Source organism: Leeuwenhoekiella palythoae (assembly GCF_900130045.1).
Taxonomy (GTDB): Bacteria; Bacteroidota; Bacteroidia; order Flavobacteriales; family Flavobacteriaceae; genus Leeuwenhoekiella; species Leeuwenhoekiella palythoae.
The window spans coordinates 288,358-403,700 of record NZ_FQXT01000001.1 but is presented as its reverse complement, the minus strand read 5'-3'; the positions used below and the strand labels follow the sequence as shown (position 1 = coordinate 403,700).

Sequence of the window (115,343 nt, the reverse complement as noted above, 5' to 3'; positions counted from 1 at the left end):
GAAGAAATAAATATGAAATTGTAGGAGTAAGCGGTGGTCCGTTTATCTTCCCATATTTATACTCTCCATTAAACGTGGTGAATATTGGTAGATCGTATGACTACGAAGAAAAAGAAGTGCAATCTGCTTACTACTCTTTTGACTTTAGTTATAAGCGTTTCTTAACCTTAACGACTACAGGTAGGTATGATGTTTATTCTACATTACCTGAGGATAACAACAGCATTTTTACACCTTCGGTTACCGGTGCATTTGTATTTGATGATATTTTGAATATAGACGCGTTAAGCTTTGGTAAATTGAGAGCATCTTATGCGGTTACTAGTGGTGAACCGGGTTCTGCTTACCAAACAAGTTTTTACTACACTGCAGGTAACTCTATTAACGGTGTGGCTACAGGTTCAAGCCCAAGTGATTTACCTAACTTAACCTTAAAGCCGTTTACAACAGATGAAGTTGAAGTTGGTTTAAACTTACAATTCTTCGGAAACCGTTTAGGTCTTGACCTTGCGTATTTTACCAAGACTTCTCACGACGAGATTCAGAATGCAAATTACAGTGCGGCAACAGGATTTAGTTCTGGGGTTGTTGCAACAGGATCTATCAGAAACCAAGGTTTAGAAGTATTGTTGACAGGTACACCGGTAAGAACAGAGAACTTTACTTGGAATACCTCGTTAAATATGACTTCAATTAAAAACGAAGTATTACAAACAGATGCAGATAATAACCCTATAACTTTAGGAACTAACCGTGCGGTTGTAGGTGCTGCAACAACAGCCTTTGTTGTAGGAGAAGCTGGGCCACAGATTCGTGCGTATGACTACGCTTATAATGAAGATGGAAGCATTCAGTATGATTCAGATGGTTTACCGGTACGTGGAGAGCTTAAGTCTTTTGGCCAGGTGTTGCCTAAATTCTACGGAGGTTTAAACAACGATTTTTCTTACAAAAACTTCAACTTGTCTTTCTTAGTTGATTTCAACTATGGAAATAAGGTTTTATCAGCAACTGAATACTATGCACGTTTTAATGGTTTAACCAAAGAAACATTAGTAGGTCGTGAAGGCGGATTAACCAATAACGGGGTAACCGTAGATGCTCAAACCTATTATCAAACCGAAATTCAGCGTATTAATAGTAAGAGTGTTGTAGATGGAGACTTCATTAAACTTCGTCAAGTAACACTAGGATACTCGCTTCCTGACAGCCTATTTGAAAATATGAAATTCTTTGAGGGAGTTGATATTTCACTAGTTGCTCGTAACCTTGCGATCTTATGGCGTAAGGCAGAGAATATAGATCCTGAAAGTAGTTTTGGTTCTACAATTAACTTCATCGGTATTGAAGGAGGTAGTTTACCATCATCTCGATCTCTAGGTCTTAATGTTAATTTCAAAATAAAGTAAAATGAAAAAGTATATAAAACTTATAGCCGCGGTTGTAGTTCTGGGATTAGCATCTTGTGATAACGACTTCACGGATATTAATACAGACCCTGATAAAGCTTCGGGTGAGATCTTTGATCCCAATCTTATTTTACCAGACGCGTTATACAACTACGCTAACAGTACCACGGGATATAGAGGTCCTATTCTCTTTCAATCTATGTGGGTGCAGTTGATGGCATCAACCTCTACCATCGCAAACTATTATGTGAATGCAGATAAATATGTAGCCTCAGGAAGTACTCCGGGTTATGCTACAAACATCTGGTCAGACAACTACCGTGTGGCTTCAGAAATGTATCAGATGAAAAAACTTGCAATTGAGCAAGGGTATTCTAACCTGGCAAATATTGCAGATATCGTTAAGATACAGTCTATCGCATTTATGTCTGATGTGTATGGTGATGTGCCTTACTCTGAAGCGCTTCAACTAGAGGATGGTGTTTCTAGACCTTCTTATGATGATCAAGCGACTCTTTATCCTCAATTATTAGAGGAATTGAATACAGCCGTAAGTGCTTTAGATACGAGTGCAGACAGCCCTACCAATGACATTTTCTTTAACGGGGATATCAGCCAGTGGAGAAAATTTGGATATTCTTTAATGCTTAAGATGGCTATGCGTTTAGTTAATGTGGATGCTGCATTGGCACAATCTTACGTTGAAACTGCTGCTGCGGGAGGTGTATTTGCTTCTGCTGCTGACGAGGCTATTCTTTTAACAGATAACTCAACAGGTTTTCACAACAGTAACAGTGCTGCATTAGCAACAGCTTCTGATTATTACGAGGTACGTTGGTCTGATGTGATGATTGATTATTTAAATTCTACTGATGATCCACGATTAGGAGTAATTGCTGAAGTTCCTGAAGCTGGTTTAGCTGCGAATCAAAATGCAAGCTTAGCTGGTGATTCAGATCCATCAATTCAGTTAGGAATGCCTAACGGATATGACTTAAACGGTGGGGCAACAGATATTTCTAATTCTCCTGATTACCCAGGACCAACGGGTACAGGTGATGATCAAGCACCTATAGGAGCTTACTCGAGACCTACAGGAATGTATCGTAACTTAGAAGCGCCTGTATTTGTATTAACGTATGCAGAAACACAACTTTTACTAGCCGAGGCTGCTTTAAGAGGATATAATGTAGGTGGTACAGCGGCAGAGTATTATGCAAATGGTGTAAGCGGTGCAATGACAGCTATCAACAAATATGGAGGCTCGCAAATTGCAGCTGCTGATATTACAGCTTATGTTGCGGCTAATCCGCTTGATGTTTCTTCTACCGAAGCTGCATTAGAAATGATCAACGTGCAGTATTGGGCAACTACCGGTTTATTAGGCAACTTTACAGAAGCCTGGTCAAACTGGAGAAGATCTGCATATCCAGAATTAACCCCTGTAAATTACGTAGGAAACTTCTCAAATGGAACCATTCCTGTACGTCAGATATACCCTGCAGATGAGTCAACATACAACCCGGAGAATTACGAAGCAGCAGCTGCTGCTATGGGTGGCGATGTTTGGACTGCTAACGTATGGTGGGACAATAACTAAGATTTTAAGTCTCCTTAGATTTAATATTTAGCAAATTAAAGGAGGGCATTAGCCCTCCTTTTTTTATAAATTAGAATGTTATAAATCAAAAATAATTATGCTGAAACCTTCCTTTTTAAATGCTGCCAAAGCATTGATAGTATCCCTAGTTTTTGCTCAGAATATACAAGCGCAAACTACTAAGCTTTTTGATTTATTACCGGCTTCAACCACACAGGTTGATTTTGTGAACGCACTGAATGATTCTCAGACAGCCAATATTCTGATCTATGCCAATTTTTATGGCGGCGGTGGGGTAGGAATAATTGACGTCAATAATGATGGGCTCGAAGATTTGTTTTTTGTAGGCAACTTAGTTCCTAACCAGCTTTACCTCAATAAGGGCAATTTTAGATTTGAAAAAATAACCGAAGAAGCAGGGATTGATTTTGACGGAGGCTGGTCTACCGGTGTGACGATCGCTGATGTAAATAACGATGGTTTTCAAGATATTTATATTAGCCGCGAACTTTATGATGACAAGCCTGAGCTGAGAGCGAATTTGCTTTATATCAATAATCAAGACAATACATTTACCGAAAGCGCGCAAGCATATGGTGTTGCAGATGAGCAGCGCACACGACACGCAACATTTTTGGATTATGATAAAGACGGTTTTCTAGATTTACTCTTGCTTACCCAGCCACCCAATCCCGGAAGTTATTCTGACTATAAAGGCACTGATTTGCTTAAGAAAGAATTCCACATTAAACTGTATAAAAATAATAAAGGAACTTCGTTTACTGAAGTTTCTGAAGCTGCAGGAGTGAGCAAATCTGGTTTTCCTAATGCAGTGTCTGCAAGCGATTTTAATAACGATGGGTGGACAGACCTCTACATTGCCAATGATTTTGCAGCGCCAGATTTTTTCTTTATCAACAATCAAGATGGCACGTTTACTTACAAAACAGAAGAGGCGTTTCAGCATATTCCGTATTACAGTATGGGGGTTGATGTTGCTGATTTTAATAACGACAATTTGTTAGATCTTTTTGTGGTAGATATGGTTGCTCAGGATAATTACCGCCTTAAGTCAAATATGAGCGGTATGAACCCTAAAGCCTTCTGGAAAGTCGTTGACGACGGCGGTCACTATCAATATATGTACAACACCCTTCAAATGAATAACGGTAGCGGTACGTTTAGCGATATTGGCCAATACACAGGGATGGCCGCAACCGACTGGAGTTGGGCCAATCTTATTGCTGATTTTGATAATGACGGACTCAAAGATACTTATGTGACTAATGGGTTGCTACGCGATATACGTAATACTGATGCTGATAAAGAGGTCGCACATTACATCAACCAACTTACCTTTAAATGGGTGCAAGAACATCCTGATGGTGGCGGTATTGAGTCTATTTTTGATATTCTAAAAATTGATGATGTTGTAAAGCTTATTCCTTCTCAGCCTTTAAAAAATTTCGCTTTTAAAAATCAAGGAAACTTGAAATTCACCGAAGCGCAACAGGATTGGGGACTTGATCAACCTTCATTTTCAAATGGGGCAGCTTATGCTGACTTAGATAATGATGGAGATTTAGATATAGTCGTTAATAACATCAACGCAGAAGCCTTTGTGTATAGAAATAATTCCGAAAAAAATATCAAGGCTAACTACCTTAGAGTAAAACCTATTGGTTTAAATAAATTGGCGACATTAGGTGCCAGAGTCTCTGTTTTTATAGATGATGAAACACAAATGCAGGAGCTTACCAATGTGCGCGGTATTTATTCTACAAGCGAGCAAGTGGCGCATTTTGGTTTAGGTGAAAAAGCGCTTGTAGATAGTCTTGTGGTTACCTGGCCTAACGGAAAACAGCTGCGTCTAAAGGATGTTAAAGCCAATCAAGAACTTACGCTTTCTATTGAAGATGCTGTAGAAGGAGCGCAGGATCTTTATACTTTCGGTTTGAAAACTGAAATTTTTGAGGAAGTTACAGCTCAGTTTCCGTTGCAGCTAGAAACAGCGGAAAATGAGTATGATGATTTTAAAGAGCAGGTATTACTTCCGCATAAATTATCACAATTTGGTCCGGCGCTTGTTAAAGGAGACATTAACAACGACGGCTTAGAAGATCTTTTTGTTGGCGGCGCAGCAGGAGTAGAAGCTTCTTTATTTATACAAACTAAAGAGGGAGCGTTTATGAAACTTGCTAGTTCGGCATTGGCAAACGATGCGAATCACGAAGATCTCGATGCTGTTTTCGTTGATATCAATGCAGACGGATTCCAGGATTTATATGTGGTAAGTGGTGGTAATGAAGAAGAAGCTCAAGCTGATTTTTATCTGGATCGCTTGTATTTAAATAATCAAAATAATGGCTTTGTCAAAACAGCGATTACAGATCTGAGGCCTGAAAGCGGGTCTAAAGTTTTACCGGCAGATTATGATGGTGATGGCGATATTGATCTTTTTGTAGCAGGACGAATCAATCCGCATCAATATCCTTTGCCGGCGACAAGTCAGTTATTGATTAATGAATCCGGTACGCTAAGCAACCAAACGACAACCATTGCGCCGGAATTTAAAGATCTAGGTTTAGTCACAGATGCGGTATGGTCAGACGTTGACCAAGACGGCGACCTCGACCTTCTAGTAGTAGGCGAGTGGATGCCGGTCACAGTATTTCTGAATCAAAATAACCAACTTGTAAAACAAGATTTTGAATCTTTAGCAGATACTTCGGGATGGTGGTTCAGTATTGAAAAAGGGGATTTTGACAAGGATGGAGATGAGGATTTCATTATCGGGAATCTAGGTGAGAATTATAAGTATCAAACCAGTATTGAAAAACCTTTTGACATCTATTATGATGATTTTGATGATAACGGTCGCGGTGATATCGTTTTGGGCTATTACAATGGGGATGGGCATTTCCCGTTACGCGGATTTTCGTGTTCTTCAGAGCAAATACCAAGCTTAAAAAAGGAAATCAAGCAATATAATATTTTTGCTTCTTTGGAGATTGATGAAGTCTATGGAAAGAAAGATCTAGCACGGTCCTTACACTACAAGGCTGATACGTTTAGTTCTATTTATTTAGAGAATACCGGAGGAGACTTTAAAGTGCATCAACTGCCAGAACTTGCACAATTGGCGCCCACAAATACAATGGTGATCGAAGATTTTAATCAAGATGGAAACCTAGATGCGCTACTCGCCGGAAACTTATTTGTTTCAGAAATTGAAACGCCACGTGCAGATGCGGGCACCGGAATTTTACTTTTGGGGAATGGTCAGGGCGATTTTACAGCCAAAGCTTCAAAAGACACAGGATTCTTTGCTAATCGTGATGTCAAACAACTGCTACCGATTAAGGTTAAAGAACAGTCATATATTTTAGTAGGGAATAATAATGATAAGGTACAGGCTTTTGAGATCAAGTAATTTAAAAGCTCAAAATATTTAAAAAAGAAAAGCCTTAAACATTGCGTTTAAGGCTTTTTTATGCTTGTTAGAAGGTTGTGTGAATTAGCCTTCTCCTAATAATTCTTGCATTTTAGAAACTAAAGCATCACCGCGTAAATTCTTGTCGATGATCACCCCATTTTCATCTAAAAGATAGGTTGCAGGTATAGCTGTTACTCCATATTTACGAGCCACTGGATCTTGCCATTCCATTAGATTAGAAACGTGATACCAGTCCATCTTATCATTTTCAATAGCCGCAAGCCATTTGTCTTTTGCAGAGGCGCGATCTAGAGAAACACTAATGATATTTAATCCTTTTTCGTGATAGGTGTTGTAAACCGAAACCACATTTGGATTTTCTTGACGGCAAGGTTTGCACCAGCTCGCCCAGAAATCAATGATCGTGTATTTTCCCATCGCATCTTTAAGAGCAAGATCACCGCCGTCAGGTGTTGGCGCGCTAAACTCAGGTGCTTTATTGCCTATTTCAGCCTGAGATGCAGCAGCTTCTTGTGACTTTAGTTGCGCGATCATTTCGCTGAGTTTTTTTCCTTTTTCGGTTTCTTGTAAGGTAGTATCAAGACTTTCAAAAAGCGCTTCGGCTTCGCCGGAATCAATAGCGCGAGTTCCTACTAGATCTGAAAGAATGATCACACTTACGAATTCTCCAGGATGTTCTTCGATCAATTTAAGGCGTCTGCGGGTGTCAGCTTCATTGATCTGGTCAAATTCATTGCGAATGATCGTCACTTTAGAAGTATCACCACTTTGCATTGCAGCCATTCCTTCTTCTTGAAGCTTTTGTTTTTCTTTATTTGAAGCGACAACATCATCATAATACAACTTAAAAAAGTCATTTTCAGAACCGCCTTTTACTTCAGAAGTATACAAACTGTCTTTGTAAGCCTTAACCGTGATCTCTTCATTTTCAGCAATAAGAATCACGTTTCCACGCGCACCTTCAAAGCTAAGCACCATCATTTCTGGAGCTGCTACAGGCTCTGGGGTAAAGTTGAATTTTCCCTCTTTAATTACTGTGGTATCTACATTCTGTAACTGATTATTTGCATCTATTTTTTGCAGGAAAACGTTAGTACCGTTATTGATGTCAGGAGTGGTACCGGTAATCTTAAACTTCCCTTCAGAAGCACACGATATAAGTACGATTGCGGTTGCAACTACTAAAAAAAGTTTATTCATTATTTACGAGTTAAATTAGGCCTGCAATATACAGGATTTTAAGGTTTATTGGCGCCGCCAAAAGGTTTAATACTCCGAGGCTGCCTCAGAATTGAAAATATGTTTCTAACCAATACCTCAAGGGCTTTGTCCAAGCTTAAATTAGAAGTTATGGCAGTTCTTCAAAAAAGGGCTTGATATTTGATCTTACTTGCGTGTAAGTTTAAACCTTTGTTAAAGACCAATAGGTTCTAACGGGTTCCCCACAATTTTAGTATTTTGAATAGAAACAATCAGGCTATGGAAGATTTACAGGAGTTTCCACTACAGGTGCAGTTAAGCTTTTCTAAGTTACTTGAAGAGTTTAAGGTGCGTATGCAGCAGTCGCAAAATGAGGTGACTAAAGATTATCTCAAAGCGGTTCTGGATTATGCCGAAAGCTATCCTGAACTGATTAATGGTATTGAGCACACTGATAAGATCGATGAATATGAGGAGGTGTTAAGTACGCTTTTAGACAATCTTTTCCCTGCGGCGCTTACTAAGAATGAGATCAAAGCGGCAACAATGCCGTTTATGAATAAGATTTTTAATCCTACAAAACGATTTGCTGCCATTATGAAGGACGCAGGTGAGGATTTTGATCTTTCCATCAGAAATCTTGATCCTGCATACTATTATATCATAGGTTGTGTGGTTATTTTAAATAGTTATTACAACTATGATATTGATTTTAAACGTCCTGTATTTTACGAAATTCCCGATAAAAACGGTGTGATTCGTACGTATAGAGCGTCTATCAATGCTGATTTTACGTTTTGTGAACCTACCGAAGAAGCGGTAGAAATCACTCCGGAAATTGTGGATAAGCTGATTGAAAACGGCAATGATTTTAAATTATGGAAAGAATATTTCCCTCCCAATAGCTGGATTTTAAAAGGGATTACCATTCTTAACCTGACAGATGTTACAGTTGATGATTCTATATCTGATCTAAAGAGTACGTTGCTCGCACAGAAAAATATTAAGAAAGATGCTGTACAGCAGTTTCAAAGTATTTTCAGTTCAATCTTCAATATTCCAGACTTACAGGTAGGTTTTACCGAATTTGATAAGGATGAAGAATGTTTTATGCGAATGAATAACGGCATTGGTTACAGTTTTATCTTAAACGATAAAATGCGAACCGATTGCCGTCAGAGCATGTGCGATTGTTCCTATGACACGCTTATAAAAGACAAAAAGTATTTTGTGATTCCCGATGTTGATGAATATGCGGTTAAGCATAAAACTAATTTGCTTGCTAAAAATCTTCAAGAACAAGGAATCAAAAGTTGTATTCTGGCGCCTATTTCTCGCGGAAATGAATTGCTTGCGGTATTGGAGCTCGTTTCTTCTAAACGCAACAGTTTACACAGCTTAAACGCGACCAAGCTTGACGATGTAATGCCGTATATAGTTTCTACGGTTGAGCGTAAAAAGTTTGAATTAGAAAACCGAATTAAAGCGGTAATTCAAAGTGAATGTACCAGTATTCACCCGAGTGTTTTATGGGTTTTTGAGGAAGAAGCAAGACGTTTTATAGCCAATCAAAATCAAGGCAAATTTGCTGCATTTAAAGATATAGCTTTCGAAGATGTGTATCCGCTGTACGGTCAGATCGATATTGTAGGGAGTAGCGAAGAGCGTAATAAAGCGATTCAGCAGGATATTTTAATTCAGCTGAAAATGGTTTACGATATTCTTGACCTCGCTATTGCTACGGCGCCAATGCCTATCTACGAGCAGGTAAAATTTAGAATAGAAGAGTTTACTGCTGAGATCACTGAGCGCTTGAACGCAAATAGTGAAAGCGAGGTTTTTGCATTGCTTCAAGAAGAGGTAAATCCTTTGTTAAGTCACTTGAACACCAAAATTCCTGAGCTTAAGAAAGCCATTGATAACTATAAAGCTTCGATCAATAAAGACACCGGACTCATTTACGAAAATCGTAAAAATTATGATGATACGGTGCAATTGATCAATCAAAATCTGGCAACCTTTTTAGATCGAAAGCAGCAAGAAGCACAGCAGATCTTTCCGCATTATTTTGAGCGCTATAAAACAGACGGCGTTGATCATAATATTTATATCGGGGCTTCTATGACTCCGAAAGAGAAGTTCAATAAAGTTTATTTATACAACTTAAGATTGTGGCAATTATGCACGATGTGCGAGATGGAAAATCATTTCTATCACAAACAGGAAGGTGCAGAATTGCAACTTGATGCGGCTTCGCTTATTCTGGTTTTTAGCACTACATTATCTATCAGATACCGAATGGATGAAAAGAAATTTGATGTGGATGGTACGTATAATGCGCGCTACGAAATTATTAAAAAGAGAATTGACAAAGCACTGGTAAAAGGTACTGATGAGCGCATAACCCAAAAAGGAAAAATTGCGATCATTTACTCGCAAGACGCTGATGCCGAAGAATACACACGCTACATTCATTACCTGCAGCGTAAAGAGTATTTAGGTACTGAAGTAGAATATCTTGAACTAGAAGATGTGCAAGGTGTTGTAGGCTTAAAAGCAATCCGAGTTAATGTGCTTTATACTTCTAAGTTGCCCCGTACCAATGAGGAAGAAACTATTACCTACGAGGATTTAATGGAGATTCTAGATTAATTCGAGTAAAATATAAACATTAAAAAGCCCCAAATTGGGGCTTTTTTTATTGGTAACATCAATTAATATGCTATCTGAAGCATTTTTGATTATAGTGTTTTTGTAGTGTTTAGATCAACCAGAATGCGATTATAAAACTTATAACTGAAACGATTATCCCAACCATAAACACGGTGTAGGTTTTTCTCAGTAAGAGGTACTTTTTATTCAGCACAACACCTAACAGGTATAAATCTTTAGTCAGCGCTTCATAAATATAATCCTTATCATAAATGATCTCGTTGATCGCCCACTGATACTGGTCGTATTTCATTTTATGAAAATTCCCAAAGAATAAAATATTCACTTGTTTCTTCTTCACTTGTTCTCTTGTAAACTCTCCTGAAGTAACATTGGGTCGGGTAGAAAGAATAGACATAATGATCGAAGCCACACTAAAAACTACAAGGATCAGCGTAGGAATTAACAAGTGACGATTACTAGGCGCATCTAATTTTGGGATCATGTTAGATAAAGCAAGTGAAATAATAATTGCATTTACTGAAAGTAGAATGTTGGCTTTCGTATCTGCGATATCACTCAGTTTGATATGGTTTCTCAAAGTAGTTCGATAAAGCGTCTGTACGCCACGATCAGGGCTTTCGTCTTTAAATTTTGCTTTTAGTTTGGCTTTAACCTCTTCCTTACGGTATTTTTTCTTTTTCTTTTTTTCTTTCTTAAGAAGAGAAATCAGGTTCTCGTCTTTTTGATTTTTCCAGTTGCGGGCAGCATAATCCGTGTAAAACTTATGCTTGTGCGTGAACATTTGTATGTTTTCTTCGCGCCACTCTGCCGGAGTAAATTTTTTGGTTTCCGTTAGTAATAATTCTTGACGTAAGAATTCACTGGTTTGAGCGTAGTACTCTTTTGCAAAATGTGAATTATCAGCGTCTTTTAAAATACACTCTAATTCGTTTTTTGGCTCAACACCCATTTTAGTTGAAGCGATGAGCTCAACCACTAGTTTTTGGGTTTCGGCATCTACGCCTTCTTTGGTCATATACTCTTTAGCGATATCAATGCTAGCCTCTTCGTGACCATCACGCGTTACCGTATAACCCGTATCATGCATCCACGCTGCAAGGATTAATGCCTCTTTCTGTTTAACATTAATTTGAGAATTTTCGATGATTTCCTTTGTACTTTTAACAACTCTCACAGTATGATTATAGTTGTGATAGAGATAGCTGTTAGGAAGTTTTTCCTTGAAAAGTTCTAAAACAAATTGATCTGCTTTCGAAAAAGATTTTATCGGTTTTTCTGCTGTTTCAGCCATAGAGTATCTTGGTTAAAGTAAGGGAAAATACGAAAAAGAATTTCCAAAATAATTTGCATGATAAAAAATAACATACTTCTAACACTTGTCATACTCTTACTTTTTTCGGCTTGTGCCACCTATACTTCTAGATACAAAGACGGTGTAGAACAAGGCATTTACCCCACTTCAAAAAAGATAGATCGTACCTTTTATTTGCTGGGCGATGCAGGGAATTCTGAAATGGGTGAAAGCACAGAAGGAATCAAATTATTTAAGAAATTTTTAGACAAAGCAAATGACGATTCGTCATTTGCTATTTTTTTGGGCGATAATATTTATCCGGTAGGAATGCCTCCCGAAGGCGATGAAGAGCGCGCCTTAGCGCAGCACAGACTGGACGCACAGGTAGAAACCTTTTCAGAATATACGGGAACGCCCATTTTTATCCCCGGAAATCACGACTGGTACAACAATCATTTACACGGGCTGAACCGCCAAGAGGAGTATCTCAAGAAAATTACCGGCCTAGATGATATTTTCTTGCCTAAAGATGGTTGTCCATTGGTGAGTTACGACATCAACGAGACCGTGCATATGTTGCTTATTGATACGCAATGGTACTTAGAGGATTGGGATAAAAGTCCTAAAATCAATGACAATTGCGACAATATTAAAGACCGCGAGAAATTTTTTATTGAGCTGGAAGGTGAGATTAAAAAGAATCAGCACAAAACACTGGTGATTGCGATGCATCACCCTATGTTTACTAATGGTGTGCACGGGGGGAAATTTGCCCTTGATAAGCACTTATATCCATCGCAGCAGAAAATTCCCTTGCCTATACTGGCTTCGCTCGTGACGCAAATTCGTACTCAAGGTGGAGTATCAAAGCAAGACCGTTTTAATGAGAAATACAATGAGTTGATGAAGCGTTTACGCGTATTGGCGCAGACGCACAATAAAACCATTTTTGTTTCGGGGCATGAGCACGGTTTGCAGTACATAGAACACGATGAAGTACGACAGGTGGTTTCAGGCTCCGGTTCAAAATCTTCGTACGCTTATTTGGGTAATGACGGACTCTTCAGCTCAGATTATGAAGGTTTTGCTAAACTTGATATTTTTGAAGATGGTTCGGCGTGGGTACAATACTATGGTACCGATCAAGAAAACGGCGAGCCGGTTTTGTTTTTTCAGAAAGAAGTTTTTCCTCCAGATCCTATATCAGATTATTCTAGGCTGTCCACCAGCTTTCCGCAGACGATAAAAACTTCGGTGTATTCTATTGAAGAGACTGAGCGTTCTGAGCTTTTTGAGAGTGTTTGGGGAGAGCATTATCGCGAAGTCTACGGCAAGCAGGTCACCGCGCCCGTAGCTCTTTTAGACACGCTCTATGGCGGACTGGAAGTCGTACGACCCGGAGGCGGACATCAGACGGTTTCGCTTCGGTTAAAGGATAAAAGCGGAAGAGAATACAATATGCGCGCCTTGCGTAAAAGCGCTGTGCAATTTCTACAGAAGGTTATTCTCAAAGAAAATGCTGACGTAGAAGAAGATCTTGACAACACCTTGCCAGAATCGTTGATTCAGGATTTTTATACTTCAGCGCACCCGTATGGAGCTTTTGCAATCCCAAGACTGAGTGAAGCTGCGCAGGTACTGCACACCACACCAAAATTGTACTATGTGCCTAAACAGCCCGCATTAGAAAAATATAATGAAGATTATGGCGATCAATTGTATATGATCGTTGAGCGGCCGGCTAAAGAATATAGCGGAGCCACGTTCTCTTACCCCGATGATATAGAAAGTACAGATGATATTCTAGATAAATTGCGTAGTGACGAGGAGAATATTGTGGACGAGCAAGCTTATATACGTGCCCGTATGTTTGATATGCTTGTGGGAGATTGGGATCGCCACAACGACCAATGGCGCTGGGCAGAGTATAAAGATCAAAACGGTAAAGATATTTTTGTGCCCATTCCCAGAGATCGGGATCAAGTATTTACCAATTTTGATGGAGCCATCCTAGATATTGCCCGTACCTTATTTGGGATGGCGCGACAGTTTCAGGTTTATGATGAAAATCTGGATGATATGAAGTGGTTTAACAATGCCGGTATAAAACTAGACCGTGCTTTGGCACAACGCTCGGGAAGAGCGGTTTGGCATAAAGAAGCACAGTTTATAAAAGACCATGTTACAGATGAAGTGATTGAAGAAGCTTTTAGAGATCTTCCGCCAGAAGTAAGAAGCGGTGAGTCAATAGACGAGATTAAGAAGAATCTAAAGGGGCGTCGTGATAATCTTGTCGCTATTGCAGAATCTTTTTATGATTATTTAGTAGAGCTTCAAATGGTCGTGGGGACAGATAAAGATGACTATTTTGAGATCACCAGAGCAGACGATGCTACCCGTGTACAGGTCTGGAGAATCAAAAAAGGAGAGAAGGCAGACTTGATGCACGATCGCACATATGCATCAAATGAAACGAAACAATTATGGATTTATGGTCTTGATGACGATGACGTTTTTGAAGTAAATGGAGCGGGAAGAAATCCTATTTTTCTGCGTATCATTGGTGGGCAAAACAACGATGTTTATCGTATTAACAACGGCCGAAAGATCAAGGTGTATGACCACGAAAGTTTACCCAACACGATCGAAGCGCGCGGTGGGGCAAACTTTAGACTGACTGATGTTTACGATTACAATACGTACGACTATCAAAAGCAAATTTTACGTACCAACGGTTTGACTCCGGCGTTTGGATACAATCCTGATAATGGGGTGAGTCTTGGTTTAACTGATGTTTATACCGTGCAAGGTTTTAGACAGAATCCCTTCTCACAACAGCACCGTTTTAAAATGTTATACTTTTTTGCAACAAGTGGATTAGATTTTACGTATAACGGCGAGTTTGCAGGTATTATGAACGATTGGAATTTAACGCTGGGAGCACGCTATACCACACCTAATTACGCCCGAAACTTTTTTGGATATGGCAATGAGTCGGTGAATAATGATGATGCGTTAGGAATGAATTTTAATCGGGTGCGTTTAAGCAGAATGGAAGCTTCTGTGGGGCTTCTTAGAAATTCAGATTATGGTAGCACTTTTTCAATACAAGCCCTTTTTGAAGGTATTCGAGTAGCAGACAACGCGTTGAGATACATAGATTTTGTGGACATTATTGAGCAAGAAGAGCGCAAATATTTTGGTACGGTTGATGCCACTTATGAATACCACAGTGCAGATAATGCATTAGCACCAACACGTGGAATGGACTTTATTCTCAATGGTGGTTTTACTAATAGTTTGAGTGATAGCGGTAACCGCTTTGCGTACCTTAACCCGAGTATGGGATTTTATAACGCCATAAGTGCAAACCGTAAACTAGTGCTTAAGACGCTTGCACGTGGGCAATTTAGATTTGGGGACGATACCGAGTTTTATCAGGCGGCTACTTTGGGTCAATCTAGTGGCTTGCGAGGTTATCGTTTTGACCGCTTTACGGGGAACAGCGCATTTTCGGCGACCGGTGATGTACGGTATGCGTTTGATACTTTTAAAACCGGATTCTTACCACTGCAGATTGGTGTTTTTGGAGGTTATGATATTGGTAGAGTATGGTCTGATGTAGATCAAGATTCAGAAAAATGGCATGATAGCTACGGAATTGGGTTTTGGGTAAATAGTGCAGATGCGCTTAGCGGAACCTTTAATTTATTCAAATCTAGCGAGGGCTACCGTGTTTCCTTCGGATTTGGTTTTAATTTTTAAGAAATAATTTCGCCGTAAGGCTTAACGAATATGAAAGAGATAGACAATATTGATAATATGGAGAGTTCGGAAAAACGCGAGCGCATAGACACCATTAATTTAGAGTACCTCAAAGTCAAAGATTTTGAGGAGCTTAAAGAGATTATGATCGCGGTGTACCCAAATATCCCAGACCCGTATTGGAAGAAAAAAGACTTGCAAAAACTGGTTTCTATTTTTCCGGAAGGTCAGGTGGTCGTGAAGGTGAATGGGGAGATTGCAGGGTGCGCGCTTTCGATCATCGTAGACTATGACAAGTTTTCTGATGCGCATACCTATATGCAGATCACCGGGAATGAAAGTTTTAGCACCCATACCCCAAAGGGAAATGTGCTGTATGGTATAGATATTTTTATTTCGCACAAATACCGCGGCATGCGCATTGGTCGCCGCCTTTATGATTACCGAAAAGAATTATGTGAAAACCTCAATCTAGAGCGTATTGTTTTTGGCGGAAGATTGCCTAACTATCATCAATACGCAAAAGACTTAAGTCCGAAGGCATACATAGAGAAAGTGCGCAGTAGAGAGATCAATGATCCTGTACTTGATTTTCAATTGAGTAATGATTTTCACGTTAAGCGTATCATCACCAATTACCTGGAAGGAGATAAGCAGTCCAAAGAATATGCAGCGCTCTTAGAGTGGGATAATATCTACTATCAAAAGCCGGCAAAAAAGCCAAATGCGATCAAAACGGTGGTGCGTTTAGGCCTGGTGCAATGGCAAATGCGTACCTATAAGAATTTTGAAGAACTTTTTGAGCAGGCGGAATATTTTATCGATACCATTTCCGGGTATCGATCAGATTTTGCACTGTTTCCTGAGTTTTTTAACGCACCACTTATGGCTGCGTATAATCATCTTTCTGAGCCGGAAGCCATACGAGAATTAGCAAAGTATACTGAGCGTATCAGGGATCGTTTCAGCGAACTTTCCGTTAGTTATAACATCAACATCATTACCGGTAGTATGCCGTATATGGAAGATGGAACGCTCTATAACGTGGGCTTTTTATGTAAACGTGACGGTACGATCGAAAAGTTTTACAAGCTGCACGTAACTCCTGATGAAGCTAAAGCTTGGGGAATGAGTGGTGGCGAAAAACTCAAAACTTTTAATACCGATTGTGGTAAGATTGGGATTTTAATCTGCTATGACGTAGAATTCCCTGAATTGGGGCGTCTGCTAGCCGATGAAGGGATGGATATTCTTTTTGTGCCTTTCTTGACCGATACGCAAAATGGATATAGCCGCGTGCGGCATTGTGCTCAGGCGCGTGCTATTGAAAATGAGTGTTACGTGGCGATCGCCGGGAGCGTGGGTAACATTCCGAAGGTGCATAATATGGATATGCAGTTTGCGCAAAGTATGGTGCTGACGCCTTGCGATTTTCAGTTTCCAACAAATGGAGTAAAGGCCGAAGCTACACCTAATGCTGAGATGATCCTTGTTGCTGATGTGGATCTTGATCTATTGAAAGAGTTGAACCAGTTTGGAAGCGTTCACAATTTAGTAGACCGAAGAAAAGATCTATTTCAACTTAAATGGAAGAAAAAGTAAATGATTTAGAGCAAACCTAAGTTCAATAAACTGCTAGTTATCAATGGGTAGCAATTGATAATGATCGTCATCAATCTCGACAACTTCAAAGTTTGAAAATAACCATTCACTTTGATCTTTATTGAGTTGTTGCGTTGCATCGCGCTCAAAGGTTTCATTCACTCTGGCGTTAGTAAGGTCTGCAGCCAAGACTTTTGTTTTCAATAAGCTTACATTGCGCAAATCTGCCGAAGAAAGATTTGCGTTTTGCAGGTTTGCATAATCTAGAATAGCATTTTGTAAAATCGCTTGCTCAAGATTAGCTTCTTTAAAACTTGCATAGGTAAGATTGGTCTCGTGTAACCACGCATTTTGCAGGTTTGCTTTTTCAAAATCAGTACCGTTAAAGCTCGAATTTCTCAAGTCAGCATTTGCTAGATCGATTTGGATCAAATCAGCACCTTTTAATGAGAGGTTGCGCAATTCTGCGTAAGTAAAATCTAGACGCTCAATAAGTCTTCCGTTAGACCGAGAGCGGGTGCTCGTATTGAGATTGATGCCGGTTTCTAATAACGAAACCAACAAATACCCACGCTCCGGACTGGTAACACGCGCGATCAAACTGTCGTTTTCTAAATATTTATAAGGTTTCAGCATCTTGCTTAAAGAAATCAGTCGGCCTGCAGTGGCGTCATCAATGGCATTCGCACTACTTCGGGAAACATCCGTGTTAATTTCCTTCAGCATATTATCCATAATAAGTAACGTTTGACCGCGTCGGTCTGCTTCCTGCAAATAGGTTTGTTGATCTAAGCGCTTATTTTGTTGTTTAAACATTTCGCTTTGACCGGTAATCAAGGTATTTTGTTTTCCTAAATAATATGTTTGAAAAATGAGTAGGATAGAAGGGAGGATGGCTGTGAGAATCAACAAAAATCCTACGCGTGTTAGACGTATAATTATACTACTCAATAAATCTGAAAGCGTTTCGCGCGAAACCCGTTGCTGCTCTGCAATCTCATCAAGAAACTTCTCAATACTTTTTTTGAGTTGCGCTCCTAAAATCATTCCAGACGAACGTTTAAGAAAATTCCAACCGAGTTTGCGGCGGTTTTTCTTTTTATTTTCTTGTCGGTCTAGCTGTTCTTTGAGCTTTAGATTTTCTGCTTCTAGTTGAGAAAGGCGTTCTTCAAGCATAATTTAAACATTGGTAAAGCTTAAAAATACTATAAACGCATCCTTTAACAGAATGTTGCTTAGATATTTTAGTAGGGTGTTAATCTAGCGAGAATTCATAAAAATTGCCGCCGGTTTGTGCGCGGCGTTCATCAACAAGATATAAGGTAGAATCATTTTTAAAGGAAACCCCTTCTTTTTGAGAATTGTAGCCTAGATCATAGGTTTTAATGTTTCCGGAGAAAAAGCGCTCACCATCAAAATCAGAAAGAATCAAAACTTTGTTGGTAGTAAGAAGCGCGATTTTGCTTCCATCTGCAGAAATATCTGCACCAGTAATAGCGCACGTATTTAAATCATCACAGACGTAATACTCATCGATCAATTCTGCTTCGAAAGTGCCCGGGAGTGCAGGTAATTTGTAGACTTTTGTAATTCCATCAAAATTACGGCTGCGGTTGCGCGTAAACATATAGAGGTATTCATCCTTATAAATCAGCGCTTCAATATCAAAATTCAGGTTTTTTAAACTAGGTGGATAATTTTCCTGATCGGAAAGGGTAAAGGTTATTTTTTGAGCTTTTAGCGATTCACGTTGTTGCGCTAGATTGGCAAAGTTTGGAATGATGTAAATAAACTGATCTTCGCGGTCATTTTCATTATTTCCGGTATCAGAAATATATAGTGTGCCGTTAGAGTCCTTAGTTAAATCTTCCCAGTCTTCATTAGGCGCATTGCTAATTGTAATCTCACGGATAATATTCCCGGATGGATTTAAACCATAAATAGAATTTGGATTACCGTGATCTGTCGCGGTATAGATCAAAGAATCATTGGAGAATACCGCAAGTCCGGAAATTTCAGCTAAGCTTCGATCTAAGTCTCCCTTCTTTTCCAGTTTGCCATAATCCTGGCAACTGCAAAGCAATAATAAACTTAAGCTGAAAAATAGGAAGGTTCTCATTGGTGCTTAGGCTTCAGCAGAATCAGATCCGTTAGAATTGGCAATAGTAATAGTTTCTGATCTGAATTTATTTTTACCAAAATCCAATGTGCGAATTGGGAATGGAATATTGATATCATTAGCATCAAATGCTTTCTTGATCGCAATGATCGCGCGGTCTTGAGCGATGAGCATATCTCTGCGCTTCGTAACCGGCGCCCAAAAACGTGCAACAAAGTTTATTGAGCTATCACCAAAACCTTCGTAGTAAAACTCAATTTCTTCAGGAGATTGTTGTTCAAACTCCTTAGTAAGTGTTTCTAGGGTAAGTTTTTTTACTGCTTCCAAGTCACTTTCATAGCCTACACCACAATTTATAAACACTCTGGAGCGTGTAGTTTGGCTCCAGTTTTTAAAAGGAGAATCTACAATACTAGAGTTTGGAATGATTACATAATTGTTATCAGATTGTTTTAAGGTAACATTCCGCAGGGTAATTTCTTCAACAACACCCGCATAGTCATTAGATTCAACCCAGTCTCCCAGTTGAAGCTTAGGCATAAAACTTAAAATAACTCCGCTAAAGGTGTTATTTAATGTTCCTTGAAGGGCTAAACCAATTGCCAGCCCAACAACTCCGGCACCTGCAAGAACAGAGGTAAGTACTTTATCAAGATCCATTACGCCTAGAGCAATAAAAAAGCCAATGAGTACAGTAATGGCAAAAGCAGTTTGCCCCGCCATTGTTTTAATCGAATCTTGACTCACACTGCGCATCAAAATATTGCGCACAAATTTTGAAACATATTTTGCGACGTACCAAAATATAATGAATACCAATACGGCGACTAAGAAATTAGGCAACTTTAATATTATGCTTTCACCCCAGCTTTGAAGCTTTTCGATTAATTTATATAGGTCAAAACCTAAAAAGGTTAAATCTGAATTGCGTGTTTCTTCTTGAAGTAAAAGCATAATATATATTGGTTGGTTAGTTATCTGTTATAAGTTACGATTTTTTGTGCGTACCGGATTTTGTCATTCTCCAAGAGTCGAGCATCCAGCTGGTTTTCTCTAACTCTCTAATGTATGCACCAAGTAGGTCAATTGTACCTTCATCACCACCTTTGTCTGCAAATTCTACAGTTTTACGCATTTGAGTAAGCAACTTGCCGTGATCGTTAAGCAGAATATCGATCATCTCAAGGTCAGCAGTTTCACTTGGAGATTCTTCAATATTAGCCATTTTTAAATATTGAGATAAGTGGCTTACAGGCTGATATCTTAAAGTTAAGATACGTTCTGCAACTTCATCGATCTTAATCAGCGTGTCGTTGTACATTTCTTCGAATTTTTCGTGAAGGTCAAAGAAATTCTCACCAACTACGTTCCAGTGAAAGTTTCTCAATTTTTGATAATACAGATGATAATCTGCTAAGAGCGTGTTGAGTTGTTCAACCGTTTCTTTAGTTCTATTCTTATCGAGATTTAAATAGTTCATGATTTAAAATATTAGATATGTACGTCAAAATTACTATTGATTTTGGGCATATTGTGTACGGATGTCTGGTTTAGCTTTACTTTAACTGAGTTGCTTCCAAGATGTTAAGTATTTAATAACGCGTTAAAAAAAAGTTAAAATTAATTGTGAAAATTACACTCGATATAATATATTAGCAAAATCCAACCCTACTTCACACGAAAAATGAATTTACAACCCCTAAAAAATAAGAAAACCCTCGTTACGGGCGGTTCTGGCTTTATAGGCTCTAATCTTATTGAAGCCCTACTACAAGCTGGCGCTTCTGTGCGTTGTTTAGACAATTTATCAACCGGAAATAAAGAAAATATTCAAGACTTTTTGGCTCTTGATAATTTTGAGTTTATAGAAGGAGATATACGAGACTTAGAAACTTGTAAGCAGGCTGTGGCCGGCTGCGAATTTGTAAGCCATCAAGCTGCGCTAGGATCAGTGCCACGCAGTTTAAAAACGCCATTGCTTACGCATTCGGTCAATGTCACCGGTTTTCTAAATATGCTCGAAGCATCAAGGCTAGAAGGTGTTACGCGTTTTGTATATGCGGCGAGTTCTTCGACCTATGGAGATAATGAAGCCTTGCCTAAAATCGAAAGCGAGATCGGTAAACCGCTTTCGCCTTATGCGGTAACCAAACTCATCAATGAATATTATGCTGATGTTTATAAGCGAAATTATGGCTTTAATACTATTGGTCTGCGCTATTTTAATGTGTTTGGTCCTAAGCAAGATCCTGACGGTGCATACGCTGCGGTGATCCCTAAATTCATTGCTGCATTGCTCAATCAAGAATCTCCTGTTATTAACGGTGATGGTAGTTTTTCTAGAGATTATACTTACATCGATAACGTAGTTCAAGCCAATTTACTTGCACTTACTACAGAAAATCCATTGGCGTTAAATGAAATTTATAATATCGCGTATGGAGCGCGTACTTCTTTAACCGAATTAGTAAATTTGCTCAAAGAACGCTTGCTGAATTATGATAGCGATTTAGTAAAAGTTCAGCCAAAATATGGCCCTGAGCGGCCGGGCGATGTACCGCATTCATTGGCATCGATTAGTAAGGCTAAAAATCTGTTAGGTTATGATCCTGATTATGATTTAGACGCTGGTCTGCGTAAAGCGATAATGTGGTATAGAGCGCATTTAAAAACAGTTAAAGAAGATAAATGAGTATAGCCATAATTGGGTTAGGTTACGTAGGATTGCCTTTAGCGCGCTTATTTGCCACAAAATATGTAACCATTGGTTTTGATATTAATACAGAACGTATCACCCAATTGAAGCGAGGTTTTGATAAAACCGACGAACTCGAAAAAGAACTTCTCGACGAGGTTTTACTAGCTGAATTAGTAGATCAACCCGGATTGTACTGTACTGCTGAAGTAGATGATTTGACATCCTGTACAACTTATATCATTACGGTTCCTACGCCTATTGATGAGAATAATAATCCCGATTTAACGCCACTTATAAAGGCTAGTAAACTTGTAGGTAGCTATCTTAAAGATGGCGATACCGTAATTTATGAGTCTACTGTGTATCCCGGTGTGACCGAAGAGATCTGTGTGCCCATTCTTGAGGAAACTTCCAGACTTACTTTTAATTCTCATTTTTTTGTGGGCTACTCTCCAGAGCGCATCAATCCCGGGGATAAAACCCATACGGTAGATAAAATTAGAAAAGTAACTTCCGGGTCAACGCCAGAAGTTGCTGAAAAGATAGACGCGCTCTATGCTTCGGTAATCAGCGCGGGCACTTTTAAAGCTTCCTCTATAAAGGTAGCTGAAGCGGCAAAAGTGATCGAAAATTCTCAACGCGACATCAACATTGCTTTTGTAAACGAACTCGCTAAGATTTTCAATTTATTAAATATTGATACGCAAGCTGTGCTGGAAGCAGCGGGCACAAAGTGGAATTTTTTACCCTTCAAACCGGGGTTGGTTGGCGGTCATTGTATAGGTGTTGATCCGTATTATCTGGCGCAAAAAGCAAAACAAGTGGGGTATCATCCTGAAATTATTTTGGCAGGTAGAAAGCTCAATGATAGTATGGGGCCTTATGTAGCTTCACAAGTGGTTAAACTTATGGCGCAAAAGGACATCAAGCTTAAAAACAGTCGCATTTTAGTGCTAGGGATAACCTTTAAAGAAAATTGCCCTGATGTGCGCAACACGCGTGTGATTGATATCATTACAGATTTGCAGGAATATGGGGCAAAAGTTTCGGTGTATGATCCACAGGCAGATGCGCATTTAGTTAAGGAAGAATATGGTATTGAGTTGCTTCCATCTATAGAAAATCAAAAATTTGAGGCGATAGTTTTAGCTGTTGCGCATCGTGATTTTGAAAAGCTTGATCTAGAGAAATTGAAAAACGATGCTGCAGTGGTGTATGATGTCAAAGGCTTTTTAAAAGAAGGAGCAGATGGCCGACTCTAGTGCAAAACGCATATTGTTCATCTTTGGTACCCGTCCCGAAGCAATCAAGATGGCTCCGGTAATTAAAGCATTTAAAAGCAATACGTCTTTAATCACTAAAGTTTGTATTACCGCTCAACATCGGGAAATGCTTGATCAGGTGCTTGATTTCTTTTCAATTACTCCAGATTATGATCTTGATCTAATGCAAAAAAATCAAGATTTGTATACACTTACGTCACGAGCATTACTTGCGCTAAAAGTTCCGTTGGAAGATTTTAAACCTGATCTGGTTCTGGTTCACGGCGATACCACAACCACGATGACAGCGAGTCTGGCGGCATTTTATGCCGGTATTAATGTAGGTCATATTGAAGCAGGTTTGCGTACGCACAATTTACATTCACCTTTCCCCGAAGAGTTCAACAGGCAATTTACAGGTCTAGTTGCAAACATTCATTTTGCGCCAACAACTCAGGCTAAAGCCAATCTGTTAAAAGAGCGCATTCCGGAAGATTGTATATGCGCAACCGGGAATACTGTTATTGATGCGCTTCAAGAAACTGTAAAAAAAGTTCAGCAGCAGAATCCTGATTTTGCTGAAAATATTCCGTTTAAAACCAAAAAAATAATTTTGGTAACAGGACATCGACGAGAGAATTTTGGCGCCGGTATGCAACGCATTTGCCAAGCCGTCGCCCAACTCGCAACTCAGCGCGATGATATTCATTTTGTATATCCTGTGCATTTAAACCCTAATGTAAAATCTGTGGTTCATACTATTTTAGGTAATCATCCAAACATTACTTTAATTCCACCTTTAGAATATCCAGATTTTGTGTGGCTACTTGATAAATCGTTTCTAATCATTACAGACAGTGGCGGCGTGCAGGAAGAAGCGCCAAGCTTGGGAAAGCCGGTACTGGTAACGCGCGATACCACCGAGCGGCCTGAAGCCGTAACTGCCGGAACGGTTAAGCTTGTAGGCACTGATGCGGTGCAGTTAAAAATGGAAGTACTGCGTCTTCTAGAGGATGCCGAAGCCTATAAAACAATGAGCGCCGCACACAATCCTTATGGTGATGGGAAAGCCGCACAGCGCATACTAGATTTTGTTCTCCATTATTTTAAGGCCTAGCAATCTTTTAAATTGCGATTTTGGCCTTAATCTTTGCTAACTTTACCCTCTATGGAATTCTCATCTAAACTTCTGGAGCAAGCCGTTTATGAAATGTCGCAATTACCGGGAATTGGTAAGCGCACCGCACTGAGACTGGTTTTACACTTGTTGCGGCAACCCGAAAGTCAAACCGAACAATTAACAGAAGCACTTACCGGTTTACGTAGCGGAATCAAATTTTGTAAAAACTGCCATAACATTTCAGATACAGAGCTGTGTGAGATTTGCGCCAATCCTAATAGAGAAGCTGCTATAGTTTGTGTAGTTGAGGACATAAGAGACGTGATGGCTATTGAAAATACCAGCCAGTATCGCGGACATTATCACGTTCTGGGAGGGAAAATTTCTCCATTGGATGGCATTGGTCCACAGGATTTGAATATTTATTCTTTAGTCGAAAAGGTAAAAAAAGGAGAGGTAGACGAACTTATTTTTGCACTGAGTTCTACGATGGAAGGAGATACGACCAACTTTTACATCTATCGCCAGATCGAATCTTTTGGGATTAAAACCTCTACAATCGCACGAGGTATTGCGGTGGGAGATGAGCTCGAATTTGCTGATGAGGTTACTTTAGGACGTAGTATTCTCAATCGTATTCCGTTTGAAAATTCATTAAAGCAGTAGCTATGTTGCTTTCGGTGATCATACTTTCGTATAAAGTGCCGTATTATTTACAGCTTTGTTTAGAAAGTGTACAACGCGCAACGCAAGATATCGAAGCCGAAATAATTGTTGCTGACAACAACTCTTCAGATGAAACGGCGCATCTGGTCACAACTTATTTTCCGCAGGTACATTTTATTGAGAATTCAGAAAATCTGGGTTTTGCTCGGGCATACAATCAAGCTGCTCAGCAAGCTAAAGGGAGATATTTTTGCATTTTAAATCCAGATACGGTGCTTCCCGAAGCTTGTTTTAAGACCCTTCTGGCTTTTGCTGAAAAGCAACAAAATTTTGGCGCTTTAGGTCCAAGATTGATCGATGGCGCCGGCGCTTATCTTCCGGAAAGTAAACGCAATATTCCCAATCCAAAAGTGGCACTTAAGAAAATGACCGGAGATACATCATCGTATTATGCTAATCAACTCGCACAGGATGAGGTGGGTTTAGCGCCGGTGTTGGTAGGCGCATTTATGCTCATTACACAGTCGGCATATCACGAGCTAGGCGGATTTGATGAGGCGTTTTTTATGTATGGTGAAGACATCGACCTCAGTTATCGCTTGCTTCAGCTTGGCTATGCCAATTTTTACTGCGGAAACCTTTCGGTAATTCATTTTAAAGGAGAAAGCACAATAAAAGATCGCCGGTATTTCCGAAGATTTTATAAAGCAATGCATATTTTTCAACGGAAGCATTTTTCACAAGGCTTCGTGTCTGATAAGCTTTTAGCGCTGGTTTTAAACTTTTTAGCATTCAGTAAAAAACAAGAAGCGCTTTACAAAACAATGAGTGAAGAATCGTTGGAGCGCGCGTATTGGTGTTCTGATAGCGAAATTCCGAAAGGCTTAGTAACTAAATTGGAGCCTCAAATGAAATGTGAGTCTGTTCGTTTAGATCAGATTACGACAAAATTACCGCCCGGAATACTCATTTTTGATATGAATGCGCTGTCATTTACGGAGGTGATCTCAACAATGCAGCTGTTAAAAAACAGCAAAAATAGGTTTCGCATACGCCCCTCAAATTGTAATTTTATCCTCGGAAGCGATGCCTCTACACATCGCGGGGCGTTACTAAAATGGTAGACGGTTTAAATAAAAATCGTTTTCATAAGCTTTATTTTAGTAAATTCGTAAAAAATTAAAGTCAACTAATATTTATATTGATAATATGGCAAAATTTGAACTGAAATTACCGAAAATGGGAGAAAGCGTCGCTGAAGCTACAGTGACAAACTGGCTCAAAGAGGTAGGGGATACCATTGAATTGGATGAACCCGTTGTTGAGATTGCCACAGATAAAGTTGACAGTGAGGTTCCAAGTGAAGTAGAAGGTGTATTGGTAGAAAAACTTTTTGAAGCTGATGATGTAGTACAGGTAGGGCAAACCCTTGCGATCATTGAAACAGAAGGGGAAGGGGATGCAACGCCAGAACCGGCTACGAGTGAAGCAAATGAAGATAATACTTCAAAACAGGTGGCTGAGCAAATGCTTACAGAAGCAAAAGAAACTACTTCCACACCGAGCATCAGCAACGATGGAGAGCGTTTTTATTCTCCTTTGGTAAAGAGTATTGCTCAGGAAGAAGGTATCACTCAAGAGGAATTAGATCAAGTTGAAGGCACCGGTTTAGAAGGTCGTGTGACTAAAGATGATATACTTACTTATGTGGCTAAGCGTAAAGACGGCGAAGTGCCATCTAAGCCAGCAGCAAAACCAACACAAGCGGTTAAACAAGAAACACCGGCTGCTCCGGTAAGTGTTAACGGAGGTGACGAAATCATTGAGATGTCGCGTATGGGCAAAATGATTTCAAAGCATATGATCGCGTCGGTGCAGACTTCGGCACATGTACAATCGTTTATAGAGGTTGATGTAACCAATATTTGGAACTGGAGAAATAAGGTAAAGAATGAATTCCAAAAACGAGAAGGAGAGAAGTTGACGTTTACTCCGATCTTTATGGAAGCCGTGGCGAAGGCAATTCGTGATTTCCCAATGATCAACATTTCGGTTGATGGAGATAAAGTCATTAAGAAAAAGGATATCAATCTGGGTATGGCTGCGGCACTCCCTGATGGAAATTTAATTGTTCCTGTTATTAAAAAGGCAGATCAATTGAATTTAGTAGGAATGGCCAAAGCGGTTAATGATTTGGCTTCAAGAGCCAGAGCCGGAAAGTTAAAACCAGATGATACAGTTGGTGGAACATATACCGTGACTAACGTAGGTACTTTTGGTAGTGTTATGGGAACCCCAATTATTAATCAGCCACAAGTAGGGATTTTAGCGTTAGGAGCGATTAGAAAAATTCCGGCGGTAATAGAAACTCCAGAAGGTGATTTTATAGGAATCAGACAAAAGATGTTCTTATCACATTCGTATGATCATCGTGTGGTAAATGGTGCTTTGGGTGGACAATTTGTTCAGCGTGTGGCGCAGTACTTAGAGGCTTGGGACGTTGATCGAGCAGTTTAGAACTGTTTGAGCGCATCTTGAAAAGATATAAAAACCTGTGAGATCTTAACTTCACAGGTTTTTTTATTGACACCGCCAAAGGGTTAATGCTCTGTCTAGTTAGCTATCGAGATGCTTGGAAATTGAAAATTCGTTTTAAAGTAATTTTCGTGGGTCTGCCCTGAGGTTGTTCTTAATGTTTTGTACTATTCATTCTGTCTAAGACAGCGCTTCAACAAAATTGTGTAGTAATTGTAAAGCAGGGACTTCTTCCGCAGCTTCGGCACTTAAAGGTTTTAAATGATCGTATGATTTTAAGTTTTTTGAAGCCTCTAGCGAATTGAGCTGGGTATTGGTAAGTTTTTTATAATACATATCCCAAGCTCCAAAGCAGCGTTTTGTAGAACTTCCTTCAGATAAAATCTTTAGATCAAAATGCCTGGGATCTGTGGTGATCTTTTTATAAATCTGTTCAAGTGCTGGTTGATCACCCTCAATAAATTGAATAAAATGGCCGTCAAGATGAATTAAGATTCCGGTGAGTCCTAGTAAAGCATTAGAGGTTCTTGCGTGTTGAAGTAAGCTTTCTAAGTCCGAATCGTTTAGAATAAAACTTTGCGTGCTTAGATAAGCGATATGCGAAATCATTTTCGTTAAAAAGTTGGTTGTTTTGTAAATATAACGCGGTTTAGGGTGTTAAACAAAAGAATAATATGTAACTTTTTAACGTATAAAATACGTTTATTAATGTGAATCTTATAAAATTCGTAATCGTACTTTTGTAGAAAATTTATAGCAATGAATCTTAACCTAACTCGACCTATTTGCTTTTTTGATCTGGAAACAACCGGAATTAATGTGGCTAAAGACCGCATTGTTGAAATTTCGGTATTGAAGGTTTTTCCTGACGGAAAGGAAGAAAAGCATACCTGGCTCGTAAATCCTACTATACCCATCCCTGCTGAAACCACAGCGGTACACGGCATCAAAGATGAAGATGTAGCAGATAAACCCACATTTAAAGAATTGGCTACAGAGATCAACAACCTGATTAAAGATTCTGATCTGGCCGGTTTTAATTCTAATCGTTTTGATATTCCGCTTTTGGCTGAAGAAATGTTGAGAGCTGAAGTTGATTTTGATATGAAAAATAGAAATGCAATTGATGTACAGACTATTTTTCACAAAATGGAACAGCGTACCTTAAGCGCAGCTTACAAATTTTACTGTGATCAAACTTTAGAAGATGCGCATAGTGCAGAGGCTGATACGATCGCCACCTATGAGGTTTTGAAGTCGCAGCTTGATCGTTATGAGGATCTCGAAAATAATATGAAAAGTCTGGCGGAGTTTAGTGCGCGTAAGAAGTTTGCAGATTTTGCCGGATTTATTGCCTTTAACAAAGAGGGAGAAGAGATCTTTTCTTTCGGAAAACACAAAGGGAAGAAAGTAGAAGAGGTGCTAGAAAATGAGCCCGGCTATTTTGGATGGATTCAGAATGCCGACTTCCCGTTGTATACTAAAAAAGTATTGACGGCAATAAAGCTCAGAAAATTGAACACCAAGCTTTTTTAGCGATGTCTCGTGTATTTTTCCTCTTTGGTTTTCTGTTAGCAAGTAGTCTCATATTTGCTCAAGAAACTGCATTTAGAGGAAAAGTGATTGATGCAAATTCTAAAGAAGGTGTGCCTTATGCGCATTTGATCTTACCTGAACTCAAGCGCGGAACTTCGGCAGATGTGCACGGTGATTTCAGATTTGAGGCAGGCCAAGTTGCTCAGTCTATGCAGGTGCTCGTGTCAAGTGTTGGTTATGAGACTAGAACGCTTACACTAGGCACTATGAGTGAAGCTATAGCGCTTCAGCCCAGCTTAAATGCATTGCGGGAAGTCGTGATTTATGATCTTCAAGATCGCCGCAGTAAGCGCATAAATCCGTTTGTAGGTGCAAAGATCGTGGGCTTGGGGAATTTTAGTGGAGGCGCTTATCCTTCAGCTTTAGCACGCTATTATGCGCGACCTAAAAAGTTTGATCAAGGATGTTTTTTGAAGAATCTGGAAATCGACTTTTATCGGGTGTTGGGTGCAGACAACCCGGCTGCAAAATTTAGGTTGCGTATTTTAGAAGTTGCTGAAGATGGGCTTCCGGGTACCGATCTACTGGATGACGGATTAGTATTGGAAAAGCCTGAAAATGCAGCCAAAATGAAAGTGAATATGCTGCCCTATAAATTAAGTGTTCCTTCCGAAGGCGTATATATTGTAGTTGAGCATTTATTTATTCCGGAGAATAAATTTACCGAAATCGTAAGTGTTCAAAACAATGAAGGCAATTATATCAATTATGAAGTAGAGCGCTATGCGCCTATTTTTAAAGGTGTTGAAATTGCGAGAAACCAGAGCAACCCGCTTTGCTTTTATAAAAGTTTAACCGGCTGGAAACCGGTTACGCAACTGGATACAGCAGGCAGTGCTTTGGCGGGTAACGCGCCGGCACCTGCTTTTAAAGTTTTATTTACAGATTAGACGATGAAAATTATTTGCATAGGTCAGAATTACAGCGACCACATAAAAGAATTGAACAGCAAGGCGTCATCAGAGCCTATGTTTTTTTTAAAGCCAGATTCAGCGGTATTGCTTAAGAAGCACCCATTTGTAATTCCTGAATTTACTAATGAGGTGCATTATGAGGTAGAGCTTCTGGTGCGTATCAATCGGTTAGGGAAATACATTCAGCCTAAGTTTGCGCATAAATATTATGATGAAATAGGTTTAGGTATTGATTTTACTGCACGTGATTTACAGCGGGAATGTAAAGAAAAAGGGCATCCCTGGGAAAAGGCCAAAGGCTTTGATGGTTCGGCGGTTTTAGGAGACTTCTGGGTACCTAAAGAAAAGTTCAAAGAATTGAATGATATTAACTTTCATTTAGAAAAAAATGATAAAATTGTGCAATCAGGGAATACAGCTAATATGATTTATGATATTGATACCCTGATCGCGCACGTGTCTCAATTTATGACCCTCAAAATTGGAGACATATTATTTACAGGAACACCTGCCGGGGTAGGACCTGTAGCAATAGATGATAGATTGACCGGCTATTTAGAGAATGAACCCATATTTACTGTGAATATAAAATAACCTTAAATCAAAAAACTTATGCCCACCCACTACGATTTATATCAGTTAGAAGATATGTCTGGCGGCGACAAAGAATTTATGAAAACTGTTGTCGAAGCATTTCTTACCGAAATTCCGCCTGATCTTGAGAGTATGCAAATGGCAATTGACAATGACAACCATAAGATGGCGTATCAATTTGCTCATAAAATGAAGCCTAACCTAGAAATGTTTGGGATAGATCTAATACGTGAAATTTCGGCGATGGAACGCTGGGCTGATAGCAACAAACCTACTTCTGCGATCAGACCACAGCTCAATACCATCGTGACATATATCAATAATGCAATAGAAGAAATGCGCAAAGACTGGAAGATGTAATGCGAGCTCATATTATTACCATTGGTGATGAAATTCTTATAGGTCAGATCGTAGATACTAATTCGGCTTTTATTGCGAAAGAACTCGATAAAATAGGGGTTGAGGTGTATCAGATCTCTTCGATCTCAGACTCTAAAGAACATATCGTACACTGTCTTGAAGAAGCTCAGAAAACCGCCGAAATCGTATTGATCACAGGCGGTTTGGGCCCAACAAAAGACGACGTCACTAAACATACCTTTTGCGAATTTTTTGATGATGTTTTAGTAGAAAATCAAGCGGTACTACACAACATTGAACGCATTTTTAAGCATCATGTCAATAGGCCCATGCTTCCGGCAAATCGGTCGCAAGCACTTGTGCCTAGTCAGGCTACGGTTTTGATGAATCATAACGGCACTGCACCCGGAATGTGGATGAAATCAGGTAAAACGGTGTTTGTATCGATGCCCGGTGTGCCTTTTGAAATGAAAGGTTTGATGACTTCTGAGGTTATTCCGCGGCTTCAGAAGGAATTCAGCAGGCCTTTTATTTTGCACAGAACGCTACAAACCTACGGGATGGGGGAAAGCGAGATTGCTGATCGAATAGCTGGTTGGGAAAATGCGCTTCCTGCAGATATTAAGCTCGCTTATTTGCCTGCACTGGGAAAAGTACGTCTTCGACTTTCAACTAAAGGACCGGATAAAGCTTTACTAGAGCAACGTCTAGACGAGCAGATCAAAGGTTTGCACGCACTTATAGGAGAAATTATAGTAGGTTATGATGACGGGGAATCTATTGAGGCTGTTGTTGCGAGACTATTAACCGAAAGACACCGCACCTTGGCCGTTGCAGAAAGTTGTACCGGCGGGCAGATTTCGGCAGCAATTACAAGTATTCCGGGGGCGTCAGCTTATTATAAAGGCGGAATGGTCACCTATGCCACACATTCAAAAGTTGAATTGCTAAAAATAGAGCAGAAGCTCATTGATGAACATTCGGTGGTGAGTGCAGAAGTCGCAGAAGCGATGGCACGATCGGTACAACAATGGTATGGAGCAGATTATGCAATTGCCACTACAGGAAACGCCGGACCCACAAAGGGAGATTCTGATGCAGATGTTGGCACAATTTACATAGGGATTGCTTCGCCAAGTGGCGTAGTTGCTCATAAATTTATGATGGGTAGTCAGCGCGAACGGGTAGTTTCAAAAAGCGTCAATAAAGCTTTTGAACTGCTTCAGAAAGAAATTTTAAAAAACTCGTAATTTAAGTTGGTCAACTTGTTTTAGTTGTGTAAATTTGCACCCTGTTTTTCAGTAACACATTATAAAGTTTAGAATCATGTCAAGAGTTTGTGAGCTTACGGGCAAAAAAGCAATGGTAGGAAACAATGTTTCTCACGCGATGAATAAGACCAAGCGTAAATTTGATGCCAATTTAATCAAAAAGCGTTTCTATATTCCTGAAGAAGATAAGTGGATTACATTAAAAATTTCTACAGCCGCTCTTAAAAATATAAATAAGAAAGGTATTACTGCTGTGCTTAAAGAAGCACGCGCTAAAGGCTTTCTTACTAAATAATAACGGTATAACGATTAGGAATTATGGCAAAGAAAGGCAATAGAGTACAGGTAATTTTAGAGTGCACAGAGCATAAAGCTTCTGGGAAACCAGGAACTTCTCGTTATATTACCACTAAGAACAAGAAGAACACACCAGATAGAATGGAGTTGAAAAAATTCAACCCTATCTTGAATAAAATGACTGTTCACAAAGAAATAAAATAAGACATGGCAAAGAAATCAGTAGCAACATTACAGACCGGTTCAAAACGTTTGACCAAAGCCATTAAAATGGTAAAATCTCCTAAGACAGGAGCTTACACTTTTGTGGAAGCTGTTATGGCACCAGAAATGGTTGGAGAGTTTTTAGACAAAAAATAAGACATTCTAAATGTTTATACGTAGCCGTTACACTTTGGTGTAACGGCTTTTTGTATTTTTTTATTTTTGTCTCAATTTTAAACAAGGTTAAAGAGATACCTTTGCATTGTTAACTATGCATCTTAAATACGATGAGTTTTTTCAAAAAAATATTTTCAAAGGAAAAAAAGGAAACTTTAGACAAAGGTCTAGAGAAAACCAATGCTAACTTTTTAAACAAGTTAGGTAAAGCTGTAGCCGGTAAAAGCAAGGTTGATGATGAGGTGCTTGACGATCTTGAAGAAGTATTAGTGTCAAGCGATGTAGGCGTTGCGACTACCATAAAGGTCATTGACAGGATCGAGGCGCGTGTGGCACGCGATAAATATTTAGGGACCGAAGAACTCAATACTATTTTAAGAGAAGAGATCGCAGGTTTGATGAGCGAGACCAATACCGGTGACGCTACAGATTTTACCGTTCCTGCTAAAAAGCCTTATGTGATTATGGTTGTTGGTGTAAACGGTGTAGGGAAAACTACAACCATCGGCAAACTGGCACATCAATTCAAGCAGAAGGGACTAAAGGTGGTTCTTGGTGCGGCAGATACGTTTAGAGCAGCAGCGATAAATCAATTGCAAATTTGGGCTGACCGGGTAGATGTTCCTATCGTAAAACAGCAGATGGGAAGCGATCCGGCATCGGTGGCTTTTGATACTGTACAGAGCGCTGTAAAGATGGATGCTGATGTGGTGATCATTGATACTGCCGGGCGTTTACATAATAAGATCAATTTGATGAAAGAATTGACCAAAGTAAAACGCGTGATGCAAAAGGTGATCGATGATGCTCCAGACGAGGTTTTATTGGTTTTGGATGGTTCTACAGGTCAAAATGCATTTGAGCAGGCTAAGCAGTTTACAGCGGCTACAGAGGTGACTTCGCTTGCTGTTACCAAGCTAGACGGAACCGCAAAAGGCGGTGTTGTCATTGGTATTAGCGACCAGTTTCAAATTCCGGTGAAATACATTGGTGTAGGAGAAGGAATTGAGGATTTACAGGTTTTCAATAAAATTGAATTTGTTGATTCATTTTTTAGAAATTAGCAGCTAAACACTATTAAATAAGAAGGCATCCACAATTGTGAGATGCCTTTTTGTATTTTAGGGTGAAATTTAAGCACCTCATGAAACAAATACTACTTTTATTAAGCTTTGCCTTTTTATTTTCGTGTAAAGAAACCTCTTCAAATGCTTCTACTAAAGAAGCAACTCAGACCTTAAATGACTCTACCGTTCAAGAACGCGAATATGCCGTTTTAGACTCTAAAGTCTTAACTGATGAAACGCTTTGGAAGTCGTTCGATTTTGAAGTGAAGATGTTTACCGAAACAAAATACGATAAACTCAAGCCTTTTATTTTCGAGAAAACCATTCCTGAAATTCAACAGGCTGTGGCTCAAGGTCAACTTACTTATGAAGAGTTGGTTCTTTTTTATCTAAGCCGAATTAAAAAATACGACCGTAACAATGATTTGTCATTAAATTCGGTTATAGCTTTAAATCCTAAAGTTTTGGATCAGGCCCGCGAATTAGATAAGAATCGTGCAAATGACTTAGATCCATATTCAATTTATGGAATGCCGATTCTGCTGAAGGATAACATCAATGCAGCAGATATGCCTACTACTGCGGGAGCAGTGGTTTTTGAGGATAATGACACCGGCGATGCGTTTATCACCCAAAAGCTTAAAGAGCACGGTGCGGTTATTTTAGGAAAAGCCAATTTGAGCGAGTGGGCGTATTTCTTTTGTGGCGACTGCCCAAGCGGTTATTCAGCAGTGGGCGGCCAAACCTTAAATCCCTACGGAAGAAAAATACACGATACCGGTGGCTCTAGTTCGGGTAGTGGCGTTGCAATGGCTGCTAATTTTGCGGTGGCAGCGGTAGGTTCAGAAACCAGTGGTTCTATTTTATCACCATCCAGTGCAAACTCGGTTGTAGGTCTGAAGCCAACAATTGGTTTGTTATCTCGCGGCGGGATCATTCCTATATCTAGCACGCTAGACACACCTGGACCTATGACCCGCAGTGTAATTGACAATGCGATCTTGTTACAGGCGATGACCGGTCTTGACGAAGACGATGCGGCCGCTGTTAATTTAAAAGCAGCATCCACTGATTATGTAAACGGATTAAAAGATTTAGAGGCTTCTGCCTATTTAAGCGAAAAGCGTCTAGGTTATTATACCAATTATGATGATACGCTTTATCTGCAAGCTGTTGAAGCGTTGCGAGAAGCCGGGGCAACATTAATACCTATTGAGCGCCCGGAAGTTGATTTGCCGCAGTTTACGCGTGTTCTCAATCTGGATATGCAGAAGGATTTACCGGCATATATTGCTAATTATGGGTCGAAGAATTTGGCTGTGAAGGATCTTAAGGATATCACAGGATTCAATAAAAAAGATTCTTTGATCAGAATGCCTTATGGTCAGAAGCTGTTATACGGAGTGCTTGCAGATTCTGCTTCAGCGGAAGAATTTACAGCCATAAAAGATACACTAGAACGTAATGGGAGACGCTTTTTTGACGAGCCTATGAAAGCCAATGACCTTGATGCAGTATTATCTATCAATAACTATATGTCGGGCTATGCGGCTGTGGCAAAATATCCGGCAATTACTGTGCCTATGGGCTACCAAGAAGATAACCGTCCTATGGGATTGACCTTTATTGCTCCCACCTTATCTGAAGCGCAGCTTTTAGAACTAGCGTATGCGTACGAGCAAATTTCAAAAATGCGTAAAACACCGACGAATTTTGAGGAGTAAGTATTAAAAAACCTCATTCAATACACCCCATAAATCATTATCATAAGAAGTAGGGCCTAAATCCTCAGAATAGGCCGCCGGCCCTAATCTTACAATAACCATTTTTTTACTGGGAATCACGTAAAGCTTTTTATCGTTGGCGCCTAAACCGGCAATAAGATCATCAGGCGCGTTAGGAATTAGTTTTCCGGTAAAGGTTTGTGTAGAACCCGGAAGTTGATAATGAGTTTTTCCATTAAGCCACCAGAGATATCCATAAGCCGGATTGAGCTCTTGCGAGGTGGTGGTCATGGCTTCATAATATGCGCTATTTAGTAATTGGATCCCATCCCAGCTTCCTTGATTTAAATTAAGCAAACCAAAGCGTGCCATACTGTGCGCCGTACTAAAATAAACGTTGTTATAACCTAAACTTACCCAGCGCCCATCAAGACCTATTTTAGTCTTTAATTCATTTTCAAAAAAAGCTTCAAAACCGTTGGATGTTGCAGCATCTAACACCGGTTGAAGCAAGGTGTAATATGCGTTATAATAATACCATTCGGAATCGGGAGCAGTTTTAAAGTATAAGCATTCAGGATCATAGCACACGGTATTTTCAGCGGTAAAATCACCTCCCGAAGTCATCGTGAGTTGATTTTTGATCAGAATAGCATCTTCTTGTTCGGCAGTCATGGAGGTCCATCCACGACCTAAATACGCGGTGGTTTTATCGTTGAGATCCAGTAAATTTTGCTGAGCAGCAATGCCGACTGTAAAAGCCGTCAGGGTTTTTCCGGCGGAATTCCACGGAAATAGATCTGTTGCTGTTTTTTCATTAAAATAGGCTTCATAAGTGATCTTTCCATTTTGTAGTATCAAGAATGCTTCGGTATGCGTTGCAGTCAAAAAGCTTTCTAATTCAGCAATTTTAGCGGTATTCCAACCTAGGTCGGCCGGATCGCTCGTGGCCCACTCCGTTCCGCTTAGCGGTGGGAAATAAAGCGATTCATCTGTAGGATTTTCAGGAGCATTGGTTTCATCAGAAGAACAAGCGATTAACCCCAATACCATCAGCATAAAAAATAAAGCTCTCATAGTCAGTAGGTTTAAGAATCCACTAATTTAAGATATAAAAGCCTTAAAATACCGTATCTTTGCGCCCCAAAATAAAGAGCATTATGCGTACTAAAACCCTTAAGAAGAATAAAATAAACGTGGTGACTTTAGGTTGTTCTAAAAACGTTTATGATAGTGAAGTGTTGATGGGCCAGTTACGTGCAAACAACAAAGAGGTGGTGCACGAGGAAGAAGGTAATGTGGTGGTTATCAATACCTGTGGTTTTATCGCTAATGCTAAAGAAGAATCTGTAAATACCATTCTTGACTATGTGCAGAAAAAAGAAGATGGTGTTGTAGATAAAGTTTTTGTTACAGGCTGTCTTTCTGAGCGTTATAAGCCTGATTTGCAGAAGGAAATTCCTAATGTAGATCAGTACTTTGGAACTACAGAATTGCCGGGTTTACTAAAAGCTTTAGGTGCAGATTACAAGCACGAACTGATAGGCGAGCGTCTTACCACCACGCCTAAAAACTACGCTTATTTAAAAATTGCAGAAGGTTGCGACCGCCCGTGTTCGTTCTGTGCGATTCCCTTAATGCGCGGAGGACACAAGAGTACGCCAATTGAACATTTAGTAACTGAAGCTGAAAAACTTGCTGCAAACGGGATTAAAGAATTGATTCTAATCGCACAAGATTTAACCTATTACGGACTAGATCTGTACAAGGAGCGTGCGTTGGCAAAATTATTAAGCGAATTAGTAAAGGTCGAAGGGATTGAGTGGATTCGCTTACACTATGCATTTCCTACCGGTTTCCCGATGGATGTGCTTGATGTGATGAATGAGGAGCCAAAAGTGTGTTTTTACTTAGATATTCCGTTGCAGCATATTTCGACTAAATTATTAAAGTCGATGCGCCGTGGAACCACCTATGAAAAGACTAATGCACTGCTGAAAACCTTTAGAGAAAAAGTGCCGCAAATGGCGATCAGAACTACTCTGATCGTGGGTTATCCCGGCGAAACTCAAGAAGATTTTGAGTTGCTGCGCGATTGGGTAAAAGAGATGCGTTTTGAGCGTTTAGGTTGTTTTACTTACTCACACGAAGAAAATACTCACGCCTATACTCTTGAAGATGATGTTCCCGAAGAGGTAAAAATGGAACGTGCTAATGAGATTATGGCGATACAATCGCAAATTAGTTGGGAATTGAATCAGGAGAAAATAGGAAAGGAATACCGCATCGTCATCGACCGAAAAGAAGGAAACTACTTTGTAGGTCGTACCGAATTTGATTCACCAGACGTAGATAACGAGGTACTTATAGACGCTACTAAGCATTACTTGAAAACGGGCGAATATGTTACTGTAACTATCACTGATGCAGAAGATTTTGATCTGTACGCTGCGCCGTTAAGTAATTAAAAGTTTATCTTTAGGAATATATATTCCTAGAAATGAAAGCGATCACATCTAAAATTCATAAAAAGCAGCGCAATGCGCTGATAGTTTACGGGCTTTTTTACTTGATTATGGGTATCATCCCACAATTTAATGAAGAATCTTCTTTAGTTTCTTGGAGTTATATCTTCGTTGGCGTCGTTATGTTAGGCACTATTGGCTATCAAGCGTATAAAGGCAATTACTTTTCCATCATAAAATGGAATGATAACATTTTAGCTTTTAAAAGCCCTGAATCTAAATTCGTTCATTTTAAACGTAGCGCGATTAAATCGGTTAAATTAACTGATAAAAGTCTTACCATAAATGCCGGACTGGGCGATGGCGAAATGTTAGATCTTGATTATTTCAAAGCGGAAGACCTAGAGTTTTTTAAAAAGGACTTCGTAGAAGGCGGGCTTACTGAGACTGAAGCTTATAATCTAGCGGAAGCGTAAACGCAAACCTTCGGTATGACATTGCTCCACTCATTATAACAGCACTGGGCGGGCTATGATTGCCAAAAGCATCAATGACAAAAGTTTCGTTAGCTTGTATTGAAGATTGCTCCGCGTTGTCATAGAGAATGCTTAAAGTCTCTACATCGAGTTTGACGTAAGTACGGTCTAAAATTTTTCTGAACTCAAAATGCAGGTAAGGCGGGGTTTCAAACTTCTTGTAAAATATTCTAAAGTTATTTTCGTGTAATTGCTTTTGAGCCAAAGCGCGCATAAAATGCAATACAGAGCCATTGTAAGAGTCTTCCCGATTCTTTAGAAATTTTCTACGTGTTTTTTCTTTCAGTTCTTGAAAAAAGCTGAATCCCTCGTAATATACCATATTCATAATAGGGTATTCTGTTGACCTTCCTTTATCGTAAGCCACATAAAAATCAGTCAGGGTGTATCTTATGGTGTATCCCAGGTGCTTATTTTCTATAATAAGCGGCTCGTTAGCCCAAGCGGAAAGCTTCAGTTTTGACGGACTGTAGTGCAACCCTAAGGCATCTTCATTTAAAATGCGACACTTTTGTGCTTCGGATGAATTCCCCAGAAATTGCGTTCTGAAAACGTCAAGTTTACGTTGCCTCGACCACGGATCGGTTTCTAAAAAGACCTGATCTAAGGTTTCGGTTTTTTCAGAAAGGTAAACAGGCGGCATTGCGCCATTTGCAAATTTATTAAGGTAGACAGGAGCGTAGCCCATCATCGTGATCACTAAAGGGCTCGTAATGCCTTCTTGAACCGGAATACTGTAATGTCCATTTTTATTGGTAATGGTGCCTACGGTAGTACCATCAAAATAGATACTAGCAGCTTCTAAAACAGTAGAGTCTTTTGCACTGTACACATAGCCCTCTAAGCGTTGTTGACCAAATAAAGAGCCCGAAAGAATTACTAGCAAGAGGAAACGATAATGCATAAAAAAAACTATTACTGCAGTTATAAAACTACAATAATAGTTTTCAAATCTATCTAATTAAAGTTTTATTTCTTCAAAGCTTCTTGAGCCTCAAGATTTTGGTTTACTAACTTCACCTCGAGTCCTAAATCCTGCACTTTTTTAAGTTGGGTTTTAGCATCACCTACAATCACATAGATGAGTTTTTCAGGATCAGCATAGGTGTTTGCCAGTTCTTTGATCTGATCTAGAGTAATCTCTTTTACAGTTTCCTGCTGATCTAAAATATAATCAGGCTCAAAATCAAGCGTCGCGATTTCGGTAAGATAGCCCAGTTTTGCATACGGAGTTTCAAAACTTCGCGCATTACTTTTAATAAAATAGCCTTTAGTCAACTCTAAGTCATCTGCATCGAAATCTTCAGCATAACTACGCATAATCTCTCTAACTAGCTGCGTGCTTTCTGCAGTTACATTGCTACGAACTCCACTGCTCACGATGAAGGGACCAGGGAGGGCAGAACCTGCAAATCTAGATCGCACACCATAGGTGTAGCCTTTGGTCTCGCGCAACATCTGTGTAAGTTCACTTGCAAAGCCACCACCACCTAGACGATAATTCATCATTTGCGCCGGAAGAAAATCCGGATCTTTAGCCGAAAGTGCTGCATAGCCAAATCTCAACTGTGATTGTTTAGCTCCGGGAACATCAATAAAATACACCATTCCACGCTCTAAATTGGCTTGCACAATAGGCATTTTAACGCTAATATCTTTTGATTTCCATTCTTGGGTTAATGGAGCCAAGGCATTAGTAATGCTACTTTCATCAAGCGCACCTACTACTTCAATAGTGGAAAGATTAGGAGCATAGGTTTCATAAAATTGTTTGACATCTTCTAGGCTTAGCGCTTCGACTGAAGCAGTTGTACCAAGAATATTCTTAGACAGTGTATGATCAGGGCCGTAGATCGCTTTAGCAAAAGCAAGATCAGCGATACTGCCGGGATCTGCTTTTTGCTGCTCTAAGCTTGTGAGCACATTCTTTTTCGCTATCTGAAATTCTTCAGCATCCCAGCGGGGAGTCAAAAGCATCTCAGACACCAGTTGCATGGTTTTGTCAAAATTACGTGCGAGTGTTGTTCCGCTTAGGGTTGTGGCTTCTTGACCAGCATAGACCCGTACCGACGCACCTAATATATCTAGCGCTTCTTCTAACTGCGCTGTGGTTTTATTTTGAGTTCCTTTAGTAAGTAGTTCTGCAGTAAGATTAGCCACGCCGCTTTGATTCTCAGGCTCGCTGATCTGACCTCCGGCGATGGTTATTGAAAAATTTATAAGCGGAACTTCAGTATTTTCTATCCCATAAATTTTGAGTCCGTTTTCTAATTCTTTTTCCCAAACTTCAGGAACTTTAAGCTGCGGACTTTCGCCATAAGGTGGCTCAACGGTGCGGTCAAAAGAAGAAGGGGTGCGCTCATACTCGGCAGCAATTGAAGGATCAAAAGTTTCTTCGGCGCCGTTTACAATTTTTTCTTCTACAACTTCAGCTTCCTGAGCGTCAGCAAGGGCAAGTGTTGCTTCACCTTTTGGTACAAAACTGGTTACAACATAATTTTTATTTTTGATGTAGGCTTCATAAACACGCTGAACATCTTCAAGGCTAACTTTTTGAATCTGCTTAATATCTTCATTGATATAGCCCGGACTTCCGGCAAAAATTTGATATTGTGCCAACTGAAATCCTTTACCCAAAACGCTGCTCAGGCCGTTGTAAAAACGGGTTTCCTGTTTTGCTTTGATACGTTCCAAATCTTCTGCGGTCATTCCGTTACTTTCAAAAAGAGCCAAAGCCTGATCGATTCCTACTTTAACCGAATCAAGATCAACACCTGAATTGGCGCGAACACTCAAGCTAATTTCTCCGGCGAGTTCTGAGCCGCTGTAGTACATTCTAGGGTTAGAAGCTAGCTGAAGTTCGTCAATAAGTATCGTGTTAAGCGGAGCTTTTTTTCCGTCAGATAAGTATGTGGTTAAAACTTCTAGCGCATACGAATCTTCAGTGTATTCCGGAGTTGCCGGCCAAGTCATTGTAAGTTGAGGCAGACGGGCAAAATTATCTTCGTAATATAAGTTCTTGTTTTCAGTAAGCTGCGGAATTTGTTTCTCGAGAGGTGCTATTGCTTCGCCGCGAGGAATCTCACCAAAATACTTCTGGATCCATTCTTTAGTTTGTGTTGTATCAAAATCTCCGGCAATGGTCAAGGTCACGTTGTTAGGAACATACCAGCGGTTGTAAAATTCTTTGACATCGGCAAGGGTTGCATTTTGCAAATCTTCTAAAGAACCGATCACTTGCCAGTTGTAAGGATGCTCCTTAGGATATAGATTTTTATGAATCACATAACGCTCGTGACCATAAGGGCGGTTGTCATAGCTTTGACGCTTTTCGTTTTTTACGACCTGCTTTTCTTTAGCCAAAACAGGATCAGTCACGGTATTGATAAAGTAGCCTAATTTATCAGCTTCTGCCCAAATCATTTTTTCTAGGGCATCGCTGGGCACAGTCTGAAAGTAATTGGTACGATCTCTATTGGTTGAGCCATTAGCGCCGCTACCACCTACACGTGCGCTCAATTGGTCAAGACCACCTTTTCCTAAATTTTCAGATTCTAGAAAAAGTAAGTGCTCAAAAAGATGCGCAAAACCTGTACGGCCTTCCTTCTCCCGTGCAGATCCTACGTGTGCCGTGAGTGCAACACCAACCACTGGATCTGAAGTATCCTTATGCAAAATTACCGTCAGACCATTGTCTAGGGTATATTCTTCATAATCAACTTTAAATTCGGTTTCAGTTGTGTTAGATTCAGGCTTAGTTTTTTTCTCTTGATCACAAGCGATAAAACTAAAGCTCAGGAGCAATAGGTATAAAAAAGTATTTTTCATAGTAGTTAATCTAGAGCGCTTTCGGCACCCGGTGTATTTTTATCTTCTTCTAATTTTTCGATCTCTTCAAAAAACTCTTCAGGCTTCATAATACGCATCGTTTTTTGAACAACAATAGTATTGGATAAAGTATAAACGTGGTTGTCTTTATTCCGTAGGTGCAGAAAAAATAAGGTAATATTCTCAACACGCCCTGACATTGGGAAATCTTTATCTACGATCTCGACATAATCACCAATTTTTAGCGGATGATTAAAAAACAAAATCAAGCCGGAAGTGATATTACACAGCAAAGACCACTGTGCAAAAAAGGCAACTCCTAAAATAGTAATTACAGATCCAATTCCGGCAATTACATCTTGTCCCGAAAGTCCCCAGATCACCGCCAGACAAAACCCTAGTACCATAAAGAATAGAATGTTCAGGACTTTTATGGTGAGTTGTTTGCGGGTGATATCAAAATTAGCACGCCTGTATCTGCTTACGATAAGTTTTGAAACGACGTAGCGAATAATGCCTAAAACAAATAGGAGAATCAGGCTTTCAATAAGTTTAAATTCGAGTGGAGTCAAGGTATTTATTTTCTGTAATTATTGGGGTTATTAAGGAATAAAGCGTTTGCAAAGAATAGTTTTCCATTTTCCCAAAAGGCTCTAAAAAGAGGATCGTCTACCATATACGTGATCGTTCCGCGGCCCATAGGTTCTACACCAAATACTAAACTGTTGCTTAGATCTTTTAAAGCTGCTTCGCCTGCAAAACCAGATACGCGTTTAGGTTCAGCATCTAAATAGCCTACATTGTAACCACGATCTAAAAGCGCATAAGCATCGCTACCTATTTTTAAGCTGTAATACGTGTCTGAGTATCCAAAAGCTAACGGATGTGTCGTATCTATATTGGTTTTAAAAATACTACCACTGATCAGGTTTTTAGCGCTTTCTTTTTGACGATCTGCATAAGCGATAGTTTTGGCGGTGATGGTGTCTTTTGGCGCTTCGGTGATCGCAGTTTTTAGATTGAAACCTTCCTGATTAGCAAATACACGTAGCGCGTTATCAATAGCGATTAGATTTCCGCCGCTGCGTACCCAAGCTCTTAAGTCTTGTAGGACATTATCATTAAAATTATACCTTCCGCTAGGCAAGACTAAAACATCATAATCACTCCAATTGATGCGCCCTAAATCTGAAGCATCTATAGAAGTCACAGGGTACTGTAACTGCTGCTCAAAGAAATGCCAAGTAGCACCGTAGCTTAATGAAGAAGTTTGCTCGCCGGTAAGCACGCCAATTTTTGCTTTATTAATAAGCTTTACAGCAGAAGAACCAAAGTCTGGACCTGCAGTCGCAAAACTTGTAGGTACTGCGGTAATTGAGCGCTCAAACTCATTAGCGATCGCCACTAGATCAGTGTCAAAATTTTCTGAAGGATTATCGCTACGTGTGATGATCAAACTTCCGCTAGGATAATTTACTGCACTGTTAGTAAAGGCTTCTTCTGTAAACCGCACTTTAATGCCTGCCTGAAGCAAGGCGCTTAAAAAGCGTGCGTCTCGCATACTATTCCATTTTGCAATATATCCTGCTGCGCTTTTAGAGACTGAATTTTGAGTAGATGAAGCAACATATTCTGAAGCTGAAGATGCACCTTTAGTACTGGCAACAGCATCTAAACCATAAGCATACGGTAAACTCCAAGCGGTGATATCATAGGTTAGGGGTGTTGTCAAAACTGCTTCGGGCTCAAACAGAACGTGAACTAGTTTCCCTTTAGGCTGATCAGTACTTAGCGTTATTGCTTTTGGGTAGCTCAGCGAAGTTTTATCAGCATCGCCATAAGCGGTACCTGATGCTTTACCTGCACCTGTGAAAGAATATTCAATTTGGTGAATGTCTAACAAAGCTGCAAGGGCATTGAGATGATCGAGTTCACCGGTAAGCGTAAATGTTTTAAACTCAACGTCAGGATTGCTGTAATACGTGTTAAATTCAGTATTTAGACGGTCAACGTTTTTCGCAGCAACTTCAACTGTAGAAAGTCCGGTGGTAAAGTGATGCGCAACACGATCGACTAACGTAAGAACGGTACCGTCTGCTTTTTCAATTCCTAAGCCTGCGCGGCCTCCACCAGCTTGTTCATATGTCATCCCAATGGTTCCCGTGTAAGTCGGGTAAGTGTCCCCGTAACTAGGGTAGAGAAGGTCAAAAACTTCTCGGGTAAAAAATAACCATCCGTTTTCATCAAAGTATTTTGCGTTATTTGTACCTATTTCACGCTGAAATTCAAACTGAAAAGGCGTAATGATCTCGTGATAAGGTTCAGCAGCGGGAGCAAAATAATACGGACTGTTGATCCCTTGTTCGTGAAAATCCACGTGAATATGCGGCATCCATTTATTATAAACTTTTAAACGTTGCTGGGTCTCTACTTGAGTCGCCCAAGCCCAGTCGCGGTTTAGATCAAAAAGGTAATGATTGGCACGCCCGCCTGGCCAAGGTTCATTATGCTCAGCCGCATCAGGATTAGTGTCATACGGTGTAGCTTTAACTTTATTGTACCAGTTGGCATAACGGTCGCGTCCGTCAGGATTGACACAAGGATCAATGATTACCACAGTATTTTGCAGCCAATCTTTTTTAGTGGTGATAAGTTTGTATAGCGTAAGCATAGAAGCTTCGGTGCTACTAGCTTCGTTACCGTGCACGTTATAACTGAGCCAAACGATCGCTTTATCCGGCGAAGCGCTTCCATCAGTTAAACCGGCATTTTTAAGTTGGTTGGTACGTATCGTTTCAATATTCGCCTGATTTTCGGGCGTGGTGATCACGGCATAGGTTAATGGCCTGCGTTCATTGGTTTTTCCATATTCATAAAACGTAACCCAATCAGAATGTTCTGCGACATATTTAAAATAAGCCACAACATCTGCGTGTCTTGAAAATTGGGTCCCAACTTGATACCCTAAAAATTCTTCAGGTGATTTTAAGTCTTGAGCTACGGAAAGAATAGAAAAAAGAAAAGCGAAAAGATAAGTAAACTTGTGCATACAATTATAGGGTTAGTAAGCGGTAAATCTACTAAAATTGTGATTAAGTGATGTCTGCGAATTAACGTAAATTTGTGGCATAAACTCAGTTAAGACTAGTAGTTTTGCAATCATTTTGTGATTGTTAATTATAGCAGTTTAAATAGCTTAAAAAGTAAAATTTGCTGCGATAAATTAGGAATTTCCTAATCAGTTTTTTTTGAAACCTTTATCAATGTCTGTAAAGCATATACCTTATAAAAATACCGGTTACTACTCAAAGTTGATTTGTGATTATCTGGAACAGAAAGAGGAGTTAAAATCATTTTATGGGCATTTTCCGAATCTGGAAAATTTTAAAAAGCAGATCGCAGATAAGAAGTTTTCAACTGAAAATAGAGCAACTCTCGTAAAAGCCTTACACCGTCAATATCAGAATCTAAATTCTAGTGACGAGGTAACGAAGGCCATCAATTTGCTGTCAGAACCACAAACCTTTACGGTTACTACCGGGCACCAACTCAATCTATTTACGGGCCCGTTGTATTTTTTATACAAGATCATTAGTACGATCAATTTGGCTAAAAAGCTAAAGGAAACATATCCTGAGCAAGATTTTGTTCCTGTTTATTGGATGGCAACTGAGGATCACGATTTTGAAGAGATCAACTATTTTAGAATTCACGGGAAAAAAATTCAATGGAATAGACCGGATACTACCGACAATGATAGCGGTGCGGTTGGGCAATTAAACACTGAAGGGCTAGAGCAAATCTATGAGCTTATTTGTGCTGAATTTGGAAACACAAACTCGGCTCGAGACCTTTGCAAATTGTTTGAAGATGCCTATCTGAAACACAACACGCTTACCGAAGCTACACGTTACCTTGCTAACGAATTATTTGCGGCGTATGGTCTGGTGATCGTTGATGGGGATGATGCCGATTTAAAGCGCATTTTTGCGCCTTATATGCAAAACGAGTTGGTAACGCAAACTGCTTTTGATGCGGTGCAAACACAAGCTGAAAAGCTGGAAGAAGCAGGGTATGGCGTTCAGGTGAATCCGCGGGAGATCAACTTGTTCTATCTGGCGGAAGGAATTCGAGAGCGTATTATTGAGAAAGAAGGACGGTATTTTGTAAATGATACGGACATAGCATTTTCTAAAGACGAACTCTTAGAAGCATTAGCCGAGCGACCCGAAGCATTTAGTCCTAATGTAATAATGCGACCGCTTTATCAAGAGGTGATCTTACCCAATCTGGCCTATATAGGTGGAGGAGGAGAGATCGCTTATTGGTTAGAGTTGAAAAGCTTTTTTGATAAGGTTGAAGTTCCATTTCCTATGTTGATGTTGCGTAATTCGGCGGTTTTGATCACCGAGAAACAAGAAGAAAAGCTACAAAAACTGGATCTTTCTATTGAAGAATTATTTTTAAGTCAGAATGATCTTGTAAATCGAAAAATCAGACGGATCTCAAATATTAATGTTGATTTTACTCCGCAAAAAGAACATTTAGTCAAGCAGTTTGAAGCAATGTACAGCATCGCACAAGAAACTGATGCTTCTTTTTTAGGAGCGGTAAAAGCTCAGGAAGTAAAGCAACTTAAAGGCTTAGAGCATTTAGAAAAGCGTCTGTTAAAAGCACAAAAGAAAAAATTGAGTGATCACGTAAAGCGCTTTACGAGTATTCAGAACGAATTGTTTCCGCAGGAAAACTTGCAAGAGCGTGTGACCAACTTTTCAGAGTTTTATCTGCACTACGGAAAAAATCTGATTCCGCAGTTATTTGAAGCGTTAGATCCTTTAGATTATCGCTTTACAGTTGTAACGCAATAATACTATTTGATCAGTTTTTTACCTTCTATACTAATCGCAGAGCCATCCATACATTGAATGCTGTCAGGATCTCTGGTTGCGAGTTCAGCAAAGGCTTCTCCGTACAGCTTTTCAAAATCAAAAATGATCTCATAATCGAGTACGTCATAAGCTTTCCAAAGCGGATGTTTGACTTCGTACTCCCAACTTTCCGTTGCTGATTTACGACTGTAGCCCCAGAAATGTTCGGTGATAAATTCGGTAATGCTTCCGGGAGCATAGGTTGTAGGTTCAGGAGCAGTCGCTACCTGAAAGAGCTGCCACTGCTCTTCGAGCTCAATGCCATAACTGAAGAAATTCTCATCGTGATTTAAATCATGTTTGTAGTGCATTTTATACACACTGTATTGCTCGTTATACAGCGTGTTTGCAACCCAGGCTATTGCCGGTTTCTGTACGATTTCTGAAATAAACACGGTGCCGCGTTTCCATTGTTTTCCGTCAAAATGCTTAACGTAAAATCTAAGATTGATTTCTTCAAAGCGCTTATGAAAAGGAATTGTAATGCCTTTGAGTTTGACATCGTCAAAAAGAAAGCCTACGAGACTCACGTAGCATTTCCCATCAAAAAAATCAAGTTCAGTATGCGCGGGAACATAGGGTAAAAGAATTTCAGGATCGATCGCGTAATTCGCAAAACATAGCTTTTTCCACGAAGCGGTAAGAAAACTCATTTACTTTTTGAAATATTTCGTTGGCGGAAGGAGCATCCCGAAGCATTCTCCTTCTTCTTTTCCTAAGTGTTTATGATGTATTTTGTGCGCGCGTCTAATTCCTTTTGCATACCAATTATTGGCATTTCTAAAAAGTTTAAAGCGCTGATGAATAAAGATATCGTGTACCATAAAGTACGTCACGCCATAAGCAAAAATACCAAGTCCTATAGGAAGACCAATCCATACATTTTCATATTGCCATAATAAGAAACAGCCAATACTGATTAAGGCGTAGAAGATGAAGAAAAAATCATTGCGTTCCCACCAAGAGCCGTGATCTTTATGATGATGATCTCTGTGTAACGACCATAAAAACCCGTGCATAACATATTTATGGGTAAACCACGCCATAAACTCCATAAGGGCAAAGGTGAGTAAGAATACGAGAATCCAGAGTGCTATTTGCATTTTATATAAGATTTAGGCGGTACTTTACATAACTGCGGGCAAGTAAAGAGGCCTTTACATAATTAGGAACGCGTATGCGCGCATTTTTAATCTCAAGTGATGGCGTACTTTTTAACTTGCTTAAAAGCTTACGATAGTAGCGATAAGCAGTGTAAACGCCAAATTTTGCTTCTACCGGCAATTTACAAATACCGGCAAGACCTTTTGCAAAATCAGCTTCGATTTCTACAATAATTTTTTGCTTAGAAGCCTCGTCGAGTTCGTTGAGATTCGTATTTGGAAAATACGTTCTGCTCAATTCTTCGTGGTCAGCTTTTAAGTCTCTTAAAAAATTTACTTTCTGAAATGCCGAACCCAGACTCATAGCACAGTCTTTGAGTTCGTCATATTTTTCTCGATCTCCCTTAACAAAAACCGTTAGACACATCAGCCCAACAACATCAGCCGAACCGTAAATGTAATTTTTGTATTCTTCTTCGGTTAAATATTTACTTTTTGAAAGATCCAGACGCATACTATTCATAAAAGCATCTACCAGATGTTTCTCAATATTATACGTATGAAAGGTGTGCTGAAAAGAATTTAGAATTGGATTCAGACTAATTTTTTCTTCTAAAGCGTTTTCCAGATCAGCCTCAAATCGATTAAAAAGGCTTTCCTTATCATAGGCGTGAAAGGTGTCTACGATCTCATCGGCAAAGCGCACAAAGCCATAAATGTTATGTATGTCCTGCCTTATACTGGGAGCGAGCATTCTTGTAGCTGTGGAGAAAGACGTGCTGTAGGAGCGCGTGACCGTCTCTGAACAAGCTAGCGATACGTTGTCAAAAATTTGTTTCATTTCTTTTTCTTGTCATTTTTAGTTATTAGACCGGCCACTAGTTTACCGGAAATTAGGGCAGGTGGTACTCCCGGTCCGGGAACTGTCAACTGACCTGTGAAATATAAATTAGCAACTTTTTTACTTTTTAGTTTTGGTCTTAAAAATGCAGTTTGCAATAAGGTATTTGCAAGACCATAGGCATTGCCTTTATAAGAATTATACTGCTCCACAAAGTCTTTTACGCAAAAGGACTCTTTAAATATAATATTTTTTTTGACCGATTGCCCCGTAAGTTCTTCTAAACGATTGATGATACGATCAAAATACTCCTCACGTAAATCTTGAGTATCGTGCAATCCCGGAGCGAGTGGAATTAAGAAAAATCCAGCTTCTTTACCTTCTGGCGCCATAGCCATGTCACTGATTGAAGGAAAATTGGCATAGAACAATGGAGCATCTGGCCACTTTGGTTTATCGTAGATTTCTACGGCGTGCTTGTCAAAATCAGTATCAAAAAATAACGTGTGATGATTAACGTGCTCTAGCTTTTTATCAAATCCCACATAAAATAGGAGAGAAGAGGGCGCAAAGGTTTTTTTACCCCAATATGTTTCAGAATACTGTCTTAAATTCTTTGGTAAAAGTGTTTCGGTATGGTGATAATCAGCACCGCTAAGTACAATATCGGCTTTAATGGTTTTTCCATTAACAGTGATCCCCGTTGCAATATTATTTTCGGTGACAATAGACTCCACAGTGCTATTGGCGTGCATTTGTACTCCTAGAGATTCCGCTAAAGTAATCATACCTTCAATAACAGCGTGCATTCCATTTTTTGGATGAAAAGTGCCAATTCCAAAATCAGCATAATTCATAAAGCTATAAAAGGAGGGAGTATCACTAGGTTTCGCTCCTAAGAACAAAACCGGAAATTCTAAAATCTGAATTAGTTTAGGATTCTTGAATGCCTTGCGCACATCGCGACTGATGGTACTGAAAAAGCTTCCTATCTTTTTTATCGTTTGTGGAGTTACTAATTCCAGCGGAGAAACGCCCGGTCTATACACCAAATCTTTAATAGCAACTTCATAGTTGTTTCCGGCATCGTCAATAAATTCTTGCAATTTTTGTGCACTTCCGGGTTCAATAGCTTCAAAAGTTTCTTTGATTTTGCCTAAAGAATCGCCAATGGCAATAGAATCGTGCTTGCCAAAATACACACGATACGCCGGGTCAAGTTTACTTATGTTGTAAAAGTCTGAGGTTTTTTTACCAAAGTCAGCAAAAAAGCGGTCAAAAACATCCGGCATCCAATACCAGGAAGGTCCCATATCAAAGGTAAATCCGTCGCGTTTGTATTGTCGTGCACGACCGCCCAAAGTGGCATTTTTCTCATAGATATGAACTTCGTGACCGGCTTGAGCTAAGTAACTCGCAGCGGCAAGTGAAGAAAATCCAGATCCAAGAATAGTAATTTTTTTAGGCATACAGTTTAGTTAAGTACATCGGATAAGGCTTCGATAGATTTAATGATTTTGACGTTTTCAGGCATTTCTTGCTGTTCAATTTTTTGAACCATTCTACCTAATAAATAAAGCGGAATGTGTTCTTCTTCTATAGTTTTGTTGAAATGCTCAGCAAATTTGGCTACTCCCATATCGCAAGGATTAACCGTGAGATAGGACACAAAATGCGGATTGTTATGTGTTTTTACGATGTATTTTAAATTTTCGATATGAATGTTTTGCCCTAAATAAACACACTTGTGACCGCGCGATTCTAATTCATAATTCAAGAACATTAAGCCCAGATCGTGAATTTCATTTTCGGGTAAAAACAAAACGAAAAGATTGTCAGATTTTTGTTCAACGGTGTTGATACAAGCATCAAGATTGAGTAGTATTTTCTGTTTAATTAGGTTAGATATAAAATGCTCGTGCGCCGGATTGACTACCCCTGCCTGCCATAAAAAACCAATTTTTTCTAGTAGCGGAATAAAAACCGAAAAAAAGAGCTCACTAAAGCCAAGCGTCTGTCGCAAGTGATTATACGTCTGGGAAAACAAACGTTGATCAAAATTCATCATCGCAATCTTAAACGAATTGATCGCGTGATGGTTGGCGCCCAGATCTTGCTCTTCAACGATCTCAGCCACTAGCGATGCAATCTCATCACTTGACCTTTTGGCGATCTTAGAAATTTTATAGTTGTGATCTAGCAAAAACGTTACATTGAGTAGTTTTTGCAAATCATCTAAACTATAGGTGCGAATGTTTGTGGGGGTACGATCTGGATCTAGAAGATTATATCGGCGTTCCCACATACGTATGGTGTGGGCTTTAATGCCGCCAAAGCTTTCTAAATCTTTAATGCTAAAATTTGTCTTGACCGTATTCATAAGTAGATCTGGCGTATTCTAATCTACTCAAATGTACAGTTTTGTTTAATAGAATTGGTAAAAACTTCAACAAAACAGAAACTTTAGCATTGCTTTAAGAAAGGCTATATGGTATAAAATGGGATGACCTTAGATCTTAAACGTGATTCCGTCTTCAACGTTTCGATCGTATTTTTCCTTATCAAACTGATAGAGATAAGAACCTTTGCGTGACGAAGACATGTCTTTCTCTTCTAGTTTAACCAATACATCCAATCCATTTACCTTATTGATAAAATTGCGTTTATCGAGCTTTTCATTTAGGATAGACTCATAAAGCTTTTGTAATTGGCGCATAGTGAATTTTTCGGGAAGTAATTCAAAACCTATAGGTTTAGAAATAGCGCGTCTGCGTAAGCGAAGAATAGCTTTGCGCACCATCTCATCGTGGTCAAAAATGAGTGAAGGCGCCTCTTCTATACTAAACCATTGCGCTGAATATTGCTCTATCAAATGCTCGTCGTGGTCTTCAATATTAATGAGTGCGTAATAGGCGACAGACAGGGTACGCTCAGCAGGATCACGATCTACCTTACTAAAATTATAAAGCTGCTCCATATAGATTTTATCAAATCCGGTAAGGTGGTGCAGGATACGGTTTGCGGCGTCGTCTAGAGTCTCTGTGTTTTTTAAAAACCCACCTATAAGCGACCACTTGCCTTTTTCTGGTTCAAAGTCCCTTTTAATTAGAAGAATTTTTAGGTCTTCCTGATCAAAACCAAAGATTATACAATCTACTGCAAGCAGCACTTTATCTTCAGAGTTGTAATTATTGAGTTGATCTGTCATTTTAAAATGAATTAACGGGGCTAATTAAAGATTGAATTTAAACCGTCGCAAATGTAATAATAAGAGTAAAAATAAAATAAATGTTAAGAATACAATAATAAAAAATCGTTATCGCAATGTTGTTTTGAAATATTCAACTGCTAAAGTTTAAATTTTTCTTAAAATAAATTTGTTTCATTGAGATATCTTTACTTACATTTGGAAATGTAAAATACACACTTATAATTAACTTTTAAACTTTTGTTCACATGAAGCAAAACAAACTTTATGATTGTCTTTGCGTTTTTGAATACCTCTTTAAGAAAGGGATATTTCTTCTCGCAATTGTCTTGGCGCCCATTATGAGTGCTCAAGCACAAGAAAGCAAGACCATTACAGGTACCGTCCTGTCTTCAAACGGTAATATGCCTATTCCCGGAGTGAATGTTCTGGTTGAAGGAACCACTACAGGTGCGGTAACAGACTTTGACGGTAACTTTTCAATTGAAGCTAGCGCAAACGATGTATTAGTATTTACCTATTTAGGATTTCAAGAGCAACGTATAACTGTGGGTGAGCAGACCTCGCTTACTGTAACGTTAGAAGAGGCTTTATCCTCTTTAGACGAAGTCGTTGTAGTAGGTTATGGTACGCAGCGTAAATCTGATTTAACGGGAGCCGTTAGTGTTGTGGATACTGAAGAAATGACCAAGCAGGCTTCTAATGATGTCACACAAATGATGCAGGGGCGTGTTGCCGGGGTTACTATTACCAGTGACGGTCAGCCGGGTGCTTCGCCTAGTGTTAGAATACGTGGGGTGTCAACCTTTGGCCAAGGAGCGAGCGCAGAGCCACTTTATGTTGTAGATGGTTTTCCTATCTCTGGAGGAATACGTGATATCAACCCTAATGATATTAAGTCTATTCAGGTTTTAAAAGATGCTACCGCAGGTGCTATTTATGGTAACCGTGCTGCAAACGGTGTTGTGATCATCACTACTAAAAGCGGTGCTAAAGGGAAGAAGTTTGCCGTTGAGGTAAACTCGTATTATGGTATTCAGACCATTACTCAAAAACTTCCTTTGTTGGATCGTGAAGGATACCAAATGATCAACAGCGAACTTTTAACGAATGCAGGACAGCCTTTGACCCCTGGTAATGATCCTAGTTCAGATTTGTATATAGATGATATAGATACAGACTGGCAGGATGAAGGATATAAGGATGGTTATATCATGAACCACAACTTTAATATTTCTGGTGGATCTGAGAAGACGAGCTACTTTGTGTCTTTAGACTATTTAGACAATGAAGGAACACTTGTGGGTTCTGGACCTGACTATAAAAGATATTCATTCCGTGTGAATTCTGATACTGAAGTGGGTAAATTCAATTTTGGTGAGAATGTATATATCGTACACTCTGACGAAAACCCATTATTCAATACAACTACTATAGGACTTCCTGGTGGTCGACCTTCTTTGGTAAACGACTTATTGCAAGCGGCGCCAACCATTCCTGTTTACGATCCTAATCGCTTAGGAGGTTTTGGCGGGGCAGATGCTACAATTCATCAGTCGATCACACTTAACGTTCCTGGTATCAATACGCTTATTGAAAATCAAACTAAAGTAAATCGTGTTTTAGCGAATTTTTATGCACAGTTTGAGCCTATTGAAGGTTTAAAATTAAAGACAAACCTTCAGTATGATAATACAGATATTGAAGATCAATTGTTTGTTCCTCAGTACGATTTAGGATACTTTTTTCCTAACCCTACCGCACAACTGCAGTATGGTTCAAGAAAGAGCAGCTCATTCTTGATCGAAAATACGATCAACTGGACTAAAGAATTTGGTAAACATAACCTTACTGTTTTAGCAGGTCAAACCTATCAGAAGTTTAATGCGCGCAATGTTTCTGCAACCGGTGTTGGTTTAACGGCGCCTTATGTAAAGAACCTGGTAAATGCTGAAAACTTCAGTGTAAATGACGACATTCAGAACTCAGCGATCAGTTCGTTACTAGGTCGTGTGAATTATTCCTTTGATGATAAATACTTGCTTACTGCAAATATCAGACGTGACGGTTCTTCAAAATTTAGAGAAGAATTGCGCTACGATTATTTCCCTTCTGTAGGTTTAGGTTGGAAAATTCACAACGAATTTGAATTACCTGAATTCATTACTGCTTTAAAACTTAGAGGAGGTATTGGTGAAGTAGGTAACCAAGAAATTTTGAATTACGCGTATCAAAACACCATCAACCGTGGTATTCCATATTCTTTTGCTTACGGTCGCGCAATAGGAGCCGCAGTTACAGCTCTTGTTGACCAAGACATCAAGTGGGAAACTCGTGTGACGCGTAGTGTAGGTATTGATGCTACATTGTTTAATGGCGGTGTTGATTTTACTGCAGAATATTATTCAAACACTTCAAACGATGTACTTACTTATGTGCCAATCCCGATCTCTAATGGTTCTATCGGTTCACAATTATTAACTAATGCAGGTTCGATCAAAAACAGTGGAATTGAACTTTCTGCAGTGATCAGAAAGCAGTTTGGAGATTTCTATCTTGAAGTTGCGCCAAATTTTTATACCGTAAACAACGAAGTTCTGGATATTGGCGGTCTTGATTTGATCTCATCTACCGGAGCTCGTACTGTGGTAGGAAGATCGTTAGGAGAGCATTACGGATGGGTTTATGATGGAATTTTTCAGTCTCAGGAAGAGGTTGACAATGCACCATTTCAAACTCCCGGAACAGCTGCTGGAGATATTCGATTTAGAGATCTTGACGGCGACGGAAGCATTACAGACGAAGATAGAACCTTCTTAGGTAGCGCACTTCCAACGTTTAATTACGGTATCAACATCTCAGCACGTTACAAAGATTTTGACTTCACGATCTTTGGTCAGGGAGCTGGCGGAAATTACATCAACAGTAACCTGTATAAAGGCTTAATGCCAACAACGGGATATACAAACTGGCACGAGGATATCTTAAATCGCTGGACTCCAGAGAATACAAATACTACAATTCCTAGAGTGGTATTCTTAGATCCTAACAACAACGGTAGAGATTCTAACAGACCGGGATGGTTGCAAAAAGGAGATTACTTTAGAATTAATACGATTTCTTTAGGATATACACTGCCAGATACATTTGTTGAAAACATTCATATGTCAAGTGCACGTTTTTATGTGACGCTTCAAAATGTAGCTGTTCTTTCAAGCTATAAAGGATATAACCCAGATTTTCAAGCAGGTGTGTTAAGCCCTGGTTTTGACTACGGAACCTATCCTAGACCATTAACAACAATGCTTGGTGCTCAATTAAAATTTTAAGAAAATGAAAAAACACACGATAAAAGTTTTTCTAATTGCGCTTACCACAAGCTTGTTCTACAGCTGTGGTGATGAATTAGAAATCATAAACCCAAACCGCTTGGCGGCTGATGCGTATTATACCAATGAAGATCAGGCGATAGCTGCGGTAGATGCGATATACAATACGTTGATCATAGACGGCTTGTACCAGCGTATGACGCCGGTTATTGGCGACGGTCGAAGCGATGAAACTAAATCTAGAAGTCCGTGGGCTTTCTTACAACAGACCAGTAATTTCACAGTTCCCGGTACAGACGATGCTGTAGGCTGGTGTTATGAGGGATATTATATCACGGTAAACCGTGCCAATCAGGCTTTAGAGAATATTCCGTTAATTGAAGAGATGGATGAAGATCTGAGAGGTAGATTATTAGGTCAAGCTTATTTTTTAAGAGCCTTGGCATATTTTAATCTAACTAACATTTATGATAATGTTCCTTTAGTATTGAGTGTTCCTAAAAGTGAAGATGATTTCTTTCCTTCAAATCAAGAGGTGACTCAAGCTACTATTTATGCACAAGTAGAGGCAGACCTTACTGAGGCTATTGCAAGTTTACCGGCTGATTATACTTCAGTTAGTGGCGCAGATAGCGGTCACGTAGGTAGAGCGACTTTAGGTGCAGCACAATCTTTAATGGGTAAATTAAAGCTATATCAAGGCGATTATGATACTGCGTTACCTTATTTTAGAACAGTAGTTGAATCACAGCGCTATGATCTAGCTGCGAATTACCAAGATCTTTTTTCTCAAGATCCTAGCGTAGAAGCGGCAAATCCGGGTCGCATTTTTTGGGCGGAATTCACACAGAGTTTAAATTCGGTTTTTAACTGGGGTGGTGATCCTAGTGTGAACTGGAGACAGTTTATCGCTTTGGCACCTACTTATTCAGGAGCTGATTTCTATGACTTTTTCCCTACGCAGTTTTTAGTTGATGAATTATCATCAGAAAGAACCGTAGACGGAAATTTAGATCCGCGCTATGCGGCAACTATCTTAAGCTACAACGAAGAAGAAGGTCTTACACAAGCTTACGGTCGTGATTATTTCTTAGACCGAAACTTGAATTATATCGCAAAATATACCTTGGCAAATTCAGGAGGTGATCCGTTTACCGCTGGTATTAATTACCACGTGATTCGCTTTGCAGATGTATTGTTAATGTATGCTGAATGTCTTGCGAATACAGGTGATATTCCTACAGCAGCGGCGCAGGTACAGCGTGTGCGTGATCGTGCAAATCTTCCGGATAGAGAAGCAGAATTTGCGGGGTATAACTTGACTCAGTTTATGAACCAATTAGCGCACGAGCGTGTAACCGAATTAGCTATTGAAGGGTTACGCTACTACGATATTAAGCGCTGGGGATGGTTAGAAGATTCTTCAAGGTTATCACAGTTACAAGCTAATGATGATGAGTTTGACACCTTTGCCAACGGTAGAGAATACCAGCCGTTACCACAGGGTGAGTTAGACCGTAATCCTAATTTAGTTCCTAACTCTGCTAACTAAGAGTAGTTTAAATTTTTAAAGAGTAAACCTTGAAAATCAAAAACCTATTTGTTTTAGTATTTGCCGTTGTGGTAAGTTCTTGCGCAGATAATAAAAAGTCTGAGACGCTCTTTGAGCGTCTCAGTGCTTCTTATACGGGTATTGATTTTGAAAATACAATAACCACAAATGATTCGATCAACATACTCAATTATGAGTACCTCTATAATGGAGGTGGAGTAGGCGTTGGGGATTTTAACAACGATCACTTACCTGATGTTTTTTTCAGTGGAAATCTTACTTCTAGTAAACTCTATCTCAATAAAGGAGCTATGCAGTTTGAAGATATCACTACAACTTCTGGTATTGATACTTCCGGAAAGTGGACAACCGGAGTGAGTGTGATCGATGTGAATCAAGATGGTTATGATGATATTTATTTAAGTGTGGGTGGAATGGGGAACAAAAGTGAGTTCCCCAATCTGCTTTACATCAATAACGGCGATTTAACCTTTACTGAAGCTGCAACCGAATACGGTTTGGCAGATCAGGGAGAATCTATTCAAGCGGTGTTTTTTGATTACGATCTAGACGGAGATCTGGATATGTATCTATTAACCGGCGGCGGATTTGAGAATTCTGCAATCAGTGTTAGACCCATGCAAACTAACGGAAGCGCCAGGAATACAGATCGGTTATATCGCAACGATTACAATGAGCAACTGGGACATCCGGTTTTTACTAATGTTTCGGCAGAAGCCGGAATCACCTTTGAAGGTTTTGGATTAGGCGTTTCGGTATTAGATGCCAATAACGACAACTGGCCAGACCTTTATATTTCAAATGATTACTTATCAAGAGATTTACTGTATGTAAATCAACAAAATGGAAGATTTAACGAAGAGGGCTTGAACTATTTTGGGCATATGAGCCACTTTTCAATGGGGAATGATGTAGCAGATATTGATAACGACGGTTTTACAGATGTGATTACCGTTGATATGTTGCCCGAAGATTTAAAGCGAAGAAAATTAATGTCTGGAGCTAATTCATACGACATATTTCAGATTGCCTTACGCTATGGCTACGGGCATCAGTATATGCGTAATATGCTTCAGCACAACAACGGTGACGGAACCTATAGCGAAATAGGTCAGTTTGCCGGTATAGATAAAACAGATTGGAGTTGGGCTCCGCTTCTTGCAGATTTTGACAACGATGGCTTTAATGATCTGTATATAACAAACGGTTTTGGCAAAGACATTACCGATATAGATTTTGTGAAGTTTAGAGAAAGTAGAAGTTCGTCTTTTGGTAGTGGTGGCCAATTGCAAAAAGCAGTTAAAGACTGTTTAGCTACACGGCCAGCAATTAAGGTCGCTAATTATGCTTTTAAAAATGTAGATGGGCAGTCCTTCACTAAAAGTACTGAAGCTTGGGGTTTTGACGAAGCGTCTATTTCAAGTGGCGCGGTGTATGCTGATTTTGATAACGACGGAGATCTTGACCTTATCGCAAGTAATATTAATGCTCCGGCTTTTATTTATAAAAATACCCTCACTGACAGTTTAGGACCAGATTCAAACTATTTAAAAGTAAATCTAAAAGGTTTAAAAAATAATTTAAAAGGAATTGGCGCATCTGTACGTGTCTATTCAGACAATACTGAAAAAATTAGAGTTAACAATCCGGTGCGTGGGTTTCAAAGTACGGTGAGTACCACATTGCATTTTGGGTTGAAGAATCGCAAAACGATAGATAGCATGATTGTGCAATGGCCAGACGGCAAACTGGCTATTATGCGAAATATAGAAGCTAATCAGCAGTTGACATTGAGTTATGAGGATGCACAAGAGCTTAAGGATGTACCAGTTAAAAAACCGGGTATTTTAACAAGTGTTGAAACAATTAATTATGAGCATATTGATCGTTTTAATAACGATTATGCTACGCAACCTTTGCTGATGCATAAATACTCAGAGCAAGGTCCAAGTCTCGCAGTGGGGGATTTAAATGGAGATGGTCTCGAAGATGTATTCATCGGCGGAAGCTACGGTGAAAATTCTACTATTTTATATCAGCAAAAAGATCAAAGCTTTAAAAAACAAGAACTCCCGGAAACAGAACTTTTTGAAGATGGTCAGGCTGTAATGTTTGATGCCAATAATGATGGCAAGTTAGACCTCTACGTGACCAGCGGAGGTACGGAGCGTTATGCAGGTCATGAAGCCTATCAGGATCGCTTGTATTTCAATACTACTTCAGGTTTTGTAGCACAGCCATTGCCCGAAATGCTTACGAGTACTTTAGCCGTGACGGCAGCAGATTATGATAATGATGGTTTTGTAGATCTTTTTGTGGGAGGTCGCGTGGTTCCGGGGAAATTTCCAACGGCGCCGCAGAGTTATATTCTGAAGAATAACGGTGGAAATTTTGTAGATGTAACGGCTGAGGTTTGTCCGTTTCTGCAAAATGCGGGAATGGTCACTGCTGCAACATTTAAAGATTACAACAAAGACGGAAAAGTCGATCTCATCCTTGCAGGCGAATTTATGCCTATCACCATATTAGAAAATGAAGGCGGAACGTTTAAAAATAAAACCGAAGCACTCGGCCTCAGCAAAACAACAGGTTTATGGAATAGGATGGCCGCAGCTGACTTTGATAATGATGGCGATATAGATTTTGTTGCAGGAAATATAGGCTTGAATACGGTTTTAAATTCGGGACAACATCAAGCTTTAAAAGTGGACTTTGCTGATTTTGACAACAACGGTTACGTAGATCCTATCTTTTCAAAATATGAGGAAGGTGCTTATTTTCCGATAGCTACACTAGATCAGTTAACGCAGCAATTACCACAACTTAAAAAGAAATTCCTCTATTATCACAGGTTTGCAAAAGCAAACACAAGTGAGTTGCTTCAGCTTTTAAAAACTCCGTATCAAACGCTTAAAGCCGAAGAGTTGAGAAGCATACTCATTGAAAATACAGAAACAGGATTTATTATAAAACCTTTACCTAATGCAGCGCAGCTGGCGCCGGTAAATGCAATGCTTTGTGAAGATATTGATCAGGATGGATATCTAGATCTGTTACTTGTGGGTAATGATTACAGCGCAGAAGTCAACGGCGGGCGTTACGATGCGTCTTTTGGTACTACTTTGCTGAATACTCAAGATGGCGGCTTTAAAGAATTTCCCCGTAAACGCTCTGGTTTCACGCTAAAAGGAGATTCAAAAAGCATTGTAAAAGTACCTGTCAGTAATGACGATTTAATTCTAGTTGGTCGCAACGGTGATACGATAGCGACCTTTAAATACTCAAATAAAAACACACACAATTCAAACACCAAATAATTACACTATGATGAACAAATTACAGCTTGTAGGTGCATTTGTAATTGCATTTTGCAGCGTTACGGTGCTTAATGCTCAAGATGCAACCATTACCGTAAAACCTTCGGAAGATGCGCCTACGATCAGCAAACATATTTATGGCCATTTTGCAGAACACTTAGGACGTTCTATTTATGATGGTTTTTATGTGGGAGAAGATAGCCCCATCCCTAATACAGATGGAGTGCGTAATGATTTGATTGAAGCTTTAAAAGCGATCAAGATTCCTAACCTGCGTTGGCCGGGAGGTTGTTTTGCAGACACCTATCATTGGAAAGATGGTATTGGTCCACAAGAGGATCGCCCAACTATTGTAAACACTTGGTGGGGTGGGGTGACTGAAGATAACAGCTTTGGTACACACAACTTTCTAAACTTATGTGAGGCATTAGAAACAGAACCTTATCTCGCCGGAAATGTAGGTAGCGGTACAGTAAAGGAATTGGCAGATTGGGTACAATATGTGAACCACGACGGTACGAGCCCGATGGCCGATTTGCGTAAAGAAAACGGTCGCGAGAAATCTTGGGGAGTTACCTATTGGGGCGTTGGAAACGAAATGTGGGGCTGCGGTGGAAACATGGAGCCGGAGTTCTATGCCAACCTGTACCGCCAGTATGCAACGTTTATGGGCAGCTGGAACAACGAAGCCGGTTTATACCGAATTGCTTCGGGAGCTAATAGCGCAGACTATAACTGGACCGAAGTGTTGATGAAAAATATTCCTAAAAACTTAATCGATGGGGTTGCGCTGCACCATTATTCTGTGATCGATTGGGGAGCAAAAGGTCCTGATGTAACTTTTTCTGAAGAGCAATATTTTACCACAATGAAATCATCTCTATTTATGGATGAGCTCATCACCAAGCACGTGGCGATTATGGATAAATATGATAAGAATAAAGAAGTTGATCTTGTTGTTGACGAGTGGGGTGGCTGGTATGAAGTACAAGAAGGTACCAATCCTGGCTTTTTATATCAGCAAAACACGATGCGTGATGCGATGATTGCGGGAACTACTTTAAATATTTTTCACAACCACAGTGATCGTGTAAAAATGGCAAACTTGGCGCAAACGGTTAATGTTTTACAAGCAGTTGCACTTACAAAAGGAGAGCAAATGATCTTGACGCCTACCTACCACATTTTAAAAATGTATATGGTGCACCAAGATGCGCAATTGATTCCTATGGATTTAGATACGCCAGATTATGAACTAAACGGTGATAAACTTCCTGCGATTTCAGCTTCAGCTTCAAAAGATGCTGAAGGCAAAACACATATTTCTTTAGTAAATATCGATGCTCATAAAGAAAACACGGTGAGTATTGATCTAAGTGAATTAGACATCAAAGATTTTTCTGCTGAAATTTTAGCTTCAGAAAAACTTCAGGACCATAATTCTTTTGAAGACCCTAAACATATCATGCCTGAAGTGTTTAAAGATTTTAAATTCAAGAAAGGGGTGCTAGAAGTGACATTGCCGGCATTTTCGGTAGTAGTCTTAGAAGGAAAATAAATCTATTGCTATGAAAAGGAATGACGAAAATACAAGTTTGCTACGTAAAGGTCTTTTAGTCTTTTGGTGTGCATTGGCAATTTCGTGTTCATCAGATTCACCGGTGGAAGAAACAGGTGGTGAGCCTGAAACGCCAACAACTCCAGAAGAAGAACCGGAAGAACCTGTAGCAGCAAAAGTATATACGGTTGACAACATTACCGATACCTATTACGATGTTGCCGGTGTTGAGAATGTTGCCAATTGGGGACCGTATAACGTGCACGATCCTTCGGTGATCAAAGTGGGTAATACCTATTATTGTTATAATACAGATGTATCTTTTGGCTCAGATGTACGACCTGGTATTCAGATTCGTAAATCAGAGGATTTGATCAATTGGGAATGGATTGGTTGGGCGTTTAACGGGTTGCCTGCCAAAGGCGCCGCGTATATCAGAAGCAAAGGCGGAACACCTTTTCAAGCGCTTTGGGCACCATATGTGATGAAGGTTGGCGACGAGTATCGTTTGTACTATTCACTATCTTCTTCTACCGGAAGGTTAAGCACTATGGGGCTCGCCACTTCTGACAGTCCCGAGGGACCTTGGGTCGAAAAGGATTTGGTGGTTTCATCAGAACCGGGAGGTCCTGTGCAAACCAATGCGATCGACCCCTCGGTGGTGGTTACTCCGGCAGGCGAACATTGGTTCTACTATGGTTCTGCGTATGATGGAATTTATAAACTCAAGCTAAATCCACAAACCGGTCTTGCTGCAAGCCCGGGAGATACAGGAAGTAGAGTTGCACAACGTGGTTTCACAAATGGAATTGTGAACGGAAATATTGAAGGACCCGAAGTGATCTATAATGAAGATCAAAACAAGTATTATATGTTCATTGCCTACGATTGGTTGCAAACCAAATACAACGTGCGCGTAGGCCGAAGCGATACTCCAGATGGACCATTTTATGACTATAATGGTTTAGATATCAATACGGAAGAAGATAACGGTCCCATGATTTTGGCTCCGTATCGCTTTGATGAGCATTCGGGTTGGCAAGGAGTTTCGCATCCGGGAGTATTTAAAGACGATAGCGGTCAGTATTATATGGCACATCAGGGAAGGCCTGGTGAAAACAGCTTCTTTATGGTATTGCACGTGCGTAAAATTCACTGGACGGAAGACGGTTGGCCTATTATTTCGCCTGAGCGATTTGCAGATGTGGCGCAGACTACGATCACCGATACTGATTTGGTTGGAAATTATGAGCAAATCATTTTTGGATACACCGTCACACCGGGATATGCCGATGAACAACGCTATCCAGATTTTCAAAATTCAATTGATCTGACTTTAAATGCTGATGGAAGTATTAACACTAACGCCAATGATGTATGGAGTTATGACGCGCCGTGGCTTACGTTGAATTTTGGTGATGGAACGTTTGTAGATAAACTCTATGTAGAGCGTGGTCGTGATTGGGAAAATGAAGTAGAATCTACCATTTTACTTTCAGGATTAAATAATGAAGGAACTGCCATTTGGGGCAAAAAAATAAATTAAAATGAAAAAGCAGATTTATACAGTATTAGCAGTAACAGCGCTTTTAGCAAGTTGTAAAACCACAGCACAGATTGAAGAGGTAAGTGTTGAACGTGGTCAAGCCCTTTTTGAAGAGCTTGAAACGTCTTATAATAATCCAATTATAAAAGACAAATACACTGCAGATCCTGCAGCTTTGGTACACGACGGTCGGGTTTATATTTATGCAGGCCACGACATGGCGCCAGATAATGAAGAGCGTTATATTATGGATGAGTGGTTGCTGTATTCTTCAGACGATATGATCAATTGGAAAGAACATCCCGTACCGCTAAAACCTACCGATTTTGATTGGGCAATTCATTCGGCTTGGGCTGCTGAGGTAGTGGAAAAGGATGGGGAATTTTATTGGTTTGTGACCGTTCAACACGACGAGTCAAAGCACGGTAAAGCCATTGGTGTAGCCGTGGCAGAGAGCCCTGAAGGTCCTTGGAAAGATGCTATAGGCAAAGCGTTGATCACTAACGATATGACTACGCAAACCGGCATTAGCTGGGATGATATTGATCCAACAGTTTTTATTGATGATGACGGTACGCCTTATTTATATTGGGGAAATCAGGTGTGTAAATACGTAAAGTTAAAAGATAATATGATCGAGATGGATGGTCCTATTCACACCGTTGATCTTCCTAAATTTACTGAAGCACCATACATTCATAAGCGTGGCGACTGGTATTATCTGTCTTATGCTTATGACTTTCCGGAGAAAACCGCCTATGCGATGTCAAAATCAATTACCGGTCCGTGGGAATATAAAGGGATTTTAAATGAAGTTGCGGGTAACAGTAATACCAATCATCAATCGATTATTGAATTTAAAGACAAGTGGTATTTCGTTTATCATAACGGAAGCATTCCAACACACGGGAGCAGTTTTCACCGTTCGGTTTGTGTAGATCGTTTATACTACAACGAAGACGGGACGATCAAACGCATTGTGATGACTTCAGAAGGAATTCAACCAGAAAACTAAACTATGAAAACGCTTTTTACCTTTTTTAGTCTTTTAGTTTTTAATAGCCTTTTTGCACAAGATATCCGCGTTCACGATCCGGTTGCGATCAAGCAGGGCGATACCTATTATCTCTTTTGTACCGGTAGAGGAATTTCAGTGTTTAGTTCGCCCGATTTAAAAAATTGGGAAAAAGAACCTCAGGTATTTACTGAAGAACCGGTATGGGCAGATGATGTTGCGGCAGATTTCAATAATCATATTTGGGCTCCGGATATTACGTTCCATAACGGCAAATACTATTTGTATTATTCGGTTTCCGCTTTTGCAAAGAATACTTCGGCGATCGGTTTGACGACCAATACAACCCTTGATGCAGACGATCCCAATTATAAATGGGAAGATCAGGGGATCGTGATCCAGTCGGTTCCTAATCGCGATTTATGGAATGCCATTGATCCTAATTTGATTTTTGACGAGAATGATACGCCGTATCTGGCATTTGGTTCCTTTTGGGAAGGATTAAAAATGGTAAAGCTTTCAGAGGATTTGAAAGCTATCGCGCAGCCGCAAGAGTGGCATACAATCGCGCGCCGGGAACGTTCTTTTGATCTGGCAGATGCCAATCCCGGAGATGCAGCTTTAGAAGCGCCTTTCATCTTCAAAAAGGGAGATTGGTACTATGGGTTTTTGTCTTGGGATTTATGCTGTCGCGGCGAAAACAGCACCTACAAAGTAGTGGTAGGGCGATCTAAAAGCGCGAGCGGTCCTTATATAGATAAAGACGGGGTAGCCCTAAATAACGGTGGTGGAACCTTGATCATCGAAGGAAATGAAAATTGGTATGGCGCGGGTCATAATAGTACCTACACGTTCGACGGAAAGGATTACATCATCTTTCACGCGTATGATGCTAATGATAATAGCGCACCAAAATTAAAAATTGCTGAACTTCAGTGGGATGCTGAAGGCTGGCCAACTTTAAAAGATAATGTCCTTGATTAAAATGAAATACGTTGTTGTTAGTCTGTTTCTACTAAGTGCTTTTGCCAAAGCGCAGGAGAAGGTTTCGCTTTTTCCATTGAATGCGGTTTCGGTAGAATCCGGAGTTTTTAAAGAAGCAGCATTAACCGATTTTAACTATATACAAGCGCTTGATGCAGACCGCTTACTCGCTCCGTTTTTGCGCGAAGCTGGTCTTGAGCCTAAAGCGGATTCCTACACCAATTGGGAAAATACAGGACTCGACGGCCATACTGCTGGGCATTATATTTCGGCATTGTCGATGTATTATGCTTCTACCAGTGATCCAAAAGCCAAAGAGATGCTTGAATATGCGTTAGCCGAATTAGATCGCGTTCAAAAAGCAAATGGGAACGGTTACATTGGTGGCGTACCCGGAAGCGATGCGCTTTGGGCGGAAATTAAAGCAGGAAAGATCAACGCGGGAAGCTTCAGTCTAAATGATAAATGGGTGCCGCTGTATAACATCCATAAAACCTTTAATGGTTTAAAAGACGCGTGGATTCACGCAGAACTTCCGCAGGCAAAGCGTATGCTCATTGAGTTAACCGATTGGTTTCTGGACATTACAGCCGATCTAAGTGAGGCGCAAATTCAAGATATGCTGCGTTCAGAACACGGCGGACTCAACGAAGTTTTTGCTGAGGTTTACGCAATTACAAGCGATAAAAAATACCTAAAACTCGCTGAAGATTTTTCGCAGCACGCTTTGTTGAAACCACTAGCGGCAAATGAAGACATATTAACCGGAATGCATGCTAATACGCAAATTCCTAAGTTTATTGGTTTTGAGCGGATCAGTCAGTTGGAAGAGGCTAAAGATTACCACGATGCCGCATCTAATTTCTTCGATAATGTCACAACACGGCGTTCCATAAGCATTGGTGGGAATAGCGTGCGCGAGCATTTTAATCCCGTTGATGATTTTTCATCGGTGGTGAGCAGCGAGCAGGGACCAGAAAGTTGCAATACCTACAATATGCTCAAGTTGAGCAAACTCTTATTTGAAGATACTTCAGAAGAGCATTACATAGATTTTTACGAGCGCGGTTTGTACAATCACATTCTGTCTTCTCAAAACCCTGATGGCGGTTTTGTGTATTTTACGCCCATCCGTCCTGGTCATTATCGCGTGTATTCGCAGCCGGAAACCAGTTTTTGGTGTTGTGTGGGATCGGGGATGGAAAATCACACCAAGTACAACGAACTCATTTATGCCAAAAAAGAGGATAAACTTTATGTGAATTTGTTTATTCCTTCGGAAGTGAACTGGGAAGAGAAAAAAGCAACACTTACTCAAAAAACAAACTTTCCTGAAGAAGCAACTACTGAACTCATTTGGAATAGCAAAAAGAAAACTAAGGCAACTTTGATGTTGCGCTATCCACAATGGGTAAATGCCGGTGAACTGAAGGTTTATGTGAATGATAAACTAGAGAAAATAGATGCGACTCCGGGTTCTTATGTTTCCTTAGAACGCAAATGGAAAAATGGCGATCGCATTAAGATGGAATTGCCAATGCATTTAAGTTTAGAAGAATTGCCTGATGATTCAGGCTATGTTTCTGTGAAATACGGTCCAATTGTTTTGGCCGCAGTGACAGGTGATGCAAATCAAGATGGACTTTTTGCAGACGATAGTCGTGGTGGTCACATTGCAGACGGTCCATTTTTACCTTTAACCGAAGCACCGATGTTTCTTACTAAAGACGGTGAAAGTCTTTTAAATGAGATCAAACCGGTTGAAGGCGATCCGTTACACTTTAAAGCGCCAGATTTATTTTACCCTGAAACGTATTCAGATTTGGTGCTTCAGCCGTTTTATAAAATTCACGAGAAGCGCTATTCGATATACTTTAAAAAACAAACTCCTGAAGGTTTAGCTGAAGAGCAACGCAAGCTTGAAGAGAAGCAGAAAGCCGAAGCTTACTTACGAGAGATTACATTAGATTTTGTGGCTCCGGGAGAACAACAACCGGAATCTGATCACGGAATTTTATCAGAAAATTCAAACAGTGGCTTAAATCAAAACAAGCACTGGCGCGATGCTACAGGTTGGTTTAGCTACGATCTTAGAAATAAAGAAGCTAAGGCTAAAACTTTGCGCGTGACCTATTTTGGTAAAGACGCTGGTCGCAAGTTTAAGATAATGGTAAACGAGACAACAATTGCCGAACCACATTTCAAAGGAACTCGTGGGAATGACTTTTTTGAAGTTGATTATACGATTCCGCAAGAACTTGCCGCAACTAATGAAATTCTAACCGTGCGCTTTGAAGCTGAAAAAGGTTCAACCACAGCCGGAATTTACGGCGTACGCTTATTGAGCATACCCGCAACTAAAGAATAAAAACGCATAAACACACTTATATAATGATCACACAAACAATTAAAAAAGCAGGACTAGCCGCTGTACTAGCCGGAACTTTTCTGGCAGGCAATACTCTTTTTGCTCAAAAGGAATTAACGGTTGATATGAGCGAGACCATCGCACCCATTCAACCTACGATGTACGGAATTTTCTTTGAAGATATCAACTTTGCTGCAGATGGTGGTTTGTATGCAGAGATGATCAAGAACCGTTCGTTTGAATTTACGATCCCTATGATGGGCTGGTCACAGCCTAATAGCGACAGACATTCGTATAACAATGAATCTGGCTATGCATTACCTGTAAAATATTTTGAGGGAGAAGGTAATTTGAACTTCTTGCGCGTTCAGGTTAAGAATGCTGAAGGTTACGAATTGCACAATGAAGGCTTCCGAGGAATGGGAATCAAAGAAGGAGATACCTATCGCTTTACTTTTGATGCCAAACAAATGGAAGGTGCAGTTTCCGCAGTGAAGGCAGAACTTTTGGACGAGGAAGGAAATACCATCGCTGAAGCTTCAATTCCTGTTTCTGGTTCAGAATGGGCAAATTATAAAGCTGAAATCGTTCCGAGTAAGACCGTAATGAAAGGTTCTTTAAAGTTAACCTTTGAAGGTACCGGCGAATTAGGTCTTGATATGATTTCGCTCTTCCCAACAGATACGTGGAATGGTCGCGAGAATGGTTTACGTAAAGATCTAGTGCAATTATTATACGATCTAGATCCTGGATTTTTAAGATTTCCGGGAGGTTGTATTGTAGAAGGCCGCACGCTGGCACGCCGTTACCAATGGAAAAAAACTGTAGGTCCTGTTGACGAACGCCCTAGTTTAGTTAACCGTTGGAACACCGAGTTTGACCACCGTTTAACTCCAGATTATTATCAGTCGTTTGGGTTGGGCTTCTTTGAGTATTTTCAGTTGTCTGAAGATCTAGGTGCAGAGCCGCTTCCTATCTTAAGTTGTGGGATCGCGTGTCAATTCAATACCGGAGAATTAGTGCCAATGGACGAACTAGGACCTTACGTGCAAGACGCGCTGGATTTGATTGAGTTTGCTAACGGTTCAACAGACACTCCTTGGGGAAAAGTTCGTGCAGATATGGGGCATCCTGAGCCTTTCAATATGAAATATATTGGAGTAGGTAATGAGCAATGGGGACCAGAATACATCGAGCGTTACAAAGTATTTAATGAAGCTATTTCAGAAAAGTATCCTGAGATCATTATTGTTTCAGGAAGCGGACCATTTCCTGATGGAGACTATTTTGAATACGGAATGAAAGAGCTTAAGGAAATAGGAGCAGAGATCATTGATGAGCATTATTACAGAAGTCCGGAGTGGTTTAGAGAAAATGCAACCCGTTACGACAGCTACGACCGTAACGGTCCAAAAATTTTCGCGGGAGAATACGCAGCACAAAGTGTTGCTATTGCAAGTCCGGATAACAAAAACAACTGGGAGACTGCATTGTCTGAAGCTGCATTTATGACTGGTTTAGAGCGCAATGCTGAAGTGGTTCAACTTACTTCGTATGCACCGTTGATGGCACACGCTGAAGGTTGGCAGTGGACACCAGATATGATCTGGTTCAATAACTTAGAATCCTACGGTACACCGAATTATTACGTTCAAAAATTGTATTCAACCAATAAAGGGACCGATTTGATCTCAGTAACTCAAAATGGCGAAGACTTGGTTGGGCAAGACGAGCTATACGCTTCAGCAACTTTGGATTCAGAAGCTAAGGAAGTTGTGTTGAAAGTTGTGAATACTTCAAGCGATGCTCAGGAGGTAAAATTGAATTTTAAAGGAAAATCAATCAAGAATAAGGGAAAAGTGATCGTCTTGAAAGAAGAGAACCTTACGCAGGAAAATTCATTTGATGCGCAAGAGGCAATCAGTCCGTCAACCGAAGAGATTAAAGTAAAAGGTGATTCAGCAAGTTATGAAGTAGCTCCTTACTCATTAAATATCATAAGAATACCGGTAAAATAAATTGTCTTAAAAAAAATCTAAAAATATTAAGTGTGAAATATACATTTTTAAATAGATTATAGTAGATTTGTTAGGCAGTAAGATTTTAGTTTATGAAAGAATATGTAATTGGTCTTGACTATGGATCAGATTCTGTACGTGCAGTTCTCATTGATGCCGTTACAGGAACAGAGATAGAAGCAGAAGTAAGCTATTATAAACGCTGGAAACAGCGTTTATTCTGTGACGCTTCAGAAAATCGTTTTCGCCAGCATCCTTTAGATCTTTTAGAAGGTTTAGAAGCAACCATAAAAGCGGTAGTTTCAAGAAGTGGTGTTTCGGCTGAAGCTGTAAAAGGAATTTGTATTGATACGACCGGATCATCACCTATTCCGGTTACCAAAGAAGGAATTCCTTTGTCGCTCACCGAAGGTTTTGAAGAAAATCCTAATGCGATGATGGTACTCTGGAAAGATCATACCGCAATCGCTGAAGCGAACGAGATCAATCATCTCGCACGTACTTGGGGCGGTGAAGATTTTACAAAATATGAAGGAGGAATCTATTCTTCAGAATGGTTTTGGGCTAAGATTTTACACGTAGTGCGTGAAGACGAACCTGTGAAGCAAGCGGCATACTCCTGGATGGAGCATTGCGATTGGATCACTTTTGCGCTGCTTGAAAACGTAGCCTTAGAAGATTTTAAACGCAGTCGCTGTGCAGCCGGACACAAAGCTATGTGGCACGAGAGCTGGGGTGGCTTACCACCTGAAGAATTTTTAGAAAAACTAGACCCTTATCTGGCAGAATTAAGAGGCAGACTTTATACTGAAACTTTTACTTCTGATGAGGTTGCCGGTCACTTAAGCGCCGCTTGGGCTGAAAAATTAGGCCTTTCTACCGCAACTAAAATCGCAGTAGGAACTTTTGATGCACACGCTGGAGCTGTTGGAGCTAAAGTTGAAGAGCATACACTGGTGCGCGTAATGGGAACATCAACGTGTGATATAAGCATTTCGTCACCAGATGTCGTTCACGATAAAACCGTTCGCGGTATTTGTGGTCAGGTTGACGGCTCTGTAATACCGGGCGCTGTAGGGCTAGAAGCAGGACAATCTGCTTTTGGGGATTTGCTGGCTTGGTTTAAAGATGTATTGAGTTGGCCAATTGATAATCTTGTGCTTACTTCAGATATCCTTTCCGCAGAACAAAAGGAGCAACTAAAAGAAGAAATAGAATCTGATTTTATCAGAAAATTATCTGATGCAGCAGAAGCGATTCCGCATAATGAAGCGATTCCCGTTGCTCTAGATTGGATCAACGGAAGAAGAACTCCAGATGCAAATCAAGAGCTTGAGGCTGCGATCACCAACCTGAATATGGGAACGCGTGCTCCGCATATCTTTAAAGCCTTAGTAAATGCGATTTGCTTCGGTTCTAAAAAGATCTTAGACCGTTTTGATGAGGAAGGTATCGAGATCAAATCTGTTGTAGGTATTGGCGGTGTTGCCCGTAAATCTAAATTTATTATGCAATCATTGGCAAATACGCTCAATGTACCTATCAAAGTTGCTGCTTCAGATCAAGCTCCGGCTTTAGGAGCGGCTGTTTACGCTGCTGTTGCTGCAGGCATTTATCCTAATGTCATTGAAGCCAGTAAAACTTTAGGAAGTGATTATGAAGCAGAATACCTTCCGCAGGAAGAACACTTGGCAGAATATGCTGAGCTGATGCAGCGTTACGAAGTCTTAAGTGATTTTGTAGAGAAAAATATTACCAAATCGAAAAAGAACATCAAAGAACATGTATAAATCTTTAAAGGAAGAATGCTACGAAGCTAATATGGAGCTAGACGCTTTAGGTCTGGTTATTTACACTTTTGGTAACGTAAGCGCGGTAGATCGTAAAAATGGTGTCTTTGCCATTAAACCTAGTGGAGTACCCTACGAAACCTTAAAACCGGAAGATATTGTTATCGTTGATTATGATAACAACATTGTAGAAGGTGTCAAACGACCTTCTTCAGATACCAAAACACACGCCTATTTATACAAGCATTGGGAAGATGTGGGCGGTATTGCACACACGCACGCAACCTATTCGGTAGCTTGGGCTCAGGCACAGATGGACATTCCTATTTTTGGAACCACGCACGCAGATCATCTGACGGCAGATATCCCGTGTGCGCCGCCGATGCACGACGACCTTATTTCCGGGAATTATGAACACAACACCGGGATTCAGATTCTAGACTGTTTTAAAGACAAAGGTTTGGATTATAAAGAGGTTAATATGGTACTTTTGGGTAACCACGGTCCTTTTGCTTGGGGTGAAACTGCTGCAAAAGCAGTTTATAACAGCAAGGTTCTAGAAGAAGTTGCCCGTATGGCGCAATTGACACTTCAGATCAATCCTAATGCACCAAGACTTAAAGATTCGCTTATAAAAAAGCATTATGAGCGCAAGCACGGTAAGGATGCTTATTATGGGCAGGGCTGCTAATCGTTAAACTAATCAATTACAATTTCAAATTATGGGATTAATCACATTTGCCGCGTTTACCCTTCTGGTTGCGGTTATTTCTTATTTCGCTTCGCGTAAGACTGATGAAACAACTTCTGACGGATACTTTCTGGGGGGTCGTAGTCTTACCGGACCTGTGATCGCAGGTTCACTTTTATTAACCAACCTTTCTACCGAACAAATCATAGGTACAAACGGGGTAGGTTTTAGCGAAGGAATACTCATTGCAGCTTATGAAATCGTTGCCGCTGTGGCTATGGTATTTACGGCTTTTGTTTTGCTCCCAAAATATTTAAAAGGCGGAATTTCTACTATTCCTCAATTTTTAGAGAAACGCTACGGAAAACTTACGAAAACGATTGTGTCCATCCTGTTTTTGATGGCCTATGCGATCTCGATGCTTCCCACGGTATTGTATTCGGGAGCTTTGGCGATCAATACGATGTTTGATATTCCGGAGCGTATGGGACTTGATCCCGAAGCTGCGCTTTGGGTAACCGTTTGGGGAATTGGACTTATAGGATCTATTTATGCCATTTTTGGTGGATTAAAAGCTGTTGCGGTCTCTGACTCGATTAATGCTGTTGGTCTGATCGTAGGAGGTTTATTAATTCCTGTTTTCGGTTTGATGGCTGTAGGTAACGGAAGCGTTTTTGAAGGGTTGAATGTAGTAACTACTAATCTTCCTGAAAAGTTTGAAATCCTAGGCGGACCTAATTCGTCTGTGCCGTGGACTACTTTATTCACAGGTATGCTTATCGTGAACTTCTACTATTGGGGAACCAATCAAGCGATCATTCAGCGTGCACTTGGAGCAAAAAATTTAGCCGAAGGGCAAAAAGGTTTATGCCTTGCAGCTATTGTAAAGATATTAGGTCCTATTATTGTTGTACTGCCTGGAGTAATTGCTTTTGAATATTTCAACGGAAACCTTGACAATGCAGATGAAGCGTACCCGATGCTTGTAAAAGCAGTACTACCAACCGCGTTTGTAGGATTCTTTGCAGCTGTATTGTTTGGTGCGATCTTGAGTTCGTTTAACTCCGCCCTAAACAGTTCTGTAACCTTATTCGGTCTGGACTTGTATAAACAGTATTTCAACAATAATGCTTCAGAAAAACAAGTGGTACGCGCAGGAAAAACCTTCGGTATCTTTTTAGCCATTTTTTCTATGGCGTTGGCACCCTTACTTTACGGAGTAGAAGGTGGTATTTTCAACTACCTTCAAGAATTAAATGGTTCGTTTAGTGTACCTATTCTTGCGATCATTTTGGTTGGGTATTTCTCCAAACGTGTTTCAGGAAAAGCTGCCAATATCGCAATTGTTTTTGCAGTAGTAACGTATCTGGTCACGCTTTACGTTGTAAAACCTATTATCGCCGGCAATGCAGTAGCGGCCGCAGAACTCTCTGGGGTAACTGATGCGTCAGAACTAGCAATGGTGGCTAAAGACGCGTTCCCAAGTTTCTTACATATTATGGGAATCATCTTTGTGTTGGTTCTTATCATCTTGTTTACCGTGAGTAAATTCTTTCCACGTCAAACAGATTATCTTGAAGAATACACCCGCCAGGTTGATATTACCCCTTGGAAATACTTAAAACCGGCAGGCGTTGTGATTTGCATCGCAGTGGTAAGTATTTACGTTTATTTCTCCTAATCAATATTTAAATAAAGCACATTATATTAGAAATTATGAATTATAACATTGATCATCTTGAGGTTTGGTTTGTAACCGGAAGTCAACATTTATATGGAGCGGAAGCTTTAAAACAAGTAGCAGATCACTCTAAGAAAATTTCAGAAGGACTTAACGACGCTGCGGCTGTACCTGTTAAGATCGTTTATAAAGATCTGGTTACTACACCAACCGAAATCACTGATTTATGTCTTGAGGCCAATAGTAACAAAAATTGCATCGGTTTAATTTTATGGATGCATACATTTTCACCGGCGAAAATGTGGATTAAAGGATTGAATATTCTTCAAAAGCCTGTCTGCCATTTACACACACAATTTAATGCAGAAATCCCTTGGGGCGAGATTGATATGGATTTTATGAATCTTAATCAATCTGCCCACGGTGATCGTGAATTTGGTTTTATGATGTCGCGTATGCGTAAAAAACGCAAGGTTGTTGTAGGCCACTGGCAAGATGCTCGAGTGCAAAAGAAATTAGGCGTATTTACACGCGTAGCTTTAGGATGGAATGAATTCCAAAACCTTAAAGTAGCCCGTATTGGCGATAATATGCGCGAGGTTGCAGTAACTGAAGGAGATAAGGTAGAAGCACAAATGCGTTTTGGGTTTACCGTAAACGGATTTGATTCTTCAGACATTGTGGCGAAGATCAATGAGATTAAGCAAGAAGATCTTGATGCGTTATTAAAAACCTATGAAACCGAATATGAACTGCACGATTCTATTAAAGAAGGGGGTGAGAAGCGCCAGTCTTTAGTTGATGCAGCAAAAATTGAATTAGGCTTAAGAGCCTTTTTAGAAGAAGGTGGTTTTGGAGCGTTTACAGATACGTTTGAAAATCTTGGTGAATTGAAACAATTACCGGGAATCGCTACGCAGCGCCTTATGGCAGATGGTTACGGTTTTGGTGGAGAAGGAGACTGGAAAACAGCAGCCTTGACGCGTGCGATGAAAGTGATGGCTATTGGTCTTGAAGGCGGAACTTCGTTCATGGAAGATTACACCTACCACTTCACACCACAAGGTTCTTATGTGCTAGGTTCACATATGTTGGAGATTTGTCCATCTATCGCAGATGCTAAACCAAAATGTGAAGTACATCCATTAGGAATTGGCGGTAAAGAGGATCCGGCGCGTTTGGTGTTCAATTCACCGGCAGGACCTGCGATTAATGCTTCATTAGTTGATATGGGTAACCGTTTTCGTCTAATCGTAAACGAAGTTGAAGCCGTTAAGCCGGAAGCAGATCTTCCGCATTTACCGGTAGCGCGTGTACTTTGGGATTGTAAACCAAATCTTGACATCGCCGCAACAAGCTGGATTCACGCAGGAGGCGCCCACCATACCGTGTATAGCCAGGCGGTAACAACTGAATTTATGGAAGATTTTGCCGATATCGCAGGCATCGAATTACTTGTGATCGACGATCAAACCCGAGTGCGTGATTTTAAGGATACGATAAATGCTAACGAAGCTTATTATCATATCTTTCAGCATCGTATGTAAGTTTTAAATAATCGAATTATGAAATTAAATAGAAATCTTTTACTTGTTCCTGTTGTATTAGGAATGGCGCTTTCGATGGTAAATTGTAAAAATGAGCCGAAGAAAGAAGAAACCGCCGTGGTGGCAGAAATGCCAGAAGCAAGCATTACCAAGTCAGACTTTGGTATGACGCCAGATAGCATTGCTGTTGAAAAATACAGCCTTGTTAACGCCAATGGAATGGAAGTGGATATCATCACGTACGGTGGTATTATTACCAGCTTAAAGGCACCTAGCCAAGACAGCACGTTTCAAGATGTAGTACTCGGTTATGATACTTTAGAGGAATATACTACGACCGGAAATCCAACTTTTTTTGGAGCTTTGATCGGGCGCTATGGGAACCGTATTGCTAAAGGAAAATTTTCTATTGATGGTGAAGAATATCAATTACCAACTAACGACGGACCAAACAGTCTGCACGGTGGAAAAGGTTTTGATAAAGTAGTCTGGACCGCTGAGGAAATTGAAGACGGCGATAACGTAGGCTTGAAGTTGACTTATACCAGTCCTGATGGGGATCAAGGCTATCCGGGGAATTTAGAAACTACTGTTGTTTATACACTTCAGGCGGACAATACGCTTAAAGTAGATTATGAGGCAACTACAGATAAGGCAACGGTTGTAAATCTTACTCAGCACTCGTATTTCAACTTATCTGGGGATTTTGATAATACCATTTTAGATACCGAAGTAATGTTGAATGCAGATCATTATTTACCGGTTGATGAAACTTTGATTCCAACAGGGGAGTTGCGTGCTGTTGAAGGTACACCTTTTGATTTCCGTGAAGCGAAAGCGATTGGTGCAGAAATTGAAGCTGAAAACGATCAACTTAAAAAAGGGCAGGGTTATGATCATTGCTGGGTTTTAAATGATGAAAGCGGAGCGATGCATTTAGCCGCTACAGCTTATGATCCACGAAGTGGAAGATTCTTAGAAGTGATGACCACAGAGCCTGCGATTCAGTTTTATACCGGAAATTTCTTAGACGGGACTTTACCGCAAAAAGGAGGCGAAGGTACTTATGCTTTAAGAAGTGGTTTCTGTTTAGAAACACAGCATTACCCAGATTCACCTAACCAGTCTGAATTTCCATCTACTGTTTTAAAACCGGGAGAAACGTATAGCACAACTACAAGCTTTAAGTTTTCAGTAAAATAAAAATGCGCTAAGCATTTGTGTTTAGATGAAAAAGCCCAATGTTATTTACATTGGGCTTTTTGTGGTTTACAAGCGTTGCTTCAAATTTTGTTCGCAGAGCGTAATAATTTGTTCAATACGTTTCTGCCGTGTCGCTTCTCTCTTAGCTTGATTGAGCCAATACAAATAGCTTTTGCGATAGCCCCGGGCAAAATTTTCGTAGTTCTCAAAAGCTTTAGGAATGTTATTAAATGCCTCTTGAAGATCTTCCGGGATGATTCCGTTTTCTACATCGTCTAAAGCCGTCCACGAACCGTTTTCTTTTGCAATTTCAATAGATTTATGACCACTTTTGTGCATTAGACCATCTTGAACTAATTGTTCAATATAGGCTTTGTTTACGGCGCTCCAAACGCTTTTGGCATTTCGCTTACAGAAGTACTGCTTACGCCTGTCTTCATCAATTTTTCTTACGGTGCTGTCGATCCAGCCGTAACAGATTGCGACTTGAACCGCTTCTTCCCAGCGCATACTGGGTTGTTGAGAGGTCACCTTGTAGAACACAAGATCGACTCCGGTATCACTTTCATGATTTTCATGCAGCCAGGCGCGCCATTCTTCGGCATTTTTAAAATAGAGTAGTGGACGCTTGGGTTTGGTCATTACTAGTTGATCTCTTCAAATTCGATATAGAAATTACGATCAATATTAAAATCGGTGATCGGCGCATCAAAGGACTTGGTTTTCCATGCTGCTGAAGGATAAATCCATTCTTTCTGTTCATTTACGTGAATTTGAATTGGCATATCAAAACCTTCCACAATATCCGCATAGCGGAATTTTAACGTATTCCCATCAATAGAATATTCTAACTCCGGAATCATCGTTGTACGTAAATATTGCTCCCAGAATTCCGTTAGATCAATCCCGCTTTGTTCGCTAATATAGTTTTCAATCTGAGCGGTGGTAACGGTTTGATGATAAAATTCTTTATTTAATCCGCGTAGAATCGTACGCCACTTTTCATCATCCTCAACGAGTTGTCTCAGGGTGTGCAGAACATTAGCCCCTTTATAATACATATCACCGCTTCCCTCGTGATCTACCCCATAGGTGCCTATAATAGGGCGATCGTTACGGATAGCGCTTCGGGTTCCTATAACATAATCTGCTGAAGCTTCTTTTCCGAAGAAATAATCCAAATATAGATTTTCAGAATATGCCGTAAAGCCTTCGTGTACCCACATATCTGCAACATCTTTATTGGTGATGTTGTTGGCGAACCACTCGTGACCACTTTCATGAATGATAATAAAATCAAATTTTAAACCCCATCCAGTACCCGAAAGATCACGGCCTAAATAGCCGTTTTCATATTTGTTTCCGTACGTCACATTACTTTGATGTTCCATTCCTAAATAAGGCACTTCAACCAATTTGTACCCATCTTCATAAAACGGATACGGTCCAAACCAATGCTCAAAAGCTTCGAGCATCATTGGTACCTGCTTAAACTGTTCTTGAGCTTTGTCAAGATTTTCTTTAAGTACATAAAAGTTTAGATCAAGCGGACCTTTTTCACCTTTATAAGTCTCTGAAAAATGCGCATAATCAGCAATGTCAGCACTTATGCCATAACTATTGATAGGATTTTCAACACTCCAATGAAACCTATTCTTATCAGTAGTTGAAGAAGAATCAACCAATGTACCGTTTCCTACAGCAGTCAAGCCCTTAGGAACTGTAATGTATAAGTCTAAACTTTCAACCTCATCATAAGGAATATCTTTATTAGGCCACCAGATGGAAGAGCCAATACCCTGATTAGCATTAGCTGCAAAGGCTTTACCCTTGGCGTCTTTTTGCCAGGTCCAGCCACCGTCCCAAGGAAGGCGTGCTCCTTCTACCGGTTTGCCTTCAAAAGCTATGGTAATTTTATTAGAAGCTTCTTTTTTCTGTTTTTTCTGTAGTGAAATAAAATAGGCTGCGCCATCTTTTTTGATCGCTAATTTCTTGTCATTTTGAGTAGCGCTCAAAATTTTCATCGGTTCTTGCAAGTCAATTTGCAAGGTTTGATAGGGCTCTAGTACTTTATAGGTGATGGTATTTGAACCAGAAATGAACTTATTGTCAGGATCAACAGTCACTTTTAAACTATAATGGCTGACATCCCACCACGCCCGTTCTGGCGTAATACTTCCTTTTAGGGTGTCTTCATGTGTGAATTGGTGCTCTTGAGCAAATGCAGTCAGGCAAAAGAAGCCTAAAAGCATTGAAAATAGTTTATGCATTTTGAGTATTTAAAAACTGTAATTCAAATGTTGTTCCAAAAAAAGAAAAATTAGCGCATAATAGCATTAGGAAAAACCACGACACTTTCGTGACCGTTAGCACCTACAGCAGCAACACCAAAGAATGAATTGTCAATTACAATTCCGTCTAAAGTGATTTCTGAAACATCACCCACATAGCGGCTGTGATCCCAAGTAGGAGAGGTAGTGTCACGCCAATAGATTTTATAACCAAAAGCTCCGTCTACTTTGCTCCATTTGAGTTTTACATCTGCTTCTACAATACCACCAATCTCAACAGTTTCAGGAGCTGGTGGTGCCCAAGCTAAGCTAGCTAAGTTGATCGCATTTACAGCGGTAAGTTTTGCTGCATACGGGAAATTAACGTGTTCTACTACATCCCCGTAAGCGATACCACCTTCCGTGCGAATATCTTGATGCTGCTGGGTGTAATTTTCATGTGCTTCCATTATGCGAATTCCGGCGAAGCCCAGATCATTAAAAGGTCTGTGGTGTCCGCCGCGACCAAAACGATCTAAACGATAGATCATCATCGGGTTCATTTCCGGCATATAATCTTTTACATTTTTATGTACATAGCGGGCCAGTTGGCGCGAATTTCCGTCAACTTCTCCACCATAAAATCTTCGGGCCCTGCGTTGATTTTCGGTTTCATTTGCAGGAACCGGTTCAGAAAAAATTCTAAAATCGCGATTGCTGATCACACCGTCTACCCCTTTGATATTTCCTATCATATCATTGTTTAGAATCCCGATGATGTCCCAGCCTTGTGCGGTTGCATAATCTGCAAGTCCTTTACCACCAAATAAGCCTTGCTCTTCACCAGACAGACCAACATAAATGATGCTGTTTTCAAATTTGTATTTAGACAAAACGCGCGCAGCTTCCATAGTGCCCGCCATTCCGCTTGCATTGTCGTTTGCACCCGGAGCATCAGTTGTAAAATCGGTTGCATCGCTCCCGCGAGAATCTATATCACCACTCATAATGATAAACCGATTAGGATATTTTGTTCCTCGTTGAATTGCCACAACATTCACCACATAGGTTTGTTTTGGAATACGGCTGCCCATACTTGGAGTTACCAGATCTTTCTGATAAAAAACTTCAAGGCAGTCACCACAATTTTCAGATGTTTTTTCAAAATCAGCTTTTATAAAGCGGCGTGCCGCGCCAATGCCACGGGTGTCGCTAAGGGTATCGCTAAAGGTATTTCGAGTTCCAAAGCCGGCGAGCGTGCGTACATCTTTTTCAATTCGATCTGCAGAAACCGCATCGATGATGCTGTAAATACGTAAATCTGTTTCTGAAGGCACATTGTTTTGGGCAAATAAAGCTGTGAAACAGCAAAGAAAAGCGAGGGTAAAAGGATACTTCATATTGTTATTTAGGGTTAAAAAAAGTACGAGCAGTATTAGAAAAAATACTGCTCGTGATAAATTTATGCTAATTTATTGGCATCACCAAAGGCTGAAATACCACCTATGCCTGCCTTGAGTTAGTTTACTAGGATGCAGCAAACTTTTTAAGCAAGTCTCGTACACGGTCGGTATCGTCTACATAATATTTTGCTGCTGTTTTTTGAAGTCCCACTTTGATCGTAAATGCATCGTCAGGAAGGTCGTGAAACATGTATTCATCAGTCCAATCATCACCTATCGCAAATTTAAACGTGTAGTCTTTACCGAAAATATGCTTGGTCACCGCTTTCCCTTTATGAATGGTACTGTCTTTAATTTCCAATACTTTATTTCCGTCAAGAACTCCAAGTTCGTTATTCGCCGAAAGTTCTTTCAATACGGTTGAAAGTTCACTGGCGCGTTTTTCGCCTAAGTCGGGATCGGCATTGCGGTAATGCCAAGCCAATGAATAATTTTTCTCCTCGATAAATGTACCTGCGGTGCGGTCAACATATTTTTCAAGAATAGGACGCACCGTTTCCATCCAATCATTTTTAAGATTTTCTGTTACTGCCCATTCTCCGCCCACAGGACGTTTCCAAACGCCGTGTTCTGCGATGAGCGTGATAGGCACATCTTGCCACCAAGTCCCTAGTGTATGGCGATCGCGACCGCTAATGATCACCACCTCAGTATTTTCTTGACTGTGAATTGTTTTTGTTAACTCGAGTAGTTCTTCATCAGGGCTTGCATCTTCCGGGTTGTTTACAAAACCTCTTAAAGTCCCGTCATAGTCTAAAAACAAAATACGTTTTTGTGAAGCTTTATAAGCGTTGAACATTTCTTCTTCTTGATCTTGACGCATACGTATTGCTTTTACAATATCAGATTTATGAGCGGTGTCTTCTAATGAATGCATAAAATCGTGCGCCCACTTCTCCACATTATAGCGCTTTAAACGTTTTTGAAGAAATTTGTTGCGCTTGATCTGTTCTGCTTCGGGCATTTCCATCGCCTGTTTTAGTGCATCGGCGATCTCTTCAAAGTTATTCGGATTAATGATCAGTGCTTCGCTCATTTCTTGCGCAGCACCGGCCATTTCACTAAGAATAAGTACTCCCGTTTTATCTGTTCTGGTAGCGACATATTCTTTGGCAACGAGATTCATTCCATCTCTAATCGGTGTCAGCAGTGCGACGTCACAAGTAGTATATAAATCGATTAGATTTTCAAAAGGCATTGAACGGTAGAAATACCAGATGGGCGTCCAGCTTACGGTTGCAAATTTTCCGTTAATTCGTCCTACGAGTTCGTCTACTTCTTTTTTCAACAACTGATACTGCGGAACATTAGAACGCGAGGGTACAGCCAGCATCACCAAGCGTACCTTTTCTTTAAACTCCGGATACTTTTCTAAGAAGTATTCATAAGCGCGAATACGATTGGCGATCCCTTTACTATAATCTAAACGGTCTATAGATAGGATCATTTTTGCATCGGGAGTCGAATCAATATGTAAATCTAAGCGACGCTGAAGCTCTGACTGATTTTTAGCAGCATCGTGCTTGGCAGCGGCTTCAGAAAATTTTTCATAGTCAATTCCCATAGGGTAGGAGTTCACCGTGACAATGCGATCTTTTAAGGTAATCTCGTTAAAACTTACTTCTTGTCGCAGAATACGCGAAACCGAACTTAAAAAGTGACGCTGATAATCATAAGTATGAAAACCAATAAGGTCTGAACCAAGCAGACCTTTTAAAATTTCTACTCTCCACGGAAGCGTTCTAAAAACCTCATAAGAAGGAAACGGAATGTGTAAAAAGAATCCAATCTGCACATCGGGGCGCTCTTTTTTGATCAGCTCGGGCAAGAGCATCAATTGATAATCGTGCACCCATACGGTGTCGCCTTCCTCGATGTTCTCTAGAACTACATTTGCATATTTTTTATTAACCTCAACATAGGTTTGATAGCTTTCCTTCTCAAACTCGGTATATTCCATAAAGTAATGGAATAACGGCCAAATTGTACGGTTAGAAAAGCCATAGTAGAAACCATTAATGTCTTTTTCGGTAAGTGAGACAGGTACACACTGCTCTTTTTTTGCGGCAGCGACAACCTCATCTACCAGTTCTTCTGGCGTTTCTTCTTCGGTCAGGCCGGTCCAACCGATCCAGACACCGTTACTGTCTCTATGTACAGATTTCATTCCGGTTGCTAATCCACCTACGCTTGGCGTCGCTTTGATGGTATAATTGTCAATTTGTAATTGTAAAGGCAGTCGATTTGAAATAATGATAGTTTTACTCATAAAAACAGGTAATCGGAGGGTTAGATTTTTTGTGATTGCTTAAATTTCGGAAAATCGTAGCGGTTAGGCTATACGTTTAATAGAACTTTAGAATTTTTATTCTCTTATGGACAATTTGAATTATGGAATTATTGGCAACTGCAAGAGTGCAGCACTTATCTCAGACAAAGGCTCTTTAGATTGGTGTTGTCTGCCCATTTTTGATTCACCTTCGGTTTTTGCTAAACTTTTAGATGAAGAAAAAGGAGGTTCACAGAGTTTTGAGGTCAGTGACGCTTACACCATTACCCAGCAATATATGTGGCAAACCAATATCTTACGCACGATGTACGATAATGGTACCGATGCTTTTGAGGTGTTTGATTTTATGCCCAGGTATGAAAAGCGAAGCGGCTCTTTTTACGCCCCACCTGACATAATTCGATTTATACGATTAGTTAAGGGTGCGCCTAAATTTGTGTGTAATTACGATCCCAAACTAGAATATGCCAGTACCGAAACTATCACTGTAAATAAAGGGGAATACATAGAAAGTTATACTAATGAAGGGAAATACGATTCCCTTTATTTGTATACCAATCTAGAAAAGGAAGCTATCCTCACTAAGAAAGAAATAACCCTGGACGGCAATGCTTTTCTCTTGATGTCTTATCATGAAAAACTGATGGAGCAAACGCTAGACCGTGCATATTTGAAGTTTCAGCGTACTAAAGTATACTGGATGAACTGGAGTGAAGCGACCACAAAATATCCTTTATATCAAAACGAAATTATGCGTAGCGCGCTTACCTTAAAGGCGCTTACGTTTGAGAAATCTGGAGCCGTTCTCGCTGCTGCAACTACTTCATTACCCGAAACTATAGGCGAAGTCCGCAACTGGGATTATCGTTTTTGTTGGGTGCGTGATGCTTCAATGGTGATTCGGGTGATCTCTAATTTAGGACATACTAAATATGCACAGAATTTTCTTCAGTTTATCATAGATACGCTTCCTGATAAAGATGAGAAAATGCAAATTATGTATGGTATCAATGGAGAAAAGGAACTCACAGAGCATACGCTAGATCATCTTTCAGGCTATAAAAATTCGGCACCGGTACGCATTGGTAATGCAGCTTACGTTCAAAAGCAAAATGATATCTACGGAATTCTGATGGAAGTGATCTATCAGCAATTTATTCAGTTTGAAACGACACTTGAAAATAGCGAAGAGCTGTGGACGGTGGTTCTCGGAATTGTGAAAATCGTTAAGCGCCATTGGCAAGAACCCGATAAAGGAATTTGGGAATTGCGCACCGAAGATCGTCACTTTACGTTCTCAAAATTACTGTGCTGGGTGGCAGTAGATCGCGCCATTAAAATTGCTGAAGTCTTAAACCGAAGACGCCATCTTGAAGATTGGGATGTGTTGCGTAAGGAAATTCACGACGAAATTCACGACAACGCCTGGAATGAAGATATGCAGGCCTACACGCAGTATTACGGTTCAAAAGATATGGATGCTTCGACACTCCTAATGGAGCAATATGGCTTTATTGATGCTAAAGATCCTCGTTTTGTATCTACCGTAGAAGCCACCGAACGCGAACTTTGTAAAGATGGTTTGATGTATCGTTATAAAAATGAAGATGACTTCGGTGAACCGAGCTCGTCGTTTACCATTTGCACATTCTGGTTTATTGATAGTTTATATAAGGTAGGGCAGAAGCAAAAAGCGATAAAGTACTTTGATCAGTTGTTGTCGTATAGCAACCATTTGGGCTTGTTCAGTGAGGATATTGATTTTAAAACGAAACGTTTACTAGGGAATTTCCCTCAAGCGTATTCACACTTGGCTTTGATAGAAACAGCCACCAATTTTGCAAAATACGGTCAGGAGGATGAAGAAGAAACACAGTTTAAACCTATTTTGTATTAAAAAAGATTCAGCGTTTAAAATAGAAAAGCGGCTTCAAAGCCGCTTTTATTATCAATAGATCTGCTAAAAGTTAAATGCTAAGTGGATAACTATTAGGGTATTAATTTTGAAGTATTTATCGAATGTAGTTACTTTGTAATAACTTTTAAAATTATGGAAACATCAATAATCAAAATTGGAAATTCAAAGGGACTTCGTTTAAGTAAGACCATTTTAGAAAAATACGGTATTAAGGATAAGGTTGAACTTATACTTGAAAAAGGACAGATAATTCTTAAACCGATCAAAACACCGAGAAAGGATTGGGAAAAAGAATTTAAAAAAATGAGTGAGAACGGAGATGACAAATTATTAATGAATGATGTATTTGATGACGAAAACCTAGAGGAATGGAGTTAAATCAATACTCAATTGTTCTTGTAAACCTAGATCCAACGATAGGGAGTGAAATAAAAAAGACAAGACCTTGTGTTATCGTTTCACCTAATGAAATGAATAAATACTTGAATACCATCGTGCTTGCACCTATGACCACAAATTTAAAAAGGTACCCCACCAGAGTTGCGGTAAAACATAATGGTAAAAATGGAATGATTGCCATTGATCAAATCCGAACTGTTGATAAAGCTAGAATTATTAGAGTTTTTGAAAATCTAACAAAAGCTGAAATCAAAAAATGTAAAGAAGTACTTAGAGAAACCTTTGTAGATTAAAAAAGAAATTACGCAAAAAGTACTTTTATACTTCAACGTAGAACCAAGCGACTATTGTAACTGACGTCGATTTACTGTCTCGCCTCCATAATACGCTTCATACTTACATCTTCGTAGTTTCGTTTAACAAAAGCTAAAGCCGTTTTTACGATTTGTCCCATAGACTTGGCTCGTTTAAATTTCATATCCATTGTGTAGTCGTACAACTGACTACGTAACTCTTTCAGATTTTCTTCGGTAGAAATGTTATCGTGCGTCATACATTTTAAAAGTCGGCGTAGTCTGTTTTTTGAAGTGATAATTCTCTTAGCGAGAACCGCACGTTCTTCCTCGCGATATTGCTCAATAGATTTATCGCGTAGCCGGTTAGAAACTAACTCAACCATTCTGAAGTTTTCCTTAAAAATGTGCGGCTTGTAGACTTTAAAATTTCCTTCGTAAGCTTGCTGGTCAAAATCTATAGCGCGTATTTTATATTTAATATGATCAAAGTCGTGGGTTGGGATCACGACATAATTATACGAGCGCATATCTCCCAATAACAAGATCATACAACGTTCATTAAACTTTACAAATTCTTTAGCCAACTGCGCTTTACCCACATCATCACATTCTTCGAGATAATCAGAAATAAAAACATCTCCGGGAATACCCACGATATGTTCTTCGATTAAGGTGTCTTTATAGACCAAAAAGTTAATACGGTTAGGCGATAAAATATGCTCGAGGTCCAAGCCATAAATACGACTTGCATCAGCTTTTTTTACGTAGAAATACGTATAGTTATCATTAAAAATATTATTGACCTTTATACGGAAAGGCTTCGAGTTTCCAAACGTACAATAGTCAATAGCCGTCACACTTAAAAAAGGAAGCACATTCTCGTTTCCGTCAGAATGTAAAATCGCATACACGCGTTTTAAGCTTTCTTCAATTTCTTTACGTTCGTGTTCCGGGTAGTAGACACTGATCCATAAAGTGTCTTTGTCATTTTTATCATAAATATTTATTCCGCCGGAAAACCGCAAAAGATCATCATAAAAAACAGGTATTTGCGTCAAACGATTGTATTTGTTCAAATACTCTTCTAAGCGTTCTCCAATGGGATACGTAGGCTTTTTACGAGACATTAATTTATCTTCCATAGCAGGTAATTTTGATGAATTTGATAAAGAAAATCTACTGATTTTCTAATGTGATTCTGATGTAAAGGTACTAATGCGATGTAACAAAACATAAGCTAAACCGTCTTGTTAGGGAACGTTAATTCTAAAAATACGCTTTTGGAAACAATTCTTACACTAAATAATCTCACCAAACATTACGGAAAGGTTAAAGCGGTAAACGACCTGAGTTTTACTATTGAAAAAGGCAATGTTTACGGCATTTTAGGCCCTAACGGAAGTGGGAAATCTACAACCTTAGGAATGGTCCTCAATGTGGTTAATGCAACTTCGGGAAACTTTAAATGGTTTGACGGAACTGACACCACCCACAATGCGCTTAAAAAAGTAGGAGCGATCATCGAGCGTCCTAATTTTTACCCGTATATGACCGCTGCTCAAAATTTGGAGTTGGTTTGTACCATTAAAGATGTTGACCCAAGTAAGATTGAAGAAAAGCTAGAGATCGTTCACCTTCTGGATCGTAAGGACAGTAAATTCAGTACATTTTCTTTGGGGATGAAGCAGCGTTTGGCCATTGCTTCAGCGCTTTTAAATGATCCTGAGATTTTAATTTTAGACGAACCTACAAACGGTTTAGATCCTCAGGGAATTCACCAAATACGAGAGATCATAAAGAACATCGCTAGTGGTGGTACTACGATTTTGCTCGCTTCACATTTACTGGATGAGGTTGAGAAAGTGTGTTCGCATGTAGTGATCATTAGAAAGGGAGTGAAACTGTATGCAGGGCCGGTAGATGAGTTGAACGCAAGTCACGGCTTTTTTGAATTACGTTGTGAACGGCAAACTGAGCTTATTCAAGTTCTAGAACGTCACCAAGATTTTGCTTCAGTAAAAGAAGAAAACGGACTCGTAACCGCATTTTTGAAAAATCCGCTTACAGCCGAAGAACTCAATACGCTTCTTTTTACTCAAGGCATTGTGCTTTCCCATTTGGTGAAGCGCAAAGAAAGTCTTGAAGAACAATTTTTACAACTTACTGCCAACCTTAACTAAGATTTTATGCTACGATTACTCACTATAGAATTTTATAAATTAAAACACAGTCGCTCTTCAAAAGTACTGAGCATCGCCTATTTTGTGATCTTATCATTTATTGCGCTTATCGCTTCGATAGAATTTAATCTGGGCGATTTTCAGATTCGTATTGCAGATCAGGGAATTTTTAATTTCCCGTTTATTTGGCATTTTAATACTTGGGTTGCGGCTACGCTTAAGTTTTTCCTGGCGATCGTGATCGTCTCGATGATTTCTAATGAATATAGCAACAGAACGCTCAAGCAAAATTTAATTGATGGCTTGAGCAAGAAAGAATTTATGCTGTCTAAATTTTATACGGTGATCGCGTTTGCTGCTTTATCTACACTGTTCATTTTTGTGATGACATTGATCTTGGGCTACTCGTTTTCTGATTATACTGAATTTAGCATCGTTACCCGAGAGATGGAATTTCTTCTTGCATACTTCTTCAAGCTGGTAGGGTTCTTCTCTTTCTGTCTTTTTTTAGGTGTTTTAGTGAAACGTTCGGCGTTCGCGTTAGGTTTTTTATTTGTGTGGTGGATCTTCGAAAATATCTCTTACGGAATTTTGCGTTGGCAAATAAATGCTGAAACAGCAGATGCAATCGTGCAATTCTTTCCGCTGGAAGCGATGAAAAACCTGATCAATTTACCTTTTCAGCGTTTGAATTTTATTGAGACTGCCGCAAATCAATTACAGGCAGATATTCAAATAGATTACGCGGTGCATTGGTATGAAGTTGGTATAGTTTCGGTATGGATTTTCTTGTTTATCTACGGCGCCTATAGATTATTGATGAAACGTGACCTTTAGAAATCGAAGCGTTCCTCAAGAGCATTTTCAGCTTAAACCGAAAAAATATAAGATATATCGATAGTTCTTCGGTAAGCATTTTTAATACATTAAATTGTGCTCCTATTTAATTAATCAGGAATTTAGTTAATGCGCCAACTTATACTTTTTGGACTTATAGGACTGCTACTGGGGAGTGTTGCCCGATCTCAAGGACAAGCGAATAACTGGTATTTTGGCGGCGGTGCAGGTTTAAATTTTAGTTCCGGGACACCAAGAGCATTAACCGATGGCAGCTTGTATACCTTAGAAGGCTGTGCATCTATTTCTGATGATGACGGAAACTTATTGTTTTATACCGATGGATCAACCGTTTATGGTAGCGATCACAGTATTTTACAAAACGGGACCGGTCTTTTTGGCAATTCTTCAAGCACACAATCAGCACTTATAATACCGCAACCCGATACGCCTGGGATCTATTACATTTTTACCGTAGATGCCGTAACACGCGTAGGAGAGGTGCATCAAGGAGTTAATTATTCTATAGTCGATTTTACTTCAAATCCTGATGGAATAGTTAGAGATAAAAATACCCGACTTCTAAATTATGCTGCTGAAAAATTAAGTGCCGTGATTAAAAGCTGTGATGATAATAGTGTGTGGCTAGTTACCTTATCATCGGCATCGGGTACGCAAACCACAGTTAATACGTTTTATGCTTACCAGCTAAGTTCGGCCGGGTTAAACACAACTGCGGTGCGTTCTAATGCCGGTTTTAACTCCAATGATCCCAGAGGAAATTTGAAGTTTTCTCCAGATGGGACCAAGCTTGCGATTGCTAACGCTGCAGATGGTTTGTATTTAGCCGAATTTGACTCAGAAAGTGGTCAAGTATTCAATACACAACGCCTAACGATTAACGGAAGTAATTTTGCAGCCTATGGCGTTGAATTTTCACCCAATAATCAATATTTATATTCAGCAAGTTCAAACAATGCTGATACTGAACTGGGAGCGGGAAATCATTTTTCCTCTTTAATTCAGTATGATCTAGAAGCTGCTGACATCAGTGGCAGTCAAGTGTCTTTAAATGAAAGCGGATATTTTAGAGGAAGTTTGCAACTTGCGCCTAACGGTAAAATTTATAGAGCGCTGAGCGCATCCTACACCGAAGGACTGAACTATTTAGGAGCTATTGAAAATCCCAATGCGGCGGGGCTTGCGGCAAGTTATAATGATCGAGCAGTGAATTTAGGTAGTGGTATCAGTTATCAGGGATTGCCGCCTTTTAATCAATCATTGTTTAATGAATTAGACATCATTCAAAATGACCTAAGCTCAACAGAATTATCGCTTTGCGATGGTGATAATTACGTTTTGGGGTATGATCCGGTTTCAGGAGCATCGTATTCTTGGTATCGCGATGACGTGCTGATTCCAGGGGCCACAAGCAATCAGCTGTCTATACGACAGCCGGTCGCAGCAAGCTTACCGTATACAGAAACTTATGAATTTCGTTTAGACCCTAATGACGGTAGTTGTGAAAAAGTAGGGGTGGCAGAAGTTACGTACTATGCGTATCCGCCAACAGTTTCTAGGATTTCATTGATACAATGCGAAGATGCTGCTACCGCAGATGGTTTAAGTATATTTAACCTTACCGAAGTTGAAAGCACGCTTACCGGTGGCGATACCACTTTTGAAGTAGCTTACTACCAGACGATTGCAGATGCGAACACTAGCAGCAATCCGATTGATCCCGTAGGTTATGAGAATACCACGCCCGTTGAAACCGTCTATGCACGGATCACCAATCCGGCTGGTTGTTCAATCATCAATACAATTGACTTACAAGTTAGTAGTACTACCGCAAACACTGCACTTCTTGAGGGTTGTGATTTAAATGATACCGGCTTTGCCGAGTTTGATCTTTCTCAGGCAGATGCTCAAGTTTTAGGCGGACTAACCGGCAGTTATGATGTTCATTATTATCCCACAGAAGAAGCAGCTTTGCTTGAAGATTCAGCTTTAGAGCTTCCGCAGTTATATACCAATCAAACAGCATATAATGAGACTGTTTTTGCTCGCGTGGAGAACAATAATGCGTGTTTTGCGATTAGCACAGTAGAGTTGAACCTAATACCTCGACCTGATTTCTCACTAGCTGCTGAAGCGATCTATTGTGCCGCTTCTTTTCCGGAAATTCAAACCTATAGTCCCGATTATACTAATCTCGATGCATCTCGAACATATAGCTACGAGTGGTTCCCGGAAGGACAAACCACACCTTATCTTGAAACTAATTTACCGGGAAGTCATACAATACGTGTGACAGATGTAAATACCGGCTGCTACAGAGAGGCAACCATAACCATTATTGAAGAAGAAATACCGATCATAGAAAATATCGAGGTGACTGATGCAACCGAAAACAACACGGCTACGATCACCCTTTCGGGGAATGGCGCATATGAAGTTGCTTTAGATGACGAAATAGGCCCGTATCAAGACGATCTATATTTCGACGGTCTTGCGCCGGGATTTCATATCCTGTATGTGCGCTCTAAAAATGGATGTACTGCAATAGCGCAGGAATTTAGCATCATTGGCTTTTCAAAATATTTTACGCCCAACGGTGATGGATATCACGACTTCTGGCAAGTGCAGGGAATTAGCGCAATGGTTCAGCCCGGTACTGTAATTCGTATTTTTAACAGATACGGAAAATTGCTTAAAGAATTGAATCCGCTAGGACAAGGTTGGGATGGCACATTTAGTGGTACTAACTTACCTGCAGATGATTACTGGTTCAGTGTACTACTCGAAGACGGGCGCCTGTTCAAATCACATTTTACGCTTAAACGCTAAAGCTAATTTTAGGGGGATTCTAAGAATTACAAGCTTTACTCTGACTTTCAAATAGTTTAATTTTACAGGATTACTTTTTCCTAAAATCGTGCATTCAAGCACGCAAATCAGATATATTTTGAAATTCAATATACAATCAGAATTTAAACCAACGGGAGATCAACCTAGTGCGATCGAGCAATTGGTGGGAGGCATTGATGCCGGCGAACGCTATCAGACCTTGTTAGGGGTAACGGGTAGTGGTAAAACCTTTACGGTGGCTAATGTGTTGCAGGAAGTACAGAAACCAACCTTGGTTTTGGCTCATAATAAAACCTTGGCGGCACAGTTGTATAGTGAGTTTAAAGCGTTTTTTCCGAATAATGCGGTTGAGTATTTTGTTTCCTATTACGATTATTACCAACCGGAAGCGTATATCCCAACTTCAGGAACATATATTGAGAAAGATCTGTCGATCAATGAAGAGATCGAAAAACTGCGTTTGAGCACCACTTCGTCTTTACTTTCCGGACGTCGGGACATTATCGTAGTGGCTTCGGTTTCTTGCTTGTACGGTATCGGGAACCCTGTGGAATTTCAAAAGAACGTGATCGCTTTGGAGCGTGATATGGTGATCTCACGAACGCAGCTTTTAAAACGATTGGTTCAAAGTCTCTACAGTAGAACCACAGCAGAATTTAACCGCGGAAATTTCCGCATAAAAGGAGATACGGTTGATATTTTCCCGGGATATGATGATCACGCATTTAGAGTGCATTTTTTTGGTGATGAGATCGAAGAGATCGAAGCTTTTGATGTGACGACCAACGAGGTTTTAGAGAAGTACGATCGTTTGAATATTTATCCGGCAAATATGTTCGTTACGAGTCCGGATGTGTTGCAAAACGCCATAGATCAGATCGGTTTTGATATGGTCAAGCAGGTAGATTATTTTAAGGAAATAGGAAAGCATCTAGAGGCCAAACGTTTGGAAGAACGAACCAATTTTGACCTCGAAATGATCAGAGAATTGGGGTATTGTAGCGGTATCGAGAACTATTCTCGCTATTTAGATGGAAGAGAACCGGGTACGCGACCCTTCTGCCTACTGGATTATTTTCCTGATGATTATCTGATGGTCGTTGACGAAAGTCACGTAACGGTTTCTCAAGTTAGCGCAATGTACGGTGGCGACCGAAGCCGTAAGGAAAATCTGGTAGAATACGGATTCAGGCTTCCGGCTGCGATGGACAACCGTCCGTTGAAATTTGAAGAGTTTGAGGCGTTGCAGAATCAAGTGATTTATGTGAGTGCGACTCCCGCTGATTATGAACTACAAAAGTCTGAAGGAACCTATGTAGAGCAAATTATTAGACCAACAGGCCTGCTAGATCCGGTGGTTGAAGTGCGCCCAAGTTTGAATCAGATCGATGATTTGATCGAAGAAATTCAGAAGCGCGTAGAAAAAGATGAGCGTACTCTAGTCACCACGCTTACCAAGCGTATGGCCGAAGAATTGACCAAATATCTGACCCGTGTGGATATCAGAACGCGCTACATTCACTCTGATGTAGATACATTAGAACGTGTAGAAATTATGTCTGACCTGCGTAAGGGAATTTTTGATGTTTTGGTAGGAGTGAACCTTTTAAGAGAAGGCTTGGACCTTCCAGAAGTTTCTCTGGTAGCCATTCTGGATGCTGATAAGGAAGGCTTTCTGCGTAGCAATAGATCCTTAACGCAAACCATTGGTCGTGCAGCTCGAAATATCAATGGTCTGGCGATAATGTATGCAGATAAGATCACGCAGAGTATGCAAGAAACCATAGATGCTTCAGAGTATCGTCGTCAGAAACAGATAGCCTACAATGAAGAGCACGGTCTTAAACCAATGGCAATTAAGAAGTCCTTAGATAATGCTCTTGCCAAAAAAGAGAAGTTTAAGTTTGAGGCTGAAGAGCTGACGTATATGGCCGCCGAGCCCGATACTGCGTATATGAGTAAACCTAAATTAGAGCAGCTCATACGAGATACACGCAAGCAAATGGAAGCAGCAGCAAAAGAACTCGACTTTATGGAAGCTGCGAAACTACGCGACCGTATTAAAAGTTATCAAGAGCAGGTAAAGGAACTGGGATAATTATAAAACACAAAAGCCGAATCGTAATGATTCGGCTTTTTAAGTTAAGAATTTTATAAGTAGTTTAACTCTTTTGTTCTTTATTGAAATAAACCAGATAATAGTACATCTGGCGTTCTTCATCCCAACCTTTTTCTACGAACTTCTCAGCACTTTCAGGGTTCACAAAATCTAGCTTGATCTGAACGTTAGTGTCGAGCTCGATTACACTTTTAATGCGTTTGCGTGCACCACTAACGGCAGTGTTTGAAATAGGAAATGTAGTTAGATCTTCAATTTTATATTTAGGCGCTTTCTCCATTTTATAATTATTGAACTCAGGAATCAGCGCCGGATTTTCCATTACTTCATTCATAAAGTTTTGCTCTACAAACTCGTCATTTTTGGCAAAATGATTCACCGCGCGATTCATGAACATCACTTCTTCTTTTTTATCTTCAGCAGGCAACACCACGTCTTTGGCAAAATCCTGACAGAACTTTAAGTACTTTTTGGTGTAGAAGTTTTCATCAGCGAGAATGTCAACGCCTAAGAAATTTTCGAGCCAGTATTTAGTATCATATCGGTTGGAGTCTATAGAAAGAATCTTGTAACCGTTTTCAGCATTCTTATTAAAAATGAGGCAACCTTTGTCTAGTTTGCTCAGGTTCACACCTTGTTCCAGATGCATTTGCAGGTTGGTTTCTCCTTCTTGAAACTGCAGAAAATCTTGTTTAAGCTCAGATTTAAAAATACCAATAGCATCAACCTTTTCATTATCCATCATCGCATTTTCAATATGCGCAACATAAACCTCACCAGGTTTAATATGCGGATGACTGGATTGCTCGTACAATAATTTAGCGATCTCAATAGAAATCTCGTGAGATTGTCTGGGATCGTTAAAAAGCGAAGCAGCAAGGTTAGATAACGAGTGAAATTCTAAGTCAGCTTCGTGTACAAACTGGTAATAATTCTCTTCTTTATCCCGAAAAGGTTTAAAGAAAAACTCCTTAATCAATGGGGTGATCTCATCGTTGAGGTGATACCGTTCTTTAGATAAAAAAGCACCTTCATTACGGCTTTTGTTGCCAATTCTATGTATGGAAAGCGACTCGATCTGAGCCGAATATAAGTTGATCATTGTGGTGTTTGTTTAGATTTTAGAAGCTAAAAAGGGAAATGTATGGGTGTAAAATCTAATAGAAATTGCCCTTAATTCCAGTTTTCATCAAAGTCGAGACCTTCATAATCTTCAATATCGTAATCATCGTCATCATCAGCAAAAGGGTCGTCCTCATCAAAATCATCTTCGTCTCCAGAAAAATCTGCCGGTGGCGCTTCTGCAGGAATCTGACCGTGTACATACATCAAATTAGGGTAAGAAACTCCGTCCTGAGGTTCTGCAATTTCAGCCAATTCAACAAAAAACGTCCACAAATTTAAAAAGTCATACACGTAGATTAGACGCGTTTGATCTTCTGAAAGAACATCTTCGAGCAAGGTCTCATTCATCATACGCAAGGGCAAATCAGACTCGCTCATATCAAATAGCGGAATTTCTTCGCCCTGACGCCACTCATCATCACTGATGTAAAAAGAAGCCATCTCGGTGCCGTCAAATCCAAAACTTTGCGTGATGGTATTATGAAAATCTTCGCAAGTGGCTTGCTGTTCGATTTCAATGTCTCTGAAGATATCTTCTTCAGTATCCAGGATGACGCGGAAACGATAAATCATAATCTAATTTTTAGGCAAATTTATAACTTCAAAATAGGTAATAGCAGTAAATAACTAAAATCTATTTTCTTAATTATTAAGTGTGTTTTTTAAATATACAGGCCGAAAAAAAATGAGCAAATTTCAAGATTTTCAGCCAAAAGCTTTTTTGTTGCAACCGTCAAAGGGTTTACTTATTCTTTCTTATATCTCAATGACGACTCGAAATTGAAAACTCGCTTTCAAGCAATGCCTCATAAGATAGCCCTAGATAGTTTATCTAAAAAAGGGCGGCGAATATACAATTTAGCCGAAAGCTTAAGCTAGTTCTATACTTTTTTCTTTTCGGGTTGCTGTAAGCAGAATATAGAATTGAATTCCGAATAAAACCGAAGCGACAACCAAATGTATCGGCTGCGTCAAAAATGGAAATTCAAAATAATTCATCAATACTCCGGTCGCAATTTCGATTAAAATTAAAAGAACCACCCAATTGAAACTGCGGTGTCCTAGATTCAATTTTCTAGTGCGTATAAACAACCACGCATTCAAGAGAAATACGATAATAGAGAAGGAGCGGTGAATGTAAAAAGTGATTTCAGGATTATCTAGCCACAAACTTTTTGCAGCATAGCCTACAAGATCTACTTGCTCATCAATATGCTGCCGTACCTGAGTACCCAGTATAATCTGGGTCATTGTAAGTACAATAGCGATACTCATCCCATTTCTAAACGCCTTGTCAAACGTATACCTATGTTTGATTTTAGATGATTCATAGAGCATATAAATCAATAGCGCCACAAGGAGCAGGGCGATCACCATATGAATCGTGATGCGCACGGGAGAAAGCACAGAGTAAACCACAGTTGCTCCAACCCATCCTTGAAAACCGATGAGGAATACTGCAAAAAGGGAGAGTAAGATGCGCTTACGCTTACGTTCTTTAAAAATTGCTGCACCTAACATCACTAAAAATGCCAATCCGGCGAGCGCTCCACATAGGCGATTGATATACTCAATCCACGTATGCCACGGATTAAAAATGGCATAATCGTGTTTTTCGTAACCGTTCCAATTTTGAGGGTTGAAGGTTTCAGTAGTAGTGAAATCTGACTTTGCCACGCGTAAGGTTTCTTCAACAATGATCACCTGACCCTTTTCATAGGTTCTTCCGGGAGTCCATTCTAATTCAGTTTCAGAAGTAGGAGGAATGATGTACCCAAAACACTTTGGCCAGTCAGGGCAACCCATTCCGCTGCCAGTCATTCGTACTACAGCTCCGGCGATTATAACCAGATAAATCAGAACCAGAGCAACAATTATAGATTTTCTATACACGATTTTAAACGTATTGAATAATTAACTTTTTACAGCTTCCAGACCTAACTCTTTGCCTTTTTTCAACATAAAGGCGTGGGCGGCTTCATATTCATTAGAGATCTCTCCTTCAAGAATCGCTTCTTTAATCGCTTCTTTGATGATCCCGATTTCCTTTGAAGGTTGTAAGTCGAATGTGCTCATAATTTCTTCACCACTTACCGGTGGTTGAAAATTACGCACGTGATCACGCTCCTCAACTTCTTCGATCTTTTGTCGCACCGTTTTAAAGTTGTTATGGTATTTTCGGTAGCGCTTTGGATTTTTAGTCGTAATGTCTGCCTCGCAAAGCGTCATCAACGATTCCAGATAATCGCCGGCATCAAAAATAAGACGACGTACCGCACTATCAGTGACAAAATCTTCGGCGATAACGATGGGTCGCGAACTCATCAAAACTAATTTTTGAACGAATTTCATTTTTTCATTCAATGGCATTTTTAAACGTTTAAAAAGTTTAAAAACCATTTTAGAACCCACAAATTCGTGCCCGTGAAACGTCCAACCAATTTTTTTATGAAAACGTTTTGTAGGCGCTTTACCAATATCGTGAAGCAGCGCAGCCCAACGCAACCATAGATCTTCAGTATTTTCAGAAATATTATCAACCACTTCTAGCGTGTGGTAAAAATTGTCTTTATGCTTTTGACCTTCTTTTTCTTCAATGCCTTTTAGTGCAGTCAATTCCGGAAGAATGTAAGGCAGTAATCCTGTTTTTTCGAGCAGTAAAAAACCTTTAGAAGGTGTTTTACTCAGCATAATTTTATGCAATTCGTCTACAATACGCTCTTTAGTGATGATCTTTATGCGGTCTTTATTAGCCGAGATCGCTTCGAGTGATTTGCGTTCGATCGTAAAATCGAGTTGAGTGGCAAACCGTATCGCACGCATCATACGCAGCGGGTCATCACTGTAGGTTATATCTGGATCAAGCGGTGTTCTTATGATCTCACGTTCAAGATCTACAATCCCATCAAAAGGATCAATAAGGTCTCCTAAAGTGTTTTTGTTAAGACTTAAAGCCAACGCGTTTATCGTAAAATCTCGACGGTTTTGATCATCTTCGAGACTGCCATTTTCAACCACAGGATTGCGGCTGTTTTCGTTGTAAGATTCTTTGCGTGCGCCTACAAACTCGACTTCAATATCACCGTCCCGCAACATGGCGGTTCCATACGTTTTAAAAACCTGAACTTTAGGTTTATGAGGTAGAAGGGAAGCCACTTTTTCGGCAAGTTCGATACCGCTACCTACGGCAACAATATCAATATCTTTTGCGGAACCTCTTTTTAAAAGAAAATCGCGAACGTAACCACCTATCACATAGGTTTCAAGGTTTAATTCTTCCGAAGCTTGAGTAATCACCTCAAAGATTTTCGGCTTTAAAGCTTCCGGAAAATTAGGAACTGGCATGGAGTATTATTTACGTAAAATCTTGACCTGACCGTCATTACTCAACTTAATGATCGTTGAAGATTTGGTCGACAAATGTTTGCGTTGCAAATTTACGATATAGTCCACTCCTTCCAAAATTGGTTGGCTTATTTCAGGGTAGCGCATAGGCGTTTTTTCGCCACTAATATTAGCCGAAGTAGAAACTAAAGGTTTACCTAGTTTTTTAATCAGTGTTCGGCAAAATTCGTCTTGAACAATACGAATTCCCAAAGTGTTATCTTCCCCCAAAAGATTTTCAGCTATTCTAATAGGCTTATCATAGATAATTGTGGTGGGTTGGGATGCATATTTTAAGATGTTATAAGCAACCTCCGGTATTTCCTCAACAAACTGATTGAGCATTTTCATATCACTTACCAGGCAGATTAGGGCTTTACTTTCCTTACGCTTTTTAAGTGCGTAAATTTTATCGATAGCATTAGCGTTTGTGGCGTCGCAACCAATGCCCCAGACCGTATCTGTTGGGTACAGCAACAAACCACCGCGTTTCAACACACCAAGAGATTCATTTACTTCGTTGAGAATATTTTGATCGTATTTTTTCATAGCCATGGCGTCCCAAATTAGTTGTGCAAAGTTATTTGTTTAAGACCGATCTGTAAACATTTAGATACTCTTTTGCAGTGGCGTTCCAATTAAATGATTTTGCGTGCGAGATCCCGGCATTGATCACGCTTTGATCCTGAAAATTTGCAATACCTTCAAGAACTTTCTCAGCCATATATTTAGGGTCATAATGCTCCCAATAGGTAGCAAAATCACCACCGACTTCAGGAAGCGAAGTGTTGTTTGAAGTAATAACTGGAGTGCCATAACGTAAAGCTTCGATTATAGGAATTCCAAAGCCTTCTTTTAACGATGGAAAAACAAAAGCCGCACTATTTTTTAAATGGTATTTTTTTTCCATTTCAGAAATCTTACCGGGAAGGTAAACACGGTTCTGCAACTTGTTTTTTGAGATAGTCTCTTTTATTTTTTCGGTATAAGGGCGGTCAGAATTTCCGGCAATGATAAGTTCATAATCAGGTAAATGCTGAAGCATATCAATCAAGGCATGAAAATTCTTTCGTGCAGTAAACTCGCCAATAGTGAATAAATAAGGTTTTTTTGGTGCTGTATCAGGAATAAAATCTTCAGGAATCGAAGTGTCAAGCATCGGGTTGCCATTGTAAATCACATATTCAGGCTTATCTGAAGTATCAAAACATTGCTGTGTGGCTTGGCGCGCAAACTTCGAGATATAGACTAAGGCGTCGGCGCGTTTCAGCTTTGCTTCAAAACGTTTTATACGAGCAGTTTTGTCTGTACTATCGGGCCCTTCAGCAAAATGCACATCGTGAACAGTAAGAACATACGGCATTTTAAAACGTGGCTCTACTTTAGTATTTTGATTTAAAGAATGCCAGAGATCATATTTAAAAGGAAGCCGTAATGCTTTATAACGTGTAAAGGAAAAATAATGCTGATAGTCAAAATGAGTACCAAATTCACTTTTTAGTTTTGCCGAAATATTGCTGTGCAAGGTAAATTTAAAATCGCTTTGTGCATTCTGATAAAAACCCTTGATCAAGTGATAGTTAAACTGCCCTAACCCCGAAAATTGATTTTTTATATTATGAGATTCTAGAAAAATCTGTTTCATTCTTTGCCTTGCTTTTGAGAACTTGTTTTATTAAAACTACTTTTACACTCTAAATTTCTTCATGAAAGTCACAGTTCACAAATCGGTCAAAAGTAATCTTTTAAAACTAAAGGAGTTCTTTTTGAATTTTGAGCAGGAAGGAAAAATTCTTGCAGACGGCAACCGTAATCAAATTAAAATTTTTGATCTAGACGATACTCAGATCACTATCAAGGCATTCAAGGTGCCTAATTTTGTGAATAAAATCGCTTACCAGTATTTTAGAAAATCTAAAGCCCAGCGCTCGTATGAATATGCGTGTAAATTGCTTGATCTGGGTGTTTTGACTCCGTTTCCCATTGGGTATGGCATCGCTTCAAACGGTCTCTTGTTTGGAAAGAGTTTTTATGCGTGTAAGCTGGTGAATGCTGATGCCACATTTAGAACTTTGATTAACGAGGAGCATTTTCCCGATCGTATTGAAATCTTAAAAGCATTTACGCGGTTTACCTATGAAATGCACGAAAAGCAGATTCATTTTCTTGACCATTCTGCCGGAAATACATTGATCGTCATTACTGAAAATGGCTACGAGTTTTATTTGGTTGATCTAAATAGAATGGAATTCAAGCCGCTTGATTTTGAAACGCGTATTCAGAATTTTGCGCGATTGACTCCGAAAAAAGAAATGGTGGATATTATGGCCGAAGAATATGCCCGAGTAGGAAACTACGATATGGGGCAAACTAAAGCCGCTATGTGGAAAGCTACAGAGGATTTCCAAAATCATTTTGCCAAAAAACAAGCCTTTAAAAAGAAGGTGAAATTCTGGAAGAAATAACTCAGGTTTTCTTTGAATTTCTAAGAATCCAGAGATTTACGTAACGCATAAAAACCGCGTACGCCTGTAGATAGCTTATGGTCAAACCGGGAACGCCATCTCTAAACCCTTGTTGGATCACATAATGTTTGATAAAGCGCCACACGGGTTTACCTATAAAATGATAAGGCGTCAATTTTCCGGTACGTGCATCGTAATCTTTAGCTTGCCACACCGCATATTTATTGAGTTTTGCCGTAAACTGCTGGATAGAGTTAAAACTATAATGTTGTAGCGTATGTTGTAAATAATCAAGCTTCCCGGTGGTGCTGATCTCGGCGTGAACGTGCTGGTCTTTATAACGGCAAAAGTCTTTTTTAAAAAGCCGAATCACCTTATCATTTTGCCAACCGCTGTACTTGATTTTTTTATGTATAAAATGATTGTTGCGATAGACCCAATAGCCCACAAGATCTTGAGGCGGATTGCTAAGTATTTGCTGAATTTCTTCTTGCAATTGTGGTGTGACACGTTCGTCAGCATCTAAAATAAAAATCCAGTTATGGGTTGCTTGCGGTATCGCCCAATTTTTTTGAGATGCAGAATACTCATATTCACGCTGAAGAATTTTTACAGGAAATTTTTTGGCAATGCTTAGCGTTTCATCAGTACTGAATGAATCTACGATTAAAATCTCATCAGCAAATAAAACCGATTGAATAGCGGCTTCAATATGATGCGCCTCATTGAAAACAGGTATGATCGCTGTGAGTTTTTCCATCTAAAAGTGTTGCGTAAAGCTAATTAAAATATGGTTTTAACATAAAATTTGTTTTCTTTGATTTATGAAGCAAAAACCTGAAGTGTCTATAATTATTAGCACGTATAACTCCGTTGAATGGTTAAAGAAAACCTTATGGGGATACGCGTATCAAGATTTTAAAGATTTTGAAATAGTAATTGCAGATGACGGTTCTGGTGTGGAAACAAAAGAAGCGATAGCACAATTATCACCATTATTCGACCGACCAATAATTCACGTGTGGCACGAAGATATCGGCTTCAGAAAAACGATTATTCTAAATAAGGCGGTTGAAGCATGCAGCGCAGAATATATCTTAATGTCAGACGGAGACTGTATTCCGAAGGCCAATTTTGTTCAGGTACATTTAAAACATAAAGAACCTGGATATTTTCTTTCCGGCGGATATTTTAAACTGCCCATGTCTATTTCTCAGGCGATCACGCAAGAGGATATAAAGAAACAGCACTGTTTTGATCTCAAATGGCTTAAAGCGCAAGGATTGAAGGATTCCATAAAAAATAAAAAGCTATCTGCAGGAACTTTTGAATCAAAATTACTCAATCTGGTCACGCCAACTAAACCTACCTGGAATGGTCATAACGCAAGCGGCTGGAAACAAGATATACTAGCAGTTAATGGTTTTGATGAGCGTATGCAATATGGGGGAGAAGATCGCGAGTTGGGTGAACGCCTCTTTAATAAGGGTTTAAAATCTAAGCAAATACGTTATAGCGCGGTTTGCGTGCATCTTGATCACGCTCGAGGTTATGTAAAGGAAGAAATGCTTGTTAAGAATGCTGCGATTAGAAAGGAAACCAAACTGCAGCGTAAGACCTACACGCCATTTGGCATCAAGAAAGATTCCTAAGAAACGTAGCCAGCTGCGGTTTAATCAGCTCTGGAGAAAACTGCTGATACAACATTTCAGATTCTTTTCTTAGGTGCTTATTTGATTTCTTCTGAAAGAATTCTGGTTTAAAATCGTTAAGATGTACTGCGACATTGCTATCATCTTCATACAAGGCCCAAGCGTCTTTAGCAATCCAAGGAGAAAAAATGGCAAACGTAGGCACATCAAGCGCTTTTGCCATATTCACAGCGCCACCTTCATTACCTATCAAAGCTTTACAGTGAGCTAAAACTGCAATAAAATCACGTAAGTTTTTCGCATAAACGTTAGCAAAAATATTGCTTTTTAATGCTGTGCTGCAATTCGATAAAAATGTGTTGACCTCCTCTTTTTGATTCGGAATATAATTAAGCAGAATTTGAGCTTCGGGTTCTTCGGTAATTAGAACATTCAAGAGTTCAGCGAGATATTCTAGAGGATAGGTTTTTGAAGCACTGCTTCCTAACAGTCCTATCATATAAACCGGAGCTTGAAGATTTACATCAGCCTCTTTCAAAAACTGAAGTGCGTTTTGCTTTTCTTCCGCAGAAAGGTAAATTTTTGGCTTTAGCGAATCAGGAAATTTTCCCGGCAATACTTGAAGCAAACGCATGCGGTTTTCTATTGCCAGACCAGCATTTGTTTTTGGTTCTTTGAGGTAGCTGATGGTTTGGTTGTATACAAACTGCGTATACCACTTTCTATAACCAATGCTTTTTGCGCTACTTCGCAAACATAAATAGGCAGTACCTAGTTTTGAATACACATCAATGATGTAATCAAAATTTTGCGCCGTTATATATTTAGCAAAAGCACCAAGGCTAACATTCTTAGCGTCGGTGGTGGTACGATCAAAAATGAAATGATCGATATACGGATTGTTTTCAACCACGGGTAATGTATGCGGTTGAATTAAATAGTGCAATTCAGCATCCGGAAACTGTTCACGTATGGCCCTAAAAAGGATAGATGACGTTAAAACGTCACCTATCATCTTTTGCTGAATCACTAATATTTTCATTTTCTGCATTTAGAAAACTACACAGCTACATCATACTCACGTAGCGCGTCGTTAAGCGACGTCTTTTTATTAGTACTTTCTTTACGTGTACCTATGATCAATGCACAAGGGACATTGTATTCTCCTGCAGCAAATTTCTTTGTATAACTACCTGGGATCACCACAGACCTTGGAGGCACAGCACCTTTCATTTCTTTAGGCTCATCTCCGGTAACGTCAATGATCTTCGTAGATGCAGTAAGTACCACATTGGCTCCAAGAACCGCTTCTTTACCCACGCGTACGCCTTCAACCACGATACATCGCGATCCTATAAATGCGTTATCTTCGATGATCACAGGAGCTGCCTGTAAAGGTTCTAGCACACCACCGATTCCTACACCACCACTTAGGTGTACATTTTTACCGATTTGTGCACAGCTTCCTACGGTTGCCCAAGTGTCAACCATAGTACCTTCGTCTACATAAGCACCGATGTTTACATAACTAGGCATCATAATCACACCCTTAGAAATAAAAGCTCCGTGACGTGCAACAGCATTAGGAACTACACGAATTCCTTTATCCTGATAGCCTTTCTTAAGGGGCATTTTATCGTGATATTCAAAAATACCAACTTCTAATTTTTCCATTTTTTGAATTGGGAAATACAGCACTACTGCTTTTTTTACCCATTCATTCACCTGCCAGTCGTCACCTTTAGGTTCTGCAACGCGCAGCGTACCGCCGTCTATAAGCTCAATGACTTCGCGTATGGCTTCTTGAGTTACTTTATCTGAAAGTAGCGATCTGTCTTCCCAAGCTGCTTCAATAAGGTTTTTAACTTGTTGCATATTCTAAACTTGTTTTTGTTGATTAGTCCAAATTTTTGCGGCTCCAAATATAGTTTAGGCGTGTGTAAAAAACGAAAATACCATCATTTGTTTTCTTTATTCAGCATTCACAAAATCTAATGCTGAGGTTTTCAAGTTCTAAAGAATACTATGGCCTTTGATACTATATGCATCTAAAATCTTATTTTTGCCAAAATAAATTTTTAAGGCAGGTTCAGGTAACTTTTAGGCAACCGATTTTAGCCTCTGTAAGTTATAGAAGAAACCTCTTGAGTATTGAGCAAAATGGGTCGCATACTGGCATTAGATTTTGGAACCAAACGTACGGGCATCGCAGTGACCGATGAGCTTCAGCTTATTGCTTCCGGTTTAACAACAGTAAACACGACTGACCTGCTTGATTTTCTTAAGAAGTATTTTTCTGAAGAAAACGTCGAACTCATTCTCCTTGGCGAGCCTAAGCGCATGAATAACGAAGCCTCTCACGTGGAGACCAAGATTTTAAAATTTCGCGAAAGCTTAGAAAAAATTACTTCGATCCCAATTAAAAGAGTAGATGAGCGGTTTACCTCAAAGATGGCTGCACAAACGATGCTTGACAGCGGCTTGAAGAAAAAACAACGAAAAAATAAAGCGCTTCTTGACGAGATCAGCGCAACAATAATACTTCAAACCTATTTGTATCAATAGGCTGAATTTATACTAAACACAAGAACATGATTTTACCTATAGTTGCTTACGGCGATCCGGTTTTACGCAAAAAAGCAGTAGAAATTCCTCAAGATTATCCTGAGCTAAAGGAGCTTGTAGCCAATATGTTTGAAACTATGTATGGCGCCAGTGGCGTGGGGCTTGCTGCTCCGCAAATAGGCAAAGCGATTAGATTATTTGTAGTTGACGCGACACCTTTTGCAGACGACGAAGATCTTTCTGATGAGGAACAAGAGCGTTTAAAAACATTCAAAAAAGCATTTATTAATCCGCAGATTTTAGAAGAAACCGGTGATGAATGGGCTTTTAGCGAAGGTTGTCTCAGTATTCCCGGGATTAATGAAGATGTGTTTAGATGTCCCAACATCAAGATCAAATATCAAGATGAAGATTTTAACGAGTACGTTGAAGAATTTGATGGGTTGCTTGCGCGCGTGATTCAGCACGAGTATGATCATATTGAAGGAATCTTGTTTACTGATAAATTGAGCAGTCTTAAAAAGCGCATTATTAAAAGTAAACTCGCCGGGATTAGTAAAGGAAAAGTGAATGCAGATTACCGTATGCGATTTCCGGCAGTAAAAAAAGGACGTTAAAAAAGATGTTGCAGGCGGTTTAAATTTTGAAAATTCAAAAAGAGCCTAGATATTTGCCGCCTTTAAAATTAGAATAAACCACTTAAAAATCCGTTTAAGGATAAAATACATACTATGAGTTTAGATAAAATAGTTTCAATTTCAGGAAAACCGGGATTATATCATTTGCGAGCGCAAACGCGTTCTGGTTTTATTGCAGAATCATTAACTGACGGAAAAAAAATACCGGTAGGATTGCGTCATAATGTGAGTGTGCTTTCAGAAATTTCTATTTATACTTTAGATGGCGAGGCACCTTTACGTGATGTTTTTGCTAAAATTGCTGAAAAAGAAAACGGCGAGAAGGCGATTAGCCACAAGGTTGCTAAAGATGAGTTAGAAGCATACTTTTTTGATGTGCTGCCTAATTTTGATGAAGATCGTGTATATGCAAGCGATATGAAAAAAGTGATTCAGTGGTACAATTTGCTTCAAGCAAATGATTTACTAGAAACTGCTGAAGCGCCTGCTGAACCTGCAAAAGCAGACGAAGAAGAATAGTCGCAAATACAACTAAAATATACAAATCCTTCGGTACTTTTACTGAAGGATTTTTTATTTCAACCTATTGCATCGAAAAAAAACGCCTTATGAACAACAGAGCAAGCCAGCTTAGAGCCATAGACAGATTGCTAACTATTATGAATGAACTTCGGGAACAGTGCCCCTGGGACCGCAAGCAAACCTTACAAAGTCTTAGGCACCTGACAATTGAAGAAACCTATGAGCTTGGCGATGCGATCCTTGATAATGATCTTGAGGAAGTAAAAAAAGAGCTTGGCGATTTACTGCTGCACATTGTATTCTACGCCAAAATAGGAAGTGAGACCGAAGATTTTGACATTGCTGATGTCGCTAACGGGATTTGCGAAAAACTCATTTCGCGACATCCTCATATTTATGGCGATGTTGCTGTCGAAAACGAAGAGGACGTCAAGCGCAATTGGGAAAATCTAAAATTGAAAGAAGGTAAAAAGTCAGTTTTAGAAGGTGTCCCGCGTTCTTTGCCGGCTCTTGTAAAAGCAAGCCGAATTCAAGATAAAGTTGCCGGAGTAGGGTTTGATTGGGAAGAGCCACAGCAGGTTTTTGAGAAATTGCAGGAAGAGCTCGCAGAGCTGCAAGAAGAGGTAGAAGCCAGAGATCAAGAGAAGATCGAAGCGGAATTTGGTGACGTGATGTTTTCTATGATCAACTACGCGCGGTTTTTAAAAGTAGATGCCGAAAGTGCTCTGGAGCGCACCAATAAGAAGTTCATTAAGCGCTTTCAATACTTAGAACAAAAAGCAAAAGAGAATAATAAAGCATTACGCGATATGACTTTGCGTGAGATGGATGTGTTTTGGGAAGAAGCCAAAAAGCTCTAAATCTGCTCAGAATAGTTCGTTTTTGGTGAATTTCTGATCAAATTTGGCGATTTATCGCAATTTTTCGGGGTTTAACCTTATTTCTCTTGGTTTGTATCTTCTAAAGGTTATTTTTGGAACAAACGCCTGATTTTAATAGGTGTTCCATCAGAAATTCCAATAATATATCGAGAATTTTCGTTGGAAATCATTTCAAGAATATAAATCTCGATTATCGAGTAAACCAACTTTATGGATTTTACAAACCCGTTGATTTACGGAGTACCATGTTTTCTAGGCCTGATCCTCGTGGAGCTTACTTACAGCAAGCATCACGATAATGATGAACTCTATCACTGGAAGGATTTAGGAGCAAGCCTTACGATGGGAATTGGCTCTACTTTAATAGCTCCGTTAATCAAGACCGTTACGGTTATTCTTTTGTTCAATTGGGTTTACGATATTTTTAATCCGGTGGTTGATGGTGTACGCACCAATATTTTTGGGTGGGAATCCTTTGGCTATGCCTGGTACTTCTGGATTCTTTGTCAGCTGGCAGATGACTTTTCATATTACTGGTTTCATCGACAAAACCATATGGTTCGTTTCTTTTGGGCAGCCCATATTGTGCATCATTCTTCAGAGAATTTTAATTTGGGTACCGCGGTACGAAACGGCTGGTTTACTATTTTTTACAAACCCTTATTCTATATTTGGATCGTCGCTATAGGCTTTCCGCCGGAAATGCTCGTGGTCTGTCTGGGTATCGAAGCTTTATGGCAATTTCAGCTGCATTCACAATATGTACCGAAGCTGGGCATTATTGATAAGATCTTCAATACGCATACGATGCACCAAGTGCACCACGCCCGAAATTTGGAATATATGGACAAAAATCACGGGGGATTCTTGAATATTTTCGATCGTATGTTTGGTACATTTAAAGAACTCGATGAGGAAATAGAGATTGAATATGGCGTGACAAAATCTCCGGACAGCTACAATCCTTTAGTTATATTAACCCACGAGTACAAGGATATTTGGAAGGATATGAAGCGCTCACCAAAGCTGAAACATAAGTTTATGTATGCCTTCGGGCCGCCGGGATGGAGCCACGATGGAAGCACGCTCACCATTAAACAAATGCGTCAAAAATTAAAAGAAGAACGCGTACAGCAACAAAAACAGCGTGAACTAGAACTTGAGGTTGCCGAGTAAATCTAAGATCTCTTGATCACACGCTTAATATCTTCTTTATATTTATCGGCATAAACTACCGCATAATAACCTACTTGCATTGCACTTGTAAATAGGAAAAATCTCTTGATTAGTTTTCTTGGTTTCATAATATTAGTTTTCCCAAGGATAACCATTGTTCTTTCTTCGATGGGTTAAAGAATTCTTATTTTTAAAATTTATTCATAAAATCTACTCTATTCAATGCAGCCAGAATTACTTGAAATCGAGCCACGAAAGATCATTGGTAAATGTTTGACGACTACACTTTCATTTGATGATACTGCCGCACTGTGGAAAGACTTTATGAGTAGGCACAAAGAAGTGAAAAATAGAATAGACTCCGGCTTTTACTCGATGCAGGTCTATCCTTTTGGGATGAATATTGAACGTTTTGATCGCGAAACAGAATTTGAGCGTTGGGCCGCAGTTGAAGTAACTTCCTTTGATTTGGTTCCCGAAGGAATGCAAACCAAAATCATTGCCGGCGGACTTTATGCTGTATTCACCCATGTTGGTCCGGTAAAGAAATTTGTAGAAACTTCTAACTATATTTTTGATACGTGGTTACCGCAATCTGATTATAAGCTTGATGATCGAGCGCATTTTGAGCGTTTAGGAGCTAAATACTACGGGCCTGAGCACCCAGAATCTGAAGAAGAAATTTGGGTGCCTGTAAGTGCCAAGTCTTAACGATGGTGATAAGGTTCGTTGCGTAAAATCGTAAAGCCACGATAGATTTGTTCCGTGATAAAAAGCCGAATCATCTGATGCGAAAAGGTCATTTTTGATAAAGAAACTTTGCCTTGAGCTTTGGCATAAACCGCTTCAGAAAAACCATAAGGCCCACCAATAACAAAGACTAAAGTTTTGATGCCGCTGTTCATTTTCTTTTGAAGATAATCTGCAAATTTTACGCTGCTTAACTCTTTTCCGTTTTCGTCTAAAAGAATCAGTTGGTCTTGAGGCGTGATCTTGTTTAATATAAGTTCGCCTTCCTTTTCTTTTTGCTGTTCTTCTGAAAGGTTTTTAGTTTTCTTGAGATCAGGAATAATTTCGAGCTCAAAATTCACATAATGCTTTAAACGATTGGTGTAAACCAAAATTAGCGACTCAAGATTGTGATCATCGGTTTTGCCTATGCAGAGTAATTTTATATTCATAATTCAAAATTACATCATTTCAATTTTGAGTGTTTTATAAAAGCCTATATCTTCACGATATTTGCACCCCGGTGTTGTAAATTAACCGGCTGTAACGAGAACTAAGCTTAAATTACTAGACTTTATGATTTCTGAAGCAAAGCTGAATGAAGAAATAGCGGCAATAATAGCCAATGCCATTAGAGAAGATGTTGGTCCCGGAGACTACAGTTCGCTTGCGTGTATTCCGGAAACGGCGACCGGCAAGGCTAAACTATTAGTTAAAGAAAAAGGCATAATCGCAGGGGTTGCTTTTGCTCAGAAGGTTTTTGCGTATGTAGACAATCAGCTTGAAGTTGAGGTAAAGATTCAGGATGGGGCAGAAGTTAAAGTAGGAGATATTGTACTTTATGTTTCCGGTAGCTCTCAAAGTATTTTAAAGGCTGAGCGTCTTGTTTTAAACGGAATGCAGCGTATGAGTGCTATTGCGACTAAAACCAATGCCTATACCAAGCTCTTAGAAGGAACTAAAGCAAAAATTTTAGACACCAGAAAAACTACTCCTGGTTTTAGAGCTTTAGAAAAAATGGCGGTAAAGATTGGTGGTGGTGAAAATCATCGTTTTGCGCTTTACGATATGGTGATGCTTAAAGACAATCATATCGATTTTGCTGGTGGAATTGATCAGGCGATCGAAAAAACAAAAAACTATCTAGCTAGTAATAATTTAGATCTTAAAATTATTGTCGAAGCGCGTGACCTTGACGAAGTGAACGCTATTTTAAAAGCAGGCGGAGTGTATCGCATATTGCTTGATAATTTTAATTATGAGGATACTAAAACGGCTGTAAAAATCATAGGCGAACAATGTCTTACAGAATCTTCAGGTAACATCCACGAAGAAACGCTTGCCGAATATGCAAAATGCGGTGTAGATTATATTTCAAGCGGGGCGCTAACCCATTCGGTCTATAATATGGATCTAAGCTTAAAAGCAGTTTAATGGCTGAAGAGTGGGACGATAAGCTTAAAACTATTCCATTTCTACTCCCGGTAGTGAAGTGGGCCAAAGGAATTATTCTTCCTGGTTTTGAAGGGCTGTCGTTGTACGATTTCTGGGAAATGTATGCGATAGGTATCCTTAAAGGTACTTTTGCTACACGTGCCAGTGCCATCGCTTTTAGCTTTTTTATGGCGCTTTTTCCTTTTTTTCTCTTTGTGCTCAACCTTATACCTTATGTACCTATTAACGGCTTTCAAAGCGACTTTCTTTCTTTTATAAATAATTTACTACCGCCGCAAACACAGGAGTTTTTTGATCCGATTCTTTTAGATATTGCAGCGAACCAACGTGGCGGACTGCTATCATTCACTTTAATTTTCGCTATTTTTTTAATGGCAAACGGCGTCAATGCGATTTTTACGGGGTTTGAGTATAGCTTTCATTCCATTACTAATCGCAGTATTTTTAGGCAATATGCTGTTGCTTTGGGAGTTTCTATAATGTTGGCACTGTTGTTGTTACTGGTTGTGATAGCTGTGCTTTATTTGCAGTTTAGCATTACAGAACTCAAAAGGCGCGGCATAGTTAATGAAGATAATTTGTGGATTTCCCAATTAGGAAGTTATATCGCTTTGATCGTTTTGATCTATACTGTAGTGGCAACCTTATATTATTTTGGAACAAAAGAGGGTAAAGACACGCGGTTTTTATCAATAGGCGCGACCTTGACGACAATATTGTTTATTGTAACAACCTACTTATTTGGGATTTACATTAATAATTTTGCAACGTATAACCAGTTATACGGTTCTATTGGAGCCTTATTGATTATGATGGTTTACATCTGGCTGAATGCAAACTTATTGTTGCTAGGTTTTGAACTCAATGCAAGTTTGTACAGGCTAAAACGCAGAAGAGATTATAAAAAAGCGCAATTATCTTCAAATTAATTCCAATAGTGTTGAAAATATCTTATTATTGATATACTTTAATTAAGAATTAAAAATTTATTAACCCCTTAAATAATGAATATGAAAAAGATTAGCGCTTTTTTAATTATGATGCTTGTATGCACAGCAGGAGTTTTTGCTCAAGATGTAACCGGAAAGTGGAAGACAATTGATGATGAGACTGGTGACGCAAAGTCTATTGTTGAGATTTACAAGCAGGATGGTAAGGTTTATGGTAAAATTGTTGAAATTTTAAACAAAGATCGCCAGGATGCAAAATGTGTAGACTGTCCGGGAGCTGATAAAGGTAAACCTATTAATGGTTTGGTTATTATTAAAGGCCTTGAAAAAGATGGAGACGAGTATAATGATGGTAAGATCCTAGATCCGCAAAGCGGAAAATTATACAAATGCCTTATCGAGCTAGAGAACGCAGATAAATTAAAAGTTCGTGGTTATATTGGTTTTTCACTCATCGGAAGAACCCAATATTGGCACCGAGTAAAATAACAATACTTCCTATTAAAACTAAGGCTGTTTCTAATTTCTGAGACAGCCTTTTTTTTATCTTTACATCCGTGTATTTTGTTGATGTAATCTTACCCATTCCGGTCGAAAATGCGTTTACCTATCGCATTAGTGAGGCCGAATATGCTTTTATAAAACCAGGGATGCGGCTCGCGGTTCCTTTTGGTAAAAGTAAGATTTATACTGCCCTGGCCATAGCTGTGCATCAAGTAGAACCACGCATCTACGAGGCTAAAGAAATTGAGCAAATTCTTGACGAGATTCCTATTGTTAATCTGGCCCAATTGAATTTCTGGAAGTGGATGGCTAACTACTATATGTGCACTTTAGGTGATGTGATGCGCGCGGCACTTCCCGGAGCTTTTTTGTTAGAAAGTGAAACCATTATCAAACGTATTCTGAAGAATGATTTTGAGCCGTATTTAGATGAAATTGATGAGGACGGTCTGACGATACTTAATGCGTTTGAGGGGAGTTCTATTTTGCGCATCAGCGAAGTGATGAATGCCTTGAATAAAAAAAAGGTATTGCCAAGTATCAATAAACTGATTGATTTAGACTTGGTTGCAATTGATCAGGAAATTTATGAGTCATATAAACCAAAACTGGTAAAATATGTGCGGCTTACCTCGATTTACGAGCAGGAAGAAAAAATGCACGAAGCATTAGATGATCTTGGTAGGGCTCCCAAACAGCGCGAATTACTTCTCAATTATTTTACGCAAAAAGCACGGTCACAAAAGCCGATAAAAGCAAAGGAGTTACAGAAGCAAAGTGATGCCACGAGCTCGCAATTAAAAGCACTTGTAGATAAAGGAATTTTTGAAATATATAAAATTCAGCAAGATCGAATTTCTTATTCCGGAAAGGAGCAGGATCAAGTTAAGGCGCTAAATGAAGAGCAGGCACGCGCATTAACTGAAGTGAAAGCGAGCTTCAACAGTCACGATGTTTGCCTGTTGCACGGCGTCACTGCTTCGGGCAAGACAGAGGTTTATGTGAATCTTATAAAAGATTATCTAGCCGAAGGAAAGCAAGTATTGTATTTACTTCCGGAAATTGCATTAACCACGCAGCTGGTAGCCCGTCTCAAGGCGTATTTTGGCAATCAACTTTCGGTATATCACAGTAAATATTCCATACACGAGCGCGTCGAAGTATGGAATAATGTCTTGAATAAAGCACCTAAAGCGCAGCTGATCTTAGGAGCGCGCAGTGCGCTTTTTCTACCTTTTGAAAATTTGGGACTCGTGGTTGTTGATGAGGAACATGAAAGCAGTTTTAAGCAATACGACCCTGCACCTCGTTATCAAGCGAGAGATTCGAGTATTGTATTGGCGCATCAGCAAGGCGCAAAAGTACTATTAGGTTCGGCTACACCGGCTTTAGAGACCTTTTACAATGCGAGTGTCGGCAAATATGCACTCGTAACGATGAAAAAGCGCTTTGGTAATATTCTCCTTCCCGAAAATACGATCATAGACATTCAGGAAAAGCATCGTAAGAAACGGATGACGGGACATTTTAGTGATGATCTGTTACGCGCCATTACAGATACGCTTGAACTCGGAGAACAAGTCATTTTATTTCAAAACCGAAGAGGGTATTCCCCAATTGTTGAATGCAACACGTGTGGCCACGCGCCGCAATGTCCTAATTGTGATGTGAGTTTAACCTATCACCGGCATCGTGGGCAGCTGCGGTGTCATTACTGTGGCTATCATATCGCAATGCCGCAAAAATGTATGGCCTGTGGAAGCGAAGAACTGGATACTAAAGGATTTGGTACCGAACAGGTTGAAGCTGAACTTAAAGAACTGTATCCTGATCATAATATTGGCAGGATGGATAGTGATACTACTCGGGGTAAACACGGTTTTGAAAAGATAATTACCGCTTTTGAACAGGGCGAATTAGATATTCTTGTAGGAACGCAAATGCTTACAAAAGGCTTGGATTTTAGAAATGTCACCCTTGTAGGAATTCTCAATGCAGACAGTATGCTTAACATTCCTGATTTTAGAGCACACGAGCGTAGCTTTCAGTTGATTCAGCAAGTTTCGGGTAGGGCAGGACGTACCGAAAAAAGAGGAAACGTTTTGATTCAAAGCTTTAATCCGCATCATCAGATTTTGCAACAAGTCTCGATGAATGACTATGAAGCGATGTATAAAGAACAACTTGAAGAACGGCATATTTACAAATATCCGCCGTTTTGCCGACTTATAAAGATCACGTTAAAACATAGAGATTTTCAGAAAATAGAAGAAGCTTCGATGTGGATGGGTCAAGCGCTGAAAAACGTTTTTAAAGATCAGGTTTTAGGACCTGAGCCTCCGCCGGTTTCCCGAATTAGAAATGAATATTATCGAAATATACTCATTAAAATTCCGCGGAAGCAAAGCTTAGAAAAAACTAAAAAAGCAATACTAAAAGTACGTACGACGTTTTTAAGCATTTCGCAGTACCGAAGCGTTAAAATTATATTGAACGTAGATAACTACTAAAAACAAAAAATCCCGCAATTTGCGGGATTTTTTGTTGGCACCGCCAAAGGGTTGAATACTCTGAGGCTTGCCTCGAAATTGAGAATTTGTTTCCAACGAGTGCCGCCCGGGCTCGCCTCGTGGAAGTTTACTTGATTTGCAGTTCTTATTTAGATAGAGCCTCCATAAGTTTTGTTTTCTTATGACGACTCAACGGAATTTTATCACCTTCGATCTCGATATTTCTGCTATTGTATTTTTCTACCTTATCCATATTGATGATATACGATTTATGAATACGCATAAATCGATCTGCCGGAAGCTGCGCTTCAAAAGCTTTCATTGTAGAAAGAACAATAATAGGTTCATTATAAGTTACAAGTTTTACATAATCACCTAACGCTTCGATAAATTTTAAATCATTAAGAAATACCTTTTTCTTCTTAAGATTACTCTTTACAAAAATATAATCATCATCCTCAACACTTCCTTCGGTTTTAAGGCGATGTAAATTAATGGCTTTGTGTACCGCATTTAAGAAACGATCTTTAGTAAGAGGTTTCCTTAAATAATCGATCGCATTGTAATTAAAGGCTTTGTAAGCATATTTGGTTTTTCCGGTAACAAAAATGATTTGTGGTTTGTGAACCAAATCATCAAGAAGGTCAAAACCGGTAAGAATTGGCATTTCAATATCAAGAAAAATAAGGTCAACCTTAGTTTCTAATAAGCCATTCTTAGTTTCGATAGCGTTGTTGTATTGTGCAGCCAATCGTAAGTTGGGATGATCTTTGATCATTTTTACTATAGCTAGGCGTTGTAAACTAGAATCGTCAACAACCGCACAGTCTAAAATTAATTCTTCCAAAGGTAAAGTTTTGAGATAGCGTTAGTTTACCAAAACTACTTACAATAAATGTATTAACCAACTTTTTTGTGTAGTTCATCGATATTTTTTTCAATATTTGATTAGCTATTTGAAAAATAATGAGTTGATAATCGATTTAATGGAAATCTGTTTTGTTGTGT

General features: G+C 39.7%; 92 protein-coding genes (1 of these 92 running past the window's edge). 58 read left to right on the top strand and 34 right to left on the bottom strand.

All coding sequences use genetic code 11. From position 1 onward, the window contains the following. The 3 genes from BUA96_RS01715 to BUA96_RS01705 form a co-directional block, all read left to right on the top strand. A protein-coding gene (locus BUA96_RS01715; RefSeq protein WP_072979692.1) for a SusC/RagA family TonB-linked outer membrane protein crosses the window boundary here: on the top strand, positions 1-1,409 show its final stretch. The gene continues 1,648 nt to the left of window position 1, outside the view; 1,409 of the gene's 3,057 nt are visible here — the last part of the coding sequence; its start codon lies beyond the left edge, outside the window; it ends in the stop codon at positions 1,407-1,409. 1 nt (position 1,410) lies between these two features. Further along, entirely contained in the window at positions 1,411-3,009 is a 1,599-nt protein-coding gene (locus tag BUA96_RS01710; RefSeq protein ID WP_072979690.1) for a SusD/RagB family nutrient-binding outer membrane lipoprotein, read from the top strand. 97 nt (positions 3,010-3,106) lie between these two features. Then, a complete protein-coding gene (locus BUA96_RS01705; RefSeq protein ID WP_072979688.1) occupies positions 3,107-6,442 on the top strand; it encodes a VCBS repeat-containing protein in 3,336 nt (1,111 codons plus the stop codon). A gap of 84 nt (positions 6,443-6,526) precedes the next feature. On the opposite strand, the gene BUA96_RS01700 is transcribed toward BUA96_RS01705, so the two are convergent. Beyond that, positions 6,527-7,666, bottom strand: a complete 1,140-nt coding sequence (locus BUA96_RS01700) for a TlpA disulfide reductase family protein (RefSeq protein WP_072979686.1) — start codon at positions 7,664-7,666, stop codon at positions 6,527-6,529. A 279-nt stretch (positions 7,667-7,945) separates the two neighbouring features. On the opposite strand from BUA96_RS01700, the gene BUA96_RS01695 reads away from it, so the two are divergent. Continuing rightward, positions 7,946-10,318, top strand: coding sequence for a GAF domain-containing protein (locus BUA96_RS01695; RefSeq protein WP_072979684.1), 2,373 nt, complete (start codon positions 7,946-7,948; stop codon positions 10,316-10,318). A 109-nt stretch (positions 10,319-10,427) separates the two neighbouring features. Here the strand turns inward: BUA96_RS01695 and BUA96_RS01690 are convergent, their stop codons facing one another. Then, complete coding sequence (locus tag BUA96_RS01690) at positions 10,428-11,633, bottom strand: Pycsar system effector family protein (protein WP_072979682.1); 1,206 nt, start codon at positions 11,631-11,633, stop codon at positions 10,428-10,430. Positions 11,634-11,690: 57 nt separating this feature from the next. Here BUA96_RS01690 and BUA96_RS01685 point away from each other — a divergent pair, with 57 nt between their 5' ends. Both BUA96_RS01685 and BUA96_RS01680 read left to right on the top strand, forming a co-directional pair. Next, positions 11,691-15,401 (top strand): metallophosphoesterase, encoded by a 3,711-nt coding sequence (locus BUA96_RS01685; protein WP_072979680.1) that lies wholly within the window; start codon positions 11,691-11,693, stop codon positions 15,399-15,401. 30 nt (positions 15,402-15,431) lie between these two features. Next, on the top strand, positions 15,432-17,003 hold the full coding sequence (locus tag BUA96_RS01680) for a bifunctional GNAT family N-acetyltransferase/carbon-nitrogen hydrolase family protein (RefSeq protein ID WP_084673018.1): 1,572 nt from the start codon (positions 15,432-15,434) through the stop codon (positions 17,001-17,003). 33 nt (positions 17,004-17,036) lie between these two features. On the opposite strand, the gene BUA96_RS01675 is transcribed toward BUA96_RS01680, so the two are convergent. The 4 genes from BUA96_RS01675 to BUA96_RS01660 form a co-directional block, all read right to left on the bottom strand. Beyond that, the gene (locus tag BUA96_RS01675) at positions 17,037-18,179 is read right to left on the bottom strand and encodes a pentapeptide repeat-containing protein (protein ID WP_072979677.1); all 1,143 of its coding nucleotides are present in this window, start codon (positions 18,177-18,179) and stop codon (positions 17,037-17,039) included. Positions 18,180-18,258: 79 nt separating this feature from the next. Next, positions 18,259-19,122 (bottom strand): SdiA-regulated domain-containing protein, encoded by an 864-nt coding sequence (locus tag BUA96_RS01670; protein ID WP_072979675.1) that lies wholly within the window; start codon positions 19,120-19,122, stop codon positions 18,259-18,261. A gap of 6 nt (positions 19,123-19,128) precedes the next feature. Beyond that, entirely contained in the window at positions 19,129-20,076 is a 948-nt protein-coding gene (locus tag BUA96_RS01665; RefSeq protein ID WP_072979673.1) for a mechanosensitive ion channel family protein, read from the bottom strand. Between the two features lie 34 nt (positions 20,077-20,110). Then, positions 20,111-20,602 carry a Dps family protein gene (locus BUA96_RS01660; RefSeq protein ID WP_072979671.1) on the bottom strand — a complete coding sequence of 164 codons (492 nt, stop codon included), beginning with the start codon at positions 20,600-20,602 and terminating at the stop codon, positions 20,111-20,113. A 204-nt stretch (positions 20,603-20,806) separates the two neighbouring features. Here BUA96_RS01660 and BUA96_RS01655 point away from each other — a divergent pair, with 204 nt between their 5' ends. The 6 genes from BUA96_RS01655 (at position 20,807) to BUA96_RS01630 (ending at position 27,385) form a co-directional block, all read left to right on the top strand. After that, positions 20,807-21,814, top strand: a complete 1,008-nt coding sequence (locus BUA96_RS01655) for an SDR family oxidoreductase (RefSeq protein ID WP_072979669.1) — start codon at positions 20,807-20,809, stop codon at positions 21,812-21,814. Beyond that, entirely contained in the window at positions 21,811-23,082 is a 1,272-nt protein-coding gene (locus tag BUA96_RS01650) for a nucleotide sugar dehydrogenase (RefSeq protein WP_072979667.1), read from the top strand. Before BUA96_RS01655 ends, BUA96_RS01650 begins: the two co-directional genes overlap by 4 nt. Then, complete coding sequence (gene wecB / locus BUA96_RS01645) at positions 23,069-24,199, top strand: non-hydrolyzing UDP-N-acetylglucosamine 2-epimerase (protein ID WP_072979665.1); 1,131 nt, start codon at positions 23,069-23,071, stop codon at positions 24,197-24,199. Before BUA96_RS01650 ends, wecB begins: the two co-directional genes overlap by 14 nt. Positions 24,200-24,250: 51 nt before the next feature. After that, positions 24,251-24,868 (top strand): recombination mediator RecR, encoded by a 618-nt coding sequence (gene recR, locus BUA96_RS01640; RefSeq protein WP_072979663.1) that lies wholly within the window; start codon positions 24,251-24,253, stop codon positions 24,866-24,868. Positions 24,869-24,870: 2 nt separating this feature from the next. Continuing rightward, entirely contained in the window at positions 24,871-25,992 is a 1,122-nt protein-coding gene (locus tag BUA96_RS01635) for a glycosyltransferase family 2 protein (RefSeq protein WP_072979661.1), read from the top strand. Positions 25,993-26,077: 85 nt separating this feature from the next. Beyond that, positions 26,078-27,385 (top strand): dihydrolipoamide acetyltransferase family protein, encoded by a 1,308-nt coding sequence (locus tag BUA96_RS01630; RefSeq protein ID WP_072979659.1) that lies wholly within the window; start codon positions 26,078-26,080, stop codon positions 27,383-27,385. Between the two features lie 198 nt (positions 27,386-27,583). Here the strand turns inward: BUA96_RS01630 and BUA96_RS01625 are convergent, their stop codons facing one another. Then, a complete protein-coding gene (locus tag BUA96_RS01625; protein ID WP_072979657.1) occupies positions 27,584-28,012 on the bottom strand; it encodes a BLUF domain-containing protein in 429 nt (142 codons plus the stop codon). Between the two features lie 150 nt (positions 28,013-28,162). Between BUA96_RS01625 and BUA96_RS01620 the strand changes: the two genes are divergently transcribed. The 10 genes from BUA96_RS01620 to BUA96_RS01575 all read left to right on the top strand — a co-directional run bounded on the left by BUA96_RS01620 (position 28,163) and on the right by BUA96_RS01575 (position 35,607). Continuing rightward, positions 28,163-28,939 (top strand): 3'-5' exonuclease, encoded by a 777-nt coding sequence (locus tag BUA96_RS01620; protein ID WP_072979655.1) that lies wholly within the window; start codon positions 28,163-28,165, stop codon positions 28,937-28,939. A gap of 2 nt (positions 28,940-28,941) precedes the next feature. Continuing rightward, positions 28,942-29,889: a carboxypeptidase-like regulatory domain-containing protein gene (locus tag BUA96_RS01615; protein ID WP_072979653.1), complete on the top strand. Its 948-nt coding sequence runs from the start codon at positions 28,942-28,944 to the stop codon at positions 29,887-29,889. Between the two features lie 3 nt (positions 29,890-29,892). After that, complete coding sequence (locus BUA96_RS01610) at positions 29,893-30,507, top strand: fumarylacetoacetate hydrolase family protein (protein WP_072979651.1); 615 nt, start codon at positions 29,893-29,895, stop codon at positions 30,505-30,507. An 18-nt stretch (positions 30,508-30,525) separates the two neighbouring features. Then, positions 30,526-30,867, top strand: a complete 342-nt coding sequence (locus BUA96_RS01605) for an Hpt domain-containing protein (RefSeq protein WP_072979649.1) — start codon at positions 30,526-30,528, stop codon at positions 30,865-30,867. Beyond that, positions 30,867-32,117 carry a competence/damage-inducible protein A gene (locus BUA96_RS01600; RefSeq protein WP_072979647.1) on the top strand — a complete coding sequence of 417 codons (1,251 nt, stop codon included), beginning with the start codon at positions 30,867-30,869 and terminating at the stop codon, positions 32,115-32,117. The genes BUA96_RS01605 and BUA96_RS01600 overlap by 1 nt, the downstream gene beginning before the upstream one ends. A 76-nt stretch (positions 32,118-32,193) precedes the next feature. Continuing rightward, entirely contained in the window at positions 32,194-32,433 is a 240-nt protein-coding gene (gene rpmB / locus BUA96_RS01595; RefSeq protein WP_009780710.1) for a 50S ribosomal protein L28, read from the top strand. A gap of 23 nt (positions 32,434-32,456) precedes the next feature. Continuing rightward, positions 32,457-32,639 carry a 50S ribosomal protein L33 gene (gene rpmG / locus BUA96_RS01590; RefSeq protein ID WP_028375871.1) on the top strand — a complete coding sequence of 61 codons (183 nt, stop codon included), beginning with the start codon at positions 32,457-32,459 and terminating at the stop codon, positions 32,637-32,639. Positions 32,640-32,642: 3 nt separating this feature from the next. After that, positions 32,643-32,795 carry a DUF4295 domain-containing protein gene (locus BUA96_RS01585; RefSeq protein ID WP_072979645.1) on the top strand — a complete coding sequence of 51 codons (153 nt, stop codon included), beginning with the start codon at positions 32,643-32,645 and terminating at the stop codon, positions 32,793-32,795. A gap of 131 nt (positions 32,796-32,926) precedes the next feature. Then, entirely contained in the window at positions 32,927-33,880 is a 954-nt protein-coding gene (gene ftsY, locus BUA96_RS01580; protein WP_072979638.1) for a signal recognition particle-docking protein FtsY, read from the top strand. A gap of 80 nt (positions 33,881-33,960) precedes the next feature. Then, positions 33,961-35,607 (top strand): amidase family protein, encoded by a 1,647-nt coding sequence (locus BUA96_RS01575; protein WP_072979636.1) that lies wholly within the window; start codon positions 33,961-33,963, stop codon positions 35,605-35,607. 3 nt (positions 35,608-35,610) lie between these two features. Here BUA96_RS01575 and BUA96_RS01570 read toward each other — a convergent pair whose 3' ends face one another. Next, positions 35,611-36,684: a serine hydrolase domain-containing protein gene (locus BUA96_RS01570; protein ID WP_072979634.1), complete on the bottom strand. Its 1,074-nt coding sequence runs from the start codon at positions 36,682-36,684 to the stop codon at positions 35,611-35,613. Between the two features lie 83 nt (positions 36,685-36,767). On the opposite strand from BUA96_RS01570, the gene rimO reads away from it, so the two are divergent. Together rimO and BUA96_RS01560 are read left to right on the top strand one after the other, a co-directional pair. Next, positions 36,768-38,075 carry a 30S ribosomal protein S12 methylthiotransferase RimO gene (rimO, locus tag BUA96_RS01565; protein ID WP_072979632.1) on the top strand — a complete coding sequence of 436 codons (1,308 nt, stop codon included), beginning with the start codon at positions 36,768-36,770 and terminating at the stop codon, positions 38,073-38,075. Between the two features lie 32 nt (positions 38,076-38,107). Continuing rightward, entirely contained in the window at positions 38,108-38,548 is a 441-nt protein-coding gene (locus tag BUA96_RS01560; protein WP_072979630.1) for a hypothetical protein, read from the top strand. Here BUA96_RS01560 and BUA96_RS01555 read toward each other — a convergent pair. The 4 genes from BUA96_RS01555 to BUA96_RS01540 all read right to left on the bottom strand — a co-directional run bounded on the left by BUA96_RS01555 (position 38,511) and on the right by BUA96_RS01540 (position 45,485). Continuing rightward, the gene (locus tag BUA96_RS01555; RefSeq protein ID WP_072979628.1) at positions 38,511-39,512 is read right to left on the bottom strand and encodes a carboxypeptidase-like regulatory domain-containing protein; all 1,002 of its coding nucleotides are present in this window, start codon (positions 39,510-39,512) and stop codon (positions 38,511-38,513) included. The genes BUA96_RS01560 and BUA96_RS01555 overlap by 38 nt on opposite strands. A gap of 65 nt (positions 39,513-39,577) precedes the next feature. Further along, positions 39,578-42,436: a M16 family metallopeptidase gene (locus BUA96_RS01550; RefSeq protein ID WP_072979626.1), complete on the bottom strand. Its 2,859-nt coding sequence runs from the start codon at positions 42,434-42,436 to the stop codon at positions 39,578-39,580. 5 nt (positions 42,437-42,441) lie between these two features. Next, a complete protein-coding gene (locus BUA96_RS01545) occupies positions 42,442-43,008 on the bottom strand; it encodes a mechanosensitive ion channel family protein (protein WP_128755717.1) in 567 nt (188 codons plus the stop codon). 5 nt (positions 43,009-43,013) lie between these two features. Then, entirely contained in the window at positions 43,014-45,485 is a 2,472-nt protein-coding gene (locus tag BUA96_RS01540; protein ID WP_072979622.1) for a M14 family metallopeptidase, read from the bottom strand. 214 nt (positions 45,486-45,699) lie between these two features. On the opposite strand from BUA96_RS01540, the gene bshC reads away from it, so the two are divergent. Then, a complete protein-coding gene (gene bshC / locus BUA96_RS01535) occupies positions 45,700-47,304 on the top strand; it encodes a bacillithiol biosynthesis cysteine-adding enzyme BshC (protein WP_072979620.1) in 1,605 nt (534 codons plus the stop codon). A 2-nt stretch (positions 47,305-47,306) separates the two neighbouring features. Here bshC and BUA96_RS01530 read toward each other — a convergent pair whose 3' ends face one another. The 6 genes from BUA96_RS01530 to BUA96_RS01505 all read right to left on the bottom strand — a co-directional run bounded on the left by BUA96_RS01530 (position 47,307) and on the right by BUA96_RS01505 (position 52,516). After that, a complete protein-coding gene (locus BUA96_RS01530; protein ID WP_072979618.1) occupies positions 47,307-48,017 on the bottom strand; it encodes a YqjF family protein in 711 nt (236 codons plus the stop codon). Then, entirely contained in the window at positions 48,018-48,467 is a 450-nt protein-coding gene (locus BUA96_RS01525; RefSeq protein WP_072979616.1) for a sterol desaturase family protein, read from the bottom strand. A 1-nt stretch (position 48,468) separates the two neighbouring features. Continuing rightward, positions 48,469-49,308: a phytoene/squalene synthase family protein gene (locus tag BUA96_RS01520; RefSeq protein WP_072979614.1), complete on the bottom strand. Its 840-nt coding sequence runs from the start codon at positions 49,306-49,308 to the stop codon at positions 48,469-48,471. Then, positions 49,305-50,777, bottom strand: coding sequence for a phytoene desaturase family protein (locus BUA96_RS01515; protein WP_072979612.1), 1,473 nt, complete (start codon positions 50,775-50,777; stop codon positions 49,305-49,307). Before BUA96_RS01515 ends, BUA96_RS01520 begins: the two co-directional genes overlap by 4 nt. Before the next feature lie 5 nt (positions 50,778-50,782). Beyond that, positions 50,783-51,688 carry a MerR family transcriptional regulator gene (locus BUA96_RS01510; RefSeq protein WP_072979610.1) on the bottom strand — a complete coding sequence of 302 codons (906 nt, stop codon included), beginning with the start codon at positions 51,686-51,688 and terminating at the stop codon, positions 50,783-50,785. 129 nt (positions 51,689-51,817) lie between these two features. Continuing rightward, complete coding sequence (locus tag BUA96_RS01505) at positions 51,818-52,516, bottom strand: NUDIX hydrolase (protein WP_072979608.1); 699 nt, start codon at positions 52,514-52,516, stop codon at positions 51,818-51,820. A 248-nt stretch (positions 52,517-52,764) separates the two neighbouring features. Here BUA96_RS01505 and BUA96_RS01500 point away from each other — a divergent pair, with 248 nt between their 5' ends. From BUA96_RS01500 to BUA96_RS01435, 14 genes are all read left to right on the top strand, one after another. Then, entirely contained in the window at positions 52,765-55,845 is a 3,081-nt protein-coding gene (locus BUA96_RS01500) for a SusC/RagA family TonB-linked outer membrane protein (RefSeq protein WP_072979606.1), read from the top strand. 4 nt (positions 55,846-55,849) lie between these two features. Continuing rightward, positions 55,850-57,397 carry a RagB/SusD family nutrient uptake outer membrane protein gene (locus BUA96_RS01495; RefSeq protein ID WP_072979604.1) on the top strand — a complete coding sequence of 516 codons (1,548 nt, stop codon included), beginning with the start codon at positions 55,850-55,852 and terminating at the stop codon, positions 57,395-57,397. A 29-nt stretch (positions 57,398-57,426) separates the two neighbouring features. Beyond that, positions 57,427-60,735, top strand: coding sequence for a VCBS repeat-containing protein (locus BUA96_RS01490; protein WP_072979602.1), 3,309 nt, complete (start codon positions 57,427-57,429; stop codon positions 60,733-60,735). A 7-nt stretch (positions 60,736-60,742) separates the two neighbouring features. Then, a complete protein-coding gene (locus BUA96_RS01485; protein ID WP_084673017.1) occupies positions 60,743-62,293 on the top strand; it encodes an alpha-N-arabinofuranosidase in 1,551 nt (516 codons plus the stop codon). 10 nt (positions 62,294-62,303) lie between these two features. Further along, positions 62,304-63,839, top strand: a complete 1,536-nt coding sequence (locus BUA96_RS01480; protein ID WP_072979600.1) for an arabinan endo-1,5-alpha-L-arabinosidase — start codon at positions 62,304-62,306, stop codon at positions 63,837-63,839. 1 nt (position 63,840) lies between these two features. Further along, positions 63,841-64,854 carry a glycoside hydrolase family 43 protein gene (locus BUA96_RS01475; protein ID WP_072979598.1) on the top strand — a complete coding sequence of 338 codons (1,014 nt, stop codon included), beginning with the start codon at positions 63,841-63,843 and terminating at the stop codon, positions 64,852-64,854. A 3-nt stretch (positions 64,855-64,857) separates the two neighbouring features. Beyond that, the gene (locus tag BUA96_RS01470; RefSeq protein WP_072979597.1) at positions 64,858-65,838 is read left to right on the top strand and encodes an arabinan endo-1,5-alpha-L-arabinosidase; all 981 of its coding nucleotides are present in this window, start codon (positions 64,858-64,860) and stop codon (positions 65,836-65,838) included. A 1-nt stretch (position 65,839) separates the two neighbouring features. After that, a complete protein-coding gene (locus tag BUA96_RS01465) occupies positions 65,840-68,206 on the top strand; it encodes a glycoside hydrolase family 127 protein (RefSeq protein WP_072979595.1) in 2,367 nt (788 codons plus the stop codon). A gap of 23 nt (positions 68,207-68,229) precedes the next feature. Continuing rightward, entirely contained in the window at positions 68,230-70,224 is a 1,995-nt protein-coding gene (locus tag BUA96_RS01460) for an alpha-L-arabinofuranosidase C-terminal domain-containing protein (protein ID WP_072979593.1), read from the top strand. Between the two features lie 92 nt (positions 70,225-70,316). Continuing rightward, positions 70,317-72,014: a ribulokinase gene (locus BUA96_RS01455; RefSeq protein ID WP_072979591.1), complete on the top strand. Its 1,698-nt coding sequence runs from the start codon at positions 70,317-70,319 to the stop codon at positions 72,012-72,014. Then, on the top strand, positions 72,007-72,705 hold the full coding sequence (locus BUA96_RS01450; protein ID WP_072979589.1) for an L-ribulose-5-phosphate 4-epimerase: 699 nt from the start codon (positions 72,007-72,009) through the stop codon (positions 72,703-72,705). Before BUA96_RS01455 ends, BUA96_RS01450 begins: the two co-directional genes overlap by 8 nt. A gap of 31 nt (positions 72,706-72,736) precedes the next feature. Further along, entirely contained in the window at positions 72,737-74,386 is a 1,650-nt protein-coding gene (locus BUA96_RS01445) for a solute:sodium symporter family transporter (RefSeq protein ID WP_072979587.1), read from the top strand. A gap of 35 nt (positions 74,387-74,421) precedes the next feature. After that, positions 74,422-75,933 (top strand): L-arabinose isomerase, encoded by a 1,512-nt coding sequence (araA, locus tag BUA96_RS01440; protein ID WP_072979586.1) that lies wholly within the window; start codon positions 74,422-74,424, stop codon positions 75,931-75,933. A gap of 18 nt (positions 75,934-75,951) precedes the next feature. Beyond that, positions 75,952-77,136, top strand: coding sequence for an aldose epimerase family protein (locus BUA96_RS01435; RefSeq protein ID WP_072979585.1), 1,185 nt, complete (start codon positions 75,952-75,954; stop codon positions 77,134-77,136). 66 nt (positions 77,137-77,202) lie between these two features. Here the strand turns inward: BUA96_RS01435 and BUA96_RS01430 are convergent, their stop codons facing one another. The 4 genes from BUA96_RS01430 to BUA96_RS01415 form a co-directional block, all read right to left on the bottom strand. Beyond that, positions 77,203-77,778: a YdeI/OmpD-associated family protein gene (locus tag BUA96_RS01430; protein ID WP_072979584.1), complete on the bottom strand. Its 576-nt coding sequence runs from the start codon at positions 77,776-77,778 to the stop codon at positions 77,203-77,205. 2 nt (positions 77,779-77,780) lie between these two features. Next, the gene (locus BUA96_RS01425) at positions 77,781-79,406 is read right to left on the bottom strand and encodes a M1 family metallopeptidase (RefSeq protein WP_072979582.1); all 1,626 of its coding nucleotides are present in this window, start codon (positions 79,404-79,406) and stop codon (positions 77,781-77,783) included. A gap of 50 nt (positions 79,407-79,456) precedes the next feature. After that, positions 79,457-80,806: a M28 family peptidase gene (locus tag BUA96_RS01420; RefSeq protein WP_072979580.1), complete on the bottom strand. Its 1,350-nt coding sequence runs from the start codon at positions 80,804-80,806 to the stop codon at positions 79,457-79,459. Positions 80,807-80,933: 127 nt separating this feature from the next. After that, complete coding sequence (locus BUA96_RS01415; protein WP_072979578.1) at positions 80,934-83,138, bottom strand: bifunctional alpha,alpha-trehalose-phosphate synthase (UDP-forming)/trehalose-phosphatase; 2,205 nt, start codon at positions 83,136-83,138, stop codon at positions 80,934-80,936. A 106-nt stretch (positions 83,139-83,244) separates the two neighbouring features. On the opposite strand from BUA96_RS01415, the gene BUA96_RS01410 reads away from it, so the two are divergent. From BUA96_RS01410 to BUA96_RS01400, 3 genes are all read left to right on the top strand, one after another. Further along, a complete protein-coding gene (locus BUA96_RS01410) occupies positions 83,245-85,056 on the top strand; it encodes a glycoside hydrolase family 15 protein (RefSeq protein WP_072979576.1) in 1,812 nt (603 codons plus the stop codon). Positions 85,057-85,209: 153 nt separating this feature from the next. Then, complete coding sequence (locus BUA96_RS01405; protein ID WP_072979574.1) at positions 85,210-85,455, top strand: AbrB/MazE/SpoVT family DNA-binding domain-containing protein; 246 nt, start codon at positions 85,210-85,212, stop codon at positions 85,453-85,455. After that, positions 85,446-85,769 carry a type II toxin-antitoxin system PemK/MazF family toxin gene (locus tag BUA96_RS01400; protein ID WP_072979572.1) on the top strand — a complete coding sequence of 108 codons (324 nt, stop codon included), beginning with the start codon at positions 85,446-85,448 and terminating at the stop codon, positions 85,767-85,769. Before BUA96_RS01405 ends, BUA96_RS01400 begins: the two co-directional genes overlap by 10 nt. A 71-nt stretch (positions 85,770-85,840) precedes the next feature. Here BUA96_RS01400 and BUA96_RS01395 read toward each other — a convergent pair whose 3' ends face one another. After that, positions 85,841-86,914, bottom strand: a complete 1,074-nt coding sequence (locus BUA96_RS01395; protein WP_072979570.1) for a hypothetical protein — start codon at positions 86,912-86,914, stop codon at positions 85,841-85,843. Between the two features lie 138 nt (positions 86,915-87,052). Here BUA96_RS01395 and BUA96_RS01390 point away from each other — a divergent pair, with 138 nt between their 5' ends. From BUA96_RS01390 to uvrB, 4 genes are all read left to right on the top strand, one after another. Continuing rightward, positions 87,053-87,952 (top strand): ABC transporter ATP-binding protein, encoded by a 900-nt coding sequence (locus BUA96_RS01390; protein ID WP_072979568.1) that lies wholly within the window; start codon positions 87,053-87,055, stop codon positions 87,950-87,952. 6 nt (positions 87,953-87,958) lie between these two features. Next, positions 87,959-88,789: an ABC transporter permease gene (locus tag BUA96_RS01385; protein WP_072979566.1), complete on the top strand. Its 831-nt coding sequence runs from the start codon at positions 87,959-87,961 to the stop codon at positions 88,787-88,789. Positions 88,790-88,918: 129 nt separating this feature from the next. Then, positions 88,919-91,639: a T9SS type B sorting domain-containing protein gene (locus BUA96_RS01380; RefSeq protein ID WP_072979564.1), complete on the top strand. Its 2,721-nt coding sequence runs from the start codon at positions 88,919-88,921 to the stop codon at positions 91,637-91,639. 118 nt (positions 91,640-91,757) lie between these two features. Further along, the gene (gene uvrB / locus BUA96_RS01375; RefSeq protein WP_072979562.1) at positions 91,758-93,758 is read left to right on the top strand and encodes an excinuclease ABC subunit UvrB; all 2,001 of its coding nucleotides are present in this window, start codon (positions 91,758-91,760) and stop codon (positions 93,756-93,758) included. 64 nt (positions 93,759-93,822) lie between these two features. Here uvrB and BUA96_RS01370 read toward each other — a convergent pair whose 3' ends face one another. The 6 genes from BUA96_RS01370 to BUA96_RS01345 form a co-directional block, all read right to left on the bottom strand. Beyond that, entirely contained in the window at positions 93,823-94,881 is a 1,059-nt protein-coding gene (locus tag BUA96_RS01370; protein WP_072979560.1) for a nucleoid-associated protein, read from the bottom strand. Positions 94,882-94,952: 71 nt separating this feature from the next. Further along, complete coding sequence (locus BUA96_RS01365; protein ID WP_072979558.1) at positions 94,953-95,477, bottom strand: IS1096 element passenger TnpR family protein; 525 nt, start codon at positions 95,475-95,477, stop codon at positions 94,953-94,955. A 297-nt stretch (positions 95,478-95,774) separates the two neighbouring features. Further along, on the bottom strand, positions 95,775-96,797 hold the full coding sequence (locus tag BUA96_RS01360; protein WP_072979556.1) for a COX15/CtaA family protein: 1,023 nt from the start codon (positions 96,795-96,797) through the stop codon (positions 95,775-95,777). Between the two features lie 21 nt (positions 96,798-96,818). Continuing rightward, positions 96,819-98,249 carry a CCA tRNA nucleotidyltransferase gene (locus BUA96_RS01355; protein WP_072979554.1) on the bottom strand — a complete coding sequence of 477 codons (1,431 nt, stop codon included), beginning with the start codon at positions 98,247-98,249 and terminating at the stop codon, positions 96,819-96,821. A 6-nt stretch (positions 98,250-98,255) separates the two neighbouring features. Next, positions 98,256-98,843: an L-threonylcarbamoyladenylate synthase gene (locus BUA96_RS01350; RefSeq protein ID WP_072979552.1), complete on the bottom strand. Its 588-nt coding sequence runs from the start codon at positions 98,841-98,843 to the stop codon at positions 98,256-98,258. A gap of 25 nt (positions 98,844-98,868) precedes the next feature. Beyond that, positions 98,869-99,933: a glycosyltransferase family 4 protein gene (locus tag BUA96_RS01345; RefSeq protein ID WP_072979550.1), complete on the bottom strand. Its 1,065-nt coding sequence runs from the start codon at positions 99,931-99,933 to the stop codon at positions 98,869-98,871. 61 nt (positions 99,934-99,994) lie between these two features. On the opposite strand from BUA96_RS01345, the gene BUA96_RS01340 reads away from it, so the two are divergent. Next, positions 99,995-100,753, top strand: a complete 759-nt coding sequence (locus BUA96_RS01340; protein ID WP_072979548.1) for a Kdo domain containing protein — start codon at positions 99,995-99,997, stop codon at positions 100,751-100,753. 1 nt (position 100,754) lies between these two features. Here BUA96_RS01340 and BUA96_RS01335 read toward each other — a convergent pair whose 3' ends face one another. Beyond that, the gene (locus tag BUA96_RS01335; RefSeq protein ID WP_072979546.1) at positions 100,755-101,513 is read right to left on the bottom strand and encodes a glycosyltransferase family 2 protein; all 759 of its coding nucleotides are present in this window, start codon (positions 101,511-101,513) and stop codon (positions 100,755-100,757) included. Between the two features lie 64 nt (positions 101,514-101,577). Between BUA96_RS01335 and BUA96_RS01330 the strand changes: the two genes are divergently transcribed. Beyond that, positions 101,578-102,405 carry a glycosyltransferase family 2 protein gene (locus BUA96_RS01330; RefSeq protein ID WP_072979544.1) on the top strand — a complete coding sequence of 276 codons (828 nt, stop codon included), beginning with the start codon at positions 101,578-101,580 and terminating at the stop codon, positions 102,403-102,405. Here BUA96_RS01330 and BUA96_RS01325 read toward each other — a convergent pair. Together BUA96_RS01325 and BUA96_RS01320 are read right to left on the bottom strand one after the other, a co-directional pair. Then, the gene (locus tag BUA96_RS01325) at positions 102,389-103,447 is read right to left on the bottom strand and encodes a glycosyltransferase family 9 protein (RefSeq protein ID WP_072979542.1); all 1,059 of its coding nucleotides are present in this window, start codon (positions 103,445-103,447) and stop codon (positions 102,389-102,391) included. The genes BUA96_RS01330 and BUA96_RS01325 overlap by 17 nt on opposite strands. Positions 103,448-103,464: 17 nt before the next feature. Next, the gene (locus tag BUA96_RS01320) at positions 103,465-104,280 is read right to left on the bottom strand and encodes a 2,3,4,5-tetrahydropyridine-2,6-dicarboxylate N-succinyltransferase (RefSeq protein ID WP_072979540.1); all 816 of its coding nucleotides are present in this window, start codon (positions 104,278-104,280) and stop codon (positions 103,465-103,467) included. A 285-nt stretch (positions 104,281-104,565) separates the two neighbouring features. Here BUA96_RS01320 and ruvX point away from each other — a divergent pair, with 285 nt between their 5' ends. The 6 genes from ruvX (at position 104,566) to BUA96_RS01290 (ending at position 108,898) form a co-directional block, all read left to right on the top strand. After that, the gene (ruvX, locus tag BUA96_RS01315; protein WP_072979538.1) at positions 104,566-104,970 is read left to right on the top strand and encodes a Holliday junction resolvase RuvX; all 405 of its coding nucleotides are present in this window, start codon (positions 104,566-104,568) and stop codon (positions 104,968-104,970) included. A 26-nt stretch (positions 104,971-104,996) separates the two neighbouring features. Then, complete coding sequence (def, locus tag BUA96_RS01310; RefSeq protein ID WP_072979536.1) at positions 104,997-105,587, top strand: peptide deformylase; 591 nt, start codon at positions 104,997-104,999, stop codon at positions 105,585-105,587. Between the two features lie 114 nt (positions 105,588-105,701). Then, positions 105,702-106,127, top strand: coding sequence for a DUF5606 family protein (locus BUA96_RS01305; RefSeq protein ID WP_072979534.1), 426 nt, complete (start codon positions 105,702-105,704; stop codon positions 106,125-106,127). 89 nt (positions 106,128-106,216) lie between these two features. Next, positions 106,217-106,990 carry a nucleoside triphosphate pyrophosphohydrolase gene (gene mazG / locus BUA96_RS01300; protein ID WP_072979532.1) on the top strand — a complete coding sequence of 258 codons (774 nt, stop codon included), beginning with the start codon at positions 106,217-106,219 and terminating at the stop codon, positions 106,988-106,990. A gap of 231 nt (positions 106,991-107,221) precedes the next feature. Then, on the top strand, positions 107,222-108,187 hold the full coding sequence (locus BUA96_RS01295; RefSeq protein WP_072979530.1) for a sterol desaturase family protein: 966 nt from the start codon (positions 107,222-107,224) through the stop codon (positions 108,185-108,187). Between the two features lie 222 nt (positions 108,188-108,409). Then, complete coding sequence (locus BUA96_RS01290) at positions 108,410-108,898, top strand: GyrI-like domain-containing protein (protein WP_072979528.1); 489 nt, start codon at positions 108,410-108,412, stop codon at positions 108,896-108,898. Here BUA96_RS01290 and rlmH read toward each other — a convergent pair. After that, complete coding sequence (gene rlmH, locus BUA96_RS01285) at positions 108,895-109,368, bottom strand: 23S rRNA (pseudouridine(1915)-N(3))-methyltransferase RlmH (RefSeq protein WP_072979526.1); 474 nt, start codon at positions 109,366-109,368, stop codon at positions 108,895-108,897. The two genes, BUA96_RS01290 and rlmH, sit on opposite strands and share 4 nt — an antisense overlap. Positions 109,369-109,492: 124 nt before the next feature. Between rlmH and nadC the strand changes: the two genes are divergently transcribed. The 4 genes from nadC (at position 109,493) to priA (ending at position 114,335) form a co-directional block, all read left to right on the top strand. Then, positions 109,493-110,350 carry a carboxylating nicotinate-nucleotide diphosphorylase gene (gene nadC / locus BUA96_RS01280; RefSeq protein ID WP_072979524.1) on the top strand — a complete coding sequence of 286 codons (858 nt, stop codon included), beginning with the start codon at positions 109,493-109,495 and terminating at the stop codon, positions 110,348-110,350. Further along, on the top strand, positions 110,350-111,300 hold the full coding sequence (locus BUA96_RS01275; protein ID WP_072979522.1) for a YihY/virulence factor BrkB family protein: 951 nt from the start codon (positions 110,350-110,352) through the stop codon (positions 111,298-111,300). Before nadC ends, BUA96_RS01275 begins: the two co-directional genes overlap by 1 nt. Positions 111,301-111,381: 81 nt before the next feature. Then, entirely contained in the window at positions 111,382-111,810 is a 429-nt protein-coding gene (locus BUA96_RS01270) for a DUF2147 domain-containing protein (protein ID WP_175546492.1), read from the top strand. Between the two features lie 68 nt (positions 111,811-111,878). Beyond that, on the top strand, positions 111,879-114,335 hold the full coding sequence (priA, locus tag BUA96_RS01265) for a replication restart helicase PriA (protein WP_072979518.1): 2,457 nt from the start codon (positions 111,879-111,881) through the stop codon (positions 114,333-114,335). A gap of 145 nt (positions 114,336-114,480) precedes the next feature. On the opposite strand, the gene BUA96_RS01260 is transcribed toward priA, so the two are convergent. Next, entirely contained in the window at positions 114,481-115,182 is a 702-nt protein-coding gene (locus BUA96_RS01260) for a LytR/AlgR family response regulator transcription factor (protein ID WP_072979516.1), read from the bottom strand. Positions 115,183-115,343 lie beyond the last annotated feature (161 nt).

Bases quoted from the DNA above. Each gene is read 5' to 3' on its own strand.
- BUA96_RS01600 (WP_072979647.1), top strand. From the start codon at position 30,867: ATGCGAGCTCATATTATTACCATTGGTGATGAAATTCTTATAGGTCAG.
- BUA96_RS01455 (WP_072979591.1), top strand. From the start codon at position 70,317: ATGAAAGAATATGTAATTGGTCTTGACTATGGATCAGATTCTGTACGT.
- rpmG (WP_028375871.1), top strand. From the start codon at position 32,457: ATGGCAAAGAAAGGCAATAGAGTACAGGTAATTTTAGAGTGCACAGAG.
- BUA96_RS01630 (WP_072979659.1), top strand. From the start codon at position 26,078: ATGGCAAAATTTGAACTGAAATTACCGAAAATGGGAGAAAGCGTCGCT.
- BUA96_RS01555 (WP_072979628.1), bottom strand. From the start codon at position 39,512: ATGCATTATCGTTTCCTCTTGCTAGTAATTCTTTCGGGCTCTTTATTT.
- BUA96_RS01345 (WP_072979550.1), bottom strand. From the start codon at position 99,933: ATGAAACAGATTTTTCTAGAATCTCATAATATAAAAAATCAATTTTCG.
- BUA96_RS01420 (WP_072979580.1), bottom strand. From the start codon at position 80,806: ATGAAGTATCCTTTTACCCTCGCTTTTCTTTGCTGTTTCACAGCTTTA.
- BUA96_RS01625 (WP_072979657.1), bottom strand. From the start codon at position 28,012: ATGATTTCGCATATCGCTTATCTAAGCACGCAAAGTTTTATTCTAAAC.
- BUA96_RS01515 (WP_072979612.1), bottom strand. From the start codon at position 50,777: ATGCCTAAAAAAATTACTATTCTTGGATCTGGATTTTCTTCACTTGCC.
- def (WP_072979536.1), top strand. From the start codon at position 104,997: ATGATTTTACCTATAGTTGCTTACGGCGATCCGGTTTTACGCAAAAAA.
- BUA96_RS01445 (WP_072979587.1), top strand. From the start codon at position 72,737: ATGGGATTAATCACATTTGCCGCGTTTACCCTTCTGGTTGCGGTTATT.
- BUA96_RS01610 (WP_072979651.1), top strand. From the start codon at position 29,893: ATGAAAATTATTTGCATAGGTCAGAATTACAGCGACCACATAAAAGAA.
- mazG (WP_072979532.1), top strand. From the start codon at position 106,217: ATGAACAACAGAGCAAGCCAGCTTAGAGCCATAGACAGATTGCTAACT.
- BUA96_RS01290 (WP_072979528.1), top strand. From the start codon at position 108,410: ATGCAGCCAGAATTACTTGAAATCGAGCCACGAAAGATCATTGGTAAA.
- BUA96_RS01325 (WP_072979542.1), bottom strand. From the start codon at position 103,447: ATGAAAATATTAGTGATTCAGCAAAAGATGATAGGTGACGTTTTAACG.
- BUA96_RS01510 (WP_072979610.1), bottom strand. From the start codon at position 51,688: ATGAATACGGTCAAGACAAATTTTAGCATTAAAGATTTAGAAAGCTTT.
- wecB (WP_072979665.1), top strand. From the start codon at position 23,069: ATGGCCGACTCTAGTGCAAAACGCATATTGTTCATCTTTGGTACCCGT.
- BUA96_RS01680 (WP_084673018.1), top strand. From the start codon at position 15,432: ATGAAAGAGATAGACAATATTGATAATATGGAGAGTTCGGAAAAACGC.
- BUA96_RS01350 (WP_072979552.1), bottom strand. From the start codon at position 98,843: ATGGCTATGAAAAAATACGATCAAAATATTCTCAACGAAGTAAATGAA.
- BUA96_RS01275 (WP_072979522.1), top strand. From the start codon at position 110,350: ATGGCTGAAGAGTGGGACGATAAGCTTAAAACTATTCCATTTCTACTC.
- BUA96_RS01270 (WP_175546492.1), top strand. From the start codon at position 111,382: ATGAAAAAGATTAGCGCTTTTTTAATTATGATGCTTGTATGCACAGCA.
- BUA96_RS01460 (WP_072979593.1), top strand. From the start codon at position 68,230: ATGATCACACAAACAATTAAAAAAGCAGGACTAGCCGCTGTACTAGCC.
- BUA96_RS01425 (WP_072979582.1), bottom strand. From the start codon at position 79,406: ATGCATAAACTATTTTCAATGCTTTTAGGCTTCTTTTGCCTGACTGCA.
- BUA96_RS01585 (WP_072979645.1), top strand. From the start codon at position 32,643: ATGGCAAAGAAATCAGTAGCAACATTACAGACCGGTTCAAAACGTTTG.
- BUA96_RS01650 (WP_072979667.1), top strand. From the start codon at position 21,811: ATGAGTATAGCCATAATTGGGTTAGGTTACGTAGGATTGCCTTTAGCG.
- rlmH (WP_072979526.1), bottom strand. From the start codon at position 109,368: ATGAATATAAAATTACTCTGCATAGGCAAAACCGATGATCACAATCTT.
- BUA96_RS01505 (WP_072979608.1), bottom strand. From the start codon at position 52,516: ATGACAGATCAACTCAATAATTACAACTCTGAAGATAAAGTGCTGCTT.
- BUA96_RS01615 (WP_072979653.1), top strand. From the start codon at position 28,942: ATGTCTCGTGTATTTTTCCTCTTTGGTTTTCTGTTAGCAAGTAGTCTC.
- BUA96_RS01415 (WP_072979578.1), bottom strand. From the start codon at position 83,138: ATGAGTAAAACTATCATTATTTCAAATCGACTGCCTTTACAATTACAA.
- BUA96_RS01685 (WP_072979680.1), top strand. From the start codon at position 11,691: ATGATAAAAAATAACATACTTCTAACACTTGTCATACTCTTACTTTTT.
- BUA96_RS01305 (WP_072979534.1), top strand. From the start codon at position 105,702: ATGAGTTTAGATAAAATAGTTTCAATTTCAGGAAAACCGGGATTATAT.
- ruvX (WP_072979538.1), top strand. From the start codon at position 104,566: ATGGGTCGCATACTGGCATTAGATTTTGGAACCAAACGTACGGGCATC.
- BUA96_RS01540 (WP_072979622.1), bottom strand. From the start codon at position 45,485: ATGCACAAGTTTACTTATCTTTTCGCTTTTCTTTTTTCTATTCTTTCC.
- BUA96_RS01450 (WP_072979589.1), top strand. From the start codon at position 72,007: ATGTATAAATCTTTAAAGGAAGAATGCTACGAAGCTAATATGGAGCTA.
- rimO (WP_072979632.1), top strand. From the start codon at position 36,768: ATGCGTACTAAAACCCTTAAGAAGAATAAAATAAACGTGGTGACTTTA.
- BUA96_RS01520 (WP_072979614.1), bottom strand. From the start codon at position 49,308: ATGAAACAAATTTTTGACAACGTATCGCTAGCTTGTTCAGAGACGGTC.
- BUA96_RS01665 (WP_072979673.1), bottom strand. From the start codon at position 20,076: ATGCTTTTACTTCAAGAAGAAACACGCAATTCAGATTTAACCTTTTTA.
- BUA96_RS01330 (WP_072979544.1), top strand. From the start codon at position 101,578: ATGAAGCAAAAACCTGAAGTGTCTATAATTATTAGCACGTATAACTCC.
- BUA96_RS01655 (WP_072979669.1), top strand. From the start codon at position 20,807: ATGAATTTACAACCCCTAAAAAATAAGAAAACCCTCGTTACGGGCGGT.
- BUA96_RS01690 (WP_072979682.1), bottom strand. From the start codon at position 11,633: ATGGCTGAAACAGCAGAAAAACCGATAAAATCTTTTTCGAAAGCAGAT.
- BUA96_RS01370 (WP_072979560.1), bottom strand. From the start codon at position 94,881: ATGATCAACTTATATTCGGCTCAGATCGAGTCGCTTTCCATACATAGA.
- BUA96_RS01365 (WP_072979558.1), bottom strand. From the start codon at position 95,477: ATGATTTATCGTTTCCGCGTCATCCTGGATACTGAAGAAGATATCTTC.
- BUA96_RS01695 (WP_072979684.1), top strand. From the start codon at position 7,946: ATGGAAGATTTACAGGAGTTTCCACTACAGGTGCAGTTAAGCTTTTCT.
- BUA96_RS01500 (WP_072979606.1), top strand. From the start codon at position 52,765: ATGAAGCAAAACAAACTTTATGATTGTCTTTGCGTTTTTGAATACCTC.
- recR (WP_072979663.1), top strand. From the start codon at position 24,251: ATGGAATTCTCATCTAAACTTCTGGAGCAAGCCGTTTATGAAATGTCG.
- BUA96_RS01635 (WP_072979661.1), top strand. From the start codon at position 24,871: ATGTTGCTTTCGGTGATCATACTTTCGTATAAAGTGCCGTATTATTTA.
- BUA96_RS01340 (WP_072979548.1), top strand. From the start codon at position 99,995: ATGAAAGTCACAGTTCACAAATCGGTCAAAAGTAATCTTTTAAAACTA.
- BUA96_RS01295 (WP_072979530.1), top strand. From the start codon at position 107,222: ATGGATTTTACAAACCCGTTGATTTACGGAGTACCATGTTTTCTAGGC.
- nadC (WP_072979524.1), top strand. From the start codon at position 109,493: ATGATTTCTGAAGCAAAGCTGAATGAAGAAATAGCGGCAATAATAGCC.
- BUA96_RS01410 (WP_072979576.1), top strand. From the start codon at position 83,245: ATGGACAATTTGAATTATGGAATTATTGGCAACTGCAAGAGTGCAGCA.
- BUA96_RS01705 (WP_072979688.1), top strand. From the start codon at position 3,107: ATGCTGAAACCTTCCTTTTTAAATGCTGCCAAAGCATTGATAGTATCC.
- BUA96_RS01605 (WP_072979649.1), top strand. From the start codon at position 30,526: ATGCCCACCCACTACGATTTATATCAGTTAGAAGATATGTCTGGCGGC.
- BUA96_RS01430 (WP_072979584.1), bottom strand. From the start codon at position 77,778: ATGACCAAACCCAAGCGTCCACTACTCTATTTTAAAAATGCCGAAGAA.
- BUA96_RS01385 (WP_072979566.1), top strand. From the start codon at position 87,959: ATGCTACGATTACTCACTATAGAATTTTATAAATTAAAACACAGTCGC.
- araA (WP_072979586.1), top strand. From the start codon at position 74,422: ATGAATTATAACATTGATCATCTTGAGGTTTGGTTTGTAACCGGAAGT.
- BUA96_RS01435 (WP_072979585.1), top strand. From the start codon at position 75,952: ATGAAATTAAATAGAAATCTTTTACTTGTTCCTGTTGTATTAGGAATG.
- BUA96_RS01575 (WP_072979636.1), top strand. From the start codon at position 33,961: ATGAAACAAATACTACTTTTATTAAGCTTTGCCTTTTTATTTTCGTGT.
- BUA96_RS01380 (WP_072979564.1), top strand. From the start codon at position 88,919: ATGCGCCAACTTATACTTTTTGGACTTATAGGACTGCTACTGGGGAGT.
- ftsY (WP_072979638.1), top strand. From the start codon at position 32,927: ATGAGTTTTTTCAAAAAAATATTTTCAAAGGAAAAAAAGGAAACTTTA.
- BUA96_RS01470 (WP_072979597.1), top strand. From the start codon at position 64,858: ATGAAAACGCTTTTTACCTTTTTTAGTCTTTTAGTTTTTAATAGCCTT.
- BUA96_RS01335 (WP_072979546.1), bottom strand. From the start codon at position 101,513: ATGGAAAAACTCACAGCGATCATACCTGTTTTCAATGAGGCGCATCAT.
- BUA96_RS01660 (WP_072979671.1), bottom strand. From the start codon at position 20,602: ATGAACTATTTAAATCTCGATAAGAATAGAACTAAAGAAACGGTTGAA.
- BUA96_RS01670 (WP_072979675.1), bottom strand. From the start codon at position 19,122: ATGAGAACCTTCCTATTTTTCAGCTTAAGTTTATTATTGCTTTGCAGT.
- BUA96_RS01710 (WP_072979690.1), top strand. From the start codon at position 1,411: ATGAAAAAGTATATAAAACTTATAGCCGCGGTTGTAGTTCTGGGATTA.
- bshC (WP_072979620.1), top strand. From the start codon at position 45,700: ATGTCTGTAAAGCATATACCTTATAAAAATACCGGTTACTACTCAAAG.
- BUA96_RS01485 (WP_084673017.1), top strand. From the start codon at position 60,743: ATGATGAACAAATTACAGCTTGTAGGTGCATTTGTAATTGCATTTTGC.
- BUA96_RS01675 (WP_072979677.1), bottom strand. From the start codon at position 18,179: ATGCTTGAAGAACGCCTTTCTCAACTAGAAGCAGAAAATCTAAAGCTC.
- BUA96_RS01530 (WP_072979618.1), bottom strand. From the start codon at position 48,017: ATGAGTTTTCTTACCGCTTCGTGGAAAAAGCTATGTTTTGCGAATTAC.
- BUA96_RS01475 (WP_072979598.1), top strand. From the start codon at position 63,841: ATGAAAAAGCAGATTTATACAGTATTAGCAGTAACAGCGCTTTTAGCA.
- BUA96_RS01525 (WP_072979616.1), bottom strand. From the start codon at position 48,467: ATGCAAATAGCACTCTGGATTCTCGTATTCTTACTCACCTTTGCCCTT.
- BUA96_RS01320 (WP_072979540.1), bottom strand. From the start codon at position 104,280: ATGCAACAAGTTAAAAACCTTATTGAAGCAGCTTGGGAAGACAGATCG.
- BUA96_RS01495 (WP_072979604.1), top strand. From the start codon at position 55,850: ATGAAAAAACACACGATAAAAGTTTTTCTAATTGCGCTTACCACAAGC.
- BUA96_RS01400 (WP_072979572.1), top strand. From the start codon at position 85,446: ATGGAGTTAAATCAATACTCAATTGTTCTTGTAAACCTAGATCCAACG.
- BUA96_RS01550 (WP_072979626.1), bottom strand. From the start codon at position 42,436: ATGAAAAATACTTTTTTATACCTATTGCTCCTGAGCTTTAGTTTTATC.
- BUA96_RS01465 (WP_072979595.1), top strand. From the start codon at position 65,840: ATGAAATACGTTGTTGTTAGTCTGTTTCTACTAAGTGCTTTTGCCAAA.
- BUA96_RS01560 (WP_072979630.1), top strand. From the start codon at position 38,108: ATGAAAGCGATCACATCTAAAATTCATAAAAAGCAGCGCAATGCGCTG.
- BUA96_RS01480 (WP_072979600.1), top strand. From the start codon at position 62,304: ATGAAAAGGAATGACGAAAATACAAGTTTGCTACGTAAAGGTCTTTTA.
- BUA96_RS01395 (WP_072979570.1), bottom strand. From the start codon at position 86,914: ATGGAAGATAAATTAATGTCTCGTAAAAAGCCTACGTATCCCATTGGA.
- BUA96_RS01570 (WP_072979634.1), bottom strand. From the start codon at position 36,684: ATGAGAGCTTTATTTTTTATGCTGATGGTATTGGGGTTAATCGCTTGT.
- BUA96_RS01700 (WP_072979686.1), bottom strand. From the start codon at position 7,666: ATGAATAAACTTTTTTTAGTAGTTGCAACCGCAATCGTACTTATATCG.
- BUA96_RS01405 (WP_072979574.1), top strand. From the start codon at position 85,210: ATGGAAACATCAATAATCAAAATTGGAAATTCAAAGGGACTTCGTTTA.
- BUA96_RS01620 (WP_072979655.1), top strand. From the start codon at position 28,163: ATGAATCTTAACCTAACTCGACCTATTTGCTTTTTTGATCTGGAAACA.
- BUA96_RS01355 (WP_072979554.1), bottom strand. From the start codon at position 98,249: ATGCCAGTTCCTAATTTTCCGGAAGCTTTAAAGCCGAAAATCTTTGAG.
- rpmB (WP_009780710.1), top strand. From the start codon at position 32,194: ATGTCAAGAGTTTGTGAGCTTACGGGCAAAAAAGCAATGGTAGGAAAC.